Genomic DNA, 111,943 nt, shown 5'->3' with positions numbered 1-111,943 from the left:
TAGCTACAAAGAATTAGAAAGAGCAATAATTAAATACATGGACTATTACAACAATGAACGAATAAAAGAGAAATTAGGCTTTATGAGTCCAGTAGAATATAGAGAAAATAGGTCGAAAGAAAAAATCAGTATATTATCTTGATAAATCGCCCTTTTCTATAGAAAAGGGCCACCATCAATCTATAATATATTTGTATTGTAAGAAATTGAGCTACAACTTTTTGGGGGTACCATAACGTGCGAAACGTTCCCTAGGGATTCCCCCTTGAACGAAGGGATATGTTTATAATGATAATTAATTATGAGATTAAGTTACTAAGAATTAAAGTAAATAATACTATTATCTTGGATAATAAATATGTGGTATTAGTGGCAAAAGCCCCTAAAATAATTTATCTTGGATAAAAAAAGAGGGGGCCTTAGGGGCCCCCCTTAAAATAATCTTATCTTGGATAAGAAACCACCAAAAAATATCCCAATACAAGAACTCCTAATATTATCCTATAAATACCAAAAGGTATGAAGTCGTTGTTTTTGACGTAGGCTAGGAATTTCTTGATTACGGCGTAGGCCACTATAAATGATAAGACCATACCTAGGGCGATTAAAAACCATTCGTATCCTGTAAAGCCTGCTAGGTTTTTGACTAGTTTTAGGGCTGTGGCTCCTAGCATGGTTGGGATGGCTAGGAAGAAGGAGAATTCTGCTGCGGCTGGGCGGCTTAGGCCTAGGAGGAGGGCTCCTATGATTGTGGCAGCTGACCTAGATGTGCCTGGAATCATGGCTAGGCATTGGAAGAATCCAATGGCTAGGACTATTTTGTATGGGACATCTTCTAGTCTTTCGTAGGCGAAGGCTTCCTTGCCCCTATTTTTTCTTTCTATTAAGATTATAATTATTCCCCAGATTACAAGCATGGCTGCTACTGTGATTGGATTAAAAAGGTATTTGTCGATTAGATCATCAAAGAGTAGACCTAGGACCATGGCTGGTAGGACTCCGACTATTACCTTTGTCCATAATTTGATGGTTTGGCCATCTGGATGGGTTAATATAAAGTAGGCCTTGGACTGGCCATTTAGCTTGTCATATTTTTTTGGCAAGGAAATTTTCTCCTTTGACCAAGGATTGAGCTTGTGAAAATAAATCACAACTACTGATAGGATAGCTCCTAGCTGGATTATGACGTTGAAGGCATTTGAGAAGCCTTCTGGCGTTAGTTTTACAAATTGGTTGACTAGGATTAGATGGCCAGTGGATGATACTGGCAAAAATTCTGTGACCCCTTCTACTATAGATAGGATTAGGACTTTGATTAGGTCAATTATCATTTAAATTCCTCCATGAATGAGTGTTTTTCTCCCTTTATTTGGTAGCCCAAGACCATGTCGCAGTTGACATTTTCTGCTGATCTTAGGATTGATTTTTCTACTTCTGGGTTATCTTTTTTAATTTCTGCTATTAGCTTTTTGATCTCAGCCCTGGTGTGGGATGAGCTAGATTTGGTGACTGTGCAGGCACAATCTAGGGCAGAAAGGCCTGCAAAGTCCCTCCACCTGATGATGTCTTCTTCTTTAAGATAATATAAAGGTCTTATGAGGTCCATATCATCGAAGTTTTGGGCGGCTAGCCTTGGCTTCATGGTTTTGAAATTGCCTGCATAGAGGACATTCATCATGATTGTCTCGATGACATCGTTCATATGGTGACCTAGGGCCAGCTTATTGCAGCCAAGTTCTTTTGCCTTGGCATAGAGAAATCCCCTTCTCATCCTGGCACAGAGATAGCAAGGATTGCCTCCATCTGCGAGGGTCTCTGATATGTCAAAAACCTTGGAATCGTAGATGCCTGCTGGGATTTGTAAATATTCTAGGTTGTGCTTAAGAAGGTCAAGATTTTCCTTATCATAGCCTGGGTCCATGCAGATGTATTTGACATCAAAGTCTACTGGGCCATGCTTGTGGAGTTCTTCTATAAGCTTGGCCAGGATTAGGGAATCCTTGCCGCCTGAGATTGCTACTCCGACTACATCTCCCTCGCTTATGAGTTCAAATTCCTTGATGGCCTTGATAAAGGGCGACCATATTTCTTTTCTATATTTTTTTATAAGTGATTTTTCTATTTCTTTTATGTCTGTCATAATATTATTTCTTTCGATGGTTGGTATCTTTTTGCTACTTCTAGGTCTATATCCTTGTCTGTGTCTAGGCCTAGGCCCTTAAGATAGGATTCGACTGTGATTTTTGAAAGGGCTTCGGTGTTATTTGTCTCTGACAAGTGGGAAAGGAAGACCGCTTCATTCTTACCCTCTAGAGCATCGCCTAGGGCCTCAGCTGCTTGGTCATTTGACAAGTGGCCCATCTTGCCCATGACCCTAAGCTTGAGCTTATAGGGATAAGGGCCAATCTTTAGGGCCTCTAGGTCGTGGTTTGCCTCCATATAATAGACATCAGATCCCTTTATTTGGTAGGCGATCTTTTCGTCAATTACTCCTGTGTCTGTGATTAGGCTTATCTTTTTATTGGCCAGGTAAATTACAAAACCTACCGGCTCATAGGCATCGTGGTAGGTTGAAATTGGATAAATATCCATGGCTTTGAAGTTTAAAAATTCATTGGATTTGAATATCTTAATCGACTCATCCTTGAGATTTTTGGTCTTTGGCAAAAAGGCCTTCCAAGTGCCTTCGTTGGCATAGATTGGTAGCTTAAACCTCTTGGCAAGGACAGCAGCACCCTGGCTGTGGTCTGTATGCTCGTGGGTTAGGAAAATCCCATCAAGGTCTGATGGGTGCTCGCCAATTTCTGCCAAAAGATTTTCAATCTTCCTGCCAGAAAAGCCTGCATCGATTAGGATTTTGGTGCCTTCATAGGATAAAAAGCTAGTATTGCCAGATGAACCTGAAGATAGGACTACAAATCTATTCATCTATATCCAAATACTTTCTTATGAAATCTGCTATGGCTGGCTCATCGTTTGTGCCAATCACAAAGTCTGCGGCCTTTTTGGTAGGCTCTGCTCCATTTCCCATGGCAACTCCCACACCCACAAGCTCGACTGATTTTAGGTCATTGAGGCCATCGCCAAAATACATCATATTATCAAGATTAATGCCTGTAAGCTCTGATAGATCTCTTAGGGCCTCAGATTTGCCAGCCAGAGGGTTTAGGATTTCGCTGATGAAGGGTGCATTTCTCATGTATTTAAATCTCGTCTCGATTGCCTGTCTGTGCTTATCCTCAAAGTCTTTTAAGATTTGAGGGCTTGCTGATAGGCAAACTCTGGCAATCTCATCAGGAATATCATCCAAGCTATCATAGGCCAGCCTTGGCATCCTCACTAGGCCCTTGTCCTTGAGGAAGGCCTCGTTTGGCTTATCTTCATTAATAAAAATGACATCCCTGGTATGAATTGACATCTGAAGCCTAGGGTCATCGATTTGGTCGAAGATATATCTTACATCCGCCTTGCTTAGGCTCTTGTCAATTAGGGCCTTGCCTGTGGCGTTTTTCCTGATGTAGGCGCCTGTGGATGTGATAGAAAGGTCGTCATAGGCCATCAAATCAAGCTCTTCCCTTATCCACCAGTGGCCATTGAAGGTCCTGCCTGTGCAAAGGATGATTTTGATGCCTATCTCTTTTAATTTTTTTATAAGGGCCTTGTTTTCCTTTAGAACTTCGCCCTTGCTATTTATAATTGTGCCATCTATATCAAAAGCTATTAGCTTTATATCTTTTTTCAATTTTTACCTCTTTACTAAATCTAAAACACTTTTCAAATCCTTATTATTTTACTAGTTTAAAGACTCTTATTCAATAAGAAAAGCCCCACGCTAGGGGCTTGATTTATGGATATATTTTCCTATTTATGCTTAGGCTTTAACTTCACTTTTTACGGCATCTGCTATGTGGGCTGCCACGCCTTCTTCGAAGGCTCCTGGGATTATGTGATCTTCGTTTAAATCTTCTTCGCTTACCATAGAGGCTAGGGCCTTGGCTGCGGCAAGCTTCATGGCATCAGTGATTTGGCTAGCTCTAGCATCTAGGGCACCCCTAAAAATGCCTGGGAAGGCTAGGACATTGTTGATTTGATTTGGATAATCAGACCTGCCTGTGGCTACTACCCTGGCTCCTGCTGATTTTGCTAGGTCGTAGTCTATTTCTGGGACTGGGTTTGCCATGGCGAAAACTATTGGGTCATCGTTCATGTTTTCTATGTCCTTGGCATCTAATAGATTTGCTGCTGATACACCTATGAAGACGTCTTTGCCCTTGATGGCTGCCTTGAGACTGGCTTTGAGGTCTTCTTCATTTGTAATTTCTGCAATTTGCCTTTTGACTGGGTTATCACTTGCTAGGTGGTCTTTGTTGATGGTGCCTTTTGAGTCACAAACAATGATATGCCTTACACCCAAATCTATTAGGAGCTTGGTTATTGAGTAGCCTGCTGCACCTGCTCCTGAGACTAGGACTCTTATTTCATCGATCTTTTTATTTACTAGTTTTAGGGCATTAATAAGGGCTGCTGCTGTGACAATGGCTGTGCCGTGTTGGTCATCGTGAAAGACTGGTATATCAAGAATTTCCTTTAGTTTATTTTCTATGTAGACACATCTAGGTGATGAAATGTCTTCAAGGTTGATACCACCAAAGCCTGGGGCAATGTTTTTGACTGTTTCTATGATTTCATCAGGGTCTTGGCTATCTAGGACAATTGGAACTGCATTTACATCTCCAAATTCCTTAAAAAGGACTGCCTTACCTTCCATGACTGGTAGGGCTGCCTTTGGCCCAATATTGCCCAGACCTAGGACTGCTGACCCGTCTGATACTACCGCTATGGTATTGGCCTTTGATGTATAGATATAGGCATCGTCAGGATTTTCCGCAATCTTTCTGCATGGTGCTGCTACACCTGGTGTGTAGGCATAGGTTAAATCTTCGGCATTTTCTACCCTTGCCTTTACTTCTGTGGCGACTTTTCCCTGCCAAGCCTTGTGTTTTTCTAGTGCTTTTTCGTATACGTCCATATTATTTCCTTTCTTAGAATGATAAAACAATATATTCTTACTTAGATTATAACACAAGTTAGGCAGATGTGAAGTATTTTAATAAATTTATATCAAATTGTATATTTGAGTAGGATTATGTGAATATTTTGGTATAATAATTTGCGAGGTGAAAAGAAATGAAATTAGGAATAATTGGATCAGGTGCTGTAGGTTTTGCAGTTGGCTACACTGCTGCAAGGCTGGGACTAGTATCTGACATTAAATTTAATGACAAGAAAGAAGGCCTAGCCAAGGCCCAAGCGATGGATATAGAGGATGCTTCAAGCTTTTATCCTCATTATGTAAAGATGAGCTCAGGTTCCTACAGGGATATGGCCGACAGGGATATAATCGTTCTTGCCACAGGGACCCTTGATGGAATCAAAGATAGGCTTGAAGAATATGTAATGTATAAAGACCAAGTCGAAGCCTATGTCAAGGAAGTAGTCGATGCTGGCTTTGACGGGATATTTATAGTCGTATCCAACCCATGCGATTTGATGGCAGATCTAGTTTATAGGGTAAGCGGCTTTGAGAAAGAAAGAGTAATCGGTTCTGGCACAGCCCTTGATACAACAAGGCTTAACACAACCCTTGCCAAGCTTTTAGATATTGACCCAAAAGATGTAAGGGGTGTAACCCTTGGCGAGCATGGCGAAAGCCAGTTTGTGGCTTGGTCTAGGGTAGCTATAGGCAATATGAGCCTTGATGAGTATCTCAAAGCAAATCCTTGCGAATTTTCAAGAGATGAGGTCGAAAACCTAGTCCGTGAGAGGGCCTGGAGGGTAATAGACGGCAAGGGTCACACCCAATGCGGCATAGGCTCTACAGTTTGCTCGATAATAGATGCCATAGTCAACGACAAAAAGTCCACAATCCTAGTAGCAAGCCTCCTAGAAGGCCAATATGGTATAGATGATATCTACCTATCTACTCCATGTGTTATAGGAAGAAAGGGAGTTGAAAAAGTCCTAGAGCTAGAATTAAATGATGAAGAAATAAAAAGAATAAAACACTCTGAAGAAGTCCTAAAGGCAAATAGGGCAAAATATGAATAGACAAAGACCAGCGTAATGCTGGTCTTTCTCTCTTCGCTGCGAACCGCTCTTCTACGCATCAAGCCTACCATCCATTTGGTCTCCTCGAGCCGACGGGCTTTTCACAAATGGAGTTAGGCATAGACGCGGGGGTGTTCTACGAGCAGGACGGGCTTATTTTTATGTTTTAATAATATTATGATATAATTAAAATGTTATCGCACCCATTCTGATAGCAGAAGAGAGATGCTAATATGGAAATTGTATTATCATTTCTCTTATCCGTCATGGCAGAAGTGGTTAGCCACCTAATCTGCAAATGGCTAGAAACTAGCCCGTCGGCTCTGGGAGACCCTCCACGGAGTGGTCAAGCGAAGCTTGATAAAGTAAACGTGATAACTAACCTAATAAAAAACCAGGAGCTGCAACTCCTGGTTTTTTTGTGCCAATATGGACTTATATTATCATTTCTTGGTTAATTATACTATACAAGGATTTAAATTGATTTCAATACTAATCTTTATTCTCGCTTCGCTCGGCCGCTAGGGCAAATTTAGCTTACCATCAAATTACTTCATAATTTGGGACAAGCATAGATACGGTCTTCACGGGCCTACTTAATATTTCCACACTCTGTTAAAATATATATCAAATTTCTTATAAAATCTAAATTAAAAAGCACTCACAGGGAGTGCTTTTTAATTTGAATTTTAATACATTGGCATTTGTGGGCCAGCTGGCATAGCAGGTTCTTCTTTTGGTATGTCTGCTACTGCGGCTTCTGTTGTGAGTATCATTCCTGCTACGCTTACTGCGTTTTGTAGGGCTGATCTGGTTACTTTTGTTGGTTCTACTATTCCTGCTTCAAACATGTTTACGAATTCGTTGTTGTAAGCGTCGTAGCCTTCTTCTTTGCCGCTGTTTTTAACTTTTTCTACTATTACTGATCCGTCTAGGCCTGCGTTTGCTACTATTTGTCTTAGTGGGGCTTCTAGGGCTCTTTCTATGATTAGGGCTCCTGTTTTTTCATCGCCTATTAGGCTTTCTCTTAGGGCTTCTACCTTATCGATTGCTCCTACTAGGACTACTCCACCGCCTGCTACGATTCCTTCTTCTACTGCTGCTCTTGTTGCTGATAGGGCATCTTCGATTCTGTATTTCTTTTCTTGCATTTCTGTTTCTGTAGCTGCTCCGACATTGATTACTGCTACTCCACCTGCAAGTTTGGCTAGTCTTTCGGCTAGTTTTTCTTTTTCGTATTGGCTTTCTTCGCTTGCTTGTTGAGTTTTGATTACTTCTACTCTTTCAGCGAGTTTTTCTTTATCGCCCTTGCCTTCTACTATGGTTGTGTTGTCTTTGTCTACTTTTACTTTCTTTGCTGAACCTAGCATGTCGATTGTTGCTTCTTTTAGGTCCATGCCTAGCTCTTCGCTGATTACTGTTGAGCCTGTTAGGATTGCTAGATCTTCTAGCATGGCTTTTCTTCTGTCACCATAGCCTGGAGCTTTGACTGCTACTACGTTGAATGTTCCTCTTAGTTTGTTTAGGATTAATGTTGTGAGGGCTTCTCCGTCTACATCATCTGCGATGATTAGTAGTGGTCTTGATTCTTGAACGATTTGTTCAAGTAGTGGCAATACTTCTTGGATATTTGAGATTTTCTTATCTGTTAGAAGGATGTATGGGTCATCTAGCTCTGCTATCATTTTTTCGTTGTCTGTGGCCATGTATGGTGAGAGGTAGCCCTTGTCAAATTGCATTCCTTCTACTACATCTAGGTAGGTGTCTGTTGTTTTTGACTCCTCTACTGTGATTACTCCATCGTTACCTACTTTTTCCATAGCATCTGCTATTAGCTTACCGATGTTTTCATCTTGTGATGAGATTGTACCGACATTTTCTATAGCTTGTTTGTCTTCTACTTCTTTTGAGTTTTCTTTGATGTAGTCTACTACTATGTCTGTTGCCTTTTTAAGTCCCTTGTTTAAGACAATTGGATTTGCTCCTGCTGCTAGGTTTTTAAGGCCTTCTTTGATGATTGCATGTGCTAGGACTGTAGCTGTTGTTGTACCATCACCTGCTACATCGTTTGTCTTGGTTGCTACTTCTTTTACAAGTTGAGCTCCCATGTTTTCAAATCTATCTTCTAATTCTATGTCATTTGCTATTGTTACGCCGTCGTTTGTGATTGTTGGTGCACCATAAGCCTTATCTAATACTACGTTTCTTCCCTTTGGTCCAAGAGTTACTCTTACTGCATTTGCAAGTTTATCAATTCCTCTTTCAAGACCATCTCTTGCATCTTTTCCAAATTTAATATCTTTTGCCATCTATATCTCTCCTTCTTAAGCTTCTACTACTGCTAAAATGTCGTTATATTTGACAACTATATATTCGCTATCTTCTAGCTTTACATCTGTTCCTGCGTATTGAGAATAAATAACCTTATCCCCTACCTTTAGGGAATCTTTTTTCTTCTCGTCGTTTTCTATATCTGCGCTTATAGCTACTACTTCAGCATATTGTGGTTTTTCTTGAGCACTTTCTGGAAGCACGATTCCACTAGCTGTAGTTTTTTCAGCTTCAGCTTTTTTAATAACAATTCTATCTCCGATTGGTTTTAAGTTCATGTCTGATCCTTTCTTTTGCTTATCGCAAATGATTAACGATAAATGATTGGTGTTAGCACTCATTAACTACGACTGCTAACTCATAATAGTAATATACTAAGAAGATTATTTTTTGCAAGCTTAAATGGGATTTTTTATTTTGGCTGTCAAAAACCTTATAGAAGAATTTTGCTCTCTTAAGATTTTCACCATCTCTTCAAACATCAATGATTGTGCTAGATTTTTGCTGGATATTAGGGCCTTTTCGCTGGCGAGACTTGATATTTTTTCTCCTGTTATTAGGACTATTTCGCTATTTTCTATTCTTTCAACATATTTCACATTTACAAAGGCTCTTGTTTCCTTGTCGTAATCGCTTTTTCTGTATTTGAAAGGGAAAAATACACCATTTGAGTCGATTACATAAGGCAGATTGCGGTGGATTTGGTAGTTTGCCTTTATATGCTTGTCAATTCTTTGCTTATCCTTGCCATGATGGTAGTAGAGATTTTTAAGAAATAGGGCCGGGCCCCTTTGGTCAAGATAGGCACCGTCTTCACAATAGATTCTAGAATAAATCCCCTTGCCCTTCACATATTCTGGAAGGATGGCAATTATTAGTTCGTTCATGAAACCTCCTTTCAAACACTAGACAATGAGTGTACTATAATTGTACAATAAAAGTTGGATAAATACAATGGACATTCGCAAGGATAATTCATCTTTATACTTTGCCAATCTTTAAGGTATAATATAATAAAAATACATACAAAGGAGAGAACATGAATTTTTCATTAGTTCCAATAGCAGATACCAAATTTTTAAACTTCATCTACCTAGGCCTAGGTTCAAATGGCAAGGGACTTATCGCCCTATTTAACACCAGAGGCAATACCATGATAAAGGAATCAGTGGCCAAATCCCTAGAAATAGAATTGATTGATAGTGACTATATAGACGAGAAAAAGACCTACAAAAGGGGATTTTTGAGCGAGCTACTCATCGGAGGGCTTAAGCTAAATAGGGTACCAGTCCTTGTAGCAAAGGATGAAGTCTCTGACCTTGGAAGAGATCAATTGGGCAATACCAATGACTGCGACATGGTCCTAGGATGGAATGTCATAAGCCAATTTGCCTGGAGAGGAAATCTTGCCGAGGGCAAATTTGAAGTTCAAACATCAGACTTTTTAGAGCCAAACGCTATAAAAACAAACCAACCAATCCTAAATATAAGCCTAAATGACAAGATTATAAAGGCAGCCATAGACACATCTAGACCTCTAACCATTGTCTCAAAGCCAATAGGAGCTGATATAATAGATGCAGATGCAGATCTTTCGCAAACGATGAAGCTTATGGGAGATGCCAGAGAAGATGTAATTTTCCTCAATAGGTTCATCTTCAAATTAGACAATAAAGAAGTAAGAATTAAGTCACTTGCCATAGATGAAAGCCTAAATGACAAAGACATCCAAGTAGTCTTCGGAGCAGACCTCTTAAGACAGACCAAATGGTCAATCTATGGTCCACAAGCCTTCATCAAATTAGAAAATTATTAAAATCTTTAAAAACTTATTCATATTTAATACAAAAATCACCAAGGCTGGGCGAAAAATTCTTCTCCCAGCCTTAAAATATTTCTAAATCTTCTCTCACAATCCATAATTTAAAATATCACAATATCTTACATTTTTAGAAATCTATAGAAATTTTATACATATTAACATTCCAAAAAATAAAATTAAATAAACTAATAATTAATTTAAAATTTTCCCAAGAAAATCCCAATATATATAAAATTATTCTGATATTTTTAAGAAATTTATATATATTTCGCTCAAAAATATATTTAAAACCAATTTTCCTTAGCATGCAAAAGCGTCAACCATGGCATTTTTATCTGTTGTCAAAAATCAAAAAGTATTATATGATAGATATATATAGAAACTAGGCCAATGCGCCCAAAATTAATTATAAAAATATTTCAAAAAAATCACTTATCAATAAAAGGACTAGATATGATAATAATTATCCATAAAAAGAAATACCACAGACGACAGAGAGCAAATTTAGACGAAGAAAGGAGGTCTATATGAAAGCAAGATTAAGCCTATTGACAAGAAAGGTCTTTGCCCTAATAATTGCAATGTCCATGTCCATTCCGACAAACGTATTCGCAAGCGAGCCTGAGCCACAAAATTATGAAGAGGACTCATCAATAATGGGCCTTGCTCAAAATGAGACCACAGAGGACGTCAAAGCAGCAGAAATAGATTCAACAAAGCTTGTAGAAAGCAAAGACTACCTTATAGATATGAAGGCTACACTCGATGAATCCCTCACAAAGATTGACTATGAAATAAGGCTAAAGAGAAAGAATCCTCTTGCAGAAGGAGAAGATAAGGACTTAAGCCTATCTCTAGTAGCCATGCCAAATATCAACTCCCTAAGGTTAGTTTCTGCAAGCGCCATAGATGCTAATAAGGAAAACGACCTAGCAGTGGAAACATCTGATGATGAACTTAATAGCCTTATACTAAAAAATAAGGCCCATGATGAAATAATCTATAAGATAAGTGCAGACATCAGAGAAGCAAAAGATGGCAGAAACTTCGATCTAGCCCTAGGACTAGCAGAGGATAATGATGAGGTCTTAACCTACAAGCTAATAGCCAAAGAAGAAGACCTAGATGATGGTGAAAATACCATCAAGACAATCAAGCTAGAACAAAGTGATGCTAACAATCTCACAGCTACATACAAGGAAGAAGGAATTTTAGGAGGCATATTTGTAAAATATGACCAAATAGAATGGACAGACTACCTAGCCAATGAAAAAGAAGAAGTAAGAACAGTAGACTATGTGCTAAAACCTGATGCAAATCAAATCACAGACGAAACAAAAATCAGACTAGACTACTACAAGATGAGCCCAGAAGGTTTTGTAATCAATAAGGAATTTAGCCAAGAAATCGATTTTGCAGAAAAAATAAATTTCGAAATTCCAAAAGCCTACCTTGCTAAGCTAAGCCTAAGTACAAAGGTAGATAAGAAAAACACCCATATCGCATCCTACCAGCTAAATAATAGGGAAATCAAAAACCCTATATATATAGAAGGAAGCGAAGAAGAAAATAAAGAGGGAGAAGAAGACCCAGCGCCGGCTCCTACAGAAAACCAAACTCCTGCCGCTGACAAAACTCCATCAGAAGAAAATGATAAACCAGCTAGCCAAGCTGAAAAGGAAGATGAAAAAGACCCTAGCGAGGAAGAGGAAGATCCAGCCGACAAATTATCAGCCCTCCTCCTAAATAGGGATAGCCTAGAAGCCAGACTTAAAAACGAGTCTAGACTCACAGAGGCCATGGCAAAAACTGTAGATGAAATCACATCCAGACTCTATGCCTACGACAAGGACCAAATCTATTGGGAAGACCTACTAAACTATACCAAGGCTATAGCCCAAAGAGATAAGCTAGAAGAAGCTGACCTTAGAGAAATCATAGGGGACTTAATCACCGGTCTAAACAAGGAAACCTACAAGGTAGCTAATATAAATATCGACGAAATAATCAAATTTGTCTACCCACAAGAAAAGGAAAATCCAGAAAATCTAGAAAATAAGCCAGAAGAGCCAACAAATCTCGAAAAGGCCGACAAGGAATTAAAAGAAGCTCTAGCCGATAAGACTAAGGGCATCGAAGAAATCCAAGCCCTCCTAGATTCTTTTGAAGAAAAATATAAGCTTACAAGAGAAGACCAAGAAAAGCTAATGACAGCTAATAACGATGCCATTAATGCTCTTGTAGAAAAGGACAGGGAAGAAAATACAAGATTTAACAATCTTAGACAATTGCCACAAGGAAATTCAGACTCTTTTGAGGGTAAGAAGTTCAAGCTCAAGACAACTATGCAAGTTAAGGCATCTAAAGCCTGGCCAATCCCATCTGGTTGGTACTTTGATGTAAACTTAGGCCCATACCTAAGAGAAGATTGGGGTCAACAGCTTAAGGACCTCAACCATCCTAAACTTGGTCTAGTAGCAACTGCCCAAATGTTAAGGATTGGTAATAATAATGTTATTAGATACACCTACGTAAGAAAGGTTACAGAAACTATAGACCTAAATATAGACCAAAACTTAGAATTTGATGCAAAAGCAATTGGTAACCAAAACCAAATTACTCTTAACATCAAAGTAGCTCCAAAAAATAACCCGGTTCAAAACTTGTATCCAATAACAGTCTATAAAGATACACCGAGCCCAGTCACTAGCGAATATGTTGTAAAAGATGAGGGAGAAACAAAATCAGGTACTTATCCTTACCAACTAGACTGGAGGACAACCTCTCAAAAACTTAAAGACAATAAGGGAAAGGTAATAGACAAGTTAGTTGATTTGGATAAGTCCAGACTAACAGGAGCCTATGTAGAATGGGATATAGAAGTCGATACAGATAAGCTTGTTGACCCTAAAAACCCACTTGACTTTAATAATCTAAACCTAACAGTGTTTGGATCAGCTAACCAAGGCCTTACCAATATCTACTACAAGGCATCTAAAAATAAAGATGACCTAGAGACAACAGATGGTTATATTTCTTCAACAAACCTTGGAGAGCTTTTAAGCCAAAATTCTCAAATAAGTAAAGCTGATCTTGGACAGAAATTAGTTGATAATAAACCAGAAGGAAATAAGTTATACATCAAGGTCAAAGCAACAATTGACCCTGACCAAGTTCACGAAACCTACTCAATTGGCTTTAGACTAAACCCTGATAAGAACTATATTGATGGTTTGTTACAAGACATACTTAATAAATACAACTCTATCCCTACTCCACTCAAATGGCTAAAGGGAGTGAAAGAGGCTAGAAGATTTGCAGAAGTACCATTCAACCTAGTTGAAACAAATATTCCTGCAACCTTCCTAGGTCTAACAGATAGGTTTACCAACGAGAGATTCTACTACGACAACACCAGAACCATAGTTGCAAATAGAAAATCAGATACTAAGGTAGATTGGTACGCCCTAGATTTAATCAGACGTGGCGAAAGCCAAGACCCAGCCTTAGATAATCCTGATTTTGATAGAAATAATGGCAAAGACAAGAAAACAATTAGGGCAAAAAAGGTCTACTACCTACCACTCAAAGACGGTGGCTATAGGAGAACGACCCAAGCAGGAGATGTTGTCTTACAAAATGGTCAGTATTTCCCAGGAACCATAGTTTCTTATGAATATCCTAACCACTCAGGAAAAAGAGACGACACCTACAACTTTAGGCCTAACCTAAAAGACAAAAAGAAATTTAACATCGACGAGTCTTACGATTATGAAGGCGGCCGAGTAAACCTCTTTACAGAAAAAATCTCTGCCCAAGACTTAGCCAAAGGCTACATAGCCTATATAGAAAGTCCATACCCAATCATGCGTATCAATAGAAACTTCGATATGGTATCATGTTTCAACGACCGTGTCAATGCCCCAGTATACACAGGCAACACCAAGATCTTCTTAGATAAGCATGAGGATGTATCAGGTGACTACCTCCTAAATAGACTAAATGAATCCATAGGAAACCAATCTGGCACCTATAGCTTAAAGAATTACCTAGCTGGGAACACTTACGACGGAGTTTCTCTAAACCATAATGGTGATTTAAGCCAGGGCCAAGCTATGGAAGAATTGATGAAAAAGATCTACTTCTATGGTGAGGAAGTCAAGAAGGAATATTCGAAAGACAATAACAACCAAGTGATGCACAGGCTCATCGAATCATCCATGTACCAAAGGGTAATTCACCACTTTACAGATGGTAAGTCCCTAGAAAAGGATTATTTCGATGCCCCATCATCCTACAACGTAGATGAGTGGAAAGTTCCTCACACCTTATCAGGTACCCGTCAAACCTACCCAAAAACTGGTTGGGACGGCTCTTTTGAAGGAAAGGACCCTAATAGAAGAATAAATAATGAGCCAGGAGCTCCTAGAAAATTAAAAGATAATGAAACCCAGATAGGAAACTACCCACCAGTCCAATCCACCCAATACGAAATGGCCCAAAAGCTTTATAAGAAGGTTATTGATTCTTATAGAGAAGGCAATAATTGGAATCCTGACAAGGCAGATTCTGTAAAATTAGTATTCTACTCCCACACCGACGAAGGCAAATACCAAGAGCTAATCGCAGGTCGTGTCATGGCTCCAATCGAGATTGATAAATATAAGAAAGACGGCAAAAAGCTCGCAGATGCCAAATTCAGATTTACCAATATCGATACAGGTGAGAAAAAAGAATGGACATCAACAGATGATAACAAGGCTCACAAACTTTACCTAAGACCAGGTAAGTACAAGGTCCAAGAAGTCAAAGCCCCACAAGGTTTTGAAAAAATCCAAGACTTTGATATCGAAGTAATAAGAAAAGAAATCCATCCAGACAATGGCCCATACGATGCCAAAAAGCTTCCAAGAATCCACGTCAACGATGGCTTTGAAACAGAAGTATCAATAGACCAAAAAACTGTTCCAAAAGATACAGACGGCAAAACACCTCTTGTAGTTCTTGACAAAGACAACAAAATCAAAGTCAAGGTCACAAATATAGAAGATAACCTCGGTAAACTTGAATTTATAAAAAGAAATAAGTTCATCAAACTAGACGGTGCAGAATTTAGACTCAGAAAAATAGAAGCAAGTGATTTAGCTGATGCTAAAAATAAATTCAAAGACCCATCTAAACTTACTTATGACACAAAATACGATAAGACCGAAAAGGGAAATATTGGTGAATTCAAATTCGACCAAATCCCAGCTGGTTTCTATGTATTAGAGGAAACAAAGGTTCCAGAAGGCTACGAAAAAGCCCCACTCTACCTAATCGAAGCTAAAGAAATAACAGATGCTAATGATAAGAAAAAGGTTGAAGTAAGCTTTGTACAAGAATACAAAGAAGTTACAAATGAAAAGGGTGAAAAAGAAGCAAAAATAGCAGATGCAAATCTTGAAACAGAAAAGGCCACCAGAGATAAAAAACTCGTTGACCTTCCTATAATTAGGAATAAGGCCAAAAAGACAGAAATCAAATTTAGAAAAGTAAGAACCGAAAACCTAGACACTGCAAAAGAACACCTAGGCTTAGGCGATGCTAAATTTAGACTCATGTCCCTAAAAATGGTAGATGGTGACTTCTACTTAGAAGAAGCCTACACAGATAATTCCACCAAAACCAAAGCTCCAAGAGCCAAGGTCGATGGCCAACAAGCAGAGGGCGGCGGATATATCACCTTCAAAGACCTAAAAGTCGGAGTCTACCTCTTAGAAGAGCTAGAAGCACCAAAAGGCTACAAAAAAACCGACCTCTATGGTTGGAAGCTTATAGTAAGCTTAGATAAAGATGGCAACTTCACCCACAAGCTTTATGAGGTACCAAAGGCAGAAGCTGGAGAGAACCAAGATAAAATCTTCAACTCCAATAAGCTAACAGAAGTTAAGATATCTAATATAATTAAGGGTTATGAAAAAGTCGAAGCCTACCAAATAGGCAATAAGGCCAGAACCATAGATATAGACTTCAAAAAATACAAGGGAAAAATCGTAGAAAAAGAAGGCAAAACAGAAGTAGAAGCTACAGAAGTCAATGAAAAATTATTTGGCAAAGATGGAAAGCCAGTAAGCTTCAACCTCTACAATTCAGACTTCTACGGGGCAATAATTGGCGAAAAGGATGAAAAAGGAAACTTTAAACCAATCAATAAAGAGCCAATCATCCAAGATGAAAAGGGCCTCTTCCACTTAGGAGGCCTAGAATTTGGTGGCTACTATATCCTAAGAGAAACAAACCCACCAAAAGACTACAACAAGGCTGATGACATCCTCCTAAAGGTAGAGGCAGAGGCCATAGCCAACGAAGGCCATATGAAGGTAATCGTAAGAGACCCTAACACCAACGCCAAAACCGACTTCCACTCAGTATTTAAGGGAGTAGTCGACTTCCTTGAAAAAGAAAAACTAGGAAAGTTCTCAATCAAGAAAGTCGGTAACGCAATAGGATATACAGATAAAAATGGTAACCCAATAAGAGTCGGTCTAAGACGTGCCTACTTCAGGCTCTATACAGCAAATGAAGATTACGAGATAGAGTACAAGGATAAGGACAAAAAGTATCCAAAAGAATACATTCAAAAGGTAACACCAGGAGTACCAATCACAAAAGATGATGGCAAAGGCGGCCAAACTGGAAAGAGCCCAAAAGAAATCGAAGAAGAAGCCCCTAACCAAGGTATAGTAACCTTCGACCAACTAAAACCAGGCCACTACGTCCTAGAAGAATTTAGGGGACCTGCAGGCTACGAAAGAGATCCAAACCCATGGTACATCCTAGTAGAAAGAGATGGAACAGTCAAAAAATACAGGGACAACCCAAGCAAGACCAGAAATCCAAAACAAATGGACTACGCTGCCCAAAGCATAAGATTCAGGATGGCAGGTCTAGATATCTCAGAACCACTACAATTTAATAGACCAATGGCAGCTCCAAGGTCAGGTGGACTGGAGATAGGTGAAGAAATCATTCCAAAATCAGTACAAGCTGGAAATGTAGAATACACTATTGAAAACACTAAAAATGCCCAACTTTATGGTGGTACAGAAGTAACAACAAGTGTTAAAGAATTAGGTGGAGGAGTATTTGAAGTTAAAATAGACCTTAAAAACAAAAGTGAGAGAAACTTTGATACAAAGCCATACTTTGACTTCACTTTCAATGATAATTTTAACTTTAAGGCAAATTCAACCCTATCTTGGTATGGAGATATAAGCAATGCACCAACAACAAGATGGCATACCGCTTATAATCCAGATACGAAGAAGATTGGAATTGAATCAGGTAAACCTGCTATAAGAAAAGGACAAACTTATAGTATAAAATTTGAAGTTCAAGCTAAGTCTGATTTAGTAACAGGTGTTTATGATATTATAGGAAATATAACTTATAAGCACGACTCTAATAAAAAAACCACTACACAAACAATAGACCCACCTAGAATTCGTGTAAAAACAAGCGAACCAGTTATATCTTATAGAGAAGGTTACGAAGATGAAATAATCCCAATGACTACAGAAACTAGAGATGACCCAAACTTAGAAATTGGAGAAACTAGAACTGAACCTGGTCATAATGGTAAAAAGAGAACCTACTATAAATATGAACAGATAAATGGCAATGACACTGGTAAAAAAGAAATAGATACAGAAAAAGGTAACAATGGTGTAGAAATAATCACCAATATGAAACCTGAAATCATCTATAATGGTACTAAACAAGTACCTGGAACACAAGAAGGCCACAAGGTCAACACAAGCAGTACAGGTGGCGGAAGCATTAGTGCAAGCCCACAAAATAACGTCAAACCAGGTACAGAAGTTACAATAACAATCACACCAAATCCTGGCAAGAAGTTAGCTGAACTACTAATTAACGGTGACCCTGCAGAGGTTGATGGATCTACCTGTACCTTCGAGATGCCAGATCGTGATGTAAATGTAGAAGCAAGCTTCATAGATGAAAATACCCCACACCCAACAAGTGAGATGATCTTAAAGGCAAACTTCATTTATTCCAACCAAAAGGACGGAATAGATAATAGTAAGGATGAGCCAAAAGGTTCTCCAGGTACAGTTGAACTTTTCGTCAACAAAAGACAAGGCCTAGTAGACAATTGGGTCAAAGTTCCAAATAGCAAAAGAGATGCTCCTTATAAGGGCACCTTAGAATACAAAGGTCTTGACCTAGATTCTGATTACAAACTAGTCTATACTAGAGATACAGAAATAGCTGGTGGTTGGGGATCTGAGACTGTATCAGAATACCGATTTGATTCTAGAGATGTTAAAGAGAATAATACTGTAATAGTCAATATCTCAAATGGTAACCTAACTGAAATCTTCAACCACGATGAAACAGGTTTTAGAATTCCGCTAAGAATTACCAAGGTCAATGAAAACAAGGCTGCTCTAACAGGTTCACAATTTAAGGCTCGTAAGCTTGTAAATGGTGAGAGAGTTCCAATCTATGAGAAAAAAGAAGATGGTACTTATGTCGATACAGGCAAAACAGGTTTTCCAAAATACTACGATGAGAAATTCGACGGAGTGTCAGAGGCTACTGGTAAGCCAGGAGATAACTACTTCAGAGAGCTAACCCCAGGTATCTACGAGCTTGAAGAAATCAAGACCCCAGATAACACCTATAGGCCTCCAAAAGATAAAAATGGTAATAACATGAAGTGGTACTTCAAGGTAGTAATAAACAAAGAAAAAGTACCAAGAGATGCCAACTACATGGATATCACCTTCGACTTTGAACACACCTTCTCTGCAAATGACGATTTCAACATCGGCATAACAGAAGCTGAAAAGAAAGAACTTATAGGCAAAACTATCAAGGGCTTCAAAAAGGGAGACCCTGACTTTGCAAGATATATAGAAGAGGTAAAAGATGATGGTCGTTCCGATCCAGCAAGGCCAGACGCCCCATACAAGTGGATCCACGATGCTAGAGTTACCAACTACAAAAACAAAACAAAGCTAAACTTCTTCAAAAAGGATAAGGCATCCTACCAAAATATAGGAGGAGCAGAATTCTCCTTAAGAAAAGCTAAGCTTGATAAAGATGGAAAGCTAGTATTTGAAAATAACAAGCCAGCTTATGAGAAAGAAACAACTAAAGGCGCAGATGGAACAGACCTTACACCAGAACAGCTAGACTCAATGAGAGTCCAACCTTATGATGAGAAAGAGAAATTTGCCAAGGCAATTTCAAATGACCAACTAGGTGTAGAATTTACCAACATAGGTGAAGGCACCTACATCCTAGAAGAAATAAAACCAGCCGATGGCTTCAAGCCAACCGACTCCTTCCTTGCTATCACCTTTACAGAAGATGAAAAAGGTTCATGGAAGCAAGAGGTAAAAGGCTACGAGAAAAACGAACAAGGCATTTACCAAGAGATGTCTGATACAAACAAGTTCTTCTCCAAAAACACAAAGGGCGAATTTGTAAGTGTAAACAACGAAAAAGCCTACATCGACCTCAAATTCCAAAAAATTGAAGGCAAAAAGGCCAAAGTAAAAGAGGGCGATAAAATTGTTGAAAAAGAAGTTCCAGTAGAATCTGCCGACTTTAAGCTAACCCAAGTCGATAAGGATGGTAAGAAAATTGAGGGTGGTTATGAAAAGACTATCTACTCATACTCCAACTCCAACTTCGAATTCAGATACCTTCCTATTGGCCGCTACAAGCTCCAAGAAACCAGGGCTATTACAAAATTTGAAAAACCAGACCCATGGTTCTTCAATGTAGACCAAGACTCAACAACTCACAAATTGAAATTGGTGTTTGAAAGCGACCCAGACGGCAAACTTGACGAGTCTATAGGCTTTAAGACAAAGCAAAATGGAGACCCTGATTATGATGACGATGGTAACCTCCAAGACATCAAAATCAGAAACTACTCCAAGACCAACTTCTCCTTCAAGAAATTTTCTAGTGACCTAGATGATAAGAGAAATAAAAAAACACTAAAAGACGCTTACTTTAGACTTACAAAAGTAAGATTCTCAATGGATGATAAAGCCAAAGCCTACGAATACTATGGTGAGGCTAATAACGCAACCCTTAAGAAATACACCAACGGCAAGAAGGTCACAGAATACACTACTGAAGGTAATGTGGAAAAATTCACTTACGATAACAAAGAATATAAGTATGATGAAGAAAAAAATCTTATCAGCGTAGGTGGACAAAATCCAACAGAAGAGGACAAAAAAGTCAAACCAGACGAAATCTCATCTGCCACAGGTAAGTACAGTGCCCTCCGTCGTTCCCAATCTACTGGTAAGGTAGACTTCCAAAACCTCGGCGAAGGTATCTACCAGCTAGAAGAAGTAGGCATTCCAGAAGGCTACCAATCTAACACCAAGCAATTCAAGTGGATATTCAAAGTCGAAAAGACAGATGATGGCCTACAAATAGTGAGAACCTACAAAGATAAAGATGGTAAAGAACTTAATGTCGAAGAAGAATACTTTAAGAAGTACGATAATGACTATTACACCAATTTCTACTCAAAGTATAACTTTAAGACAGAATCCAATATTACAGGTGATGGAAAGGATAAACCTTACGAGATAACCAACACCAAGACCACAACCGACCTTAAGTGGAAGAAGATTGGTGGCAGGAATACATCTAATGTAATAAAGAAGGACACCAAGTTCGTCTTACTAAAAACTTCAAACGATCCAAAGGACCTTGATTCTGCCAAGTCAGGTCAATCAGAATTCCCACCTTTCCAAGTAGAAAGCGAAGATGGTAATTTTGAAATCAAAAACCTAGCCAAGGGTGTCTACTTGTTAAAAGAAACCAAAGCTCCAGATGGCTACGAAATCATGGATAGGCAAATAGGAATAAAAGTCTATGAAGACGAAAAAGGAGCCTTACAAAAAGAATACTTTGAAATAAAACTTAACAAAGAGGGAAATAAGGAATTAGTACAAGGTGCTGGAGATTTCCAAAACTTATTAAATAGGAATGCACAAAATCCAGAAACTCATGTAGAAAAGGATGGCACCTTCTACGTAATCAATAAGTCCAAACCATATTTCTTCTACCTACGTAAAGGCTTTATGGAAGAAGGTAAGTTCAAGGATATCACCAAGGGAAAACTAAGAATAAAAATTTCAAAAGACCCTGCTGATAAAACAAATACTGATACAAAAGTCTACGAACAAGAGATAGACCTATCAGATGCAGGTTCCTACAGGATAGACCTACCAAATGATATTCAACTTGGTAAAGACTATATCCTAGAAGAAGTAGAATCCCCAGATGGATATGCTAAGACCAAGTACAGATATAGGTTAAGCTTTAGTTACCTACAAACCGACCAAAAATTTGTAGCAACCTTAAAGGCAGTTCTAAAAGAAGTTAAAAAGGAAGATGGAAGCAAGGACTGGATTCCACTTACAAATAAGGAAGGCAAAAATATAAGTGATTCTAATCAGCTAATAGCTGGTGGACAATCCATTAACTCAGGCTTCTCATTCAGAATTGTCAACAATAAAACCGAAGTAGTCTTCACAAAAGTAGGAAAAGAAAAGGTCAAAGGAGAGGATGGAAAACTTAAAGATAAAGAAACTCCACTAAAAGACGTTGAGTTCTACCTAGAAAAACAAGACCCAGATGATATCCAAAAGGAAAACCAAGGTTATTATCCATTGACAGCAAATATGGAAATGATAAAACCAAGGAAAAACGATGATGGAACTACAACTTACTATTATATAAGTAAGAAAACTGGAGAAGAAGTAAAAGTTAAAAACTACGACCCAGAAAAAATAACAAATCCACCGGTCGGAATCTACAAGTCTGACGATAAAGGTAAATTCAAAATAACAAACCTAACCGACGGCTACTATAGAGTAATCGAACCAAAACCAGCCAAAGACGAAAATGGCAAAGAGTACATGAAAGTCAATGGCCCAATCAAGACCTTCAAGGTAGTAGATGGTAGGGTAAAGATTTACAAAAAAGGCAAAGAGAGCACCGACAAGCCTATAGAAGCAGAAGTAGATGGTACAAGTGAGGCAACCGTAACCCATATCATCAACCAAAAACCAGGCAAGGGTGAATTTACCCTAACCAAGGAAGACGAAAATGGTGGAGCCTTAGATGGCGTTGAGTTCACTCTCTATAAGACAGACGGCGAAACCAAAGTTGGAGAACAAAAAACAGGCTCTGACGGTACAATCAAATTCACCGGCCTACCTTATGGCTACTATTGGCTCAAGGAAACAAAAACCAAAGCAGGTTTCATCCTAGACACCAAGAAGAGACTAATAAGCCTAGGTGGAGATAAAGAATGGAAGGCTCCAGAAGAGCTAAAAGAAGATGTTTCAAAATCAATCACCTTTGATGGCAAACAAGATGAGCTTGTATCAACAGCAGACTCAAAGAGAAAAGATGTTGTATATCCAAACAAGGCTGAAGGCATCTTTGCCAAATACAAATTCAAGATTGATGAAAAAGCAGACATAAAGCCGGGAGATTTCTTCACAATCAAATTCTCCGACAATGTAGACCTAGATGGTATCAATAAAGATAATACTGACAAGGGTCAAAAGGGTGACGAATACTTCAACATCATAGGACCTGCAGGACTTCTTGCCAAGGCCAAGGTAAATGATGACAGAAGGTCAATCACCTACACCTTTACAGAATATGTAAAAGACTACAAGCCAGAGTCCATGTCTATGTTCCTACAACTCTTCCCTAACAGAAGAAAAGTAGACCACAAGCACGACATAGAAGTCACAGCAGATATAGGACATAATACTAATCCAACAAATCCTAACTATTCTAACTATCATTACTCAGACTCTATAACCATAGACTACAGAGGAAGAAATGATAAGATTGGATATAATGGTTACCAAAACCCAGATTCAGATATATCATCCTACATGTTAAGGTTAAACCCAGATGGTAAGACCTTCACAGCGATTTTATATCTAAACCCATGGAATAGAGAGATGTTAGGCAAAACCCTATCATTTACAACAGATGAAGATATCCTAGTAAATGATAATCTATCAGTCAAAACCTATATCAAGAATGGAGCAGGTAGTCATCCAAGCAGTGGAAATATTGATGGATGGGAAGATGGAGACCTACCAGATTCATATGATATATATGAAGAAGATGAAAATGGTAAGCTCAAAGTACGCTCTGACTTAAGTCTAATTACAGATAAGGGTGATGAATACAATTGGTATCCAACTAAAACTTGGACAGAATCAATAGAAGTTAATCGTAATGATTACTGGGATTTCTGGAGATATGATGCTTATGGTTATGTTAGATACTATAGAAATGTAAGAAGAGATAATAGTGCTGAAAAAATCACCAGAAAAATAGATATCCCAACTAGATACCTAAACAGAAAAGGTGATTCAAGTACTGCAACCTATGTAATAGAAATAAAGGGTGAGTTAAAGGGTAATCCAAAATCGCTAAAAACTAGGGCAGATGAAACTCACTACAATTACAGGACGCAAAACCGTACAACCTACAAAGATTCCTACAAATCCTACTTCGAAACCTGGTCACAATTCTTTAACCCAGGAGCAAGTGGAAATGTCAGCAAGGAGATCAAACTTGTAAACTTCAAAAACAAAATTGAATTTGCAAAAGTAGATGGCGGTGTCCTATCAAATGTAGTAGATAAGGAAGCAGAAAATCCTAAAACCCTAAAAGACCTAGGCATAGGAAATCCTCTAAAGGGAGCAGAATTTAAACTTGTAAAAGATAAAACTGATGTAGCTGATTCAAAAAGAACATCAGACCAAGATGGAATCTTCTCATGGGAAGGCCTAGCACCTGGCACCTACCAAGTCATAGAAACAAAATCACCAGATGATACAAAATATGACTTGCCAAAAGATGCGATTTCAACCTTTGAAGTAGATGCGGATGGAAATATTGTAAACATCAAAAACAATAAACAAATCCTAGAAAACAACAGAAAAGCAGAGATAAGGATAAGAAAAACTGACCAAGATGGCAATACCATAGATGGTGCAGAATTCTTACTAACTGCAACAGGCAAACAAAAGTACACTGCAAATATAGGAACAAAACAAGCAGATAATACAATCCTATTTGATAAGCTTCCAGCAGGTACCTATACCCTAGAAGAAAAGAAAGCCCCACAAAGCTACACCAAATCTAAAACAGTTTGGAATCTAGAAGTCACAAAAGATGGTAAAGTCAAATGGACAAACTCCTTCGATGATTCAAATGACAAGATGAAAGCTGTAGAGAATTTAACCTACAAACAAAATGGCGACAAACCAGAAAATCTTGACACAGAAATCATTGGAATAGATAAAGAAAATAAAACATTCAGACAAAAAATCACCATCAAAGCAAAACCAAGCGAGCTTGAAAAAGCAAGGCTAATCCTAGACTCAGTAAACACTGACCTAAAATTAAGCCAAACAAATACTAAGGTAAGATTGGTACAAGCAAGTGGTGATACTATAAAAGATGCTGATAACACATCTTACACAGTCGAGTTCAATGATGGCAATAGCCTAGATATAAGAATAACCCCTCCATACAGAGAGGAAAAGAAAAACAATCCAGTAGGATCAAGCTCTGGAAATACTAACGAAGAAAATAAAAATGATGCAGACGCAGTAAGAGAATATATCTTCATAGTAGACATGCCATACAAAGAAGATGGCAGAATAGGCGCCAAGGCAACCTACGATGTTGGACAAGTCGACAAAACAACAGGTAAAGTCACATTTGGTACAGAAGATATCAAGACAGAACTAGATAAGTACGCAACAAAAGCAAATCTAACAATTGGAACTAACAATCTAGATATGACAGCATACAAAGACAAATATCTAGCCCGTGACATCAACCTACTAACAACCGACATAGGCAACATCAAAAAACCATCTATCTACTTCCAAAAAGTAGACGAAACAACAAAAAAAGCCCTAGCAGGAGCTGAATTCGAACTTCAAAAGAAACAGACAGATGGCACCTACCAACCAATCAAAAAAGATGGTAACGTAGTAACTCCAGCTGGCACAACACCAGAGGACAAATGGATAGCCAAATCAGATGGCGATGGTAAGTTTAGCTTCACAGATCTAGCAGACGGAGAGTATTTAGTATACGAAATCAAAGCCCCATCAGGCTACTCCCTAATGAAAAAAGACCAATACTACTTCAAGGTAGAAAACGGTAAGATTTATAAGTCTGATAAAGATGGAAAAGTTGATGATAAGGAAATTGTAGGTAAAGACGACACAAAGCCTAACTCAGAAACAAATCCAATCCAAATCGAAAATCGCAAGGCCGAATACCCATACACAGGAGGCCCAGGAACCTGGATAGGATACACCCTAGCAGGACTAGCAGTAATGCTAGGCGGAGTATTTATCTTTTACAAGAGACAAGCCCGTCTGGCTCAGTGAAGACCTCCACAGAGTGGTCGAGCGTAGCTCGAAAGGAAGCTCGAGAGCTTCCCGCCACTCTCCCCATTTCGAGCATTGCGAGAAATCTCATGGTTCTGTATATATAGGGTTCTGTAACTACATCGTTATTAGGTATATACACCACCCATCCCTTGCTTCGAGCGTAGTGGCAAGCCCGTCGGCTCTGGGAGACAAGTCTAACAGGGTAGTAAGTTATCAACAAAAAACTAAGAGCGATAATTCGTAAGGTTCAAAACTGGATAACAAACTAAGCTAATAGTTGCTCAAAGCAAACTAAACACCCAAGCAGAACTAATAGATCTCTCGACTACGCTCGAGATAAGAAGCAAGCCCGTCCGGCTCTAGGAGGACCTCCACAGAGTGGTCGAGCGCAGCTCGAAAGGAAGCTCGATAGCTTCCAACTCTGTGCCCCTGCTTCGAGCGTAGTCGAGAAGCCTAAAAGTATTGCTTGAAGTCAACAACAAACCAAGAGCAACAATCCATAAATATTCAAAACTGGACAAAAACCCAAAAACAACATTCCATAAATATCCAAAATGGAAAAAAGGGGCAACAAACCCCACAACACCAATAATTATTAGGCCCCAAAAAGCCTATGATTATATAAAACAAATCGCCGCATCTACTGGGCGAAGAAGACACTTGCCCTAAAAAGCAAGAAAATATGTCAAAATTCCCGAAACTATGGTATAATAGTAAAAAGGGAAATGCTTTCAAATAAGGTAAAACCAAAAAAAAGAAAGCAACCGGCGCTACGCCACAAAAAATAGTAAACCCGTCCCCATTTATAGAAGGCTAAAAGGTACATAAACCAAAGCCCCTATAAGCAGCTGGCCCACCAGCACGAAAGGCAAGCCGCTAGCCTAAGCAAGCCCGTCCGGCTCGGAGAGGACCCGTGCGGAGCACTCGCAGCGAAGCGAGAACAAGCCCGTATGGCCCTTAGAGGACCTCTATAGGAGTGTCAAGCAGTACGGAATTGCAGAACACAGCGACACTGACAAAAAATAAAAAAGGAGAATGATATGAAAAGAAAAATTTTGTCATTATTAACAGCATTCGCAATGGTATTCGGAATAATAGCCGCACCATTCACAAGTGCAAGTGCCAATGAAGCAGGAACAAAAGTTGCTGGTACATCAGACCAAGAACAAAATGTTACTGTCACATTACACAAGATTAAATTAGCAAGTCTTGCTAATGTCCCTACTAAAAAAGACAATGAAAACTTTATTGAAGGTCTTGCAGGAAATCCAAAGGAAAAGTATGTTGGTGGATCAATCAATAATATAAAAGATTTCTTTAATGATCAAACTGCAGAAGAATTAGCAGGCGTTAAATTTACTTATTGGGTATTTAATGACAGAGCTAAATACGAAGCTATGATAGCTAAATCAAGCGATTATGATACAGTAGCTAAAGTTGATGCTTATCTAGGCACTGAAAATGTTACTAAAAAAGATATCGTATCTGCTAAAGGCGGAAAAGCTCTTGAAACAATCAATGTTCCAGCAAATCAAAACAGATTTATCTGGGCTATAGAAACTTCATCTGTAATCCCTGGAGATTCTAAAGCTCAAAAAGAAGAAGAAAAAGCTGATCGTACAATCACAGGTATGAAAGCTGTACCATTTGGTCTAGCTCTTCCATTATTCAAAGCTGACGGAACTGTAAACAATGATATCCACGTATATCCAAAGAACACCACAGCTAATGAACCAAAAGTAGACAAAGACTTCAAAGGTAAAACTAATGCGAAGGATGAAAGAAAAGAAATTTTTAACAATATTGTTAAAGATGCATATGTAGGACAAGAAGTACCATATGACATCGAAACAATAATCCCAGCAGGTGCAAAATATAAAACTGCTGCTTGGACAGACCAAATGACAGAAGGTCTTACATTTAATAATGATGTTAAAATCATGACAGGCGAAAAAGACAAAGAAACTGAATGGGATAAAGCTAACTATACAGTTACAAAAGACGGTAACGGATTCGTACTAGAATTAACTGAAGCTGGTCTTAAAGCTATTAATGACTCAAAAACTGAAATTAGACTTCTTGTTCAATACTCTGCAACTGTTAATAAAAATGCAAAAGTAGAAAGACAAGAAAGAAACGACGTTATCTTCCACTTTGGTAATGAACCACACCATGGAAATACTCCATATCCAACAAAACCAAAAGATGGTAAACTTAAAGTAACAAAAAACTTTGACAATGTTTACGGAGATTTTGCAGAAGGTGAAGAAGTAGAAGTAACTCTTATAGATGCTCATACAGGAAAACCAGTTGAAAATCTTCCAGATAATCAAACAGCAACTGTAACATTGAAAAAAGGAACTAAAGAAGATCAAGAACACGAATGGCATGGACTTGATAATACAAGACAATACAAAGTTGTTGAAAAGTTCAAACCTAATGATGAAGTAACATACGAAAAACAAGAGGATGGATCTGTAAAGATTATAGATAAGAAAACAGATAACCCAACACCAAAAGACCCAGAAGAACCAGGCGTAGTAGTTTACGGACACAGATTCCAAAAAATTGACAAAGCTGACGGAAAAGGTCTACCAGGAGCTAAATTCGTAGTTAAAAATAAAATTGAAAAAGTTAAAGTTGATAACAAAGATGAAACAGGAATAGATAATCCAGATAAAGACAAAGTATTAGCTAAGAAGACAGAAGCTGAGAAAGATTTAGATCAACAAGCTTATGCAGCAGCTGAAAAAGCATACAAAGATGCTGTAAAAGCAGGAAAAGCAGACACAGAAATAGCTCCATTAAAATTAGCTAGAGATAAAGCTTATGAAGCAGCTAATACAGAATGGAAATGGATTGCTGATACAGAAAATCATACAGGAGCTTACGTATTAGAATCTAATGCAGAAGGTTACTTCAGACTTGTTGGTGTAATGTCTGGTAAATATGAATTAATAGAAACCGAAGCTCCAAAAGGATATGCTAAACAAACAGCACCAGTTCCTTTCGAAGTTACTAAGGATTCAAAGGGCGTAACAACTCTTGATGGCAAACAACTTAAAGATGAAAAAGGCTTCACACAAATCGACAACAAGAAAGTAACAATCCCACAAACAGGTGGTATTGGTTCTCTAGTATTCATCGCAGCAGGTCTAGCAATCATGGGCGGTGCTTTCATAGCATACAAAAGAAGCCAAGCTGTTGAAGCTTAAGTAAAAACAAATTAACAAAACTTATTGGTCAGTACGTACAATAAGAATACAAGAATTAAGAGGAGATAAATTTCTCCTCTTTTTCTTATCTAATTTACAGTAATTTAAGGTATTTAAATAAGTTTTAGTCAGTCCACACCCATTGATAATAATAATCTTTACAAATAGATTTATACTTAATCAAAGACTTAGGATCAAAAGTGTAGCGATCTATGAGATAGATATTCAAAACATTGAATTAACACAAAAACATGGTAAAGTAAGAAAAAGTGAAAATAAAATATAAGGCAAATACCCACAGAACAGCTGGTATCGGTTCTCTAGTATTCATCCACCAGTTCTAGGTCTCCAAGAGCCGACGGGCATGAGTATGACTATCGCATTTGTAGCTTACAAAAAATCTGAAGCAAGAGCATAATTAAATTTAAAAAATATTAAACTCAATTGCCTATACGTGGATTGAGTGATGCAAAGTAAAAAGGGGCAACCGCCCCTTTACTTTGTACCCACGCACTTTACTAAAATACTATTATATTATCATGACGTATACGTTATATACATTGAAAATATATACATAGTAAATGTGCATAGTAAATATACATAAGTTAAAAATAAAAATTAAAGTTAGTTGTGACCAATTGATAATGAGAATTGGTATTGGAATTTATGAGTTTTAATATTTAATTTATATATTTAAGAGCAATTATAAGAGGTGAATATGCAAATTTTTGATTTTCATTTTGATAAGGTTAATTTTAAGATAGATTAGTTGAAAACTAAGCTAGACTATTATTAATGAGTATAGATTGACTGCAGAAGAAGGAGGCTAGGTTATGAGATGGGGATCAGACAGGGCTTATCTAAAAAAATCGACTTACGATATTAATGTAGAAAAAAGTTTTTTTGAAAAAACAAGTGATTTACTTAAGTTTTTAACGGTTGTATTTGCACTTACTGGTGGTTTAATTTCTGTTAATGAAATGTATAGGAAAAATGAATGGGCTTTGGCCTATGCCGATTATTATGGGTTTCATAGGGCATTATCTTATGATAAAATAGTAATTTAGGGCTTATCAGTAAAACATTAACCTTTATAATTTTTTTAGCATATTGTTTGCCTAGTATTATATGTTTTTTTAAGTGTAAGAATGTGAAGCTAGATGATCTTGATATTGTTTTATGTGCTCTTATGAATGGAATTGGAGTGTTTATATTTTTGATTAGTATTGATTTAGAGAGCTTTTTTTATGATAAATGTCCTATAAATTACAAGACAATTACCAATGATATCTATAAAGGAGTTCCTTTATTATTGTGCATTATAACATTTTTTACATTGATGATTAGGTTTAAGGATAAGAAATATATAAGAACTTCTCGTATGAATGTAGATAATTTTAGGGATTATTATTCGACTATCTTGATTATAGCTAGCATAATTGCTTTGTTTATTATATACTTAATATTACCTGGTTATACTAAGCCTAAGGATGTAAATACTTACCCAGTAGTTAAAAACTCTATCAGAGAAGACAAGACTTTTGATGTTTTGATATCTAATCTTGATGGGGGCAGGGCGATTTTTATGCCAGCTTCTATTGATGGTAAAAAAAAGAAGACTGATGGATTAAATGTAATAAAATTTAGAAAATATAAATACTTCGTAGACACTCTTGATAAGAAAGAATTTATACTAACTACGTTTGCATATAATGAGGTAGAAGAGTTAGGTGAGGATAATAATTTATTTGATATTTTGTATAAAGCTAATTAATATAGTACGAATTACAAGGTGGAGTAAATTATTATGAATTTTAAAAAGAGAGTAGTTATAGAATGGCTAAAAGATAAACTACCTTATATTAATTTTTATTTTGATATAGCCTATGTGGTATTATTGACAACTACATCATTTATAGATTGTATGCGTCCTGATGGATTTAGAAAGTGGCTTTTTATATCTATACTTATTATAAGTGGAATTTTTATTTACATAAGAAAAAATACTTATAAAGATAAAAAAAAAGAATATTTTTTTCATGGAGACTTTTCTTTTCTATAGTTTTTATATTTGCCAGGATGTATTTAATCATAGGACGTTGGGAATATTTAGATGATGAGCGTACTGTATATATTATTTCAATTTTTTATTTCACAGTTGGCTTTATTTGTATAAATTTTATTGATTATATAAAAGATTTGCAAAGATTTGCTTATTTTCTTATTATAGCATTCTTGCTAAGAAGCTTAGATTTAACAAATCTTAGTTTGTTTTTTGCGGTTATTTCTATTATTATTTCGAATTTGAATGAAAAACATTTTAAGAAGTTATACAAAAATAGAGGAAATAGATTTGATAAGATTAAATTCTTTAAGGATAAAGTTGAGATCCTGATTTATATTGTTTTATTTTATATAACTATGCTAATAGCGGATTCTAATAAGAATTTGACTAAAAGTTTATTAGTTGGTATACAGCTAAACGATGGGACATTATATGATGCTTTGCACAAGTTTTTTGATTTTTTTTCTGATCCATTTTATAAAATGCTAGTTTTTATTATTGTTTATTTTTTTTCCAAGCCAATAATAAAGAGAATAAAAAGAAGTATATATATGAATAGGTATAGGTATTATAAGCTGAAACATGTGTATATAAAAGGAAAAATCAAACCTACTGTGAAAAACACTAAATATTTAAGCAAAAGAAAGAGTTTAATTGTAAGAAAAGGTGAGGCGTAGGGATCGTTTTATATTTTATACTATTATTTTAAATTAACTCGTATTATGAATAAGATTGTAAACAATGCGTTTTTTCTTCAGAATAGTATAATTAATAACGAGGTGGAATTATGAAATTATATATGGAGAATATAGGAAAACTTGCCAATACGGAGATTTCAATTGATGGAATAACAGTTATAGCTGGTAAAAATGGTACGGGTAAGAGTACTGTTAGTAAGTCATTATTTAGCATTTTTTCTGGTTTTTATGATTATAAAGAAAAAATAATTGAATTAAGAAATTATTTTATTATGAGGGAAATTAGAAAGCAGACTTCTTCTTTCTTTTTGATGCAAATTAATCAAGAAAAGTTGAGTTTATTTTTTCACTCGCTTTATCAAAACAGATCTAATTTCGTAGATAATAGATCTAATTTAAAAGATTTAATTTTACATTTTATTTCTGAGAACGTGTCTGAAGACTATTTAGATTTTGATGACGCAAGTAGTTTTGAGAGTAATATAAATGATGAAATGCTGGATGGTATTGTTTCTGCTTTATTCATTGAAGAAAGTGACTTACTAGAGCATATTTTGGATGGTACATTTGAGGCTGAATTTAATGGCCAGATTAAAAAAATATCTAACGAAGATATGAACGCCAAGGTAAGCATTGATATAAAAGATAAGCTAACTTCTGTAAAAATAGATGGTGATGGTAATATTACAATATATAATCCTGTACTTTTAACAAAAAGAATAGTTTATATAGATGATCCATATATCATAGACAGTTTACAAGAACACAGAATTTTTAGAATTCCTAGATATAATTTTTATAATCATACTGATGACCTTATAGACTTATTAGATAACAATAGCCCAGAAAGTATTTTAATTGATGATAGTTTAGGTATCATAAATGAACATTTAAAAAAAGTAGGACAAGTAAATATAATTAAGGAAAGGAACAGCTATCTATATAATTTTTCTGACAGTGAAGAAAAGATAAATGTTAAAAATGCTTCCACTGGTTTAAAAGCTTTTTTAATTATAAAGTTACTTTTTGAGAGAGGTTCATTACAGCAAAATGGCACTATAATATTGGACGAACCTGAAACTCATCTACATCCTGATTGGCAGTTGATTTTTGCAGAACTTATTGTTTTGTTGAACAAACATTTAGGTATGCATATTTTAATTAATAGCCATAGTCCATACTTTATTAGGGCGCTTGAGGTCTATTCTAAGAAGCACGGCATTAATGATAAGTTAAGATTTTATTATTCTTTTAATAATGATGACACGGGATTATCTGAGATTAAAGAGGTAACTGATTCTGTAGAAGAGATTTACTCTGCTCTTGCTGTTGCTTTTGATATACTTGAAGAAGAAAGTGACAGAGATGATTGATTTTAAAAAATGTGTTGAAGAATTTTTTGATAATGAATTTTGTGATGATATAGATTTAGATAGAATATATTCAGATATCAGTAAAAGTTCATTCGACTCTGAAAATGGAGTTTCTTTCATAGATTCCTATGAGAAGTGTATAGATTTTGATATATTAACAGAGTTATATTTTGAGAAATATAATTTAATTAATGAATCGATAAAACGAGAAAAATATCAAGGTTTTAATTTTTCTAAAGCTAAACAATATAAATCAAACGATGCGATTTGGTTTTGCAATGGAATAAATTATTTTATAGAATTTAAAAATATGGTTAATCCAGGAGGAGGAGATCTTAGGGCAAAAATAAAAGAGTCTATGCTGGTATATCTAGATATTGTTGATGAAAAAATATCAATTGCTAAGAATGATTTAGGTTATATTTTAGTTTATAATCCTGGAGGTATTAATAAGATCCATAAAAGTGTTAAAGATCTTGCTAGGGAGAAGGTTGATAAATGTGGATTAATTTCTACCTTTGAAGATTTGTATTTTAAAGATGTTCTAATAATGTCTAAGGAAGAATTTGAGGAGTTTTTAGATAATGAAGGTAAATAAAAAATCGTAAATTCTTTGAATATTTGTAAAATTACCAGCATCATATAGGATATGTCTATTATATAGAGGAAGCTAGTATAAATTAATTGATATATCAAAAGGGCATAGATGGTTGATTGCCTAGTTTCAAGTCAGGAAGATTATGAGGCTATTAAAGAATCCAAGCTGTAGAAGTTTAATTAATTAAATAAAATACTTTATTGGTCAGTACGTACAATAAGAATACAAGAATTAAGAGGAGATAAATTTCTCCTCTTTTTCTTATCTAATTCACAGTAATTTAAGGTATTTAAATAAGTTTTAGTCAGCCCACGCCCATTGATAATAATAATTATTACCGACGATTGAGGAATTCTATTAATATCTAGCTAACTAATATGAATTTATATTCCTTGATGTTTATAGCGTGATAAAGTATAATGTTTTAAAATAAACGTTTGCAAAGTGTATTCTACGTTTATGTTCAGATAAATAGTGAAAAGAGAAAGATTGGAGTAATTGAAGATTACGAAATTTTAATTTCATAAGTTGGATGATGCTAACAAGTAGATAATGTATTTAAATTTTATAGTAGAGGAATATCATGTTTAAGTTTATAAAGAAAATTATTAATATGCTAAATAAAGAAGGCAGAGATAGAGCGAAAATATATAGTATTTATAAGGAATCATTAGACAAATCTTATAAAGAGATGAATAGAAAGGAGTTGAAGTTTTTAGATGTATTTTACTTGTCAGAAAATAAGTTGGAAAAATTTAGAAGAGATAAAGTTATAGGTAAAGCAGAAAGTATGACAGAGAATATATCTAATGAAGACAAAGATACTATTAGTTTAGGTTCTAAAATAGGTTTTGATATGGCAGTTATCAATAGTCAGATTGAGAGTGAAAATAGTATATCTAAGTCTACTGAATATAAATATTCATTAAACTTAGATGTAGATGATATCAGAAAATGGTTAAATAGCGATAAAAATAATTTAAAGTCCTATAAGGATGTTAATATTGGAAATTATTTTTCTGTTAGAATGCCTATGGTTTCTGGGAAATTATGTCTCAAAACAAAGAAATACTATAAAAATGTTTATCTTTGGTCTGGTTATTATAGGAATTTAGACTTATATCTTGCTGGAAATGTTAAAAATTTGAGTTCTCCTGAAATCATAGAAGATGAAGAGTATTTATGGGATCCATCAGGAGATAATAGTGCTGTGGAGTTTTTTAACGCTCTTGAAGAGTACATAAGAGAGGATAAAAAAATCGATGAATTACCTAGTAATATGGATAAACTTGATCTAATAAATTATGGTACAGCTAGAGGACATGGCGCTAGGTATGGATGGGTTGAGATGATTGTAAGATGTGATAGTATCAAGAAAACAGAAAATGGAGTAATTAGAATTTTCGGGTCTCCACTTATAGTTTCACAAGTTGTTGATCCTGGCTATGGATGGTATAACTTGGGAGATAAAAGTAATCCTAAGTATTACGAATATGATGGCAGAAGATTTACTGGGAATGTGTTGAAAAATCCTTCTACGGTAGAATATAGACATGCTTCACATGATGTGGATATAAATAGATTAAAGCATATTTTAGAAAATAAAGATATGTTAAATAGTGAACCAACTAAAATAGCTATTGGAAATTACTTGTTTACTTATGAGGTAGAGCAGATAGCAGATGAAGAAGAAAAGAAAAATGATTTAAGATTCTGCTATGATATGAAGGCTTTTGCTATATCGAAGGAATTATTCTATGGAGAAAAATAAAACATTATATTAAAGAGCTTTACAAAATAGTATGTATTTGCATAATTTGAATAAATTTTATAATTTGAGGGGTCTGTAACTAATTTTGTGTATCAACCTAAATCCTGATATAAGGGTAAGGGTTGATACATTTTTTTATGTATCAATATTTGTCCATTCCTATAGGAATGGAGCTTTACTTAATTTTACTTGGGCTTAATAAACTGTCAAATTTTCATGAAAATTTACAGTCGATTTTATACTAAATTCTAAGCTTTATTAAAACCTCCTTTCAAAAAATATTGACAATTGGGATAAGACTTGATCCCATCCTCGTATCCTATAGGTTCACTTACTTGAGGCATCTACCATTGCTAGATACAAGCTTTTTTGTAGAGCATAATCGTTTGGAAATATGGTTTTATTTTTTGTTACTTTTCTTAGTTGCATATTGAAGTTTTCCATGGCATTTGTTGTATATATTAGTTTTCTTATTCCTTCTGGATATTTAAAATATGTTGATAGTTCTACCCAGTTGTTCTTCCAAGAGCTTACACATATTGGATATTTTTTACCCCATTTGCCTCCGAATATTTCTAGACTAGTTAAGGCTAGTTCTTCTGTTGGTGCCTTGTATACTGCTTTTTTGACTACTATGTTGTTTTCTCTTACGTGATTGTGGATGGCGTCTAAAAAGACCATGGGATAGATTTTTTCTAGTGGTCTATTTTGCCACTCTCCTAGGGTTGGTAGTATTTTGTTGGTTATTTTACTTACCATTGTTTCTGATATTCCAAAACCGTAGATATCTTTGATGTGACTGGATATATCTCTTGTTGTCATTCCTTTCCCATACATTGATATTATCTGATTTTCTATGTTTGATATGTCTTTTTCAGCTTGTGCCTTATAGGGGTATATTTTTTTTTAATACTTTTGGCCAAATGAACCTCTCTGTCTCTAGGAATGCTTAGATCCATGTTTCCATAAGAAGATCTTACTGTTTTTTTTGATTGTTCCATTTCTAGTGTTAGTGATAGTGGTTTTTCTCTATATTCATAGTCTAAATGCTGATCTAGTTCTGCTTTTAAAAGTTCTTCCATTGTATCGCCTAGAAGGTCTTTTAGAGCTTTTTGAATATTGTGCGCTTCGAGGCTGATATTCTTCAATTAATATTTTTTCTATTTTGATTATTTTTGTTTCTGGTCTTTTTCTTGGCATAAAAATTCCTCCTGTTTTGTTTTTACTTACCCTAATCAGGAGGTTTCTATACACAAAATTTTACACAGTCTCTTATAATATTATGAATGGTGGGCTGTGGTCTAAATAATTATTATTTTTCTAATTCAATCATTCTATTTTTTAGTTTGATTTTATGAAGGTTAGGTAATGAATATTCATAAATTGATGCAATGATAATTTGGTTATCTTTGAAATCATCTTTCAAAATATCTAGCATCTTTTGTATATTTTCTTTATCTATTTCCTTTCCGCTAGGGGAGTCTAATATAATTGGCAATTTAATATTTAGTTTTTTTTGTATTTCTATTATATATGCTAGTTTAAATGCAAATACAGTTTTATGTAAAACTGCACCAGATAATTCTTTAAGGTTTGAAGTAAATAAATAGTTTTCGTCAAATTTTACACTTTTTTCTAATCCTAATTTTTTAGCATACTGATTTAGTGACTTTGTTAAATTAGTAACTGAATTATTATTAATCGATGCAGAATTAATTTCTTTATTTACGCTTTTGAGTTGAGATTTTAATTCTTTTAAACTTTCATTTATTACATGCTCATTTAATGTCAGATTAGAAATTGTTGTATCAAAAAGAACAATTGGATCTATTTCTTCAATAAATGCTAGTTGATCGTTTGAGTTATTTTTTAATATATCTATTTTTTCAAGTTCTTTTGTGATTTCAACTAAGTTGCTTTCATATATCTTTTTTTTTGATACTAAAAGCTCTATTGAGTCATTAAGTCCGACTATATTATCACTTGTAACTTTTATTTCTTTTCCAGATTCATCTTTTATCAATATATGCATCTTAGATATAAAATTTTTGAACTGTTTATTATCTTTTAAAGTCTTATTTATGCTGTATATTTTTTTGTTTATTAGATTCTTTCGTATATTAAGTTCATTTATTTCTTCTATGAATTTATCATTTATATCTTCGGGTAAAAGACTGTAATTTTGTTGCTCTACATTATTTTTATATTCGATTATTTTATCTATTTGTTTGTATTTTTCTATTTTATTTTTTAATTTTTTTTGTTCTTCAATCAATTTAGAACAATCTACATCGTTAAGGCCTCTAACAAGTTCTTCTATGTTGAAACGGATGCTTCCAATTACAACTCCTCGATTAAGTAATGTCCAACCTTTTTCTTGATCGAAATAGTGAGCTCCAAGTATATTATTTAATAGTTGAATATTTTCAGTGTCAAATATGATTTTTAGCACATCTATATGTTGTTCGGGTAATACATATACCTCAGATTTACTATCATATTCTAAAGTAATTGAATCTTCATTATATCTAAATAATTTTATTTTACCGTAATTAGTTTCGCTTAATAATAATTCTGTTTCACACTTTGAGAACTTAAAATTTTTAGTAGGGGGTATTTTATATCCAAATCCATATAAAATACATCTTAACAAAGTTGTTTTACCACAACTATTATGATTACTGTATATCAAATTATTTCTATCGTCAAAAATAAATTTTCTTTGAAAAATTCCCTCTTTAATAATAATTTCTTTAATTATCATAACTGAACACCCTCTTTTATCTTATTAATTGTTATTCTATTTGATATTATTTTATATAGGATAATTTTAATAAGACATTCTCTGACTTCATCATCTGATTCAATATTGTCAAAGTATTCTGTGTAATTTTTCCATAAATCTGAAATAAAACAGTTTATTTTTTCTGAAGCTTTTCCATAATAAATAAATGAATTGTAATCAAATAATACCTGGCTAAAAAAGTCAAATTTATTAACACAAACATGTATTACATTTGAATATTTTTTTATTGTTTCATTAAATATAGGGGTATCAAATCCGTATCTTAATTCATCACTGATATTAGTTGATTCTGTTAAAATAACGATGATTGGCCGAATAACATCTTTTTTAGATAGTTCATATGTTAATTTTTCTTGAGTTCCATTTTTAAATATTTCTCTTTGCCATATGGTCATTAATTTCTTAGTGATTCCATTATATGAAGTGTCAATTTCAGATAAAAACTCTTGAATATATTGCTTTATAAACTTATATCTTTCAGTTTCATCATCTGTTTCAAAAGGTAATATTTGAATTTTAAATTTAGATAAATCTAAAGATATGTTATTTTTATCCATTATGTTATTAATTTTATCTTGCAGATGTGGTGATAGTGATTCGTAAGTTCTATGTGCATCAAGAGAGAACGTAGAAATTGAATCCATATCATTAAGTGGGTTAGGGGAGTTTGTAATCATTATCAATTCTTTAATTTCTTTTGATTTTTCGGAAGCTTTTTGTGATGCATTTTGTAATGAAATTAAGGAATTTGTCATATTTTTAATAACGTTTCTAAAATCAGAACTACTTTTTACTACAGATTTTGCTTGAGAGTATATTTTAACATCATCCTTTAAAGTGATTTCAATATCTTCAAGCTCACCTTCTATGCGCAGTTTCTTTATGTCTTTAATATTTTCTAACATTAAAGCTATTGCTGCATTAACCTGAAAATCAAATCCAAATAAAACTGACGTAGCTCTTGTGTTATTACTCATTTTAATTTTCTCCAATATTCTATATTATTTAATGAATGGTTAAATGTTTCAAAGTACTATGAAAATTAGATACATTATAATAAAAACCTATTTCGTCTATTATACCTTAAATTTTATGAGAAATCTCTATTATATGGGCGGATAACTAGGATCATAGTACTTTTTGGATAATACTGATTTTAAACCAGTGGTATTTAACAGTTTTAGAAATCAGGTGTTGAATAAGCGGATTACAGTAATTGTTAGTTTAATAACATAATTTTGTAAGTCATTTTTAGATTCTATATTATATTATTAGAAGCAGCTATCCATGGGCAGAACAGTTGATTTTGTTTTTTTATGATTTTTTCTTTTTAAATAACTATACGTATTCTATCTTTTTAGTTTGAAAAAAGGGTTATTCTAAGTATAATGTTATTACAGAAAGTCGGTATAAAGACTCTAAACTTATACCATTTGGTCGGCATGGAGACTGAAAAACCATGTCCATTGCAGAGGAAACTGTGAAAAACCATTTAGGGAGTGATTTAGATCGCTCCCTATTTTTGTAAGGGGAATTTAATGGTTAGATCTTTTAAAGAGTTGGTTTGTAATGTTCTTATTTCAAGTGCTAAGGAGTATAAAAATAATTTTACTAATAATCTATGCAACCAAAAAAACCCGGCCTAGTGACCTGAACCCCAAAATCCGGAATACGGATGGAGGGGTTTTTGTATGCCAAAATACACAAAAGAATTTAAAATCAAACTAGTAACGGAATATTTATCAGGGGAATCTGGAGGCAGTCCGATGGTTTCTAAAAAATATGATATACCCGAAGGTACATTACAAAACTGGATAATCAAATATCAATCAGGTGGATTTGATAACTTATCAAAAAAGCAAAATAAAGATAAATTCACTAGTGAATTTAAGCTATCTGTAATACAATATAGGCAAATCAATAATATCTCATTCAGACAAACCGCAGAGCACTTTAATATAAGCAATAAATCAATAATATGTAATCGGGAGAGAGCATATAGACAGCGTGGTTTATCTGGACTAGAGGATAACAGAGGAAGGCCTAGAAAAAATATGACCAAATTAAATAAAAAGTCTAAACTTAATACTCCAATAAATGAAAGTGAAAGAGAAGAATTAATAAGATTAAGAGAAGAAAATAGACTTCTAAAAATGAAGATAATATACGAAAAAAAGCTACAAGCCTTGCTCCTGGAAGAGGAAGCAGAAGCAAGGAAAAAACAAAAATAATCCTCAAGTTACAAAAAGAATATCCTAAAAGCAAGATAAGTGAATGGTTAGAAATAGCTGAATTGCCAAAATCATCATACTATGAATGGAAGATGAAATTAGCTAAACCAATAGATAAAGATAAAAAAATTAGAAAAGAAATAACAACCATAGTAGAAGCATCAAAAGGTAGATATGGCTATAGAAGAGTAACTATGGTATTAAAAAATAAAGGCTTTAATATTAATCATAAAAAAGTCTTAAGAATAATGAGAGAAGAATCCTTGCTATGCTCTAAATTTAAAACTAGATCAAGAAAATACTCATCATACAAGGGACAAATAGGTAAAGTAGCAGATAATGTTGTAAATAGAGAATTTAAAGCTGATAAACCGAACCAATTATGGCTAACAGATGTAACAGAATTTAGAATTAAAGGACAAGAAAAGAAACTATACCTATCACCAATATTAGACCTATACAACAGTGAAATAATCAGCTATACACTAAGTAATCACCCAACAATAGAATTAACTAATACAATGCTAGAAAAAGCATTAGAAGAAAATAAAGACATTAAAGATTTAATTATACACTCAGACCAAGGATTCCATTACCAACATAGTACTTGGACTAAAAAACTAGAAAAGATGAATATAAGGCAAAGTATGTCAAGAAAAGGGAATTGTCTAGACAATTCTCCAATGGAGAACTTCTTTGGAATATTGAAACAGGAAATGTATTATGGAGAAGATTTTAAAAGTTATGATCATTTAAGAAATGAGATTGAAAAATATATAAAATGGTACAATGAGGATAGGATTAAAACAAAATTAAACGGAATGTCCCCTGTTATGTACAGATTACATTCCGCTTAAAATATTATTAAATTATTCCGTGTTTACGGGTTCAGGTCAAAGCTCCTATGCTCAGCTTGTGTTTTTAGATTTGAAAATTTTTAGGATAGAATTGGCTAATTCCTGTCTTCTTCCGTCTTAAAAATTATCATCTTATTATCATCTATGTAAAGATTGATGGTTTTTCCTTCATCTAGGATTTTGTATTTGAAACCTGTGTCGAAATTTGATTGGTTGTTTTTAGTGTGTTTTGAAGTACTTTCAACTTCAGAACCAATTTCTCCATCAAAATCTGTCAGCTCATCGTAGACTTTCTTTTCTCCTGAATATAAATAGAGCTTATCATTAATAACGATCATAGGAATCAAATCCCACTTTACATTCTCATTAGAATTCATATTAGCTTCATTATTAATTTTGTTATTAGAACAAGCTGTTAGGGCAAAAATTGTAATAAGAAAAAATACAAGTTTTTTCATATGGTCACTCCTTAAACACTACAAGGCAAACGATACCAAATTTGTAAAAATATTATATTTTAAAAGATAAAAAAGCAACCATCACTGATTGCCTTTATCTGTTCGTACGAAAATCCGTTTGCTACGCAAACTCTTCCGTGCTGAGAAAACCGCTTACTTCGTAAGCTTTTCTTGCTACCGCACTGATTTTTCTCCTTAAACATCCAAACTCAATGGATGTTTAAGTGCACTAGTTTTCGGCATAAAGTCCCCAAATCAAGGGGCCTTTATGGGTAAAAGGATTACATCCTTTCATATTTAGTTCAATTTTATATAAAAAAATAAGCAACCATTTCTGATTGCTTATTTTTATCTGGTCGGGGTGAAAGGATTCGAACCTTCGACCTCATGTTCCCAAAACACGCGCGCTACCAAGCTGCGCCACACCCCGGTGACCACTGACTATTATAGTATACGATGTATATAATAATTTGTCAAATATTTTTATCATTTTTTTTCTTTATTTTTAAAATAAGGCTCTACTTGCTTTTCGAGTCTGAAATTATGATACCACATATTTTCTCTTTTATAAAATCTTATGGCGATTTTCTTGTAAGATAGCTTATAAAGATTATAATGATTGTATAGAAAGGATTATCATGGACACAATTAAGGAAGTTAAAAAAATTATAGATGATTCTAATAATATAGTATTTTTCGGAGGGGCGGGGGTTTCTACTGCATCAGGTGTGCCTGACTTTAGATCTGCCACTGGCCTTTATAATAGGGAGAATAACTCTGGTTATTCGCCTGAATATATGCTTAGCCATGAGTTTTTGGTTGACCATCCTGACCAGTTTATGACCTATTGCAAGGAAAATCTTATGCTTGATGGTATTAAGCCAAATCCTGCCCACTATGCCCTTGCTAAACTTGAGAAGATGGGCAAGCTTAAGGCTGTGATTACTCAAAATGTGGATAGTCTCCACCAAGAGGCAGGTAGTAAGAATGTTATCGAGCTTCATGGCAACTTGAGAGATTATTATTGCACTAAGTGTGGGAAAAGTTTTGACCTAGCCTATGTCAAGTCTTTTGAAAAAGAGGCCCATTGTGACCAGTGTGGTGGCCTTGTTAGACCTGATATTGTCCTTTATGGCGAAGGTCTTGATCAAAATAATATTTCCTATGCTATTAATCTTATCGCTAATGCTGATGTTTTGATTATTGGTGGGACTAGTCTGGTGGTTTATCCTGCAGCTGGCCTTATTGATTTTTATAGGGGCAATAAGCTTATCCTTATAAATAAGGATCCTACCAGCAGGGATAGCCGTGCAGATTATGTTATAAATGGTGATATTGCCAAAGTTATGGAAGAGATTGTGGGTGATTAGATGGAAAAAAGAAATGGAATTGATGAATATGGAGTGTTTTTAATTTGCCTGGCTATAGGTCTTCTTATCTTGGCTTATTTTACTCATTCATCTCTTATTAATATCATATCTTCTCTTATTGTGATTTATGCCCTCTTCAGGTCTATGAGCGCAAATTCTATAAAGAGAAGCCAGGAAAATAGGATGTTTTTGGATAGTGTTATAAATCCTATCAAGGGCCTTTTTAATAAGGGAAATAAGAAGGATGAAGCCTATAAATATGTGACCTGTCCTTCCTGTGGACAGAAACTTAGGATTCCTAAGAACAAGGGTAAAATCAAGGTTAGATGTCCAAAATGCAAGGAAAAGTTCGATGCTAAGAGCTAGAATTTTTTAGAGATTTTTAGTTTTTTTAGAAATATAAATTAATTTAAAATTTAGCTTTATATACTATTTAAATTTATTTAAAACGGATGTATAATTTCCATGAAAGGGGATTAATAATGTCAAGAATAATTGGAACAACAGCGATGGGCCTTAGGGCACCAATCATTAAAACAGGCGATGATTTAGTAGAAATTGTCACCAACATGGTTAAAGAAGTATCTAGTGAAGTTAAATTTCACGATAGGGATGTAATTGCGGTTACTGAGTCTCTTTTGGCTAGAAGCCAAGGAAATTACGCAAGTTCTGATCAAATAGCTAAGGACTTTGCTAATAAGTTTGAGGCTGATGAGGTTGCGATTCTTTTTCCTATCATAAGTAGAAATAGATTCTCTATTTTGCTTAAATCTTTTGCTAAATCTGGCAAAAAGCTTCACATTTGTCTATCCTATCCATCAGATGAAGTAGGTAACCTACTTATGGATGAGATGGATTTATTTAATTCTAATATAAATCCTTACAAGGATGTCCTATCTCTTGAGGAATTTAGAGAAGTTGCTGGAGATTACAAGCATTTATTTACTGGTATGGATTATCCAGAATTTTACAAGGAACTTGCACCAAATTCTGAAATTCACTTTTTAAACAATCCAGTAGATGCTCTTAAATTTACAGACAATGTTTTAGTAAGCTCTATACACAATAGAGACTTGGTAAAAAGACAATTAGTTGAAGCAGGTGGAAAGACTATTCTTAAGCTTGATGAGATACTTGATGCTCCAGTAGATGGTTCAGGATACAATCCTTCTTATGGACTTCTAGGTTCAAACCTATCTACAGGTGAAGTTGTTAAGCTATTTCCTAGAAATGCCCAAGATTTTGTTGAAAAACTTCAAAAAAATATTATCGAAGTAGTTGGCAAAAATATTGAGGTAATGGTTTATGGCGATGGAGCTTTCAAAGATCCAGTAGGCCATATTTGGGAGTTAGCAGATCCTGTTGTATCACCAGGCTTTACAGAAGGTCTAAAGGGTACACCAAATGAGCTTAAATTAAAATATGTAGCTGACAATGAATTAACTGGTTTATCTAGCGAAGAAGCTGCAGAGAGATTTAAGAAGATGGTCAAAGAAAAGGACCAAAACACAGATAAGAATAAGACCCTAGGTACTACACCTAGACAAATTACTGACCTATTAGGTTCTCTATCAGACCTAATCTCAGGTTCAGGAGATAAGGGAACACCAGTAGTCCTAATCCAAGGCTACTTTGATAACTATTCAAACGACTAATAGAATATAAAAATTATAAATGAGCCAACTTTGCTTAATATACCTAGCATAAAAGTTGGTTCATTGTATAATTGTAACATATACTAGACTTGTAAATATTTAATGATGGAGAAGAAAATTGAAAGACAACCAATCTTTTGACAATCAAGAAAGCAAACAGATTCCAGCAAAGAATGTAGATGAGAGAAATACTCTATCAAAGGAATACAGATTTTTCTGGATGAGTTTTGCATCAATACTAATGGCCTGTGGTACTCATTTTTTCAAATATCCAAACTCCTTTGTAATAGGTGGGGTAGAGGGTATGAGTATCATCACATCCATGTTTGTTCCCTTTACAAGGCCACAGATTACCCTATTCTATAACTTAGTTCTATTGGTAATTGGATTTTTTGTGATTGGCAAGAAATTTACCATAAGAACAGGTTATGTGGCCATACTTAATTCCCTAACAGCCTTGCTTTTAGCAAGAATTGTTCCCATTCATCAATCCCTAACTGGCAATAAGATGCTAGAATTAATCTTTACCCTCCTCATGTCATCAGTTGGATCAGCTATTTTATTTAATCTAGCTGCATCAAGTGGGGGTACTGATATAATAGCGATGATAATTAAAAAATACTCCTCTCTTCAGGTAGGAAAAGCCCTTCTAGTGGTAGATTCGCTTTTCACCATAGCAGCCATCAAGATATTCGGAGTTGAGATTGGATTATTTTCAATCCTAGGCTTGCTCATGAAGGGGATTTGCGTAGATGTAATGATAGGGTCAATGAATGAGGCCAAATTATTTATAATCATAAGCTCAAAGACAGAAGAGCTTGGCAAGTTTATAAAAGTAGACTTAAATAGGTCGGCAACTGTGATAAGTGCCAAGGGCCTATATGCAGGAAGTGATATTTCTGTATTCTTGTGTGTGACAAGCAAATTTGAACAGGCAAGATTTAGGTCCTTTATCAAAAAGGTTGACCCATATTGCTTTATAACTATATTAAATACTTCATCAATTATTGGAAAAGGCTGGTATTCATCAGATGATCAGCTAGATAGCGACTGATTTAGAAAGGAGGCTTAAGGCTATGAAAAAAATCTTACAAATATTCTTAATTGCTACCTTAAGCCTATCTTTTGTAGGCAAATCCTACGCCCAGGATGCTGAGTCTAAGGAAGAAACACAGCCAGTAAAGGAAGCAGAAGTTCAAAAGCCAGCTGATAAGATAAAAATAAAAGAAGATACTAAAACCCTCGAAGAAGAAAAGGTTCAACCCTTAAAAGAGCCCGTCAAAGAAGAAGTTAAAAAGCAGGGTGAAGCAAATAGTCCTGAAAGTGAAACTAAAGAGGGGCAAAGCCCAAAAGATGCAAATCCAAAGAAAGAAAAAGAGGCGGTGTCTGCAAGTGATGCTAGTAAAAAAGAAAATGCTGACTACGAAAAGGTCCAAAAAGCTGTAGATGATTTGGTTGAAAAGCTAGATAAGAATTCAAATCTTGCCAAGGCATTAGAAGAAGTCAAAGTTACAATCAAGGCTAATAATTCAAATACAAGCACTGTTTCAAATCAGGTCAATAAAAAGACTGAGAAAGTGATAAAGGACTATAGCCAAAAGATACAAGAGGCCAAGACACCTAGCCAGAAAAGACAGCTTGAAAATGAAGCGGCAAATAAGATTAAGTCAATAAGTATAGATGTAAGTGAAGATAATAAAGCTAATGCTAAATTGCCAGAAAAAGAAGGTGAAGAGCCTAAGAAAAGACTCACCAAAGAGGTAAAGGCCAACCATAATGATGATATAAGTAAGATTTATGCCCTAGCACCAGCAGAGGAAGAAGAAATAGATTATCTAGGTTTTCTTAAAAAGCCTGTAGTAATAGTAGCTGTAATTTTAGTTATAAGCATACTTATATCAATTGGGATAGTAATTAGAAATAAAGAAAAAAATGATATAGATTCTTACTAAAAAAAGAGGCCCTGTGGCCTCTATTTTAATATTATTATTCTTGAGCTTCGAACATGTCTTTGCCAACTCCACATACTGGGCAAACCCAATCTTCTGGAAGTTGATCAAATTCTGTACCTGCTTCAATTCCGTTATCAACATCACCTTCTGCTGGATCGTAAATATATCCGCATGCTGTACAAACGTATTTCATTGAATGTCTCCTTTCATTTTTTCTTGTAATTACATTATACCCGTAAATTCTATAATGTAACAGAAAATTTCAATTCTAATTAAAATTTGTTATTTTTTCTGTAAATTTTAAAAATATGATATTAAAAACAAAAATCGGGTATGAAGTAGTTAGGAGAGGCTATGGAGATAATTAGGACGGTCATAAATTCTGACCTTAAAGATATAAAAAAATTTAGAGATAAGCTTTTAGCTTTGTTAGAAGATAGGGACTATGATCAGGATTATATCTTCAAACTTAGGCTGATATTAGATGAATTGACGAGCAATTCTTATAAGCATGGCAATATGAAAGATAGGCTTAAACTTATAGAAATATGTGTCAAACTTACAGATACCTATTCATATATAAAGGTAAAAGACGAGGGTAGTGGAATTTGTAGGAAACAGACTGTCGATTTATTTGCAGAAAATGGCAGGGGAATCAGACTTGTTGAATCTTTGTCGGACAGGATAGTAGTTTGTGAAAATGCAATAGCTTGTCTAATATACATATGAAGTGCTTTGATATAATAAATTAAAAGCACTTTTTTTGTTGATAATTATTGATAATTAATTAACGTTAGGTATAATATATTGATAGAATTTGTTAGTAAGAAAGAAGGAAATATGTTAAGAGAAGATGTTAGAAATGTAGCAATTATTGCCCACGTAGACCACGGTAAGACAACCCTAGTAGATGGTCTTTTAAAAACATCAGGTTTATTCAGAGATAATGAAGAAGTAAAAGAGAGAGTCATGGACTCTGATACAATCGAAAAAGAACGTGGTATTACAATTCTTGCCAAAAATACAGCAGTATCCTATAAGGATATGAAAATAAATATTATAGATACACCAGGCCACGCCGACTTTGGTGGAGAGGTTGAGAGGGTTTTAAACATGGCTGAATCTGTTGTACTTGTAGTAGATAGCCACGAAGGCCCAATGCCACAAACTAAGTTTGTACTTAAAAAGGCTATAGAATTAGGTCTACCTGCCATCATTTGTATAAACAAGGTTGATAGGCCAGATGAAAGAATTGATGAGGTAGAAGATGAAATCCTAGATCTATTCATATCTTTAGATGCAGATGAATCCTACCTTGAAAGTCCTATTGTTTATGCATCAGCCAAAAATGGCTGGGCATCACTTGAAAAGGGCGTAGTCAAGGAAGATATGACAGACCTTCTAGATACAATTATAGAATACACACCAGCTTTTGAAGCGGAAGAAGATACAGGTTTTAAGGTCTTAGTTTCAACAACAGATTATAATGAATACCTAGGAACCATAGCTATAGGCAAGGTTGAATGCGGAATAATTAAGAAAAATGCTCAAGCGGTAATCACAAATTACAATGAGCCAGACAGGCTTGTAAAGGCCAAGGTAGTCACAATTTATGAATTTGACGGCTTAAGCAGGGTAGAAGTAGAAGAAGCGAAATTTGGTTCAATAGTAGCCCTATCAGGTATGGAAGATATAAATGTAGGTGATACAATCGGTACAGAAGGAGACCATGAACCAATTGAATTTACCAAAATATCAGAACCAACCCTAGCTATGACCTTTTCGGTAAATGACTCACCATTTGCAGGTCGTGATGGTAAATATGTTACTTCAAGACACCTTAGGGATAGGTTGCTTAAGGAAGCAGAAACAGATGTTTCCCTAAGAGTAGAGCCAACAGATACAACAGAAGCCTTTAAGGTATCAGGTAGGGGTGAGCTTCACTTATCAGTACTTATTGAAAACCTAAGACGTGAAGGCTATGAATTCCAAGTATCAAAACCTGAAGTAATGTTTAAGAGCGATGAAAATGGCAAAAAGCTAGAGCCAATTGAAATTGCAACAGTAGATGTAGATGAGGTATACACAGGATCAATTATAGATAAGCTTGGCCGTAGGAAGGGTGAAATGATTGATATGCACCCATCATCATCAGGCTACACCAGACTTGTATTTAGAATACCAGCCAGAGGCCTTATAGGTTACAGGACAGAATTTATGACCGACACCAAGGGAACAGGCATCTTAAATACCGAATTTGAAGGTTATGATAGATACAAGGGCGACCTTGATAAGAGACAGCTAGGATCCCTAATAGCCACAGAAAAGGGAATAGCTACAGCCTACGGTCTAAATGCAGCCCAATCTAGGGGTCAATTATTCATCGAACCAGGTGAAGAAATCTATGAAGGCCTAATAGTAGGATCAAATGCCAAGGGTCTAGATATAGATGTAAACATCTGCAGAAAGAAAAAGATGACCAACACCAGGGCAAGCGGAAATGACGATGCCATCGTCCTTACACCAGCTAAAAAGATGAGTGTAGAAGAAATGATGGAATTTGTAGAAGAAGATGAACTAATCGAGGTTACACCACACAATCTAAGGATAAGAAAGAAAATATTAGACGCAACAAAGAGATATAAATCAAAAAAATAGGAGGATATAGATGGTAAATAAGTTTGAAAGAAGACTTAGCATAGACCTAGTCTTCTTGGTAGTCATCTTATTTCTTCTAACTATCTCTCAAAGGTTTGTGGATTCATGGTTTTTTAACTTAAGCTGGTATATCGCCTTTATCCTAAGCTGGATATTGATGCTAGTTTTTAGTTTTTCAGTCCTCCTAGATAAAAATGCTAGAGGATATTCAATACTTACAGCCATAGTCACAAGCCTAGCCTTTGGTCTATTATCAATCCACGGTTTGTCAGCCTTGGCAAGATTTGTCAGGGTCTTGCCCACAAACCTAGCCGTAAACAACGAGTTTTTCATAGCTAATAATCAGCTGATATTTTATTCATGCTTGATAGTGGTTTACTTTTTCCACATGATAAACGCTCTCCTACATAGACAAAAGGACCAAGAGCCTAAGGAAGAAATAAAAGAAGCTAGCGAGGAAGAGCTTAGGCAGAGAAGAGATGATAAGCTAAATGCAATAATAGCTGAGATCGATAGTCAGAAGAATTCAGATAAGCTTACAGATGAAGATAGGGAAATATTAAATACTCATCTTTTAGAAGAGGCTAAGAACAAGGAAGCGGAGGATAATTTATGAGCAAGCAAAACATATCATTGTCAGTAATCAAGAGACTTCCAAAATACTACAGGTATTTGGAAAGCATCAACGAAAAAGGAATAATCAGAGTATCTTCTAAAGAATTATCCGAGATAACAGGCCTTACAGCCAGCCAAATTAGACAAGATTTAAACCACTTCGGTTGCTTCGGCCAACAAGGCTATGGCTATAATGTAAAGGAATTAATTGGTGAATTATCAAAGATAATTGGAGTAGATAAAAGTTATAAGATAGTCCTAATAGGTTATGGTAATATAGGACATGCCCTCTACCAATACAAGTCCTTTAGAGATCTAGGCTATGAATTTGAAGCAGTCTTTGATAAGGAAGAATTCACACACGAAGAATTAAAGGTGCAAAAAATCGATGACCTAGGAGACTTCCTAAAAAATAACAAGGTAGATATAGGTATAATAGCAACACCAAAAACAGTAGCCCAAGAAATAGCGGATATACTTTGCGAAGGCGGAATCAAAGGTATTTGGAACTTCTCACCAGTAGACCTAAAGGTAAAAAATGGAGTGGTAATAGAATCAGTTCACCTAGATGAATCTCTATTTACCCTAACATATTTTATGAATTCACCAGAGGATTTTATATTTTAGATGAATGTAATAAGCGTATCAAACTTGGCCAAAGAATATCCCGGTAAGGAAATATTTTCTGGCCTAAGTTTTAATTTAGAAAAGGGGGACAAGGCAGGACTAGTTGGAATCAACGGGGCTGGCAAGTCTACCCTTTTTAATATATTAACAGGAAACTTAAGAGCAGATGAGGGGAAAATCTTTATCCCCCAAGAAGTGAAAGTAGGCTATCTGGAGCAGATTTTAAGCATAGATAGCCATATGACAATCTATGAATATTGTCTAGCCATCTTTGATGATATGATAAGGCTTGAAGAAGAGATAAGAGAGCTTGAAAAAAAGATGAGCCAGGAAAAGGATGATGAAAAACTTGCCCAGATAATGGATGAGTACACAAAAAAATCTGACCTTTTTCACCAGAAAAATGGCTATGCCATCAAAAGTGAGCTAGAAGGAACCCTAACAGCCATGGGCTTTGATAGGGAGGACTTCGATAAGGAAATATCTGTTTTATCAGGTGGACAAAAGGCAAGGGTAGAGCTAGCAGGTCTTTTATTAGAAAAGCCAGACCTTCTCCTTTTAGATGAGCCAACCAACCACCTAGATATAAAGGCAATAAACTTCCTAGAAACTTTCATCAAAAACTACCAGGGCACAGTCATAATAATATCCCACGATAGGTATTTTTTAGATGCCACAGTAAATAAGATGATGGTCCTAGAATATGGAAGGCTTACATCCTATAATGGCAACTACACCAGCTTCATGACCCAGAGGAAAAAAGACAGGGACGTCTACCTCCACCAATACAAGAGCCAGCAAAAAGAAATCGAACGCCAAGAAGAAATCATCGACAGGCTCAAAAACCTGGGAGGCTCTAAGAGAAAAAGAGGTATATCCCAATCAAGGTCTAGGCAAAAACTCCTAGATAAGATGGAAAAAATGGAAAAGCCAATCGAACTACAGGACACCATGAGCCTTAAATTTAGCCCAAGAATACAATCAGGCATGGATGTCCTAAAGGTAGATAAATTAGCCAAATCCTTTGACTATAGGGAGATTTTCAAAAATATTTCCTTTGATATTTATAGAAATGAAAGGGCAGCCATAATCGGAGATAATGGTGTAGGTAAGACCACGCTTTTTAAAATAATCCTCAAGGAAGAGATGCCAGATCAAGGCACAGTCAAGCTTGGCCAATCTGTAAACATAGGCTACTTTGACCAAGAGCAAAAATCTCTAAACTTAGAAAATACCATCTTTGATGAGATAAGAGAGGCTTACCCAAGGCTTACAAACTTTGAAATAAGGTCCTACCTTGCCAAATTTATGTTCTACGATGATGATGTCTTCAGAGAGATTAGCGAACTATCCGGTGGGGAAAGGGCTAGGATATCTCTCCTTAAGCTAATGATATCAGATTGTAACTTCATCCTCATGGATGAGCCAACCAACCATCTGGATATTGACTCAAAGGAAATTCTAGAAGATGCCATCCTAGATTTTGAGGGGACTCTTTTGATAATTTCCCACGACAGGTATTTCTTAAATAAAATCGCAAGCAAAATCCTAGATATGAAAAATGACCAGATTAATCTTTACCTAGGCAACTACGATTATTATAGGGAAAAGCTCAGGGAAGCAAGCCTGACAGATGAAGAAAGGCAAGTGGTAAGCAAGACCCAAATCAAAAAGGAAAGAAAAAAGGAAAAGCTAAAGAAAAGCGAAATTAAGGCCAAAAAGAACAAGATAAGAGACATAGAAAGGGAAATGAAGGAAACCGACCTCCTTATCAAAGACCTCACAAAAGAAAGCCTTGCTGAGGGCTTTTATAACGATCAAGATAGGGTCGCCCAAGTTTTTAAAGAAATCAAAGATCTTGAGGAAAAAAGAGATGACCTTGATGAAGTATGGCTAGACCTTAATTTAGAATTAGAAGAAGATGATTAAAAGGAAAAAAACAAGGGTATTTATACCCTAAGGAGAAAAATATGGGAAAATTAATGAAATTTCTCTATTCTTTGATGTTAATAGTTTTAATCCTCTTAGGAGCCTTATTTTTGGCCTTTGGAATTGATGGCCAGGCTGTTTTTGAAGCCTTTGTCTACAATGAATATCTTTATAGACTAGTATCTAATGAAGCCTTTGTTCAATTCTTTTTCATGGCTGTAGGCATCTTACTCATAGGTTTTGCAATAGTTTTGCTTATTGTACTTAGACAAAATTCCAACAAGGGATTTGACGTCTTGATTGAAGATGAAAAGGGAAGTGTGCTTATAGCCCAAAGATCTCTAGAATCTTCGATAAAATCCTCAGTTAATAAGTTTTTAGGACTTGAAACCATAAAGGCAAGGGCTAAAATTATTGACAATAACAAGCTTGAGGCAAAAATCTTAGCAGATGACTATTCAGATCAAGCAATCGACAAGCTTGCCGAAAGAGTAAGAGAAGAGATAAAAAAGGGCTTAAACAATCTTACAGGAATTGATGATATAAAAATCGACCTAAAGATTGAAAAGAAGGAAAAGCAAAAAGAGAAGAGAGAATATGGAAGAAATTAACAAGGATACAAATCATACTATATATGATGTAGAGATGAGAAAGCTTGATAATAGAGAAAACAATAAAAAATTTCTTCTTGCTTTCTATCGATTAAACAAAGGGAAAATAAACTCTACAATCCTTAGCCTCATCACCCTTATTTGCCTATTTAACTTTGGTTTTTTCAAGACCTTGGGAATCTGGTTAGTGATGGTAATAGGCTATTTGATCGGAGCTTATTTTGATAAAGATGTAAGAGTGCTTCAAATAATTAGGAAAATTGTAAATTAAGGAGTAGACATGACAGATAATCTAAATAAAGAAATAAAAAAAGACCTAAATGATGGTAGAGAATTGGAATATGAAGAAAGCAAGCTTATCATAGAAGATAAGGTAGTTGCTAAGATTGCTAGAATTGCCATTAATCAAGTGGATGGTATCCTTGAAATGAAGGGTAATATTGCTGATTCTATAGGATCATTTTTTGGCTCCAGCGATAGGAGAACTGCAGGTGTTAATGTAGAAGTTGGAGAAAGAGAAGTAAAGATTAACCTAGATGTAATAATCGAATATGGCAAAAATGCTAGGGAAATCTTTAACAACATTCAAAGAGTAGTAAGTTCTAATGTTAGAGAGATGACTGGTCTTGAAGTAGTGACAATAAATGTGGATGTTGTGGATGTTCTAACAAGAAAAGAATACCAAGAAAAACAACAAGCAAATTCTGACGCTGACAAAAAGCAAAATAATTACTAAAAATAAGGCCTGCTAAGCGGGCCTCTTAGTATGGAGATAGAATATGAGAGATTTACTCGATAGCAAGACAAGACGTTACATATTTGTAGGATTTTGTCTGATAGCTATATATTTTGGATTTTTTTATATAGATAAGATTGGAGAATTTTTATCAAGGGCTTATCAGGTTTTTAGGCCTCTAGTTTACGGATTGGTTATAGCCTTTATAATAAATCTTCCGGTCAATTTTTTTCACAATGACCTTTTATCAAGATTTGATGTTTTTAAGAAAAATAAAAACCTAAGCCTCACCCTATCTTTGGCAATTTCATGGATAATATTTTTTGCAATGGTGACAATAGTCCTAACAGTTTTAATACCAGAGCTTTCCAGGGCAATTACCAAGCTTAGCGAAAATATACCCGTATTTTTTGATTCGCTTGTAGATTTTTTGGATGATTACAAGTTTTTAGAAAAGGCCAGCCATATTTTAGAAACTAAGATTCAAAGTCTAGATTTAGATGGGATAAGTAGGACTGTGACAGGTTTCTTGCAAGATTTCTTAAATTCAGAATCAAATATACTAAATAAGACTGGATCAATTATAAATACAGTATCACAAGGAATCCTAGCCCTTGGTATCGGCTTTATTTTTTCAATATATGTCAGCCTAAATAGAAATGGACTTGCAGATGGGATAACAGGATTTATCTTTGCCCATCTTCCAATAGATGTAGCCAAAAATATAATCTATGTATCAAAACTATCCTATGCATCATTTTCAAGGTTTCTTGAAACTAAAATCTTATCATGCATTGCCCTAGGTGTGGCTTGCTTTATAGGAATGCTCATCCTAAGGTTGCCATCAGCTGGCATGATTTCAATTCTTATGGGAGCTTTTGATATTATTCCATACATTGGAGCATTTTCAGCAACAGCCATCGGTATGATTTTGATATTTATCTATTCGCCAGCCAAGGCTCTTATATTTTTGATATTTATCCTAATATTACAACAAGTCCAACAACAGATATTTTATCCACTTGTAATAGGCAAGCACCAAGGCCTACCTGCTATTTGGATCTTTGTTTCAGTAGTAATAGGCGGGGGACTCTTCGGAGTATTTGGTATGGTTGCCTTTATACCGCTTGCAACTGTGATCTACACACTTGTGACAGATAATACCAAAAAGAAACTTAAAAATAAAAATATCAGTGAAGAAGAAATAGAAAATTTAAGGAAAAAAACTTACGAAGAAATAAGAGCAGAAAATTTAAAAGATATATAGAAAAAAGCTAGCGGCCTAGGCCTGCTAGCTTTTTATATAGAAAAATCTTCAAAAATTATTAGCAAATAGCCCGCATCCAGGCTGATTTTAAAATCGCATCCCTTAGTCTGATTAGAAACTCCCAGGCTATCATCAAGACTCATTTTATAAGAGTCAAGCTCATAGGCAAGACCGTCTATCGAAAGGATGGACTCTTCATCTAGGGCAAAAATTGATACATAAAAATCTTTAACATTGAATTCATAAGAAAAGTCAGAATCTATGATAAAAATTTCCTTGCCCCTTGCCTTTAGAGAAATATTTACACCCTTTTTCTTAAAATGGAGGAGGGTTTTTATATTTGAAATCGTGTGAGATTCACGTCCTCCTAGGCCACCATAGATTATGATTTCCTTATATCCCTTTTCTATAGCAAGCCTAATAGCTGCAACTGTGTCAGTGAAGTCTTTTATAGGATTTAGGGCTATTATATTTTTAAAATCAGGCCTATCTGTCGAATCAAAATCTCCTATTGCATAGTCAATTTTTATTTTCTCCATCTCCGCATAACGAAAGCCTTTATCAGCTGTAATCACCAAATCATTTTCACAAATTTCATCAAAAAAGCCGTCAAAATCTCCGCCAGCTATTATAAAACACCTTTTCATAATTACTCCTTTATTTTATTATAACATTTTCTTAACTATTATCACAATTAATGGTAAAATGAATATGAATTATAAAAAAAAGGAAGTAAGAATGAAAGAATTAGACAAGCAATCTAGGAACCTACTCAAGGTAGTTGTTATAGGAATTTTATTGTATTTTGGATTATTTTATATAGGAGAAGTGTCTAAGGCTTTTTCTACTCTCTATGCGGTCTTATCGCCCTTTATTATTGGCGGTGCCCTGGCCTTTATGATGAGCATTCCAACCAACTTTTTTGAGAGGAAGCTACATTCCCTTGATAAGAATTCTAAGCATGGAAAGCTTATATCAATTTCATCAATCCTCATATCATGGGTCTTGCTCATAGCTTTTCTAGTAATACTCATAAATATCTTGATCCCATCTATGGTTAAGATTGTCTATACCTTTTCTATAAGGTGGCCGGATTTTGTAAATTCAACCTATCATTTTCTAAAAAAACATGAATTGACAGAGCCTTACGCTAATAAATTCATGAATGCCTTTAGCGGTGTGGGTTGGTACAATGTTAGAAATGCTATCTTTTCATTTATAGATGGAAATGATGTTGACCTTTTCTCAAAGGCTACAGGATTTTTAAACTCAGTATCCAGTGGAGTTATTGGAATTTTTACAATGATAGTTTTCTCTATCTTTGTGCTAATTTATAAGAAAATGCTTAAGAGAAATGGCACAAGACTTATCTATGCTTTGCTTAGCGAGGAAAGGGCTGACTATATCAACAAGGTCTTATCACTTTCCTACAACACCTTTAAGGATTATGTATTTTCAAGGATGATATCAGTACTTTGCCTATCTGTCCTCACCTTTATAGGTATGAAGATATTTAAGATACCAAATGCGCCAATTATTTCGATAGTGGTCGGTATATCAGACCTTATACCAATTTTTGGTCCAATCTTTGGTACTGGATTTTCAGCAATATTGATTTTTGTTGAATCACCATTTAAGGCCCTTATATTTTTGGCCTATAATGTTATCATTCAACAGATCCAAGAAAACCTAATCTTCCCTTATATAGCAGGCGATGCAATAGGCCTTCCTGCTGTTTGGGTAATGGCATCTGTAACTATAGGTGGATCCTTGTTTGGAATTTGGGGTATGCTAATATCAATACCAGTTGTATCAGTATTTTACACCCTCTATCTAGAAAAGATTAATAACAAGCTTAAGGAAAAGAACTTTGATGATGCCAAGATTAAAGAGAAGGAAGATAAAAGTTATACTATAGAGGAGATTGATATCGGAGATGAAGATTAAAGAGAGTAATTATTTTGTCCCCGTCCTAAAGGAAGGTGCGACCTACTATGGTGGCCATCAGGAATGGCTTAAAGAACTTGGTTTATCCAAGTTTTTTAGGGATAGGGCCTGTGTGGTGACAGCCTTTACCAATGTATATTTTTACATGTTTGAAAGGGGACTTGTAGATTTTAAAACCTACAATGATATGCAATATAAATTTTATAGAAGGCTAAGACCCAAAGCAAATGGGGTTCCCACAGCCAGTTCTCTTCTTAGGAGGATAAGAATTTTAAATCATCAGATGAACCTAGGTTTATCCTACAGGATTCTTGAGGAAAACCTCCTTAAGAAGGTATCTTTAGAAAAAAAGATTGCTTTCATAGAAGAAGCCTTGGCTAAAGACTCTCCTGTTATCTTTATAAATTGGCTAAGCAGGGACATAGATATAATGAGCCACCACGGCCTAGTTATAACAGAGATGAATAAGAAAAATGATAAGCATGAACTAGTCGTATCAAGCTGGGGCAGAAGACATTCCTTCTACCTAGAAGATTTTGATAAGAGTCTAAGGACCTATACAGGCCTAATATATTTTGAAAGGAATATTTATGAATAAACAACAAAAAAGATTAGACAGATCATATGGCATAATCATGCCAATATTTTCACTGCCATCAAATTATGGTATCGGCACCTTTGGAAAGGCAGCCTATGACTTTGTAGATTATCTAAATGATTGTGGAGCCAAATACTGGCAAATCCTACCTCTAGGCCAAACCTCCTACGGAGATAGCCCTTACCAATCATTCTCATCCTTTGCAGGCAATCCATACTTCATAGACTTAGATATGTTAATAGAAGATGGACTTTTAGAAAAAGAAGACCTAGAAAATATAGATTTTGGTGGGAACGAAAGAGAAATAGACTATGCTAAACTCTACAATGTAAGATATAGGGTCTTAGAAATAGCTTTTGAAAATGCAAAAGAAAAATACGCCAAGGAAATCAAAGAATTTAGAAAAGCGGAAGCTAATTGGCTAGAAGATTACGCCCTATTCATGGCTATTAAGAAAGATAACCTTGATAAGTCTTGGGAATTTTGGGATGAAGATCTTAGAAATAGAAAAAAATCTGCCCTAGATGAATTTAAAAAAGAAAATAAAGAATTAATAGATTTCTATGTCTATTTACAATACGAATTTTTTAAACAATGGAATAAATTAAAAGAATTTGCAAATAGGCATGAAATCGAGATAATAGGCGATCTTCCAATTTATGTAGCCTATGATTCTGCAGATGCTTGGGTTAATTATGAAATACTTAAACTTGATAAAGAAACAAAACGACCTATAGTAGTTGGTGGAGCGCCTCCAGATGATTATTCAGAAGATGGACAACTCTGGGGCAACCCTATCTACCGCTGGGAATACATGAGGGATGTTGAAGGATTCGATTTTTGGAAAAGAAGGATTGGAGCCTGCCTCAAACTTTATGATATACTAAGACTAGATCACTTTAGAGGATTTGAAGCTTACTATGCCATACCAGCAACAGACGATACAGCAAGATACGGAAAATGGGAAAAGGGATTACCTTATGACTTCTTCGATGCAATCAAAGAAGCCTATCCAGATGCAAAATATATAGCAGAAGACTTAGGCTTTATAACAAAAGAAGTAGAAGATTTGATAAACCACTATGCCTTCCCAGGCATGAAGGTAATACAATTTGCCTTCGGTGATAATTTTGATAGCGAATATTTACCACACAATTACGAGAGAAACTCAATGGTATACGCATCAACCCACGACTCTGACACTCTTCAAGGATTCTTAGATAATGCTGACGAACATTTATTAGAACTTATAAGGACATATTTTGGAATCGGTGAAGATGAAAAAGATGAGAACATAAGAGAGACAATAGCAAGAAATCTTATGGCATCAGTATCAGACGTATGTATGTTTGAAATCCAAGACCTATTCGGCCTTGGCAATGAGGCAAGGATAAACTGTCCGGGTATCGTAGGTGGAAACTGGGATTGGAGAGCGGTAGAAAGCGACTTCGATAAGAAAATCGCTGAAAAATATGAAAAGATGGCAAAAACTTACGGGAGGATTTAATGAATAAGTTAGTTAAGGAAAAATTTGCTGATCAGTACATGGAAAATCTTCAAAGAATTACTTTAAAAAGCTTTGAAGATACATCAGATAAGGACAGATATGATGCCCTTTGCGATACAATCATGGGACTAATCAACCAAGATTGGAGAAGAAGTAAGCAAAAAGTTAGAAAAGAAAGAAAAGCTTACTATCTATCAGCAGAATTCTTAATTGGTAGATCTCTAGGAAATAACCTTATCAACCTAGGAATCTATGATGAAGTAAAAGAACTTTTAAATGAAATGGGCATAGACTTTGAAGAAATAGAAGACTATGAAGATGATGCAGCCCTTGGTAATGGTGGTCTAGGAAGACTAGCAGCATGCTTCATGGATTCAGCTGCCAGCCAAAAACTAAGCCTATATGGATACGGTGTTAGATATCGTGAAGGTATCTTTAAACAAGCAATCGAAAATGGCTTCCAAGTAGAATACGGCGATAGCTGGATAAAAGATGGTGACGGCTGGTCAATAAGAGTAGATTCTGATGCGAAAATAGTTAAATTTAGAGACCAACAAGTAAAGGCAGTACCATATGATATGCCAGTAGTTGGTTTTGAAAATGGTGTAGTAAACACACTTAGATTGTGGCAATCAGAACCATTTAGAGAATTTGACTTTGCTAAATTCAACAACTTCGAATATGACGATGCAGTAGCTGAGAAAAACAGGGCAGAAGATATCACAAGAGTCCTATATCCAAATGATATGCAAAGAGCAGGAAAGCTATTAAGATTAAAACAACAATACTTCTTCTGTTCAGCATCAATCCAAGATATGGTAGAAAAATACAAGAGAGACTTCCCAGAAGACCTCAAATTCGAAAACTTCGCAAGATATCACGTAATCCAACTAAACGATACCCACCCAATCATGGCAATTCCAGAGTTAGTAAGGGTATTAGTAGATGAAAATGGTATCTACTTTGAAGAGGCACTAGCAATAGCAAACAAGGTATTTGCCTTTACAAACCACACAGTCCTTCAAGAAGCCCTAGAAAAATGGTCATTTGACCTAATGGAAGAAGTAAGCCCAAGATGTCTAGAAATCGTAGAACAAATCGATAAGAAACTTGTAAAAGAATTCAAAGATAGAGGCTTCAGCGACAAGGCAATAGATCCATACAGAATCTTAACAGGCGATCTAGTACACATGGCAAACCTTGCAATCTATGTAGGATTTTCTGTAAATGGTGTAGCTGAAATCCACTCACAAATCTTAAAAGATGATACCTTCAAAGAATGGTATAAGGAAAGCCCAGAGAAATTCAACAACAAGACAAACGGAATCACACCAAGAAGATGGTTAGTATACGCTAATAGAGAGCTAACAAACTTCATCACAGAAAAACTAGGCACAGACGCTTGGAAAAAAGACCTAGCAATGCTAAAGGGTCTAGAGAAATTCCTAGATGATGAAGAAGTCCTAGATGAATTCTTATCAATCAAACAAGCAAAGAAAGACCAACTAGCTAAATACATCCTAGAAAATGAAGGAATAAAAATTGACTCACATTCAATCTATGATATTCAAATCAAGAGAATCCATGAATACAAGAGACAACACCTTAACATCCTTCACATCATCCACCTATATCACAAACTAAAGAAAAACCCAGACCTAGACTTCACACCAACAACCTTTATCTTTGGTGGTAAGGCAGCTCCAGGATACTTTAGAGCAAAGGGAATGATTAAACTTGCAAACGAAGTAGCAAGAGTAGTAAACAACGATAAGGATGTAAATGACAAGCTAAAGGTTGTATTCGTACAAAACTACAGAGTAACCTACGCTGAAAAACTCTTCCCAGCAGCAGATGTAAGTGAACAAATCTCAACAGCTGGTAAGGAAGCAAGTGGTACAGGTAACATGAAATTCATGCTAAACGGTGCCCTAACCCTAGGAACCCTAGATGGAGCTAACGTAGAAATCTTTGAAGAAGCAGGCGAAGAAAACAACTACAGATTCGGAGCAACAGTAGAAGAATTAGCAGAAATAGCAGATTCTTACAATGCTTTTGAATACTATAGCAAGGATGAAGACATCAAAGATGTAGTAGATTCCCTAGTAAGTGGAGAATTCAAAGACCAAGATTCTTACTACTTCCTAGACATCTATAACGAGCTAATCAAGCCACAAAATGGCGGTAGAGCTGACCAATACTACCTATTAAAAGATTTCGCATCTTATAAAGAAACACAGGCTAAATTAAACAAAGAATTTAGAAATAGAAAAGAATGGGCAAGAAAGTGCCTAAAGAATATCGCAAACGCTGGATTTTTCTCATCAGATAGAACAATCCTAGAATACGCAGACGATATTTGGAAAATAGACTAATAAAATGAATAAAGATGTAATATTAGGGATAATGATCCCTTTCATAGGAACAAGCTTAGGGGCTGCCTGTGTTTACATCATGAAAGGCGAGCTAAAAGAAAAGGTCCAAAAGGGCCTTTCTGGCTTTGCCGCAGGTGTAATGGTAGCAGCATCCATCTGGTCATTAATAATGCCAGCTATGGACATGGTAGAAGATAAAATGGGTAAAATGAGCTGGATACCAGCAGCAGTAGGATTTCTTGTAGGAATCTTCTTCCTCCTATTTTTAGACAGCGTAATCCCTCACCAGCATATAGATAGCGACCATCCGGAAGGAATGAAGGCAGAAAGCCTCAGAAAAACAACCATGATGGTTTTAGCAGTAATCATACATAACATACCAGAGGGAATGGCAGTAGGAGTATCATTTGCAGGAGTCCTCTATGGCAATACCCATATGACAATGGCAGGAGCCATAGTCCTATCCATAGGAATAGCCATCCAAAACTTCCCAGAAGGAGCCATCATATCAATGCCTCTAAGGGCAGTAGGAGTAAATAAACACAAGGCATTTGGAATGGGTATATTTTCAGGTGCAGTAGAGCCAATCGCAGCAATTTTAACAATAATCCTATCCCACTACCTAGTTCCAATCCTACCTTATCTTCTAGCCTTCGCAGCAGGAGCCATGATGTATGTAGTAGTAGAAGAACTAGTCCCAGAAGCAACAGGTGAGGGCGAAGGCCACACCAACATAGGAACCCTTGGTTTTTCGGCAGGCTTTGTAGTAATGATGATCTTAGATGTAATGCTAGGATAAAATATTTATGAATCCCTTCGGGGGTTCTTTTATTTTACATAGATTTGATAAAAATATGATATAATATGGATAATAGGAAAAAATAAAGGCTAATTAAAAAAAGTTACATGGAGAGGGATTTATGAAAAAGATTCTGAGAAATATATTTCTAGGCCTATTCGTCTTATTAATTATAGGGATAATCGCCATTTCGATTTTCACAGGCAAAGCTGTCTTTGATGGCTATACCAATGCAGTTAGTAGGGAAGAGACCCTTAAAAATTCTATGGAATTTAAGAAGGATTATGACGATTTGGTTAAAAATTATAGGATGGAAAAACTTGAGATTGAAAGTGATGATTTAGATCACAAAGTCCCAGCCATTTACGCAAAAAAAGATGGAAATAAGAATGTAGCTGTCCTAGTCCACGGCATGGGAGGGACAAAGGAGACTGTAAGCCCGATCATGAAAACTTTCTTAGACCTAGGCTACGATACGATTGCCTACGACCAGAGATTTTCTGGGGAAAATATGGCTGAATATAATACCTTTGGAGTTTTAGAAGCAGGTGATGCAAAAGCGGCAATAGCCTACATAAAAGAAAAATACCCAGACGGCAAAGTCATTCTATGGGGAGAATCCATGGGAGCCCTTACTAGTGTAATTGCAGCAGGAAAAAATGAGTCAAACATCGACTACCTAATCCTAGAAAGCCCGGTATCAAATGGCCAAACCATGATAGTAGACCAAATGAAAGACATTGCAAAAGACCAGGCCATACCCTTATCTTTTCTAGTGAGAATGGGAGATTGGTATTCGAAATTAAAACTTGGCTATAAGTTTGCTGATATGGACGGGACTTCTTACATGAAAAATATCATAATCCCAACCCTAATTACAAACTCAAAAACAGACAGCCTAACCCCGCCATACATGGCAGAAGACCTATATGCGTCAAAGCCAGATGACAAAAAAGAACTAATCACTGTTGATGGTTACAAGCACGCCTCCTTTGCCTACAAGGATAGGGAAGGCTATAAGAAAATAATCGGAGACTTTTTGGAAAAATATTCTAGAGATAAGACTGATTAAAAAAGATCTAAATGGTAAATATCTTATAAAACAGAAAAAGAACAAATCTCAAATAGCCTAGAATAATTATAGAATAAAGGGAATCCTTATCAGATCTATTTAAAATATGTAGGCAAGTAATGACTAAAAAAACTCCTTCGAGTTTTTTTTTATAAGGAAATTTTAAGATTTTACTAACAAAATTTGTAATATATTTAGAAAATTTTATATTAAGTCACAATTGCTTGATTTCAATAGTATTATTGAAATAAATGTGATATAATAAGAGTAATTAGAAGAGAAAAAATTTATATATGAATTATATATAAGAAACTCTTATATAGATTTCCTTAAAAAGGCCAAGTAAGTATATATAGCAAGAATTAAGAAGTAAAGGCCTGATTATATTCTAGGAGGAAGAATGAAAAAGATAGTAAAAGATAAAATTCTAGGACTAGTTTTGCCTTTGATTATGGTACTTAGTATATTTATTCCTAGTATAAAAAGTTTTGCTAAATCAACTGAAGCTAAGCCAAATCCAGCAAAAAGTGCTGAAAAGTACAGGGTTGAGTTAAATATAAGCCATGTTGATGATAGAAAATCCGACACAGAAGACATAAAAGCAAATGCTAGGCAAGTTAAATATTTTAAATTGCCAAAAGATTATGAAAAAAGAGATCACTTGGAAGTAGCAAAGAGACTTCATGCCTTACCTATGGTAGAGGTTGAAAAAGAGCTAAAAAGCGAAGGAACCTTATCCAATAAATCTTTAATTTATGATGATGGTAAACTTGTCGAAACTTTAAGCAAAGACAAGTTTGATAAGGAAAGAACCTTTGAAAAAATTGTATTAGAAAATCTTGAACCTGGTTTTTATCTCATAAAGGAAACAGACGAATCAAAAGATAAATATGACCAAAAATTAATAACAACAATTGAAGAAGTCTCAGCAAATACTGTTGAAGACGGCCTTATGATAGTAAACATGAAAAAAACTGTTAAAAATCCAGAAACTTCAATAACTTTAATCAAGGTTGACCAAGATAACCCTAATACGAAATTAAATAAGGCAGAATTTAAACTTTATAAAAAGGATGGGGATAAAAAAACTCCTATTGCTGTCAAAGAAATAGCAAAAGGATCCTATACTTATGATCCTACTTCTAATCTTGAAAGTGTTTTAACAACATGGGATAATGGAAGTCTGACTGTAGAAAACTTACCAGAAGGTGAATTTTTCTTTGAAGAAGTAACTCCTCCAGCAGGCTATGAAAATAAAGATAATATTGGAAAAGTTTCTGATACTTTCAAACCTGGTTCTGGAGAAGTGAAGGTTAAAAACAAAAGATACCCACTTCTTAAAAAAGTAGATGACAAGTCAGGTGAATACTTAAATGCTGCTGAATTTAAATTGTTTAAAAAGGATAATAGCCCTGTAAAATTCAAATTAAATGCTAAGGGTGAATATGCCTATGATGAAAAGGGCGATTTAGAATTAGTAAGCACAGCTGGTCAAGGCTCTATCTTTGTAGAAGGCTTACCAAATGGTGATTACTACTTCAAAGAGACAAAGGCCCCTGAAGGTTATAAGGCTGATACAGATAAAAAGTACGAATTTACCTATAAAGACGGTAAGATGATTACTAAAGAAAAAGACAATCAACCTTATTTAACTGTACCTAATGCTAAGATACATTCAGATGTCGTAGTTACAAAAGGTGGCTATAAATTTGTCAAAACTGATAATACCGACAAGGCCAAAAGACTTGGCGGAGCTGTTTTCCAAGTACAAAAGATTGTAAATGGAGAATATGTGACAGTTCAAAGAGATGGCAAAAATTATCAGGTAACTTCAAATGATAAGGGAGAATTTTCTGTAAGTGACCTTGAATATGGAGACTATGCCCTAAGAGAGGTAAAAGCTCCTACAGGATTTAATCCAGAAAGTGCACCTATCAAATTTACAATTAAGGCTGGAAGTGATTCACAAGCGGCAATTTTCATAAAGAACTACCCAAATGTTACAATCACAACTGAAAAACCAACCACAAAAATCACAAGACAAAACACAGTTACAACAGATTACACACCTACAGGTGTGACTAAGATTATAAGAGGACCTATTGTCAAGACTGGTGATATTAGAATTTTGATTATGGCTGTTATTGGCCTAATACTCTTAATAACTGGTGTAAAATTAGTCAGGTCAGCAGAAAAACCTAGAATAGCATAGTAGATTTACTTAAGAGTAATCTTCTTTATAATCTATTAGAGGGGCTCTAAGTCAGATGGCTTACGCCCCTCTTTTATGAATGGAAAAACAATGGCGAAAAAAGACAAAAAAGCAAAAAAAGTAAATAAGAAAAAATCCAAGAAAGGTAAATGGATATTTAGGCTTATCTTCTTATTAGGCTTTATGGTTATGATGTATCCGCTTATTTCTAGGCTCTATTATCGTATAGAATCTAATGAGCAGGTTACAAGCTTCTCTGAAGGTGCCAAAAAGCTTGATACTAAGGAAATAGACAGGCGTATCAACCTTGCCAAGGCCTTCAACGAGTCCTTGTCAGGAAAGATTGCATCAGATCCTTATAGCCGTAAGAAACAAGAAGAAGGCCGTAAGGAATATGCTAGGATGCTAGAAGTAGAGGAGATGATTGGTACTGTCGATATACCAAAGATTAACCAAAAACTCCCTATCTATGCAGGTACTAGCGAGGATATCCTCCAAAAGGGCGTGGGCCATTTGGAAGGTACTTCCCTTCCAATCGGTGGTAATTCCACCCACACAGTCCTCACAGCCCACTCAGGCCTTCCAGAAGCGACCCTCTTTACCCATCTTAACCAGCTTGAGATAGGAGATAAATTCTATATAGAAAATATCGAGGGAATCATTGCCTACCAGGTAGACCAAATTAAGGTCATAGAGCCATCAAACTTTGATGACCTTCTTATAAGTCCAGGCCATGATTATGCGACACTTTTAACATGTACGCCGATAATGATTAACACTCACAGGCTTATTGTAAGGGGCCACAGGGTGCCTTATGTACCAGCAGTTGATGAGGAATTAATCAGAGAAAGCAGAAATAACTGGATATTTAGAATCCTATTCTTTGCTTCACTTATCCTTATCCTTATCCTTATAATCCTAATCTTTAAGCTAAGAAGGGATAATAAGAAGTACTTTAAGAAGATTGCAGAGATATCTAAGAAAGGCTTTACAATTGTAAAACCAAAGGCAAAAAGTCAGGGAGACCTCTTTGATAATCTAGCGGCAGATGATGGAGATGACTATGACTAATCCAAAAAAGAAAAAGCCTAACAGGCTAATGTTTGTAGGCATCTTTCTTTTAGGTCTTTTGATTTTCTCCTATCCTTTGATAAGTCAAAAATATTATAAAATTCAAAAGGAAGATGAGGTTATAACCTTCGTTAAGGCAGCCAAGGCCCTCCCACCAGAAAATCTGGATAAGAGGATGGCTCTTGCAGAAGCCTATAACAGGACCCTAGACCCATCTAGGCTTGCAGACCCTTATACTGACATAGAAAAGGCAGCTAGGGTAGAATATGCAAGGATGCTTGAGGTAGAAGAGATGGTAGGCCATGTCAATATTCCAAAGATAGGCGTAGATATACCTATTCGTGCAGGATCTGCTGAAGATGTTTTGCAAAAAGGTGCAGGCCACTTGGAGGGGACTTCCCTTCCAATCGGTGGTAAGTCTACCCATACAGTCATCACCGCTCACAGGGGCTTACCCAATGCCAAGCTTTTTAGAAACCTAGATCAGATGTCCTATGGAGATGTATTTTATATTACAAATATCAAAGAAACCATTGCATATAAGGTAGACAAAATCCAAGTTGTAGAACCATCTAATTTTGAGCCGGTTCTAGTAGTGGAAGGCCATGATTATGCTACACTTCTAACTTGTACACCTTATATGATCAACTCCCACAGGCTTTTAGTCAGAGGGGAGAGGATTCCTTATCAAGCAGCTATTGATGATGGTATAGCCAATACACCTAGGGCTAGGATTGACTTCTTTAGGATGGTTTTAGTAATGATACCTATAATACTTCTCCTAACCCTAACTCTCTTTAGAGAAAAGAAGAAAACAGACCACTTAAGTAAGGAGCTTAGAGAAATTGAAGAAAGAAATAAAACTAACTAAGAAATCATTTTTGGGATATATCCTTATTTTAGTTGGGCTAGCCCTCTTGACTAGCCCCCTAATACTTAGGTCATACCACGATATTAGCGCATCATCTGCCAAAAAAACTTTCGAAAAACAAGAGGCAGAAAAGAGTCAGGAGAAAATCGATGAAGAAAACAAAAAGGCCCTAGCCTATAACGAAATAATCAAGAACTCTGATATGAGTGTTCAAGATCCATTTACAACAGATGAATATGAAAATGGCTATGATATGTTTACAAAAACAAACACACCTTTTGCCTACCTTTCTATTCCAAAACTAGATAAATACCTACCCCTATATTTAGATGCTACAAAAGAGCATATTTCAAGGGGAGTAGCCCAGGTAGCAGGCACAGCCATACCAGTAGGAGGCAAGGGCACAAGATGCGCCATAGCAGGCCACAGGGGCTGGTGGGGTGATACTATGTTTTTGTATGTAGATGAGTTAGAGCAAGGCGATTATATCTATATAGAAAGAGCTAACCAAACCATGAGATATGTGGTAAGCGATAAGGAAGTCATAGGACCCTATGATTGGGATAAGCTTGCCCCAAGAGAAGATATGGATATGATAACACTTTTGACATGTTCACCATTCTTGCCACCTAGGCCTGACAGGCTCCTTGTAAATGCTATTAGAGATGAATCAGGGCCAGCAGAAGAATTTAAACTTTCAGATGGCAGCCTAAAAGCAAGCCAAAACCAAGATGAAAAAGGCGACAAGCTCGTAAAAATCAGCAAAATAGCTACACTTATTGGAGCGATACTAGGAAGTATAGGCTTCATCTACACCCTAAGAAGATTTGCAAAGAGAATAAGGGCAACTTTGTAAAATTCTTAAAAATTTTAAATAAATTTAAAAGGCAGGATAGCTTTATAATAATATAAGCCATCCTGTTTTTATTATTCAAATATTTTCATATATATTAATTATTTTGTTATTTTATTTGCTATAAATATCTATTATTCAGACTTATTCTAATTTGTAGTAAGCACATCTATTAGTAATCTTGACTTATTATTCATATAAAAGTAAAATAAAAAGGAGTTGCTTCACTATAGTAGATTAGTGAATGAACGACCTAAAGATCAATTGTAAATTGGTTTGAATTTGAAAGGAATTTTATGAGTTTTATAGATAACCTTATATCGACAATCAACGGATATTTGTATTATCCAATCCTAATAATAATTTTACTAGGAACTGGCCTTTATTTTACCTTTAGAAGTGGCTTTATTCAATTTAGACTGCTTGGCGATGCCTTTAAGGTAATTGTAGAAAAACCTGAGCATGATGGGGATATTTCAAGCTTCCAGGCTCTTATGGTTTCTACCGCTTCTCGTGTAGGTACAGGAAATATAGTTGGCGTTGCCAATGCTATCTGCCTGGGAGGTCCTGGTGCTGTATTTTGGATGTGGATTATAGCTATAATCGGTGGTGCCTCAGCCTTTATAGAATCAACCCTGGCCCAAATATATAAGAGAAGGTCTGATGATGGCACTTCTTACGGTGGTCCATCCTATTATATTGAAAAGGGCCTTGGTTCTAGAAAGCTTGGAGTAATCTTTGCCATAGCTTTGATTATGACCTATGCCTTGGGCTTTAATATGCTTGCATCCTTTAACCTCCAAGATTCCTTTAGGGTCTATGGCTTTTATGACAAAAACACGACTCCTTGGATTATAGGAGGGCTCCTAGCCCTAGTTGCAGGTTACTGTATCCTTGGTGGTGGCAAGAGGATTATAAAGTTTACATCCTTTATAGTTCCTTTTATGGGCTCGATTTATGTATTAATGTCACTTGTCATGATTGTGATTAATTTTTCAAATATCCCAGCCATGTTTAAATTAATTCTAGACGATGCTTTTAATTTTAAGGCAATCTTTGGTGGAGTGGCAGGTTCTGCCCTTGTAGAGGGAATCAAGAGAGGCTTATATTCAAATGAGGCTGGTATGGGATCAGCTCCAAATGCTGCAGCAAGTGCTGTAGTAAGCCATCCTGTAAAGCAGGGTCTTGTGCAGATGATTTCAGTATTTCTTGATACCCTTGTAATTTGTACAGCTACAGCCTTTATGTCCCTTGTATCAGGTATTGTTCCTACAGAAGAACTTGCTGGCGCACCTCTAGTGCAAAACTCTCTAGCAACTGTATTTGGTTCATATGGCAATATTTTTATAACAGTATCTCTCGCCCTTTTTGCCTTTACAACTCTTCTGGGCAATCTTTACTATTGTGATTCATGTCTTTCTTATTTATTTAAGAAGACTCAGAATAAATATGTCATGATTTGCTTTAGACTTATAGCAAGCCTAGTAATCTTTGTAGGCGCAGGCATGGAAATGAAATTTGTTTGGAACTTTGCAGACCTACTTATGGGAATTATGACAATAATTAATATATCCTCAATTTTGCTTTTGGGTGGTATATCTATAAAAGCCTTAAATGATTATATAGATCAAAGAAGCAAAGGCCAAGAGCCGGTATTTATGGCAAAAAATATAGGCCTAGATGAAAGCAAGCTAGATTATTGGAAATAGAAAATAATGCGCCAGGCCAGCCCTGGCTTTTTTCTTAGCAATTTATTAGTGCTAGCTAAGGCTTTTGTGATATAATATTAGTATTAGTAAATAGGAAGGTCCTATTAGAAAGGAAAAAATATGAAAAAAATAGGTAAATTTATTTTAAGTCTTTGCCTCATAGCAGGTATTGGCTTTGCAGGATTTATGCTAGGAACAAATATGGATATAGGCGGCAAGGGAAATATTAAGGCAAAGCAATTGACAAGCGAGATGGCTTCCCTTAAGGAATTGCTTGATAGAAATTTCCTTTTTGATTACGATGAGAACAAGCTCTATGAAGGCAGTCTAAAGGGTATGTTTGCAAACCTTGGCGATCCTTATACAGCTTATTATCCAAAGGAAGAATTTGCTAAGCTTATGGAAAATCTTGATGGCAGATACAAGGGTATCGGCATAAGTGTCTCTAATTCTAAAGAAGGCCTTATCAAGGTTATCCAAGTATTTGAAGGTTCTCCAGCCCAAGAAGCTGGCCTAAAATCAGGTGATTTTATAAAAGCTGTCGAAGGCAAAGACTTCGCAGGTAGTGAACTTGAAGAGGCTGTTGCCCTAATTAGAGGTGAAGCTGGCTCAAAGGTGAAGCTTAAGCTTTTAAGAGTAAGTGAAGAAAATCCAAAGGGCGAGGAAATAGATGTCGAAGTTGAAAGACGTGATGTGAAAGTAGATACAGTCAAGTCTCAAACCCTAGATTTAAAGGGAACAAAGATTGGCTACTTGAGATTAACTGCCTTTGACGATGTAACTTGGGATGATTTCAAAGACCAATATGCCAAGCTTAAAAATGAAGGAATCCAAGGTCTTATCTTAGATTTAAGAAATAATCCGGGCGGTGCCCTAGATGTTTGCCTAAATATAGCAGATACCTTCCTTGATGAGGGAGTAGTAGTAACCACAGAAGATAAGGATGGCAATGTCGTAAGCGAGAAGTCAGATAAAGAATTTGACGATATTCCAATGGTTACCCTAATAAACGAAAACTCAGCTTCAGCTTCAGAAATCCTAGCAGGTGCCTTTAAAGATAGGGGAAGGGCTAAGATAGTTGGAGAAAAATCATTTGGTAAGGGAGTAGTTCAAAAGATATTCCCACTAGATAATGGCGCTGGTGCAAAGATTACAATTAGCGAATACAAGACACCAAATGGCGAAAAAATCAACAAAATTGGTGTTAAACCTGATGTAGAAGTAGAAAATAAAAACCCAAATTTAGACCTAAACGAAAATGATTTTACCAAAGATAATCAATTCCTAAAGGCTCTAACAGAACTTGTAAAAGAAATAGGAAACAAAAAATAGGGCAGTTATCTGTCCTTTTTTTAAAGGGGTAAGTATGAAAGAGACAATGACCTATAGGATAGGATCCATGCTTTGCAACAAAGAAGCTTTTCTAAGTTTTAAAAATTTGACAGGCCTTATGTTTGATGTATCCTTTATCCAATCTGCTAAGGTTGAGAAAGATCTAGATATGAAAGGCAAGGCCTGGCTGGTTTATTCTTGGGATATAGAAATTGATGAGCCTATAAAAGCAGGTGATGTTATAGAAATTACATCTATTCCTACCCAGATAAAAAGATTTTATGCCTATAGAAATTTCCTTGTCAAAAAAGATGGAAAAGAAATAGCAAGGGCCTGTGCCAAACTTATCCTATTTGACAGGCTTAAAGGAAAACTAATCCCGATAGATGAAAACATTCAAAAAGCCTACGGGGAAGAAAAGCTAATCTATGCCGGCAAAGATTTTAAAAGGCCAAGTGATTTTGTAAATTCAAAACAAATTATAATTAGGCAGGCGGATTTTGATGAAAATAGCCATGTCAATAATGGTATTTATTTTGACTTTCTAAAAGAGATTGAAAATATTAGGGAAGATAGGATTTCTTATATAAAAATAATTTACAAAAATGAAATAAAAGACCAAAAAGAAATCAGCCTATCCTATAGAAATACTGAAAATGAAGTAGAATTTTCTATAGATTCAGATAATACTAACCATAGCTACGGAGTGATTAGATATGTATAAGGAAAATTTTGGAAATATTCCAAACAAGGATAAGATAAGGTCCATAATGGATGAGGCCTTTGCCACAAATCCCACAAAATGGATAATCCATTCCCACTTAGTTGGTAAAACTTGCGAAAAAATTGCTAAAGAGCTTGGCCTTGACCCAGATATAGCACTTGCTTGTGGGAGTCTTTATAATATTGGTAGGGGCCTTGGCTATGACAATATGGCTCATTTATTGGAAGGATACAGGTTTTTAAGAAGTGAATCATACTTTTTACCCGCTCGTATAGCCCTAGGATATGGCTTTGTCACAGATAGCATTGATTCTTATAATGGAGAGAAAAATGTATCTGAATTTGACTTAGATTTTATAGGCAAATTTCTTGAGAAAAGAGAGGAGGCTCTCTATGAAAAGCTTGTAATTGTTGTGGATAATTATATTAAAAATGAATATTCAAGCCTTGCTGAGAAAAATGAGGTCGAAGTAGAATCAAGGAATCCAGAAATTAGCAATATAATAGATAATTGGCAGAAAGATTTGGCGAAAATCCTTAGCAAGGAAATAGGAGCCTATGTGCCTAGGAGAAGGTCTTACAAATTTCCCTATAATTTATTCGAAGATCAAAAATAATATTGCAAAATATGTATATTTGAGTATATTATAAATGAATTTATTTTATCAACCCAGGGAGGTCGCATGACCTCCTCAATTTTTTTTATGAGGACTTATGACAAAAAGAAAAATCAACCATATTCCATATGACAAACTCAAAAAATATATAGAAGACGAATCCATGACTGAAAGCCTGATGGAAAGGGCTGATGAGATCAGAAGGGCAAATTACGGCGACAAGGTCTATATCCGAGGCCTTATTGAGGTGTCAAACATCTGCAAAAATAATTGTTATTATTGCGGGATAAGAAGATCAAATGATCATGTCAACCGCTACAGGCTTGCCAAAGACGAAATCCTAAGATCGGCTGATTTTGGCTATGGGCTTGGTTTTAGGACCTTTGTCATGCAAGGGGGAGAAGACCCTAGCTTTAGCAGAGATTTCGTTGTGGATGCTATAAGAGAAATTAAAAATAAATATCCAGATACAGCCATAACCCTATCCCTAGGCGAAAGATCCTATGAAGACTACAAGGCCTTTTACGATGCGGGAGCTGATAGGTATCTTCTAAGACAGGAAACATCAAACCCAGACCACTATGCCAAAATCCACCCTAAAGAGATGAGCTTAGCGCATAGGCAAGAATGCCTTCATAATCTTAAAAAAATAGGCTACCAAGTTGGGGGAGGCTTCATGGTTGATAGTCCCTACCAGACTACAGATGATTTGATAAGAGATATCAGATTTTTAGAAGATTTAGAGCCGGATATGGTAGGAATTGGACCATTTTTGGTAAGTCATGATACACCCTTTAAGGACTTTAAGGATGGGTCTTTTACAAAAACATTGAGAATGGTAGCAATCCTAAGGATAGTTTTCCCCTACGCCCTAATACCAGCAACTACAGCCCTAGGCACCATAAATCCAAAGGGCAGAGAGCTAGGTCTTAAGGCAGGGGCCAATGTCCTCATGCCAAACCTATCTCCAGCAAAGGCCAAAAAGTCTTACAATCTTTATGACAATAAATTAAATACAGGCCTTGAAGCAGCGGAAGCCAAAAAGGCCCTCGAAAAGGAAATAGCTAGCTTTGGCTATCAGATAGTAACCGATAGGGGCGATGTTAGAGATAAGAATTAAAAAATCCATGATTTTTGGAATAAAACCAAAAGTCATGGATTTTTTTATGAATTTTATAATTTTTCCAGGAAGCCTTCCACATCTTCCTTGCTGGTCCTAAAGGTAGTTACAAGTCTGATTACTTTTTCATCATCTTCTTCAGACATAATTTCAAAGTAAGCAAACTTTGCCATTTTTTCATACTGGTTAGCAGAAACCCTAAGGAAAACTTGGTTGGACTCAAATGGATAGGCAAGGTCATAGCCTTTTTCTACAAGGCCAGATGCGAGAAGTTTTGCCATCTCAAAGGCGACCTTGCTGCCCCTTAGGTAAAAGTCATCTTCAGAAAAGACCCTCTCCCACATAATTCCTTGAACAAAGCCCTTGGCTAAGAGACTTCCCTTTTGCTTGATAAGGTTGATCAAATCTTTTTTAAGGTCTTTATTTTTTACAATCAAGGCCTCACCAAAGAGAAGACCAGCCTTGGTTCCTCCTAGATAAAAGATATCACACATTCTAGTCAAGTCTTTTAGGCTGTAGTCGCAATGATCACTTGCAAGGGCTGCCGCCATCCTAGCCCCATCTATAAAGAGATAAAGACCATTTTCCTTGCAGAAATCATAGATTTCTTCTATTTCCTTTTTCTTATAAACTGTTCCAAGCTCTGTAGTATTTGAAATATAGACCTTTTTAGGAACTGTAACATATTCTGTATTAAAAGATGCGTAGGCCTTTTTTAGATTTTCAAGATTAATTTTCCCATCTACTGACTCTATAAGCTCGATTTTAAGACCTGTAGCCTCAATTGACCCTGCTTCATGGCCCTCTATATGGCCGGTAGTGGCAGAAAGAATAGAATCTTGTTGTCGCATGCCAGCAGTCGCTCCAATGATATTGGTAGGGGTCCCTCCAGGAAGAAAGTAAATATCAACATCCTCATCCCCTAAAGCTTTTTTAATAAGGGTCTTGGCCTTATCAGAGTGATAGTCAAAGCCATAGCCAAGATTTTTCTCATCTATAGATTCTTTTAAAGCATCCAAGATTTCTGGATAGCAGATAGAATTATAATCATTAACAAAAAAATACATATAACCTCTTTCCTATAAATTTCACTTAGTTTTATTTCTTCTATTATAACATTTTTAAAAAAAATTAGATAAAATTTAATAAATAACGTTTTCCTCTTAGTTATGTGAATGAGATTGATAATTTATATCAAACATTTCTAGTAAGTAGTATTGATATTCATTATCGGCTATGATATATTAATAGTACAAGGATATGACATCCTGATTTTAAAAATATTGCAATAAAACTAAAATTATAGAGGAGAGATTATGCCTATTACATTTTATAGCATAGGTGATACTGTCGAAGTAATCAAACTTAAGGGCGATGAAAAGATCATAAAACACCTAAATAACCTAGGTTTTGCTAAAGGTAGAATAATTAAGCTTTTGAATTTTGATGGGGTCAACTACATATTTACTATTGATGATAATAGATTTGCCCTTAATAAAGAATTAGCTAGTAAGATAATTGTTAAGGAGGTAGCAGCCTAATGCCATTTTTAAATGAAGTGCCAGTAGGGGATACTGTAAAAGTTGTAAAACTTGAGGGCGATGGCCCTACAAAAAGAAGAATCATGGATATGGGAATTACAAAAAATACAGAAATTTTTGTAAGAAAACTTGCTCCACTAGGAGATCCTATCCAAATTAACCTAAGAGGTTATGAATTAAGTATTAGAAAAGAAGATGCGAAGAATATAAGAGTGGAAAAGATATGAGTATAAGAATAGCACTTGCTGGTAACCCAAACTCAGGTAAGACCACCCTATTTAATGCCCTAACAGGCTCAAATCAAAGGGTAGGTAACTGGCCAGGGGTTACTGTTGATAAAAAAGAAGGCGTATTAAAAGGCCACAAAGACGTAATAATAGAAGACTTGCCAGGTATTTATTCACTTTCTCCATATACAATGGAAGAAGTTGTTTCAAGAGAATATCTTATAAATGAAAGACCTGACCTAATAGTAAATCTAGTAGATGGTTCAAACCTAGTTAGAAACCTCTACCTTACAAGCCAACTAGCAGAGCTTGAAATCCCAATGGTTATATCCCTAAACATGATGGATATAGTTAAATCAAAGGGAGATAAGATTGACATCAAGGCCCTAGAAGAAAAATTAAACATTCCAATAGTTGAAACTATAGCAGCTAGGGAAAAGGGTGTTGATAAATTAATAGCAAAAATATTAGAAGTTGCAAAAGATGGTCAAAAACCAAAAGAAATGCTCTTTGATTCTGACCTAGAAGAAGCCCTTAAACCAATTGAAGCTGACTTAAAGCCAATAGTTGGCGAAGATTTATCTAGATATTATTCAATCAAGGCCTTCGAAAATGACGAAGAATCACTTGGCCATATCAAATTGACAGAAGAGCTAAAAACTAAGGTAGATCAGGCTAGAAATAAGCTGGAAAAAGAACTAGAAGATGATGCTGAATCAATCATCACCACAGCTAGATATGAAAGCTTAGCTAATCTTTCAAGCGATGTCCTAGTAAAGGCTCCACCAAAGGTAAGCTTAACAGATAAGGTTGATAAGATTGTAACCAATAGAATCTTAGGTCTACCAATCTTTGCCCTAGTAATGTTTTTGGTATTTTTCGGTGCAGTTTATGAACATTCACCAGGAACCATGGGCACAGATTTAGTAAATGGTTTCTTTGAAGATAACCTAATACCAGCAGTTGGAGCATGGATGGAAGGCTCTAATGTAAACCCAGTTATTCAATCATTGATAACAGATGGAGCTCTTGCAGGTGTGGGAGCAGTACTTGGATTCTTACCACAAATGATGGTTCTATTTGCCCTATTATCAATCCTAGAAGATATAGGATATATGGCAAGGGTAGCCTTCATCATGGACAGACTCTTTAGAAGATTTGGTCTATCTGGTAAATCATTTATCCCAGCCATGGTTGCAACAGGATGTGGTGTACCTGGTGTCCAAGCATCAAGAACAATCGAAAATGAAAGAGATAGAAAGATTACAATCATGACATCTACTTTCATGCCTTGTTCAGCAAAATTACCAGTAATTGCCCTTATAGCAGGAGCATTTTTCCCAGAAAACAAAGCCTTGGTATCATTCTCATTCTATATGATTGGTATAGCTTCAATTGTCTTTTCAGGAATTATCCTAAAGAAATTTAAGGCACTAGCAGATGAACCAGCACCATTTATTATGGAATTACCTCCATACCACGCACCAAGAGTAAAATCAGTTTTAACTGATGTTTATAATAAGTCTAAGGCCTATGTTAAGAGAGCTGGAACAATAATCTTTATATCAGCTGTTATAATTTGGTTCTTAACACACTTTGACTTCAGATTACACTTAATTGAAGAAAACTCAGAAGGATCAATCATAGCTGTATTAGGTTCCATAATCGGCGTAATCTTTAGGCCAATAGGCTTTGGAAGTTGGCAATCAACAGTTGCAACAATATCAGGTTTCGTAGCAAAAGAGAACGTAGTTTCTACAATGGGAGTTGTTTTAGGCCTAGGTAGTGATGTTGCATCAGATACACCTGAGTTACTCCAAGCCTTCGGTGCCGCAATAGGAACACCTGTAGCAGGTTATTCATTCTTACTATTTAACATGCTCTGCATGCCATGTTTTGCAGCAGTAGGAGCTATCAAGACAGAAATGGATGATAACAAGTGGACAGCCATAACTATAGGCTATCAAATGGGCTTTGCTTATATAGTAAGCTTCATCTTCTATCAACTAGCAAGCTTCTTAGCTTATGGTAAATTTGGCATAGGCACAGTACTTGGACTAGTAGCCCTAATCTTCTTCATCTACATGGTAGTAAGAAAAGGAAGCTCTAGAAAAAACTTAGCCTACAACGAATCATTAGCCAAAGCTTAGATTAAAGGGAAGCTAGAAAGTAAGTCCTTAAACTAAACTTTCAAGTTTAAAATCATAAATCAAGTAAAAGCTTAAATTTAAGTCAGCCCCCTTTAAGGGGGGCGGGCTTATAAATGAAAGGAAGAAAAATGAATTTACCATCATGGATTATCCTAATCTTAGTACTTGCAGCATGTTCTTATATAATCTACTCAAGATTTATCAAGAAAACATCAGGTGATTGTGGAGGCTGTTCAGGATGTTCTAGCCACAATGATCACAAATCTTGTTGCCACTAGGACTAGGCTAAAAATATTAAAAACGAAAATACAACAAAGATGCCAGGCATAAAGAAAAATATATAAGCCTATAATAGTTAATTTTAAAATTGACTAGAAAAGAAAAGTCAAATCTTAAAGGAATTAATAAATAGTCTTATGCTAAATTTCTGATGTCTAGGCTGGATACTTAATTTTTTTTGGAAGGCTTTTGATAAAAATTATCAATATCACATAAGCCTTCACAAGGCTCATCCCTTGACGATCAAATCTCTATTTCATTCTGATAGACTAAGTCAGGAAGAATCCGATAAAGATAGACTTAAATAGTATATAAATATGTCGAGGCGATGATTCAGATTAAACTTTATTTTTTTAAATAAAGTATGATATAGGTTATCATTATCATTATGATATCAAATATAAATCTTACCCGAAAGAAAAAGGGTACACATAGTTAGAATGTAACTAAAAAATATTAAAAATTTGGAGGAATAATTATGAGTAAAGTAGCAGTAGTATATTGGTCAGGAACAGGTAATACAGACATGATGGCAGATGAAATCACAGCCAAATTAAACGACCTAGGTCATGAAGCAGAAAAAATCTTTTCAGATAATTTCTCAGCTGATGATGTAGCAAACTTTGATGGTTTTGCCTTTGGTTGCCCAGCTATGGGATCAGAAGAGCTAGAAGATGGTTCATTTGAACCAATGTTTGAATCAGTAGAAGACAAACTTGGCGATAAACCAGTAGTCCTATTTGGTTCATACGAATGGGCAGATGGCGAATGGATGCAAAACTGGACATCTAGATGCCAAGATGACAATATCAACCTAGTAGCAGATGGTCTAATAGCTTATGATACTCCACAAGATGAAGATCTTGAAGCTTGCAGAAATCTTGCTGAAAGCCTAGCAAAAGCACTTTAAGCCATGGGTGAGTCCTATCTACTTAGCCACTGCACCCAAGTTCTAGCCAACATCAAGCCTGCCAACCTCTTCAGAATTGCAGGCAAGAGCAGGGAATATATCATAGACTTGTTAAAGGAATGGAATAAGAGATTTAATAAATTTGATATATATTTTAGACAGGTAGCAAAAAATGACAAGGGCTCACTGATATTTGTATATAGAAAAGATAAGTTACAAGCCTACCTAGCTGAAGATCAGATAAAAATATTCCTAAAGAGCCTAGACTATGAAGTTGAATCTCTCGATAAGTGCTTATCATGCGTTATTAAAAAACTATCATTAGGATATTTCCCCCATGAGATTGGATGCTTTTTAGGCTACCCATACGAAGATGTGGAAGGTTTTATCGCAAACAAGGGCCAAAACTACCTCTGCTGTGGATACTGGAAGGTCTACAGCCAAAAAGAAGAAAAAGAAAAACTCTTCGCCCTTTACGATAAAACAAGAAAGGCCTATATGGACACCTACATTAAAGGCCAAGATATAGATAAACTAGTAATTGTATAAAATCCTAAAAACGTAATATCATTGAATGTAAAAAAGACCTAAGAATTAGAATTTAGGTCTTTTTGCTTGGGTAAATTTATACAAAATACTTAGCCTGGGCCTTGTAGAGGTCGGAGTATTTATTTTTGTATTTCATGAGATTATCGTGGCTGTCGTAGGCTGCGATTTTCCCGTTATCTAGAAGGAGGATTTTGTCTGTAAACTTGGTTGAGCTCATCCTATGGGAGATGAAAATTGCGGTCTTATCTTTTGTCATTTCGTTAAAATGTTCATAGACCTGGGCTTCTGCTAATGGGTCTAGGCTTGCTGTTGGCTCATCTAGGATTATAAATTCTGGCTTGTGGTAGATGGCCCTGGCTATGGCAAGTTTTTGCTTTTGGCCAAGGGATAGGTCTGTGGCATTTTCGTAGATATCCTTGTTTAGATAGGTATCAAGGCCATTTTCAAGCGCTCTAACCCTCTCGTCCAGGTCTAATTCCTTTAAAATTTCGCTAACATTTTCCTCATCATAATCCATATTTCCAATAATATTTTCTTTTATTGTAAAAGGCATGATTGAAAAATCTTGGAAAACTCCGCTCATCTTCTCATAGAGGGAGGCCTTTGAGATATTTTTGATATTGACTCCATTGTATAAAATTTCTCCAGCATCGATATCAAAAAATCTTAGGAGAAGCTTAACAATAGTTGTCTTTCCTGCGTTATTTACACCTACAATAGAGATTTTCTCGCCCTTATTGATTTTAAAAGATATATCATCAATAATCTTTCTATCAGATCCTGGATAAGTGAAGGATACATTAATAAATTCTAGGCTTTCAAATTCTCCAGCTTCTTTTAAATTTTCTTCCTTGTCAGAATCTAGGATATAAAAATCATAGAGGGGCTCGAGGTTGACAAGGCTCATTATAAAGGCTGCTAGCTCAGAAAACATGGTCTGAAAGGCTGTCATGAAGTTTTCATTTGCAGCTATTATAGCAGAAAATGAACCAAAACTTATCTGTGGCCCGTAGGCTGCTGATAGGGTCCTCATTGCTACATAGGTGTAGGATATTAGCCTTAGAATTGATTCTAAAAAGATTTTTAGAGCGCCCATATTAGCTTCATAGGCAAATTTATCTTCAAAGCCAGCCATCATCTCATCTAGATATCCCTTGGTTTTTGATTTCATAAGAGGTCCTAGGTCAAAAACCCTAATTTCCTTTTGGTAGTGGGGACTTGCCATGAGGGAGAAATAATAAGAGAATCTCCTGTTTACATTTACAATCTCCAGGTCAAATTTGCTGGTGTAGGAAGACTCTTTGCCATTTACAAGGATTATTAAAAGGGAAATCAGTATTGAAAAACCAACCAAGTAAGGGGAGAAGGATATGATCACAAGGGCAGTTCCTATCATGGTTGTCACGCTTGTTATTATATCCTTAAGGCAAAATAGCAAGTTGTGGATAGCGCCCATATTAATAGCGGCATTGGCCTTTTCCTTTAGGTCTAGGGTGTGGGGATTTTCTATATTTTGATAAGTCAAATCCATTGCTTTTTTTGCAAGCTCAAAGGTCAAATAATCGTTAATCCCTTGGCGTCTTACAAATTCTTCCCTGTTTAGGAGTCTTTCTAGACTTTCTAGAAGGATTTTCCCAATAATTAAGAGTATTACAATTTTTATAAAGTCACCAGCTGGTCTTGGGTCAGTGATTTGGTTAATGAAAATCATTGGCACAAAGACATTTATCATGGTTGCTGCCGCAGGGGCCAAGGCATTTAGGATAATTACCGGTATATAAAGAGGATCGTTTTTTGCTGTGATTTTTGCAAAAAGCCAAAGGGCCCTTAATTTATTTTTCATTCTTTTCCTCCAAATAGTATTTTCTTTGGGATTCGTACATTTCCTTATAGAGCCCATCTTGTTTTAAAAGCTCTTCATGACTTCCATATTCTGTGATTTTGCCGCCATCAAGGAGCATAATTTTGTCACAAAATCTGGTAGATGCTAGTCTGTGGGAGATAAAAATTAGAGTCTTGTCTTTGCTGATTTCATCAAGGTCCCTATAAATTTTCTCTTCTGCAAGGGCATCAAGGGCAGCTGTTGGCTCATCCATGATTAATGCTCCTGCGTCCTTCTTATAAAGGGCTCTGGCTATGGCAAGTTTCTGATTTTCTCCACCGGAGAAAAGTGTACCATCATCGTGGATATTTCTGGTCATCTGGGTGTCAATTCCTTTTGGTAATTGGTCAAGCTTATATCCTAAACCTGCTTTTTTTAGTGAATCTATAACTCTTTCTCTGTCGATATTTTCATCGGTCGCTGCCACATTTTCTGCGATAGAAACTGCGAGGGGTTCTACATTTTGTAGTACTGTGGCAAAGGCAGCGTACCTTTCTTTTAAGTCAAGGTCATTAGCATTTGTACCGTTTATAAAAATTTCTCCTGCAGTTGGCTTATAAAGGCCAAGGATTAGGGAAACAATGGTAGATTTGCCAGCTCCATTCACACCAACAATGGCAACTTTCTCCTTTTGTCTAATAGTAAATGACAGATTTTCCAAAACATTTTTATCAGATAGGGGATAGGAAAAGCTCACGTTTTTAAATTCTATTGACATTGGTCCGGTAATTTTTTCTGATCCTTCTTCTGATTTTAAATCTACCCTTAGCATGTCAAAGCCATCCGATACATAAAGTAGGTTTGATCTGGTTTGGGCAATATTCATCACTAGATTTGAGATAACAGAGCTGTAGATTGCCACAGAAGTGATAATTAAAGTTAGGTTTTTTAGTGTGATTTGGTCTGCCAATATTTTTCCTGTTAGGAAATAAAAACAAAGGGCTTCGACTCCTACAAGGAGGACTGCAAGGATAGGGGATAGGTACATTTCAGGCTTGATAAAGGTCCTTGAAATCTTAACCACATTTGTCACAAGGGGTTTAAAACCCTCTATAAACTTATCTTTGAAAGAAAATACCCTAATATCCTTGGCAAAACGAAAATCGGATGCTTCCTTGTAATAAGCTTCGGTTTTTCTTTTGACCTTGTTAAGCTCTCCCATGTGGGCATGTCTATACTTGTCGGTGTAGGTTCTTATTGCCAGTTGGACTATTATCGAAATTATGGCAAGGATAAAAATAAGGGGAGAGAGCTTTGCCATAATCACTGATATTATCACAAAGGAGATAAGATTTGCCAAAAGCTTATACATATCGTGGTAAACTCCCTCAAGGCCTGTGACATTGTTAGAAAAAGGCTCAAAACCTCTGGAAAATTCTGCCATAAAGAGAGAATTTTCCCCAAGACCGTAGTCCATTTCCATAATAGGACCAGAAGCTTTGATGAAGGTAGATAGCCTAGTACCCATATAAGTCGAGTAAGTCCTACGTTCAATCTGGTTTGAAACCATGGAGCAGATGAAAATTATTAGGGTGTAGGCTAGGATTGTGAGAATCATTGTCCTAAGGTCTGTGTTTTTATCAATTAGATCTACCAAATAATACATGATAAAGGCTTGTATTACTGGAATTAGGCCTGCAGTTATAGGGTAAATTAAAAGCGATAATTTAATTTTAAGATTGTCCTTAAAAGGCACATAGGCCATCTTTAGAAGGTCAAAATTTGAAAGCTTATCGGCCCTTAGATATGATTTTATGACTTCTTCGTCCTTTAGATTTTGGGCGAGATTTTCTTTTAGGTTTTTAAGATTCTTTTCCATAATCTTCCTCCTTTATGTCTTTAGAAAATTCAGTCAGTTCTTCTATAACTTTTTCAAAACCAGGTTTTCTCAGATAATAATAAGTCTTCCTGCCCTCAATGTATGCTCCAATAAAGCCACAAACGTGAAGTTGGCTTATGTGGTAAGAAAGGGTGGCAGGAGTTATATAAAGCTTGTCAGAAAGCTCTTTTGCATAGTAATTTCTTTCTTTTAAGAGGTCTAGAATGTCAATCCTGGTTGGATCTCCTAGGATTTTTAGGTATTGGCTAAGGTGTTTTAGTTTATTTTCCTTTTTGACAAATTCTTTGCTAGAATAAATTCCAAATTTGATGAAAGCATCATCATAATCTTCTGATATGAATTGGATCATAGTCATATTCGGTGCAAGTATTAGGCCGTAGATATTAAGTGCCTCTTCTCTTTTCCTAAGAAAATCATTAAGACCAACTTGATTTATAAGGTCATAGACTTTTTTGTAGTCATCTTTTTCTATATTTTCAAAATGATCTGCAAAAATTTCTTCAATCATAGGAAAATTATTTGCTAAAATTTCACAGATTTTCTCAAGAAGAGGATAGAGTCTGTTATAAATTGATTTCTTATTAGAAAAAGATCTCAAAAGCTCCATAGAGAGATTATCTTCATAGGGAAGAGTAGGGATAAGGCTTAGAAAATCAGATTTTAAAGCTTTTGCCGTCCATTCCTTTATATTTGTTGATTTTAAGCCTGAATCATTTATATCGACCCCGACAAATCTTAAGAAAGATAGGTCAAATACAAGCTCAAAGAGGTCAAAGGTGAAATCTTTAATATCGAGGACGTTGATGTTTTGGAAAATTCCTGCAAAGAAAGGCAGATAATTACCGTCATTTTCTGAAAAAATGTAGAAAAGATTTAAAATATCTTCGTTTTGATTATTGAAAAAATCCTCAAGATAAGGAAGAGATTCTTTTTTTATTTTTTTAACATAATCTATATAAGTATCGTTGCTATTAAAAGCGATATCTATAGAAGTTAAATTTAAATCCTGTGAGTAGTTAAATCCTGGGTAAGAATTTTCAAAGGAAAAGAAATCTTTATTCTTGGCTGTGAGGTAGTTGGTATAAAGATAGATCATAAGGCCAGCTTCATTTACAAGTAGGGGTTTTCTTATTAGTTTAAAGTCCTTAAATTTTTTCATATTAGCTCCTTTATTCGATTTATATCTAATAATATTTTTTATCTTCGATTTCTATTAACTTAATTATAAGACAAATTACATCTAACTTCAATAGGTCTATATTCGATATTAATCTAATGGATAATAGGAAAATTTTCCTTGACATTATTTCCTATAAGTTTTAAAATTGATGTATACAAGGGAGTTCTTTCTAAGATCTGAGAGGAGGTTATAAACCTCGACCTTACCTGATTTGGGTAATGCCAACGTAGGGATGTGTACAAATTTTACTCACTCTTATGAGAGCTTATTAAGACAGGCCTTGCTTGTCTTATTTTTTTGTAAATTTTTAAGAAAGGAAGATTCTTGCCGAAAATCGGCAAGCTTGCTAGGCAAGTAAAAATAATAAGCGTTAGATTGGGGGCACCACCTTCTATCGCTATAGAAAACAATGTAAGGAGATTTTTATGACAGAAATGAAAAAAGCATTGACCATTGCGGGTTCAGACTCCAGTGGAGGCGCCGGTATACAAGCAGACATCAAGACTATGACAGTCAATGGGGTTTTTGCCATGAGTGCGATCACAGCCCTAACTGCACAAAACACAACCGGCGTAAGTGATATTTTAGAAGCAAGTCCAGAATTTTTGAAAGAACAATTGGATTCGGTTTTTACGGATATTTTTCCAGATGCAGTTAAGATTGGCATGGTTTCATCAAGTGGCCTAATTGAGGTAATTGCAGAAAGGCTTATCCATTATAAGGCCAAAAATATTGTTGTAGACCCAGTTATGGTTGCAACAAGCGGGGCAAAATTATTACAAGATGATGATATCAAAACCCTTGAAGATGAGCTCTTTCCACTTGCAGATGTCCTAACACCAAATATCCCAGAAGCAGAAATCCTAATCGGTAGGAAAATTACTTCTATAGAAGATATGGAAGAGGCTGCCAAGGAGATTTCATCAAAATATAAGTGCGCAACTCTCCTAAAGGGCGGCCATGCCTTAAATGATGCCAATGACTACCTCTATGCAAAAGGGGAAGGCAAGTGGTTTGATGGCAAGAGAATTGATACGAATAATACTCACGGAACAGGCTGCACTTTATCATCAGCAATCGCCTCTAACCTTGCCAAAGGATATCCAATGGATGAAGCAGTCAAAAAAGCCAAGGATTATATCTCAAAAGCCCTTGCAGCAGGCCTTAATTTAGGTAAAGGCTCAGGTCCAATGAACCACGCCTTTGATATAAAAGAAGAATACAAGGAGGTCTATGATGAAAAAGACTTCTAATTTTGAAAATGGCCTCATCTGGTTTGGGGCTGGGGTTTCCATAGCGGAAATTATCACAGGTACCTATTTTGCACCACTTGGCTTTAAAAACGGCCTTATGGCAATCCTCATCGGTCATTTGATAGGGGCAGTTCTCCTATATTTGGCAGGGATAATCGGAGGTATGAGCGAAAAATCAGCCATGGAGACGGTTAAGATGTCCTTTGGCCAAAAGGGCGGCCTATTTTTTGCCTTTTTAAATGTATTGCAACTTGTAGGATGGACTGCCATTATGATCTATGACGGGGCAATTTCAACATCCCACGTCTTTACTACAGGCCATATTCTTTGGGCTCTTGTTATTGGACTTTTGATCCTAGTTTGGATAAAAATTGGAATTTCAAATCTTGGCAAGCTAAATACAGTTTCCATGTCACTTCTATTTATCCTAACTATTGTCCTTTCCTTTAAAATCCTAAAGGGAGTTGACTTTATGTCAGAAGCAACAGCAGATGCCATGAGCTTTGGTCTTGCTATTGAGCTTGCCATAGCTATGCCAATGTCTTGGATGCCACTTATTTCTGACTACACTAGAGAGGCAGAAGAGCCAAAGGCTGCAACGCTCACATCAACTCTAACTTACAGCCTTGTATCAATTTGGATGTATGTGATAGGAATGGGCATGGCCCTTCTTACAGAGGAAAGCGACATAGCCATGATTATGGTTAAATCAGGTCTAGGCCTTGCTGCCATGCTGATAATTATCTTATCTACAGTTACAACCACCTTCCTAGATGCTTATTCTGCAGGTATCTCAGCCGAATCCCTATCAAAAAAAGTGAACGGCCAAAAGATAGGCATAATTGTCACAATCATAGGCACAATCGGGGCGATAATTTTCCCAATGGATGATATAACAGACTTCCTTTACCTAATAGGTTCTGTTTTTGCTCCAATGATTGCAGTCCAAATAGCAGATTATTTTATACTAAAAAAAGATGTCACAGGCTGCGACATCTATGTCAAAAATATGATAATTTGGCTAATTGGCTTTATCATCTATAGGATACTCTTAAAGATGGATATCTTTATAGGCTCAACCATAGCCTGCATAGTAATTGTTCTAATCCTAAAAGTAATCGTAGAAAAATTAATAAAAGACTAAATAATTATAAGCAAAAACTGACCCCAAAAGTTCAGTCAACTATAGACAAAAGTCTGACTGAAATCAAAAGGTCAGTTTTTAATTGGATATTTTATTTAAAATCCCAAGAAGTTTTCTTATCTTCTTCGGTGATTTGCCTATAGACCTTGCAAGGGTTGCCAAAGGCCAGGCTATTATCGGGTATGTCCTTATTTACAAGGCTGCCTGCTCCTATTACTACATTTGAACCTATATTGACCCCTGGCATGACAGCGACATTTGCCCCAAACCAGACATCATCGCCAACTGTAATTGGGTGGGCATATTCAAGCCCCTTATTTCTCCTGTCCTTATCTATAGGGTGGCCAGCTGTTGAGAAGGTACAATTTGGGGCGATAAAGACATTATCTCCAAAACTAACCTTTGCTCCGTCAAGGATTATGAGATTGTGGTTGGCATAAAAATTTTCCCCGATAGAAATATTGTAACCATAATCACAATAAAAAGGCCCTGTAAAGAAGAAATTCTTCTTAGTCTTTATCCCTAGGTCGTGGATGATTTCCCTAAGGGACTTCTCATCTGATGGAAGGCTTGTATTGTATTTAAAACAAAGGTCCTTGGCCCTTAGCCTGTCTATTTTTAATTCCTCATCGTAATTAGCATCATAAAGGATGCCCTTAAGCATTTTTTCTTTTTCAGTCATGGTTTTCCTTGTCAATTTCTCTTATAGATATGTCATAGAGGTCTTCGTATAGGTAGGATTTGTCGATTCCTTTCATGAAAACTTCTCTATCTTCTATTTTATCTGTGAGTGCAGATTTTAAAAGATGTTTTATTTCAAGTGTATTTACAACAGATCTCTCTATAGCGGAAAGATAGACAAACTTATCAATCTTGTCCCAATCGATGCATTTACCTAGGTTTTTCTTTAAGATAAGGTCAAGCCAAATCCTAGTCGCTCTTCCGTTTCCCTCACGAAATGGGTGTGCCACGTTCATTTCTACATACTTATCAATAATCTCATCAAAACTATTTTCTGGCATTTTTTCAATGATAGATAGATTGGACTCTAGAAAAAGAAGGGGGGCAAAGCGGAAGGAGCCCTTAGATATATTTACAGTCCTGATTTTTCCAGCAAAATCAAAGACATCTTGGAAGAGGTAGGCGTGGATATCTGCTAGGGATTTGAAAGTACCCACTTCAAAATCATCTATAAGGCCAGTATCCCAAAGCTCTATGGCTCTTTTTTTGCTCAAATATTCTTCATTCTTGTTCATAGGCCCTCCTTCCTTTTTATAAATTATACTCTTAGCCATGTAAAAAAGCAGACCCTAGGGTCTGCTAATCTTAGGCTAATTCCACCTTGTGGAAGTTTTTCTTGCCTTTTTTGATTATTATTCTATTATCTTCAAAGATTTCTTCTGTTACTTCGAAGGCTGGGTCTGTAATTTTTTCGTCGTTGATTGATACGCCGCCTTGTTGAACTGTTCTTCTTGCTTCACCGTTTGATTTGGTTAGGCCTACTTCTGTCATTAGGGCTAGAAGGCCTTTTGGTAGGTCAGATGCAGAAATTTGTGTGGTTGGCATGGCGCTTTCATCGCCTTTGCCTGAAAATAGAGCTTTTGCTGCGGATAGGGCTTCATCTGCCTTTTCCTTTCCATGAACTAGTTTTACTACTTCGTAGGCTAGGGTTTCTTTGGCCTTGTTGATTTCTGTTGCATCTGTTGCAGAACCTAGTCTCTTACATTCTGATGTTGGTAGGAAAGTAAGTTGAAGGAGGAATTTCTCCACGTCCCTGTCATCGACATTTCTCATGTATTGGAACATTTCATATGGTGAAGTCTTCTCTTCATCTAGCCATACAGCTCCCTTTTGGCTCTTGCCCATCTTTACTCCATCTGCTGTTGTAAGGAGGGAGAAGGTCATTCCATAAGCCTTGCCATCTTCGTGTTTTTTGATTAGATCTACTCCGCCGATGATATTTGACCATTGGTCAGAACCACCCATTTGAAGGGTTACGTCATTGTCCCTATACATCTTTAAGAAGTCGTAAGATTGCAATAGCATATAAGAAAATTCAAAGAAGGTTAGGCCGCCTGCTGCAAGTCTATTTTTGTAGGCATCTTTTTTAAGCATTTCACCTACCAAGAATTCGCTTCCTACATCCCTTAAAAATTCTAGGAATTTAAGGTCAAGGAGCCAATCCTTGTTATTAAGCATGGTTGCCTTGCCGTCAGAAAAGTCCAAGAATCTTTGAAATTGCTTATAGAAGCAGTCAGCATTGTGGTCGATTCTTTCAACTGTCATAACTTGGCGCATATCGCTTCTTCCAGATGGGTCACCGATTAGGGTTGTACCTCCACCAAGAAGGGCAACTGGCTTGTGGCCGTAGTTTTGCATGCGCATCATAACCATAATTTGGATAAGGTGACCAACTGTAAGTGAATCTGCTGTAGCATCAAAGCCACAGTAGAATTTCACAGAATCATTTGCAAGGATTTTTTTTAGTTCTTCTTCGTTGGTAGCTTGTTCATAGTAGCCACGATCTACTAGTTCATCAAAAACATTATCGTATTCTTTTTCGTAAGTAAATTTCATCTTTTTTCCTTTCTTAAAATAAGCACAAAAAAAGAGCATAAAAGCGCAATAAATGCGGTACCAGCTTTTTTTATACTCTGCATATGGGACAGGCGCCCATATTCGCCTTAAACAAAATGAAAGTGTAAGTTCAGATAAGTTATTTCAAACCATCCTACTGGAATTCATTGTAAGTTTTTTCTTACATCTACTTAACACTAGAAAGGCTATTTTGTCAACAATTACTAGTTTATTATTGACAGAATATGTTTTATCCCATATTATGGTATTGTAATAATTTTCAAATATTGGAGGAATATATGAAAGATTATCCAAAACTTACAGAAGATAAATTAGATGAAATAATAGGAAATTTACTTGAAGAAAAGTCTATAAATGAAAAGGAAAAAGAGGTTCTACTTGCATATAAAACAAAGAAAAATGTGAGTTTTTTAAGGAAAATTAAAGATTTAAAAGTGTCTATTAACAAACTTCAATTAACAGATGGTTTTGATTCTATAAGTAAAGAAATACTAGATTTATATACAGAGATAATGAGGCAGTATCCAACAACAGGACTTTCATCAATTTTTAATGGGCTTATAAAATAAATATAGAACCATAGTCAGTTAGGATTAGTTTGTTTTTTTTAACCATCATACTTTAATGTAATAATTAATTACTCAAATTATAAAAACGGGGTATATTTATAATAAGTAAAGACAAGAAAAAAGAAAGGAGCAAGCATGAAAAAGAAACTTATAGCATGTGCTCTTATAGTTGCCATGCTAATGCCAAATGTGAGTGTCTTTGCTGATTCTAACAAATACACAGGCGAGGGCTTTGGTAAGGGTGATTATTCTTATGAAGATGGGATGTATTTGCCAGCCCTATATCATTTTGGTGTGACAAAGGGCAGACAAGTCCACCCATTTGGGGAAAGCAAGGTTGGAAAGATTTCTAAAGAAGAAAAGCAAGAAATTTTGGCAAGACCTAAGGTAAAAAACTTGATCAAGGCCTACAATTCTTTTTACCAAACCATCATAAAATGGTACAAATATGGTGATAAGAGAATCGACAGGTGGAAAGAAGTCAAAAATATGACAGATCCAGTTTTTGGTAAATTAAATAAGGCGCAATTTTTAAAGATTTATACCACTGGGGCTATGACCCTCCAAAAAGTACGTGACTATTTTGATTATATGGGTCTAGTAGAAAGCGACTACACATATCAAGAGACACTTAAAATGATCGATAGGCCAGAGCTAAGTTTTGAAAATATAATCTCTTGCGGAGAAGGGGACGATATAAATTATAATCAAGGCATATCAAGCCCTAAATTAGATGCTCAAAGCAAAGAGCTTGCCGATAAGAATTTGGTAGACCTAGTAGAAAAAACCTTACAAGGAATAGGTGGTTATAAAATAGAAGCTCCTGTTGAAATCCTAGGCAAGTCTGACAAGGGAGCCTATGATGAAAGGCTATTTATTGAAACTTATTTGGTAAATGATAAGTCACAAATTCTCTTTCAAGTAGCAGGCAAAGGCTCTAAAGTTTTAAATGATTACAGGCTTCCTGATAAGAAAAAATCAAAAATTAATGGTCAAGATGTGATTTTATCAGCTTATACAGGTGGAAATTTATATAGGGCAGAGTTTAAAATTCTTGATAATGACTATGTCATAGAAACAAAAAACCTATCAGAAGATGATTTCTTGTGGACTGTAAAGAAAATCATGGATAATATTGTAAATATTTCAGCCCTATCATCAGTAAAGCTCGACTTTTAATAGTCGAGCTTTTAAAGTTGGTATATAAAAAACTATGGCATTATGAAATTTTTATCATCATTTGCCTTTAGTTTATATTTTTCTAATAGAAGATTGTATACTTGTTCGTTGATTTTTTTAGCTGTATCAAGAGTAAGCCTTACATATTTTTTATATGCTAAGGATAAGTCATATAAAATTATGGATTTTTGGTAAAGCATAATTGGAGAAATCGGGTTCTTATTATTTGTCCTTATTGATTTATTTATGTAATAAAGGGCCAGGTAGGATTTATCCATACTATAATAGGTATTTGAGATATTGTGGTATAAAATTGAGTTTAAATTATCATTATCTAGTTTAGCTTTTTCAATAAATTTTAGACAGGCCAGCCTATCATTTTTATTGCTAAGACATATAGCGTAATTCATCAGTAACCTATAATCGATTATATCATAGGTATTTAAGTTAAGATCAGCAAAATCAAAGGTCCTACTGACATTTAAAGCTTCAATGATAAGAGCCATCTTTTTATTCTTATACTCTTTTATTTCTATGGATTGAAATAATAAGATTAATTTCCTAGCCTTGTTTTTAATTATTTTTCTTTGGGAATTATTTTCGATTTCTCTTAGCATATCTACTTCATAAGCCTGACTAGACCCAGCATACCTATCTTTGGCATTAAGATTTTTAACAAGCTTATTAATTTGCTCAGAATCTTCTAATAGAAGATAAAGATAATCCTCCACAAGATCTACATTAAGTATTTCAGAAAGCACTTCAAGCTTATCTAAATCAATATCAACCTTGCCATTTTCCATATTAGAAAGAGTTTTGACGTTGATAAAAGAACGATAAGAAAGCTCCTCCTGGGTCATATTATTTTTTTGTCTTAGATTTTTTAAAAGTTTTCCAAACTTATAATTATTCTTATTCATATAATCACCATTTTCAATCATATCACATTATCAGGCAAAAGTCCATGTATAAATTATACCTTTACCTTATTTTTTAGTAATCTATAATAAGATTAGAGAAAAATTTAGGCTTTTTTGTAAATTATTAATTAATTAAGTCTTGCATAATTTCAAAAAAAATGATCTTTTCAAGATGAAAACAAAATATTCAAAGCGAGAATGATATATCGATTGAGAATGGATTTGTATTAGGAGGAAATTATGGATTTTTCTGATGGGGAATTAATGGTTATGGAACTACTCTGGCAAGGGGATGTTTTAGATGAAAATGGAGAGATAAAAGCTATTGATTTAGCAAAAGTTTTAAAGGATAGATACAAAACAAGCAAAACTTCAGCTTATACTTTTTTTGGTAGACTTATAGATAAAGGAGCTATTTCAAGGAGGTATCCAAATTACACCATAAGTGTCTCAGTATCTAGGGAAGATGCTCTATACGATAAACAAAAGGAAGTCTTTAATAAGCTATTTAAAGGCTCATTATTAAATATGTGCAAGACCTTTTTGACTAATGAAAAAATATCAAAAGAGGAATTGGATGAAATGAGAAAACTAATTGATAGTTTCGATGAGGAATAGAAGTGATAGTTACTATTGTATATCAAATGGTAATAGAAAAGGCCATTAAGAGTACGTGGATATTATTTTTGATATTACTTTTTAGGAAAAGACTAAACATAAAATCATTTAAATCATCTACTGCTATATTATGGATTTTTTTTCTTTTGTATTTAATAATACCTTATGGGATTAGATTCCAATTTGAGAATAATTATGGAAATGGTTTATTATTCAAGTTTATAAAAGTGGCCATTTTTGTAAATGACAAAATATATGTAACAATGATGTTCATAGGTTCATTTTTATATCCTCTTAACCGAATGATTTTGTCCTTACCGCTTTGTATATACCTAATTTATAAAATATATATTTTTAAAAAAGTTATTAATAATTCTAAAATTTATGAGGATAAGAGAATATTAAATACTATTAGATCATTCAATCTAAAAAGACAAGTTAGGGTCTATATAAATGATGATCTGAAGTCTCCTATTACATTTGGTGTACTAAGGCCTAAAATAGTTATACAAAGAGAAGTTATAGAAGATACTAAACTTCTTGACCATGTTCTTATTCATGAGCTAATGCATATAAAAAAATACCATATTATTTTTAATCATATCGTAAATATATTATCTTGCATCTATTGGTTCAACCCTATCTTTTGGCTTAGCATAAAAAGAGCTGAACAAGATATTGAAATTAATTATGATAAAGAAGTGATTAATAAATTAGGTGATAGTAGAAAAATTAGAAAAGATTATTGTAAATCATTACTTAAGTTTATGGAAATGAATTTTTATAAAAATAGCTTTTATTTAAGAATGAATCCAAATAAAGAGAGGATAGAGGTTATGAAAAATTATAAAACAACAATAAATGGGATAATAGGTTTTATAATAATATTAGTATTAAGTATGCCAGCTTATGCAAGTGTAAATTATATAGATTACGATAGGGTTACATTAGTAGAAGGAGCAGCGGTTGAAGATGAAGTTATAGGTGATGATAGGGTTGAGATAATAAGTAATAAGGAATATGAAAAGTTAGACTTAGGAGAAGTATCAACTGATTCGCTAAGGTCCGCAAATATAAATAATAGAATTATAGTTCCTATATGTGAGTTTGTTGTGTATAAATTTAATATGAAATCTAACACTACAAATAATCATGATAGTTTCACCATAAAATTTTCTAACATGAATTCACGAGACAAAGTAGCTTATAGGGTGGTAATTAGAGAAGGTGGAAAAACGTTTTATAATAGAAGATTTTCTAGAGATATTATTTTAAGTTTTCAAGCTAATATAAATTCTTCTTATAGTGTAGTAATTTATAATGATTCAGATAAAGAATTAACTGGAAATGTAAATATTAATTCTTACAAAAAATAATTATATGGAGATAGTTATGAAAAGGATAAACCCAATGAGGTATAAAAATGGAGACTTATTAGCTTTATAAAAATTGTGAGCAAGAAAAATAAGAGGAGGAGATTATGAAAAAAATTATTTTAGCGTCTGTATTAGCTTTTGCTTTTTTAACAGCAAATGTAGAAGCGAGTGAGGGTGTTCTTGTAAATGATTATGTAAATACTGAGACCTATCCTGAAGGAAATACTCTTGAAAATGACCTTAAGAAAGAGAAGGAATATTTAAAGGGGATTTTTGATTTTGACTTTGACCTTAATCAGTCTTATGAACTAAGAAAAAATACAGGAGAAAAAACTTATCTTTATACAGAAGATAGTCTTGTGACTAAGGATGGGCTTGATATTTCCTTTAGGTATGGACCATATAGCAAGGATTACGAAAAGGCTGCAGCATCCTTTAAAAAAAGTAAGATTAAGGGATTAGATGCATTAATTTCTAGGGCAGGTGAATTTAATGGAGGCAAGGATTCTGTTTATTCTGCTGATTTTAAATTTGATGGAATCTATTATAGTCTTACCATTAGGGGAACTAGTGAAGGTGATTTTGTTAAAATTCTTGAAAATTTAATCACAAAAATCTTATATGACATGCCAAGGGGAGATGCTTCTTCTGAAAATGTGATAGACCTTGATTTTAAGGGAGATTCTTCTTATGCTGAGGGTATGTATCTACCAGAGATGTCAGTTTCAGGAAAATATTATTTTGAAAATGGAGAGGCTATTAATCCATATGGAAAAAGCAGGGTAGGTAAAATTTCTGAAGCAGAGAAAAAGAAAATCCTTAATAAAAAACAAGTTAAAAAACTAATTAAATTATATAACAGGTGTTATAGAACAACTGTAAAACTCTACAAGTACGGAGAAAAAAACATTGAAAAGTGGAAGAAAGTCAATAACATGACAGATCCTGTATTTGGAAGTTTTTCTAAAGAAAAATGGGTAAATCATTATAATAAATCTATAAGCGTCCTATCCAATGTTAAGTACTATTTTTATAGACTAGGCCTAGATGATGCTGATTTTACAGAAAAAGAAACCTATGATTTGATAGGAAAAGATACTAGGTTTGTGCTTACACTTAATAAGTACAAAAAATGAGAGAAATTTTATTAAAATAAGTTAAATAACTAATAAATTAGCCTGGCCTAGTTAAGCTTTGTCCAGGCTAAATTTTTGAAATGAATAAGTTAATTAAATGCGAGTTTATTAATAAGTGATTAGAGTGGTTCACGTATTGGGAGACTTGTCTACAGATGGTGTAGAAAGTTTTATAATGAAAATTTATAGGAAAATTGATAGGGCCAAGATAAAGTTTGATTTTTAATCCATAAGCTTAAAAATGATAAGTACCGCCAATAGCTCGAAACACTTGGTAGAAGACTTTTTCTCATAATCATGGACCCCAAAATTATTCTAAGTTTAAGACTTTTTTAAGAAATGCATTTACAAATCAATTATTATAATATTCAGATTTAAAGCTTGACTTTTCAGACTAGGTTGGACTGATTTTTTTGAAAGGGCGCTTATATTAAAATAAATAATGTATAGATCTTGATCTGAAAACGTGGACCCAAGAAATAATAAAAAGTAAGACCTATCATAGGGAAGAACAATTAGAAAAAATAAAAGATGCTATTTATGGTATAAAATTAAGCGCCTTTGACCTTAGTTTTTTGTATTACAGACTAGTAGATTATAAATTCTAGTGATAGAGCTTGATAAACATGTCAAGCTTTTATTTTTAAACAGGGTGTTTTTAAAGAATATTCCTCCAATTTTTAGGAAAGCCCATAAAGCTATAGTTAAAGCATCCTTGATATTTGTTAAAGGTGTTTTTTAAATCTTTTAGAAGTGATTTCCATTGGTTATTTGAGTTTAGAATTCTCTTTATAATTAAAAGAATAGGGAATATTTTATTTTGTTTGCCTTTGTATTTTTCATTTTCAGAATAAAGTCGAGGATTCTCCTTTAATGGCATATTATAGAGTCTTGTGTAATGGGCGCAAATATTTCTAACTTCAACTAAGCACAAAATCCAATTTTTTAAATACTTAGGGTATGTGTTGTAATAATTTGAAATTTCTTTTTGATCTTCGTCTTTAAGAATACTAAATAGAGAAGATAAATTTCCAAAGGACATGAGCTCTACAGATACCCATATAGGGAACTTCCCCTTATATTTTTTAATATGATGTCTAACAAATGGCTTATTTCTCTGTCTATATATTTCTTTATTGAGATTGTTAATAATGATGGAATATATTGTATGGCCTTCTTTATTTGTTTTATAGATGAAATTATTTTCCTTGTTGAGGACATCGGGCCCATAGTTAATAGCTAAGTGGTAAGCAATTTGTGTCCTTAGTTCAATTTCTATTTGTTCAATCGTCCTTATTAGATTATTTTTAAACTCACTATCAAAACAATAAAGGCTAAAGAGATCTTCTATACTGATATAATTTTTGTAATGTTCTTTATTGTCGTACTTTTTAAGTCCAATTCCATAGCCCGAAAGTCTATAATAATTTACTTTTTTTAAAATTTCTTCAGCACATTTATAATTAGAAATCAATAAATTATGATCGTTTTTTAGTTTTAGAATCTGTTCTTTATAGCTTAACGCTGGTTTTGATTCCATATAAGAACTCCTTGATATAAAAAAAGCCCTCTCCGTGGTCCGCATGTAAAGTTTACATTAAGCGTGGAGAGGTTCTGTTAAGTTAATTATATCATAAGTGTAGAAAATATCAATTCTGAGTATACTAAATATTAAATTTGTTTTTTATCTCAAATTTCGATTTTTAGGGCTTTTGAAGTATGATAAAATAAGAATTATTTATAGGAGATGACTAGATGACTAATAAGAAACCTTATTATATTACAACACCAATATATTATCCAAACTCCAATTTACATATAGGAAATACCTATACTTCAATAATTGCGGATGTTTTAAAAAGATATAAAAATTTGATGGGTTATGATGCTTATCTTGTTACAGGTACTGATGAGCATGGCCAAAAGATTATGGAATCAGCTCATGCCCATGGCAAAGAGCCTCAAGAATTTGTTGATAAGATTGCGGCAGAGACCATCAAATTATGGGAAAAGCTTGATATTAATTATGACACCTTTATCCGTTCTACTGGCAAGGATCACGAGAAGGATGTAGTGGATATTTTTAACAAACTTTATGACCAAGGAGACATCTACAAGGGCGAGTACAAGGGGTATTATTGTACACCTTGTGAGACTTTTTGGACTGAAAGCCAACTAGAAGATGGTAAGTGCCCAGATTGTGGCAGGGATGTAGAATACCAAGAAGAAGAAACATATTTCTTTAGACTATCAAAATATACAGATAAACTTAAAGAACTATTCAAAGATCACCCAGAATTTTTAGAGCCTAAGTTTAGGCAAAAGGAAATGCTTAATAACTTCATAGACAAGGGCCTTTCTGACCTATCTGTGACAAGGACTTCCTTTGATTGGGGAGTGGATGTCCCATTTGATAATAAACACGTAGTTTATGTGTGGATTGATGCCCTATCTTGCTATCTATCAGCAATTGGATTTGGAACTGACAAGGAGAAATTTGAGAAATATTGGCCAGCTAGCGTTCATTTAATCGGTAAGGATATAGTAAGATTCCATACTATTATTTGGCCAGCACTTTTGATGGCACTTGACCTTCCACTTCCAGAAAAAGTTTTTGCCCACGGTTGGATTTTATTTGAAAATGACAAGATGAGTAAGTCCAAGGGCAATATCATGTATCCAGAGCCACTAGTAGACCTTTATGGCAATGATGCCCTTAAATACTTCATGCTAAGAGAATTTAACTTTGGATCTGATGGGGACTTTTCTGCAAAGAAATTTATGGAAAGATACAATTCAGACCTTGTAAATGACCTTGGCAACCTTGTTTCTAGAACTACTTCAATGATTTCTAAATACAATGGCGGCATAATCGAAAAGGGTACAGAAACTGATAAATATGATGATGAATTAATTGCTCTAGCTGGAAAGACCTACGAAGAATTTGTAAGACTCATGGATGAATTTAAATTCAACGAGGCCCTTGAAACAGTTTGGAAGCTAATCCGTCGTGCCAATAAATATGTAGATGAGACTGAGCCTTGGATTCTTGGTCGTGATGAGGCAAATCTTCCAAGACTAAACAGAGTTTTATATAACCTTGCTGAGACTTTAAGAATTGTTGCCCAATTAATTGAGCCAACCATGAAGGATACTACAAAAATAATCCTAGAAAAATTAGGCACAAGCAATAAGGGAATCGAATCTGCCAAGACTTTTGGCCTTCTTGAAGAGGGAAGCAAGGTATCAAAGGGCAAGAACTTATTTGATAGACTTGATGTTGATGAAGAGCTTGCAAAACTTCACGAGAAAAACAACGCTCTTATCCAGGAAAGACTTGTTGATAGCAAGGTAGATGATAAGAAGGAAGATGAAAAGGCTGAAATTGCCTACGAAGACTTCACCAAGCTTGACCTAGTTGTAGGAAAAATTGTAGAAGCAGACTTCCATCCAGATGCTGACAAGCTTTTGGTTTTCAAAGTTGATATAGGTACAGAGACCAGGACAATCGTATCAGGCATCAAAAAATGGTACAAGCCAGAAGATTTGCTTGGCAAAAATGTAATTGTTGTCAAAAACCTAGCCCCAAGAAAGATGCGTGGAATTGAATCACAAGGCATGCTCCTTGCAGCAGACTTTGGAGATGATTTGACCCTTCTTTCAACCCTAGCTGACATTAAGCCAGGAAGCAAGGTATCTTAATGAAGCTAATAGATTCTCACGCCCACTTAACAAGCGAAGAATTTGATCAGGACAGGCTCTTTATCCTAAGAGACCTGTCTAATTTCTTTGTAGAGGCAGTGGTAAATCCAGGCACAAATCTCGCAAATTCAAGGGCAAATATTGCCCTTGCCAAGGGCTTTGACAATTTCTATGCCCAGGTAGGCATCCACCCATCAGATGTGGATCAGATGGGAGAAAATGACCTAGAGGAAATTGAAAAACTAGCCAAAGAGGGGGCAGTAGCCATAGGAGAAATCGGCCTTGATTATTATTGGACCACAGAAACTAAGGCCCTCCAGAAGGAAGTTTTTATTAAGCAATTAGAAATGGCCAGAAGACTTGACCTGCCAGTTGTAATCCACAATAGGGATGCCACAGAAGATATTATGGAAATTTTAAAAGACTATACAGACTTAAAGGTGCAAATCCACTGCTTTTCGACAGATGAAAAGACTCTTAAAACCTATATGGATTGGGGCTTTTACATCTCTCTTGGCGGAGTTGTGACCTACAAGGATGGCCTAAATGAAAAGCAAGCCGCAGCCCTTGTGCCTCTTGATAGGCTCATGCTTGAAACAGACAGCCCCTATCTTACTCCAAAGACCTTTAGGGGCCTTAGGAATGACCCACGCAGGATAATAGAAGTAGCCCAAAAAATCGCAGAAATCAGGGGCCAAAAGCTATCAACCATTGCCAAGTGGACCAGCAAAAATGCCAAGGAGTTTTTCAATTTATGATAAAAGAATGCCTAGTAGTAGAAGGAAAAGACGATATAGCCAATGTCAAAAGGGCAGTAGATTGTGAAATGATAGCCACAAATGGCCTAGCCTTTGACAAGGACCTAATTGATAGGCTTAAGGCCATTAACGACAGATGCGGGATAATAATTTTAACCGACCCAGACTATGCCGGCAAGAAAATCAGGGCCAAAATTGGAAGAGAAATCCCAACAGCCAAGCACGCCTATATTGATAGAAACAAGGCCATCAAAAAGGGCGACTTGGGTGTTGAAAATGCTGAGCCAGAAGTAATCCTAGAGGCCCTAAAAAAGGCCAAGGCAACAAAGATTGACAAGCTAAGCGAATTTACCATGGCAGACTTATTTAATAATGGCCTTGCCATTGGAGAAAACTCTAGAGAAAGAAGGGCTAAGCTTGGAGATTTTCTAGGCATTGGCTATTACAATGCCAAGGGTCTTTTATCAAAGCTTAATTCCTTTGGAATTAGCCGAGAAGAATTTGAAAGGGGAGTTGAATCTTTATGAAAAAACTATATTCACCAAAAGTTGTAAAAGATATTATAGACCTTTATGGCTTTAGATTTTCAAAATCCCTTGGCCAAAACTTCCTCATAGACAAGAATTTCGTCGATAAAATCGTGGATGGGGCAGATGTGGCAGTGAAAAATGTCATAGAAGTAGGCCCAGGCATCGGGACAATTTCCTACGAGATGGCAAAGACTTGCAAAAAACTCGTCCTAATAGAAATTGACTCGACCCTAATTCCAATCCTTGAAGAAAATATGGAAGAATTTGACAATGTTGAGATTATAAATGCAGATATTTTAAAGACAAACCTAGTAGAAATCCAGGAAAAGTATTTCGCAGGAGAGACCTTTGCCTTTGTATCAAATCTTCCCTATTATATAACAACACCAATCATAGAAAAAATCTTTGAAGATGGTATAAATTGCACGTCTATGACCGTCATGGTCCAAAAGGAAGTGGCAGATAGGATGCTAGCTGATGAGAAAAGCAAGGACTACTCATCTCTGTCAGTCTTTGTAAAATACTATGCAGATGCCAAAAGGCTTACCAATGTGCCAAAATCTGTCTTCATGCCAGCTCCAAAAATAGACTCGGCAGTCCTAAGGTTAGATTTAAGGGCCTATGATAAGGATGTGGACAGGGATAGGCTCTTTAGCCTAGTGAGGGCAGGCTTTGCCAAAAGACGCAAGACCATCCTAAATTCCCTATCAGCAGTGGCAGATAAGGAAGATTTGAAGGAGGCCTTTGCCAATTTAGACTTAAAAGAAAATCTAAGGGCAGAAAATCTCTCCCTAGATGATTTTATAAATATAGCAAATAGCTTAGAAAATTGTTAGGCTAGAGGGATCGTAGAGTACTTCATCTATGATCTCTTCTAGGCTTTTTTCTTTGATAATAATTTTATCGAGGGCAGCAAAAAGCCTATCCCTGTCATCAAAGTCAGCCAAATAAATATTAGCATCAGGACTTTATAAGACCCAGGCATTTTCATGATTTTCATCGCCCAAATTATTTATAGAATAAGGGACATTATCAAAAATAAATTCGATTTCATGGCCTATTTCTAATAGCTTTTTAAGATCCTTGTAGGAAAAATTTTGAGTTTTCATGACTCCTCCTTGTTTAAGATAAAAATTTGGGGGTATATTTCTAATTGGGACTTCGGTCTTATTTTTATTTTATACTAATTTTATTTTTTGGGTATATATAAGATAAAGAAAAAGAAAGAGGGATTAATATGCACGATATTACAATTTATACATCAAACACTTGCGTATTTTGCAAGGCAGCAAAACAATATTTCAATGAAAAAGGCATTGAATACACAGAAAAAAACATCGACAAAGACAAGGAAGCAGTTAACTACCTTATAGAAAAAGGCTACAGGGGAGTACCTGTAATAAACATCGATGGCGAAGACATCGTAGGCTTTGATAAGGAAGTTATCGAAGAAAAATTAAAATAGTAAGAAGGGCCAGGAGACTGGCTCTTTTTTGTATGGGGATTTATCGATTAAAGTATTGATATTTTTATAGATAAATATATAGTTATTATATAGGAGGGCCTTATGGATTTTGTAAGAAATATTAAAGAAAAAACTGTAGCTATTTCTGATTTTAACAAGGGTCAAGCTGGAAAAATTTTTGATGAGGTCAATAAAAAGGGCCCTAAACTTGTTTTCAAAAATAATTCTCCAGAATGTGTCCTAATATCAGTAGATGACTATAGCAAGTTATTAGATGAGATAGAAGACTTAAAAGACTTAATCTTAGCAGAAAAGAGGATGAAGTCCCTAAAAGAAGAAGATTTAATCAGCCAGGAAGAATTTGAAAAACTTGCAGGTATTAGTTTGGAAGATACCCAAGCAATTGATTTAGATGAAATCCTATGAAATACAAATTAGTTTTAACTAAGGATGCTTATAAGGACTACATGAGCCTTGATGGGTCTATGAGAAAACAAGTGGATAAGATTTTAAAAAGAGTCCTAGAAAACCCACTTCCGGCAAGCCAAGGAGGTTATGGAAAGCCTTTAAGGAATAAAAATGGTCTTGATTTGTCAGATTATCTAAAAATCAAACTTAGGTCTTCAGGCCTTAGAATTGTCTATAAATTAGTTGAAGTTGATGGACAGATGCTAGTAATAATAATTGGAGCTAGGTCTGATTTGGATGTTTATAAAGAAGCCTATAGAAGAATAAATAAGTAAGCAAAGGGCTAGGTTACTGGCTCTTTTTCTGTGAGGATTTTCCTTTATCAGCTAATTTATTTTGTTATATAAAAAATTATTTTAAAAATTTGTCCAAAAGTATTATAATTATAGGTGGGTTAATAAATATAAGTAAAATTTACATAGAAAAGAAAGAAGGAAATATGACTAAATACGATCCTGCCTCTACTAAGGCAGTTGAATTTATAAATCACGAAGAGATACTTGAGACCCTAGATTATGGTAGGGCCAATGCTCACAACAGAGACCTTATCAAATCTATCTTAGAAAAGGCTAGAAAGGCCAAGGGTCTATCCCATAGGGAGGCTTTTGTACTTTTATCATCCAAGGAAGATGACCTTAATGAAGAGATTTTCAACCTTGCCAAAGATCTTAAGCACAAGTTTTACGCCAATAGGATTGTCTTATTTGCACCCCTTTACCTATCAAATTATTGTGTAAATGGTTGTGTATATTGCCCATACCATGGACAAAATAGGACTATTCCAAGAAGAAAACTTAGCCAAGAAGAGATTAAAGAACAGGTTATTGCCCTCCAAGACCAAGGTCACAAGAGACTTGCCTTAGAGGCTGGCGAAGATCCAATAAATAACCCAATAGAATACATCCTTGAATCTATCAAGACAATTTATGGAATCAAGCACAAAAATGGCGCTATAAGAAGGGTAAATGTAAATATTGCCGCTACAACTGTAGAAAATTATAGGAAGCTAAAGGAAGCTGAGATTGGTACCTATATCCTCTTCCAAGAAACCTATAACAAAAAACAATACGAAGAACTCCACAAGTTCGGTCCAAAATCAAATTACGAATATCACACAGAAGCCATGGATAGGGCCATGGAAGGTGGAATTGATGATGTGGGAATGGGAGTTTTATATGGACTTGATTCCTACGAATATGAATTTGTCGGCCAATTGATGCACGCTGAGCACCTTGAAGCCAGATTTAACGTAGGTCCTCACACAATTTCTGTCCCAAGAATCCAGCCTGCAGATGATATAGACCCTGATGATTTTGATAATTCTTTATCAGATGATATGTTTGCAAAAATTGTAGCCTGCATAAGAATTTCAGCCCCATACACAGGAATGATTGTCTCAACTCGTGAGTCTGAAGCCATGCGTGATAGGCTACTTGAGCTTGGTATAAGCCAAATTTCTGGAGGATCTAAGACATCAGTAGGTGGTTATACAGATGATGAAACAGTTGGCTCTGACCAATTTGAGCTATCTGACAATAGGAGCCTAGATGAGGTTGTTGACTGGCTTATAGCCAAAAACCATGTTCCATCCTTCTGCACAGCTTGCTATAGAAAGGGCAGGACTGGTGAAGTCTTCATGGGCATGGTCAAAGAACACGGAATAGGTAATATCTGCCATCCAAACGCCCTAGTCACCCTAAAAGAATACGGAGTGGACTACGCAAGCCCACAAACCAAGGCTGATATTGATAAGCTAATCGAAAGAGAGCTTCCAAACATTGAAAATGAAAATGTAAGGGAGTCCACAAGAGAAAATATCAAAAAAGTTGAGGAAGGCATCCGTGACCTCTATATCTAAGACAGGCTTTAGTGAAAGATGTCATATAGGGATTTTTGGTAGGACCAATGCTGGTAAATCTACCCTTCTAAATTATCTGACAGGTCTTGACCATGCTATAGTATCTGAAAAGGAAGGGACAACGACAGACCCTATCAGAAAGGCCATGGAGATAACAGACTTTGGGCCGGTTGTCCTTGTTGATACGGCAGGTTTTGCAGATAGGAGTGACCTATCAGAAAAAAGAATAAAAAAATCCCTGGCAGAGATAGATAAGATTGACATATTTCTCTATTGCCTATCTGAAGATGATGACCTAAAAATCTTAGAGAAAATCAACAAGCCTGTAATCTTCCTTGCCATGCACATGGATAAGGATAGGGGAGATAAAATCCTTGAAGAATTTAAGGATAAGGCCCCAATCCCTGTTGATATTAGAAATACCCAGGCAAGGGATGAGATTTTTGCTAGGATTAGAAAGATTTACAAAAAAGAAGACCTATCTATCACCAAAAACCTAGTCAAATCTCACGATACGGTAGTCCTTGTCATGCCGATAGATGCAGCAAGTCCTAAGGATAGGCTCATAAAGCCGCAAGTCATGACCATAAGGGAAATAATAGATAAAAATGCCACAGCTATTTGTACAAATCTGGAAAATTTTGAGATGACTATTAAATCTCTTAATAAAATAGATTTGATAATCACAGATAGCCAGGTTTTTAAAGAAGTCTACCAGAAAAAGCCAGAAGGAGTCTTGCTTACAAGCTTTTCAGTCCTATTTTCGGCCTTTAAGGGGGATATAAATTATTTTGTAAGGTCAGCTGCAAGGCTTGATGATGATATCAAAAATATCCTAATAGCAGAAGCCTGCACCCATCCTCCTATAGAAGAAGACATAGGTACAGTCAAGATTCCAAAGCTTATAAGAAAGACCCACCCTGATGTAAATATAGATTTTGTAAGGGGAAATGACCCTATAGATTATGCAAAATACGACCTAATCATCACTTGTGGATCATGTATGTTTAATAGGACCCATGTCCTAAATAGGCTAGCAAAATCAAAAGAAGCTGATGTTCCTATGACAAATTATGGCATAGCAATAGCCAAACTTAGCGGTATCCTTGATAAAATCACCATTCCAGATGAATAAATAAAAATTATGCCTTATAAATTTGACATAAAAAATTAAAGATGGTATTATATGACTATCAATTCGATAATAGATTTACAAACCATTTGAAGAGAAGAGTAGTTTAAGTGGATTTTCTACAGAGAGCCCCGGTTGGTGCAAAGGGGTGAATTAAAGCTTAGATGAAGATGGCCTCGGATGGGATGAGTCGATATGAGACTCATACGGGAATTCCCGTTATAGAAGAAGAGTATGTTTGTACTTGATGAGTGTATATTTGGGGTGACCCAGGTATAAAATAAGGTGGTAACGCGTCAAAACGTCCTTATGTTTCCTTTTGGAAATGTAAGGACGTTTTTTTATAATCTATAAGAAGAGAAAAGAGAGAAAGATGATAGAATTAAAAAATATAAGCGTAGACTTTGACGGCTTTAAGGCTGTTAAGGATATAAGTCTAGAAATAAAAGAGCAGGATGCCTTCGGTATTGTAGGCTTTTCTGGGGCAGGCAAGTCGACCCTAGTTAGGACTATCAACCTCCTCCAAAGACCAAGTGAGGGAGAGGTCCTAATCGATGGGGAAAACCTCCTAGATCTAAGCCAAAAAGACCTAAGGGCAAGGAGGAAAAAAATTGGAATGATCTTCCAACACTTCAATCTCCTAAACAACCTGACAGTAATTGACAATGTAATATTTCCAATCAAAAAAGATAAGAGCCTAAGTCCTGAAGAAAAAAGAGCTAAGGCCCAAAGGCTATTAGACAAGGTTGGAATTGGTGATAAGGCAGATAACTATCCGAGGGAATTATCAGGCGGCCAGCAGCAAAGATGTGCTATAGCAAGGGCCCTAGCATCAGATCCTGAAATACTCCTTTGCGATGAGGCAACAAGCGCCCTAGACCCAAAAACAACAAAGCAAATCCTAAAGCTATTAAAAGAGCTCAACCAAGAGCTTAAGCTAACCATAGTAATAATAACCCACCAGATGGAAGTGGTAAAGGACCTTTGCAACAAATGTGCAGTCATGCAGGGTGGAGAAATCATAGAAATGGGCACAACCCTTGAGATTTTCGCCAATCCTCAAAATGACCTAACCAAAGAATTTGTTGAAACCAGTACCAACACCAGGGAGACAATAGAGGAAGTAAAGGCCAACATTGGAATCTTAAAGGCAGATGAGCAACTAGCTAAACTAGACTACCTGGGAGATGCCACAACAGAGCCAATCATAAATGAGCTAAATGAGAAATTTGGTATAAAAACCAATATCCTTGCAGGCAACATCGAATTTATAAATGGAACACCAGTAGGCAACCTCATCGTAACCATAAAGGGCGATGACAAAAACCTAAGCCAGGTAAGGGCCTACCTAAAGGATAAGAAGACAAACATAGAAATTTTAGGAGGTAAGGATGGGATTCTTTGATTATTCCCTATCGATTAAAGATAGGATAATAAGTGACTTTGGGATAACCCTCTACATGCTAATCGTATCTGCCATATTTGCAGGCATCCTTGGACTAATCCTTGGAGTAATAATGGTAGTTACAGATAAGGGAAGGATCTTAGAAAATAAAACAATCTATAGCATCTTAGATAAGCTAACCAACCTCTTTAGGGCCATACCTTTTGTAATCATGATAGCCCTAGTAGTCCCAATAACCAAGGCAATTGTAAATACCAGGATAGGGCCAACAGCAGCCATAGTACCCCTAGTATTTTCAACAGCTCCATTTTTTGCAAGGCAAGTAGAACAAGCCCTAGCAGAAGTAGAACCAGGCAAGATAGAGGCAGCAGATGCCATGGGGCTAAGCCCCTTTGAGATAATAATAAGAGTATACCTAAGAGAAGGCCTTCCAAGCCTAATCAGGGCATCATCAATAACCCTAATCTCCCTCCTAGGCCTTACAGCAATGGCAGGCATAGTCGGTGCAGGCGGTATAGGAGATTTGGCCATAGCCCTAGGTTATCAAAGATACAAAGATGATGTGGTAGTGGTAGCAGTAGTACTAATACTTGTAATAGTTTATATAATCCAAGCCATAGCAAACTACCTAATAAGAAAAACAAGTCACTAATCTAAAAGATTTTATATATATTGTTGGAACGTTACTCAAATTCATAAAAATATAAAGGAGAAAAAAATGAAATTAACAGCAAAAATCGCACTAGCCCTAGGACTAGTGGCAACACTAACAGCTTGCGGATCTAACAGCAAGACAGAAGAAAAGGCAGCAGAAGCACCAAAGACAGAAACAGCAGAAAAGGCAGAAACAAAAGATGACAAAGGCCCAATCAAAATCGGTGTAGTAGGAGAATACAACGAAGTCCTAGAAGAAGTAATAAAAAGATATGAAGAAGGAACAGGTGATAAGGTAGAGCTAGTCAAATTTGCAGACTACAACCAACCAAACGAAGCCCTTCTAGCAGGAGATATAGACCTAAACGCCTACCAACACTACAAATTCTTAGACGAATTTAACGCAGATAGGGGAAGTGATCTAGTATCAATCGGTGATACAATGCTAGCACCAATTGCCTTATTTTCAAACAAGGTAAAAAGCCTAGATGACCTAAAAGAAGGAGCAAGAATCGCCATACCAAATGACCCATCAAACGGTTCAAGAGCCCTATTCCTACTTCAAGATGCAGGCCTTATCAAAGTAGAAGGTGAGCCAGGTGAGATAGTAGGTCTAGATAAGATAAAAGAAAATCCAAAGAATCTTGAAATAATCGAAATGGACGCATCACAAACATCAAGAAGCTTAGATGATGTAGACGCAGCAGCAGTAAACGACACCTTCGCCCTAGATGCAGGCCTAGATAGAAAGACAATAATCTATGAAGAAAATCCAAAAAGCGATTCAGTAAAACAATATATCAATATAATCGCAGCAAGAAAAGAAGACGAAAACAACGAAAGATACAAAGAATTCGTAAAATACTATCAAACAGACGAAACAAAAGCTGATTACGAGAGAATAACAAAAGGATCTTGGATACCAGCTTGGTAAGAAAATGAAAGAAGGTTTTAGGGAGTTTCCCCTTAGACCTTCTTTTTTATTTGGGATAAAAGAGGGGGCCTAGGTCCTCTGAAATTATTTAAGAGACTGTGTAAAATTAAGAAAAGCTCCATTCCTATAGGAATGGACAAACATTCATACATAAAAAATGTATCAACCCTTACCCTAATGTCAGGATTTAGGTTGATACACAAAATTATTTACATACCCTTATTTAATCTTCTTTTAAGCAAGCTTTCTCAAGAGCTTGGCCTAAGTCTGCGATTATATCATCAATATGTTCTATTCCTATTGATAATCTTATGAGGCTTGGGCTGATTCCTACACTTTCAAGCTCTTTATCTGATAATTGTCTATGGGTGGAGCTTGCTGGGTGGAGGGCTAGGCTTCTGACATCTGCTACGTGGACTGCTAGTCTTACTAATTTTAGGGAGTCTATGAATTTTACTGCTGTATCTTTCCCGCCTTTTATTTCAAAGGATAGGACTCCTGATCCTCCCTCTAGGTATTTTTGAGCTAGGTCATAGGATACTGATGATTTTAAGAATGGGTAGGATACCCTATCTACATAAGGGCTACTTTCTAAAAATTCTGCTACGGCTAGGGCGTTTTGGCTGTGTCTTTCCATTCTTAGGGCTAGGGTGTCTAGGCCTAGGAGGGTGAGGTAGGCGTTAAATGGTGATTGGATTGTGCCTAGGTCACGTAGGCCTACTGTACGGAGTCTTGCTGCATAGGCTGCCTTTCCGAAATGGTCTGCAAAGACTAGGCCGTGGTAGGATTCATCCTTTTCTGTTAGGGCTTTGAAATTTCCCTTTTTCCAGTCGAAGTTTCCGCTATCTACTATTATTCCACCCATGGCTGCTGCATGACCATCTAGGTATTTGCTTGATGAGTAGGTTACTATATCGCATCCATAATCTATTGGACGGAGAAGGGCTGGGGTAGCTAGGGTATTGTCTAAGATTAGGGGGATATTATTCTCGTGGGCTACTTGGGCGTATTTTTCAATGTCTAGGACATCTGCCTTTGGGTTTGTGAGGGATTCTCCAAAGATTAGCTTGGTATTGTCCTTGATGGCTGCCTTTAGGGCATCTATATCATTGCAAGGCACAAAAGTAGCTTCTATGCCAAAATTTTTAAGTGTTGTGCCTATGAGGTTGTAGGTTCCTCCATAGATGTTATTTAGGGCTATGACATGGTCTCCTGCTCCTGCTATATTTGTTATGGATAAAAGATTTGCTGCTTGGCCGCTGCCGGTGGCTACTGCTGCCACGCCTCCATCAAGGGCGGCTAGTCTTTTTTCTAGGGCATCTATTGTAGGATTACCAAGCCTTGTATAGAAAAATCCTGCTTCCTTTAGGTCAAATAGGTCTGCAACTTCCTTGGTAGAATTGTACTTAAAGGTTGTAGATTGGGAGATTGGAGGGATATTTGCCCCACCATTTTCAATTTCATAGCCTGCTCTTAGGCAAAGGGTGTCGATGTTTTCTCTTCTTGTATTTGTCATTTTTCTTACCTCTTTTATAATATTTATCATAAGCTTAAAAAAAGCCCTCATTATTCCTATAGGAATAACAAGGGCGTAAAATCGCGGTACCACCTTAATTTATTATATAATCACTCATATAATCTCACCGAGTACTAACATACTCTCGCTCTGTAACGTAAGCTGACGTAAATCCCTAATATCGGGAAATCCTAAATGAGAACCATCTTCATACAAACTCTCTCCACTTCTTTCACCACAACGAAGCTCTCTTTGCTTGATTATCTGCACTACTCTTTCTCATATAAAGTTTATGATATGCTTATAATATATGCTACTTAAATCTTTTGTCAACTGAATTTATCTGGAAAAGTCGTATAATATAGGAGATAAGTTAATCGTGATAAGGAGATTAAGATGACTACAGTTTATGATTTTAAGGTAAAAAATGATCAAGGAGAAATGGTTTCTCTTGAAAAATATAAGGGCAAGGTCCTACTTATAGTAAATACTGCTACAAAATGTGGTTTTACCCCACAATATGAAGGCTTAGAAGAACTTTATGAAAAATACAAGGATAGGGGCTTTGAAATTCTAGACTTCCCATCAAACCAATTTGGAGCTCAGGCACCTGGAGATATAGAAGAAATTAATGGTTTTTGCGAGCTTAATTTTGGAACAAGCTTTGATAGGTTTGATAAGATAGATGTAAATGGAGACAATGAAGACCCACTCTACACCTTCCTAAAAAGCCAAAAGAGCGGCCTAGCAGGACCTGCCATAAAGTGGAATTTCACCAAGTTTTTGATAGATAAAAATGGCAATGTAGTTAAAAGATACGGCTCAGCCAAAAAGCCAAAAAATATAGCAAAGGACATAGAGGAAGAATTAAATGCATAAGGATAAGCTAGTAGAACTTGCCTTCGAATCTATAAGATATTATCTTGAAAATGGCAAGTATTTAGAAAAATATGACGAGGAATTAAGAAACAACCACAACGGTGTCCTAATCCAAATTACCAAGGGGGATAGGACAGAAAGATCTGGCTCAATCTACCCAACCAGGGCAAATATAGCCTTAGATGTAATCTATGAAGCAGTAAACCTGGGAGTCTTTGACAATGCCTTTGCCCTAAGACTTGATGAATTAGACGATATCTATATCCAAGTTTTAGAAGTAACAAAGGTAAAAGCAATGGAAAAGCTCGAAGACTTTGGCGTTTACTCAGGCCTACTTTTAAATTACTCAAATAACCCAGCCCTAGTTTTTAGGGAAGATTATGAGACAGACTTTCAGATGTTTGAAGATGCCAAGGAAAGGGCCAATGTCGATGCCTACGACATCTTTAGTATGGAGAAATTTAAAATAAAAAGACATATCTAGGTAGCTTTAAAATTTGACAAAAGCAAGTAAAATAGTACACTATTTGAGAAAGTATATAGATTAGACTATATGAAGAAGAGTAACTTATATCAAAGCTTCAGAGAGGCATGGTTGGTGAGAATGCTAGGGGAGATATGAGCGAAGATCATCTTTATTGTTTATTAGGTGAAACAAGTAGCCTAGTAGGAATGCCAATCCTTAAGAGCAAATCAGGAAATAAGTGGACCGTCTGTATGGACGGTCCTTTTTTATTAGAAAGGAAATCATATGTGCAATCATCATTTTGAAGAAATTAACAGTAAAAATGTCAGAGAAAGAGAAGCCCATATCCAAAAGTTTTGGGATGAGATTGATCTTCTTGATAAGACATTTGAAACAAGAAAAGATGCCGAAGACTATGTAATCTATGACGGCCCTCCAACAGCAAATGGTAAGCCAGGTATCCACCACGTTATAGCTAGAACCCTAAAGGATATGACAAGCCGCTATAAGAACATGAGAGGCTACAGGGTCCTTAAAAAGGCCGGCTGGGATACACATGGTCTGCCAGTTGAAATCGAAGTTGAAAAGCAACTTGGCTTTCATGACAAAAACGACATAGAAGAATATGGCATAGAGAAATTTAACAAATTATGTAAGGAATCTGTTTGGAAATATTCTGATATGTGGAGAGACATGTCAGATAGGATGGGATATCTTTACGATATGGACCACCCATATGTAACCATGAACAATGACTACATAGAAAGTG

At 35.6% G+C, this 111,943-nt stretch carries 96 protein-coding genes, 1 tRNA gene, 1 pseudogene, 1 riboswitch and 1 other annotated feature (1 of these 100 running past the window's edge); of the genes and pseudogenes, 72 read left to right on the top strand and 26 right to left on the bottom strand.

What is annotated here, in order from left to right; translation table 11 throughout:
- Positions 1-142, top strand: a 142-nt coding sequence (locus NH286_RS00970; protein ID WP_265236166.1) for an IS3 family transposase, incomplete at its 5' end; no start/stop codon positions are given.
- Between the two features lie 301 nt (positions 143-443).
- On the opposite strand, the gene NH286_RS00965 is transcribed toward NH286_RS00970, so the two are convergent.
- From NH286_RS00965 to NH286_RS00945, 5 genes are all read right to left on the bottom strand, one after another.
- Positions 444-1,331, bottom strand: coding sequence for an undecaprenyl-diphosphate phosphatase (locus NH286_RS00965; protein ID WP_265236150.1), 888 nt, complete (start codon positions 1,329-1,331; stop codon positions 444-446).
- Positions 1,328-2,140, bottom strand: coding sequence for a tRNA 2-thiocytidine biosynthesis TtcA family protein (locus NH286_RS00960; RefSeq protein ID WP_265236148.1), 813 nt, complete (start codon positions 2,138-2,140; stop codon positions 1,328-1,330). The genes NH286_RS00965 and NH286_RS00960 overlap by 4 nt, the downstream gene beginning before the upstream one ends.
- Positions 2,137-2,928, bottom strand: a complete 792-nt coding sequence (locus NH286_RS00955; RefSeq protein WP_106461430.1) for an MBL fold metallo-hydrolase — start codon at positions 2,926-2,928, stop codon at positions 2,137-2,139. Before NH286_RS00955 ends, NH286_RS00960 begins: the two co-directional genes overlap by 4 nt.
- Positions 2,921-3,742, bottom strand: a complete 822-nt coding sequence (locus NH286_RS00950) for a Cof-type HAD-IIB family hydrolase (protein ID WP_265236145.1) — start codon at positions 3,740-3,742, stop codon at positions 2,921-2,923. The genes NH286_RS00955 and NH286_RS00950 overlap by 8 nt, the downstream gene beginning before the upstream one ends.
- A gap of 129 nt (positions 3,743-3,871) precedes the next feature.
- Positions 3,872-5,029 (bottom strand): NADP-dependent malic enzyme, encoded by a 1,158-nt coding sequence (locus NH286_RS00945; RefSeq protein WP_265236143.1) that lies wholly within the window; start codon positions 5,027-5,029, stop codon positions 3,872-3,874.
- A gap of 158 nt (positions 5,030-5,187) precedes the next feature.
- On the opposite strand from NH286_RS00945, the gene NH286_RS00940 reads away from it, so the two are divergent.
- Positions 5,188-6,108, top strand: a complete 921-nt coding sequence (locus tag NH286_RS00940) for a lactate/malate family dehydrogenase (RefSeq protein WP_265236141.1) — start codon at positions 5,188-5,190, stop codon at positions 6,106-6,108.
- Between the two features lie 689 nt (positions 6,109-6,797).
- Here the strand turns inward: NH286_RS00940 and groL are convergent.
- From groL to NH286_RS00925, 3 genes are all read right to left on the bottom strand, one after another.
- Positions 6,798-8,417 carry a chaperonin GroEL gene (gene groL, locus NH286_RS00935; RefSeq protein ID WP_106461434.1) on the bottom strand — a complete coding sequence of 540 codons (1,620 nt, stop codon included), beginning with the start codon at positions 8,415-8,417 and terminating at the stop codon, positions 6,798-6,800.
- A gap of 15 nt (positions 8,418-8,432) precedes the next feature.
- The gene (gene groES / locus NH286_RS00930; RefSeq protein WP_106461435.1) at positions 8,433-8,717 is read right to left on the bottom strand and encodes a co-chaperone GroES; all 285 of its coding nucleotides are present in this window, start codon (positions 8,715-8,717) and stop codon (positions 8,433-8,435) included.
- 120 nt (positions 8,718-8,837) lie between these two features.
- The gene (locus NH286_RS00925; protein ID WP_265236138.1) at positions 8,838-9,326 is read right to left on the bottom strand and encodes a hypothetical protein; all 489 of its coding nucleotides are present in this window, start codon (positions 9,324-9,326) and stop codon (positions 8,838-8,840) included.
- Positions 9,327-9,478: 152 nt separating this feature from the next.
- On the opposite strand from NH286_RS00925, the gene NH286_RS00920 reads away from it, so the two are divergent.
- The 11 genes from NH286_RS00920 to NH286_RS00870 all read left to right on the top strand — a co-directional run bounded on the left by NH286_RS00920 (position 9,479) and on the right by NH286_RS00870 (position 35,478).
- Positions 9,479-10,255 (top strand): retropepsin-like domain-containing protein, encoded by a 777-nt coding sequence (locus NH286_RS00920; protein WP_265236136.1) that lies wholly within the window; start codon positions 9,479-9,481, stop codon positions 10,253-10,255.
- A gap of 533 nt (positions 10,256-10,788) precedes the next feature.
- The gene (locus NH286_RS00915) at positions 10,789-25,755 is read left to right on the top strand and encodes a SpaA isopeptide-forming pilin-related protein (protein ID WP_265236133.1); all 14,967 of its coding nucleotides are present in this window, start codon (positions 10,789-10,791) and stop codon (positions 25,753-25,755) included.
- Between the two features lie 465 nt (positions 25,756-26,220).
- Positions 26,221-26,427, top strand: coding sequence for a hypothetical protein (locus NH286_RS00910; RefSeq protein WP_265236131.1), 207 nt, complete (start codon positions 26,221-26,223; stop codon positions 26,425-26,427).
- A 371-nt stretch (positions 26,428-26,798) separates the two neighbouring features.
- A complete protein-coding gene (locus NH286_RS00905) occupies positions 26,799-28,973 on the top strand; it encodes an isopeptide-forming domain-containing fimbrial protein (RefSeq protein ID WP_265236129.1) in 2,175 nt (724 codons plus the stop codon).
- Between the two features lie 833 nt (positions 28,974-29,806).
- On the top strand, positions 29,807-30,040 hold the full coding sequence (locus NH286_RS00900; RefSeq protein WP_265236127.1) for a hypothetical protein: 234 nt from the start codon (positions 29,807-29,809) through the stop codon (positions 30,038-30,040).
- A 314-nt stretch (positions 30,041-30,354) separates the two neighbouring features.
- Complete coding sequence (locus tag NH286_RS00895; RefSeq protein WP_265236125.1) at positions 30,355-30,747, top strand: hypothetical protein; 393 nt, start codon at positions 30,355-30,357, stop codon at positions 30,745-30,747.
- Positions 30,748-30,780: 33 nt separating this feature from the next.
- On the top strand, positions 30,781-31,035 hold the full coding sequence (locus NH286_RS00890; RefSeq protein WP_265236123.1) for a hypothetical protein: 255 nt from the start codon (positions 30,781-30,783) through the stop codon (positions 31,033-31,035).
- Positions 31,036-31,052: 17 nt separating this feature from the next.
- Positions 31,053-31,715 (top strand): hypothetical protein, encoded by a 663-nt coding sequence (locus tag NH286_RS00885; RefSeq protein ID WP_265236121.1) that lies wholly within the window; start codon positions 31,053-31,055, stop codon positions 31,713-31,715.
- 110 nt (positions 31,716-31,825) lie between these two features.
- Positions 31,826-33,109, top strand: coding sequence for an ATP-binding protein (locus NH286_RS00880; protein ID WP_265236119.1), 1,284 nt, complete (start codon positions 31,826-31,828; stop codon positions 33,107-33,109).
- Positions 33,102-33,707, top strand: coding sequence for a hypothetical protein (locus tag NH286_RS00875; protein ID WP_265236118.1), 606 nt, complete (start codon positions 33,102-33,104; stop codon positions 33,705-33,707). The genes NH286_RS00880 and NH286_RS00875 overlap by 8 nt, the downstream gene beginning before the upstream one ends.
- A gap of 583 nt (positions 33,708-34,290) precedes the next feature.
- Positions 34,291-35,478, top strand: coding sequence for a hypothetical protein (locus tag NH286_RS00870; protein ID WP_265236116.1), 1,188 nt, complete (start codon positions 34,291-34,293; stop codon positions 35,476-35,478).
- A 258-nt stretch (positions 35,479-35,736) separates the two neighbouring features.
- Here NH286_RS00870 and NH286_RS00865 read toward each other — a convergent pair.
- The 3 genes and pseudogenes from NH286_RS00865 to NH286_RS00855 form a co-directional block, all read right to left on the bottom strand.
- A pseudogene (locus NH286_RS00865) lies at positions 35,737-36,626 on the bottom strand (transposase).
- Positions 36,627-36,790: 164 nt separating this feature from the next.
- The gene (locus NH286_RS00860; protein ID WP_265236114.1) at positions 36,791-38,242 is read right to left on the bottom strand and encodes a hypothetical protein; all 1,452 of its coding nucleotides are present in this window, start codon (positions 38,240-38,242) and stop codon (positions 36,791-36,793) included.
- A complete protein-coding gene (locus NH286_RS00855) occupies positions 38,239-39,261 on the bottom strand; it encodes a hypothetical protein (RefSeq protein ID WP_265236112.1) in 1,023 nt (340 codons plus the stop codon). Before NH286_RS00855 ends, NH286_RS00860 begins: the two co-directional genes overlap by 4 nt.
- 714 nt (positions 39,262-39,975) lie before the next feature.
- Here NH286_RS00855 and NH286_RS00850 point away from each other — a divergent pair.
- Positions 39,976-40,515, top strand: a complete 540-nt coding sequence (locus tag NH286_RS00850) for a helix-turn-helix domain-containing protein (RefSeq protein WP_265236110.1) — start codon at positions 39,976-39,978, stop codon at positions 40,513-40,515.
- A complete protein-coding gene (locus NH286_RS00845; protein ID WP_265236164.1) occupies positions 40,449-41,372 on the top strand; it encodes an IS3 family transposase in 924 nt (307 codons plus the stop codon). The genes NH286_RS00850 and NH286_RS00845 overlap by 67 nt, the downstream gene beginning before the upstream one ends.
- 95 nt (positions 41,373-41,467) lie before the next feature.
- Here NH286_RS00845 and NH286_RS00840 read toward each other — a convergent pair whose 3' ends face one another.
- Together NH286_RS00840 and NH286_RS00835 are read right to left on the bottom strand one after the other, a co-directional pair.
- Positions 41,468-41,830: a membrane lipoprotein lipid attachment site-containing protein gene (locus NH286_RS00840; protein WP_265236108.1), complete on the bottom strand. Its 363-nt coding sequence runs from the start codon at positions 41,828-41,830 to the stop codon at positions 41,468-41,470.
- Between the two features lie 353 nt (positions 41,831-42,183).
- A tRNA-Pro gene (locus NH286_RS00835) sits at positions 42,184-42,260 on the bottom strand.
- 208 nt (positions 42,261-42,468) lie between these two features.
- On the opposite strand from NH286_RS00835, the gene NH286_RS00830 reads away from it, so the two are divergent.
- The 5 genes from NH286_RS00830 to NH286_RS00810 all read left to right on the top strand — a co-directional run bounded on the left by NH286_RS00830 (position 42,469) and on the right by NH286_RS00810 (position 46,807).
- A complete protein-coding gene (locus tag NH286_RS00830) occupies positions 42,469-43,200 on the top strand; it encodes an NAD-dependent protein deacylase (protein ID WP_265236106.1) in 732 nt (243 codons plus the stop codon).
- A complete protein-coding gene (locus tag NH286_RS00825; RefSeq protein WP_265236105.1) occupies positions 43,201-43,566 on the top strand; it encodes a zinc-ribbon domain-containing protein in 366 nt (121 codons plus the stop codon).
- Positions 43,567-43,682: 116 nt separating this feature from the next.
- Positions 43,683-44,855, top strand: coding sequence for a coenzyme F420-0:L-glutamate ligase (locus NH286_RS00820; protein ID WP_265236103.1), 1,173 nt, complete (start codon positions 43,683-43,685; stop codon positions 44,853-44,855).
- Positions 44,856-44,973: 118 nt separating this feature from the next.
- Positions 44,974-45,909 carry a YitT family protein gene (locus NH286_RS00815; protein WP_265236101.1) on the top strand — a complete coding sequence of 312 codons (936 nt, stop codon included), beginning with the start codon at positions 44,974-44,976 and terminating at the stop codon, positions 45,907-45,909.
- 22 nt (positions 45,910-45,931) lie between these two features.
- Entirely contained in the window at positions 45,932-46,807 is an 876-nt protein-coding gene (locus NH286_RS00810; protein WP_265236098.1) for a hypothetical protein, read from the top strand.
- A gap of 34 nt (positions 46,808-46,841) precedes the next feature.
- On the opposite strand, the gene rd is transcribed toward NH286_RS00810, so the two are convergent.
- Positions 46,842-47,000: a rubredoxin gene (gene rd, locus NH286_RS00805; protein ID WP_004833839.1), complete on the bottom strand. Its 159-nt coding sequence runs from the start codon at positions 46,998-47,000 to the stop codon at positions 46,842-46,844.
- Between the two features lie 161 nt (positions 47,001-47,161).
- Here rd and NH286_RS00800 point away from each other — a divergent pair, with 161 nt between their 5' ends.
- From NH286_RS00800 to NH286_RS00760, 9 genes are all read left to right on the top strand, one after another.
- Positions 47,162-47,536 carry an ATP-binding protein gene (locus tag NH286_RS00800; protein WP_106460945.1) on the top strand — a complete coding sequence of 125 codons (375 nt, stop codon included), beginning with the start codon at positions 47,162-47,164 and terminating at the stop codon, positions 47,534-47,536.
- Positions 47,537-47,647: 111 nt separating this feature from the next.
- Entirely contained in the window at positions 47,648-49,465 is a 1,818-nt protein-coding gene (gene typA, locus NH286_RS00795; protein WP_106460944.1) for a translational GTPase TypA, read from the top strand.
- A gap of 10 nt (positions 49,466-49,475) precedes the next feature.
- On the top strand, positions 49,476-50,081 hold the full coding sequence (locus NH286_RS00790; protein WP_265236094.1) for a hypothetical protein: 606 nt from the start codon (positions 49,476-49,478) through the stop codon (positions 50,079-50,081).
- Positions 50,078-50,707, top strand: a complete 630-nt coding sequence (locus tag NH286_RS00785; protein WP_265213566.1) for a redox-sensing transcriptional repressor Rex — start codon at positions 50,078-50,080, stop codon at positions 50,705-50,707. Before NH286_RS00790 ends, NH286_RS00785 begins: the two co-directional genes overlap by 4 nt.
- Positions 50,708-52,636 carry a ribosomal protection-like ABC-F family protein gene (gene abc-f / locus NH286_RS00780; protein ID WP_265236092.1) on the top strand — a complete coding sequence of 643 codons (1,929 nt, stop codon included), beginning with the start codon at positions 50,708-50,710 and terminating at the stop codon, positions 52,634-52,636. It begins immediately after the preceding gene.
- A gap of 41 nt (positions 52,637-52,677) precedes the next feature.
- Positions 52,678-53,247 (top strand): alkaline shock response membrane anchor protein AmaP, encoded by a 570-nt coding sequence (gene amaP, locus NH286_RS00775; RefSeq protein WP_265236090.1) that lies wholly within the window; start codon positions 52,678-52,680, stop codon positions 53,245-53,247.
- Positions 53,234-53,518: a DUF2273 domain-containing protein gene (locus NH286_RS00770; RefSeq protein ID WP_265236088.1), complete on the top strand. Its 285-nt coding sequence runs from the start codon at positions 53,234-53,236 to the stop codon at positions 53,516-53,518. Before amaP ends, NH286_RS00770 begins: the two co-directional genes overlap by 14 nt.
- 9 nt (positions 53,519-53,527) lie before the next feature.
- Complete coding sequence (locus tag NH286_RS00765; protein WP_265236086.1) at positions 53,528-53,983, top strand: Asp23/Gls24 family envelope stress response protein; 456 nt, start codon at positions 53,528-53,530, stop codon at positions 53,981-53,983.
- A gap of 43 nt (positions 53,984-54,026) precedes the next feature.
- Positions 54,027-55,250: an AI-2E family transporter gene (locus tag NH286_RS00760; RefSeq protein ID WP_265236085.1), complete on the top strand. Its 1,224-nt coding sequence runs from the start codon at positions 54,027-54,029 to the stop codon at positions 55,248-55,250.
- A 32-nt stretch (positions 55,251-55,282) separates the two neighbouring features.
- Here NH286_RS00760 and NH286_RS00755 read toward each other — a convergent pair whose 3' ends face one another.
- Positions 55,283-55,897 (bottom strand): thiamine diphosphokinase, encoded by a 615-nt coding sequence (locus NH286_RS00755; RefSeq protein ID WP_265236083.1) that lies wholly within the window; start codon positions 55,895-55,897, stop codon positions 55,283-55,285.
- Positions 55,898-55,988: 91 nt separating this feature from the next.
- Here NH286_RS00755 and NH286_RS00750 point away from each other — a divergent pair, with 91 nt between their 5' ends.
- The 15 genes from NH286_RS00750 (at position 55,989) to hydE (ending at position 74,056) form a co-directional block, all read left to right on the top strand.
- Positions 55,989-57,197 carry an AI-2E family transporter gene (locus NH286_RS00750; protein WP_265236081.1) on the top strand — a complete coding sequence of 403 codons (1,209 nt, stop codon included), beginning with the start codon at positions 55,989-55,991 and terminating at the stop codon, positions 57,195-57,197.
- Positions 57,187-57,795, top strand: coding sequence for a hypothetical protein (locus tag NH286_RS00745; protein WP_265236079.1), 609 nt, complete (start codon positions 57,187-57,189; stop codon positions 57,793-57,795). The genes NH286_RS00750 and NH286_RS00745 overlap by 11 nt, the downstream gene beginning before the upstream one ends.
- Positions 57,788-59,302, top strand: a complete 1,515-nt coding sequence (gene malQ, locus NH286_RS00740; RefSeq protein WP_265236077.1) for a 4-alpha-glucanotransferase — start codon at positions 57,788-57,790, stop codon at positions 59,300-59,302. The genes NH286_RS00745 and malQ overlap by 8 nt, the downstream gene beginning before the upstream one ends.
- Positions 59,302-61,677 carry a glycogen/starch/alpha-glucan phosphorylase gene (locus tag NH286_RS00735; RefSeq protein ID WP_265236075.1) on the top strand — a complete coding sequence of 792 codons (2,376 nt, stop codon included), beginning with the start codon at positions 59,302-59,304 and terminating at the stop codon, positions 61,675-61,677. Before malQ ends, NH286_RS00735 begins: the two co-directional genes overlap by 1 nt.
- A 4-nt stretch (positions 61,678-61,681) precedes the next feature.
- The gene (locus NH286_RS00730) at positions 61,682-62,476 is read left to right on the top strand and encodes a ZIP family metal transporter (RefSeq protein WP_106460931.1); all 795 of its coding nucleotides are present in this window, start codon (positions 61,682-61,684) and stop codon (positions 62,474-62,476) included.
- Positions 62,477-62,597: 121 nt separating this feature from the next.
- Positions 62,598-63,548: an alpha/beta hydrolase gene (locus NH286_RS00725; protein WP_265236072.1), complete on the top strand. Its 951-nt coding sequence runs from the start codon at positions 62,598-62,600 to the stop codon at positions 63,546-63,548.
- 400 nt (positions 63,549-63,948) lie between these two features.
- Complete coding sequence (locus NH286_RS00720; RefSeq protein WP_265236070.1) at positions 63,949-65,760, top strand: collagen binding domain-containing protein; 1,812 nt, start codon at positions 63,949-63,951, stop codon at positions 65,758-65,760.
- 90 nt (positions 65,761-65,850) lie between these two features.
- Complete coding sequence (locus NH286_RS00715; protein WP_106460929.1) at positions 65,851-66,831, top strand: class C sortase; 981 nt, start codon at positions 65,851-65,853, stop codon at positions 66,829-66,831.
- Positions 66,824-67,702 (top strand): class C sortase, encoded by an 879-nt coding sequence (locus NH286_RS00710; protein WP_265236066.1) that lies wholly within the window; start codon positions 66,824-66,826, stop codon positions 67,700-67,702. Before NH286_RS00715 ends, NH286_RS00710 begins: the two co-directional genes overlap by 8 nt.
- Entirely contained in the window at positions 67,677-68,558 is an 882-nt protein-coding gene (locus tag NH286_RS00705) for a class C sortase (protein WP_265236064.1), read from the top strand. Before NH286_RS00710 ends, NH286_RS00705 begins: the two co-directional genes overlap by 26 nt.
- A 293-nt stretch (positions 68,559-68,851) precedes the next feature.
- The gene (locus NH286_RS00700; protein ID WP_265236062.1) at positions 68,852-70,264 is read left to right on the top strand and encodes an alanine/glycine:cation symporter family protein; all 1,413 of its coding nucleotides are present in this window, start codon (positions 68,852-68,854) and stop codon (positions 70,262-70,264) included.
- Positions 70,265-70,384: 120 nt separating this feature from the next.
- A complete protein-coding gene (locus NH286_RS00695; protein WP_265236060.1) occupies positions 70,385-71,596 on the top strand; it encodes a S41 family peptidase in 1,212 nt (403 codons plus the stop codon).
- Between the two features lie 34 nt (positions 71,597-71,630).
- Positions 71,631-72,320 carry an acyl-[acyl-carrier-protein] thioesterase gene (locus tag NH286_RS00690; RefSeq protein ID WP_265236058.1) on the top strand — a complete coding sequence of 230 codons (690 nt, stop codon included), beginning with the start codon at positions 71,631-71,633 and terminating at the stop codon, positions 72,318-72,320.
- Positions 72,313-72,936, top strand: a complete 624-nt coding sequence (locus NH286_RS00685; RefSeq protein WP_265236056.1) for a phosphohydrolase — start codon at positions 72,313-72,315, stop codon at positions 72,934-72,936. The genes NH286_RS00690 and NH286_RS00685 overlap by 8 nt, the downstream gene beginning before the upstream one ends.
- A 97-nt stretch (positions 72,937-73,033) precedes the next feature.
- A complete protein-coding gene (hydE, locus tag NH286_RS00680) occupies positions 73,034-74,056 on the top strand; it encodes a [FeFe] hydrogenase H-cluster radical SAM maturase HydE (protein WP_265236054.1) in 1,023 nt (340 codons plus the stop codon).
- 53 nt (positions 74,057-74,109) lie between these two features.
- On the opposite strand, the gene NH286_RS00675 is transcribed toward hydE, so the two are convergent.
- Positions 74,110-75,123 carry a threonine aldolase family protein gene (locus tag NH286_RS00675; RefSeq protein ID WP_265236052.1) on the bottom strand — a complete coding sequence of 338 codons (1,014 nt, stop codon included), beginning with the start codon at positions 75,121-75,123 and terminating at the stop codon, positions 74,110-74,112.
- Between the two features lie 249 nt (positions 75,124-75,372).
- Between NH286_RS00675 and NH286_RS00670 the strand changes: the two genes are divergently transcribed.
- From NH286_RS00670 to NH286_RS00645, 6 genes are all read left to right on the top strand, one after another.
- Complete coding sequence (locus NH286_RS00670) at positions 75,373-75,597, top strand: FeoA family protein (protein WP_106460921.1); 225 nt, start codon at positions 75,373-75,375, stop codon at positions 75,595-75,597.
- Entirely contained in the window at positions 75,597-75,824 is a 228-nt protein-coding gene (locus NH286_RS00665; protein WP_106460920.1) for a FeoA family protein, read from the top strand. Before NH286_RS00670 ends, NH286_RS00665 begins: the two co-directional genes overlap by 1 nt.
- On the top strand, positions 75,821-77,974 hold the full coding sequence (gene feoB, locus NH286_RS00660; protein WP_265236050.1) for a ferrous iron transport protein B: 2,154 nt from the start codon (positions 75,821-75,823) through the stop codon (positions 77,972-77,974). The genes NH286_RS00665 and feoB overlap by 4 nt, the downstream gene beginning before the upstream one ends.
- A 113-nt stretch (positions 77,975-78,087) precedes the next feature.
- The gene (locus NH286_RS00655) at positions 78,088-78,252 is read left to right on the top strand and encodes a FeoB-associated Cys-rich membrane protein (RefSeq protein WP_265236049.1); all 165 of its coding nucleotides are present in this window, start codon (positions 78,088-78,090) and stop codon (positions 78,250-78,252) included.
- 479 nt (positions 78,253-78,731) lie between these two features.
- Complete coding sequence (locus NH286_RS00650; RefSeq protein WP_265236047.1) at positions 78,732-79,163, top strand: flavodoxin; 432 nt, start codon at positions 78,732-78,734, stop codon at positions 79,161-79,163.
- A 3-nt stretch (positions 79,164-79,166) separates the two neighbouring features.
- Positions 79,167-79,712 carry a DUF3793 family protein gene (locus NH286_RS00645; protein ID WP_106460916.1) on the top strand — a complete coding sequence of 182 codons (546 nt, stop codon included), beginning with the start codon at positions 79,167-79,169 and terminating at the stop codon, positions 79,710-79,712.
- 76 nt (positions 79,713-79,788) lie between these two features.
- Here NH286_RS00645 and NH286_RS00640 read toward each other — a convergent pair whose 3' ends face one another.
- The 3 genes from NH286_RS00640 to NH286_RS00630 are packed head-to-tail and all read right to left on the bottom strand — an operon-like array spanning position 79,789 to position 84,593.
- Positions 79,789-81,555, bottom strand: coding sequence for an ABC transporter ATP-binding protein (locus tag NH286_RS00640; protein ID WP_265236045.1), 1,767 nt, complete (start codon positions 81,553-81,555; stop codon positions 79,789-79,791).
- Positions 81,545-83,413 carry an ABC transporter ATP-binding protein gene (locus tag NH286_RS00635; RefSeq protein WP_265236043.1) on the bottom strand — a complete coding sequence of 623 codons (1,869 nt, stop codon included), beginning with the start codon at positions 83,411-83,413 and terminating at the stop codon, positions 81,545-81,547. Before NH286_RS00635 ends, NH286_RS00640 begins: the two co-directional genes overlap by 11 nt.
- Positions 83,397-84,593 (bottom strand): ArsR/SmtB family transcription factor, encoded by a 1,197-nt coding sequence (locus tag NH286_RS00630; RefSeq protein ID WP_265236041.1) that lies wholly within the window; start codon positions 84,591-84,593, stop codon positions 83,397-83,399. The genes NH286_RS00635 and NH286_RS00630 overlap by 17 nt, the downstream gene beginning before the upstream one ends.
- A gap of 167 nt (positions 84,594-84,760) precedes the next feature.
- Positions 84,761-84,865, top strand: a riboswitch (TPP riboswitch).
- A gap of 183 nt (positions 84,866-85,048) precedes the next feature.
- Here NH286_RS00630 and thiD point away from each other — a divergent pair.
- Complete coding sequence (gene thiD, locus NH286_RS00625; protein ID WP_265236162.1) at positions 85,049-85,867, top strand: bifunctional hydroxymethylpyrimidine kinase/phosphomethylpyrimidine kinase; 819 nt, start codon at positions 85,049-85,051, stop codon at positions 85,865-85,867.
- Positions 85,851-87,011 carry a putative hydroxymethylpyrimidine transporter CytX gene (gene cytX / locus NH286_RS00620; RefSeq protein ID WP_265236039.1) on the top strand — a complete coding sequence of 387 codons (1,161 nt, stop codon included), beginning with the start codon at positions 85,851-85,853 and terminating at the stop codon, positions 87,009-87,011. Before thiD ends, cytX begins: the two co-directional genes overlap by 17 nt.
- Positions 87,012-87,102: 91 nt before the next feature.
- On the opposite strand, the gene NH286_RS00615 is transcribed toward cytX, so the two are convergent.
- From NH286_RS00615 to tyrS, 3 genes are all read right to left on the bottom strand, one after another.
- Positions 87,103-87,693 carry a sugar O-acetyltransferase gene (locus tag NH286_RS00615; protein WP_265236037.1) on the bottom strand — a complete coding sequence of 197 codons (591 nt, stop codon included), beginning with the start codon at positions 87,691-87,693 and terminating at the stop codon, positions 87,103-87,105.
- Entirely contained in the window at positions 87,686-88,267 is a 582-nt protein-coding gene (gene fic / locus NH286_RS00610; RefSeq protein WP_265236035.1) for a protein adenylyltransferase Fic, read from the bottom strand. Before fic ends, NH286_RS00615 begins: the two co-directional genes overlap by 8 nt.
- Before the next feature lie 70 nt (positions 88,268-88,337).
- Entirely contained in the window at positions 88,338-89,588 is a 1,251-nt protein-coding gene (gene tyrS / locus NH286_RS00605; RefSeq protein ID WP_265236033.1) for a tyrosine--tRNA ligase, read from the bottom strand.
- Positions 89,589-89,887: 299 nt separating this feature from the next.
- Between tyrS and NH286_RS00600 the strand changes: the two genes are divergently transcribed.
- Both NH286_RS00600 and NH286_RS00595 read left to right on the top strand, forming a co-directional pair.
- The gene (locus tag NH286_RS00600; protein ID WP_265236031.1) at positions 89,888-90,178 is read left to right on the top strand and encodes a hypothetical protein; all 291 of its coding nucleotides are present in this window, start codon (positions 89,888-89,890) and stop codon (positions 90,176-90,178) included.
- A 135-nt stretch (positions 90,179-90,313) separates the two neighbouring features.
- Positions 90,314-91,357, top strand: coding sequence for a hypothetical protein (locus NH286_RS00595; protein WP_265236029.1), 1,044 nt, complete (start codon positions 90,314-90,316; stop codon positions 91,355-91,357).
- A 32-nt stretch (positions 91,358-91,389) separates the two neighbouring features.
- Here NH286_RS00595 and NH286_RS00590 read toward each other — a convergent pair whose 3' ends face one another.
- Positions 91,390-92,277, bottom strand: a complete 888-nt coding sequence (locus NH286_RS00590) for a helix-turn-helix domain-containing protein (RefSeq protein WP_265236027.1) — start codon at positions 92,275-92,277, stop codon at positions 91,390-91,392.
- A 240-nt stretch (positions 92,278-92,517) separates the two neighbouring features.
- On the opposite strand from NH286_RS00590, the gene NH286_RS00585 reads away from it, so the two are divergent.
- The 3 genes from NH286_RS00585 (at position 92,518) to NH286_RS00575 (ending at position 95,407) form a co-directional block, all read left to right on the top strand.
- Positions 92,518-92,895 carry a BlaI/MecI/CopY family transcriptional regulator gene (locus tag NH286_RS00585; protein ID WP_265236025.1) on the top strand — a complete coding sequence of 126 codons (378 nt, stop codon included), beginning with the start codon at positions 92,518-92,520 and terminating at the stop codon, positions 92,893-92,895.
- Between the two features lie 2 nt (positions 92,896-92,897).
- A complete protein-coding gene (locus NH286_RS00580) occupies positions 92,898-94,271 on the top strand; it encodes a M56 family metallopeptidase (protein ID WP_265236022.1) in 1,374 nt (457 codons plus the stop codon).
- 104 nt (positions 94,272-94,375) lie between these two features.
- Complete coding sequence (locus NH286_RS00575; protein WP_265236020.1) at positions 94,376-95,407, top strand: hypothetical protein; 1,032 nt, start codon at positions 94,376-94,378, stop codon at positions 95,405-95,407.
- 658 nt (positions 95,408-96,065) lie between these two features.
- Here NH286_RS00575 and NH286_RS00570 read toward each other — a convergent pair.
- Entirely contained in the window at positions 96,066-96,947 is an 882-nt protein-coding gene (locus NH286_RS00570; RefSeq protein ID WP_265236018.1) for an Abi family protein, read from the bottom strand.
- 215 nt (positions 96,948-97,162) lie between these two features.
- Between NH286_RS00570 and metG the strand changes: the two genes are divergently transcribed.
- The 4 genes from metG to rsmA are packed head-to-tail and all read left to right on the top strand — an operon-like array spanning position 97,163 to position 101,233.
- Positions 97,163-99,109, top strand: a complete 1,947-nt coding sequence (gene metG, locus NH286_RS00565) for a methionine--tRNA ligase (protein ID WP_265236016.1) — start codon at positions 97,163-97,165, stop codon at positions 99,107-99,109.
- Positions 99,109-99,867 (top strand): TatD family hydrolase, encoded by a 759-nt coding sequence (locus NH286_RS00560; RefSeq protein ID WP_265236014.1) that lies wholly within the window; start codon positions 99,109-99,111, stop codon positions 99,865-99,867. The genes metG and NH286_RS00560 overlap by 1 nt, the downstream gene beginning before the upstream one ends.
- Positions 99,864-100,394 (top strand): ribonuclease M5, encoded by a 531-nt coding sequence (gene rnmV, locus NH286_RS00555; RefSeq protein ID WP_265236012.1) that lies wholly within the window; start codon positions 99,864-99,866, stop codon positions 100,392-100,394. Before NH286_RS00560 ends, rnmV begins: the two co-directional genes overlap by 4 nt.
- On the top strand, positions 100,391-101,233 hold the full coding sequence (gene rsmA / locus NH286_RS00550) for a 16S rRNA (adenine(1518)-N(6)/adenine(1519)-N(6))-dimethyltransferase RsmA (RefSeq protein ID WP_265236010.1): 843 nt from the start codon (positions 100,391-100,393) through the stop codon (positions 101,231-101,233). Before rnmV ends, rsmA begins: the two co-directional genes overlap by 4 nt.
- Positions 101,234-101,365: 132 nt before the next feature.
- Here rsmA and NH286_RS00545 read toward each other — a convergent pair whose 3' ends face one another.
- Positions 101,366-101,506 carry a hypothetical protein gene (locus tag NH286_RS00545; protein ID WP_265236008.1) on the bottom strand — a complete coding sequence of 47 codons (141 nt, stop codon included), beginning with the start codon at positions 101,504-101,506 and terminating at the stop codon, positions 101,366-101,368.
- Between the two features lie 128 nt (positions 101,507-101,634).
- On the opposite strand from NH286_RS00545, the gene NH286_RS00540 reads away from it, so the two are divergent.
- The 8 genes from NH286_RS00540 (at position 101,635) to NH286_RS00505 (ending at position 108,313) form a co-directional block, all read left to right on the top strand.
- On the top strand, positions 101,635-101,862 hold the full coding sequence (locus NH286_RS00540; RefSeq protein ID WP_106460892.1) for a glutaredoxin family protein: 228 nt from the start codon (positions 101,635-101,637) through the stop codon (positions 101,860-101,862).
- A gap of 102 nt (positions 101,863-101,964) precedes the next feature.
- The gene (locus NH286_RS00535) at positions 101,965-102,288 is read left to right on the top strand and encodes a type II toxin-antitoxin system Phd/YefM family antitoxin (RefSeq protein WP_106460891.1); all 324 of its coding nucleotides are present in this window, start codon (positions 101,965-101,967) and stop codon (positions 102,286-102,288) included.
- Positions 102,285-102,605, top strand: a complete 321-nt coding sequence (locus NH286_RS00530) for a type II toxin-antitoxin system RelE family toxin (RefSeq protein WP_265236005.1) — start codon at positions 102,285-102,287, stop codon at positions 102,603-102,605. The genes NH286_RS00535 and NH286_RS00530 overlap by 4 nt, the downstream gene beginning before the upstream one ends.
- Positions 102,606-102,769: 164 nt before the next feature.
- A complete protein-coding gene (hydG, locus tag NH286_RS00525; protein WP_265236003.1) occupies positions 102,770-104,188 on the top strand; it encodes a [FeFe] hydrogenase H-cluster radical SAM maturase HydG in 1,419 nt (472 codons plus the stop codon).
- Entirely contained in the window at positions 104,172-105,323 is a 1,152-nt protein-coding gene (gene hydF / locus NH286_RS00520) for a [FeFe] hydrogenase H-cluster maturation GTPase HydF (protein WP_265236001.1), read from the top strand. Before hydG ends, hydF begins: the two co-directional genes overlap by 17 nt.
- Positions 105,324-105,400: 77 nt before the next feature.
- Positions 105,401-105,632, top strand: a binding site (T-box leader).
- 61 nt (positions 105,633-105,693) lie between these two features.
- Positions 105,694-106,725, top strand: a complete 1,032-nt coding sequence (locus NH286_RS00515; protein ID WP_265235999.1) for a methionine ABC transporter ATP-binding protein — start codon at positions 105,694-105,696, stop codon at positions 106,723-106,725.
- Positions 106,712-107,377 (top strand): methionine ABC transporter permease, encoded by a 666-nt coding sequence (locus NH286_RS00510; RefSeq protein WP_106460886.1) that lies wholly within the window; start codon positions 106,712-106,714, stop codon positions 107,375-107,377. The genes NH286_RS00515 and NH286_RS00510 overlap by 14 nt, the downstream gene beginning before the upstream one ends.
- A gap of 66 nt (positions 107,378-107,443) precedes the next feature.
- The gene (locus NH286_RS00505) at positions 107,444-108,313 is read left to right on the top strand and encodes a MetQ/NlpA family ABC transporter substrate-binding protein (protein ID WP_265235997.1); all 870 of its coding nucleotides are present in this window, start codon (positions 107,444-107,446) and stop codon (positions 108,311-108,313) included.
- A gap of 223 nt (positions 108,314-108,536) precedes the next feature.
- Here NH286_RS00505 and NH286_RS00500 read toward each other — a convergent pair whose 3' ends face one another.
- On the bottom strand, positions 108,537-109,829 hold the full coding sequence (locus NH286_RS00500; RefSeq protein WP_265235995.1) for an O-acetylhomoserine aminocarboxypropyltransferase/cysteine synthase family protein: 1,293 nt from the start codon (positions 109,827-109,829) through the stop codon (positions 108,537-108,539).
- Positions 109,830-110,225: 396 nt separating this feature from the next.
- On the opposite strand from NH286_RS00500, the gene NH286_RS00495 reads away from it, so the two are divergent.
- From NH286_RS00495 to ileS, 3 genes are all read left to right on the top strand, one after another.
- A complete protein-coding gene (locus tag NH286_RS00495; protein ID WP_106460883.1) occupies positions 110,226-110,708 on the top strand; it encodes a glutathione peroxidase in 483 nt (160 codons plus the stop codon).
- Positions 110,701-111,192 carry an AMMECR1 domain-containing protein gene (locus NH286_RS00490; RefSeq protein ID WP_265235992.1) on the top strand — a complete coding sequence of 164 codons (492 nt, stop codon included), beginning with the start codon at positions 110,701-110,703 and terminating at the stop codon, positions 111,190-111,192. Before NH286_RS00495 ends, NH286_RS00490 begins: the two co-directional genes overlap by 8 nt.
- A 267-nt stretch (positions 111,193-111,459) precedes the next feature.
- On the top strand, positions 111,460-111,943 hold the 5' end (the start) of the coding sequence (gene ileS / locus NH286_RS00485) for an isoleucine--tRNA ligase (protein ID WP_265235990.1). Its footprint extends 2,636 nt past the window's final position; only the first 484 of its 3,120 coding nucleotides appear in the window; it begins with the start codon at positions 111,460-111,462; its stop codon lies beyond the right edge, outside the window.

Origin of the sequence: Anaerococcus sp. NML200574 (assembly GCF_026131665.1) — a bacterium.
In the GTDB taxonomy this organism is placed as follows: Bacteria; Bacillota; Clostridia; order Tissierellales; family Peptoniphilaceae; genus Anaerococcus; species Anaerococcus kampingae.
This window is presented reverse-complemented; position numbering and strand designations above follow the sequence as displayed.

Coding starts and splice junctions, on each gene's coding strand:
- NH286_RS00965 (WP_265236150.1), bottom strand. CDS start 1,331: ATGATAATTGACCTAATCAAAGTCCTAATCCTATCTATAGTAGAAGGG.
- NH286_RS00960 (WP_265236148.1), bottom strand. CDS start 2,140: ATGACAGACATAAAAGAAATAGAAAAATCACTTATAAAAAAATATAGA.
- NH286_RS00955 (WP_106461430.1), bottom strand. CDS start 2,928: ATGAATAGATTTGTAGTCCTATCTTCAGGTTCATCTGGCAATACTAGC.
- NH286_RS00945 (WP_265236143.1), bottom strand. CDS start 5,029: ATGGACGTATACGAAAAAGCACTAGAAAAACACAAGGCTTGGCAGGGA.
- NH286_RS00940 (WP_265236141.1), top strand. CDS start 5,188: ATGAAATTAGGAATAATTGGATCAGGTGCTGTAGGTTTTGCAGTTGGC.
- groL (WP_106461434.1), bottom strand. CDS start 8,417: ATGGCAAAAGATATTAAATTTGGAAAAGATGCAAGAGATGGTCTTGAA.
- groES (WP_106461435.1), bottom strand. CDS start 8,717: ATGAACTTAAAACCAATCGGAGATAGAATTGTTATTAAAAAAGCTGAA.
- NH286_RS00925 (WP_265236138.1), bottom strand. CDS start 9,326: ATGAACGAACTAATAATTGCCATCCTTCCAGAATATGTGAAGGGCAAG.
- NH286_RS00920 (WP_265236136.1), top strand. CDS start 9,479: ATGAATTTTTCATTAGTTCCAATAGCAGATACCAAATTTTTAAACTTC.
- NH286_RS00915 (WP_265236133.1), top strand. CDS start 10,789: ATGAAAGCAAGATTAAGCCTATTGACAAGAAAGGTCTTTGCCCTAATA.
- NH286_RS00905 (WP_265236129.1), top strand. CDS start 26,799: ATGAAAAGAAAAATTTTGTCATTATTAACAGCATTCGCAATGGTATTC.
- NH286_RS00900 (WP_265236127.1), top strand. CDS start 29,807: ATGAGATGGGGATCAGACAGGGCTTATCTAAAAAAATCGACTTACGAT.
- NH286_RS00895 (WP_265236125.1), top strand. CDS start 30,355: ATGAATGTAGATAATTTTAGGGATTATTATTCGACTATCTTGATTATA.
- NH286_RS00890 (WP_265236123.1), top strand. CDS start 30,781: ATGAATTTTAAAAAGAGAGTAGTTATAGAATGGCTAAAAGATAAACTA.
- NH286_RS00885 (WP_265236121.1), top strand. CDS start 31,053: ATGTATTTAATCATAGGACGTTGGGAATATTTAGATGATGAGCGTACT.
- NH286_RS00880 (WP_265236119.1), top strand. CDS start 31,826: ATGAAATTATATATGGAGAATATAGGAAAACTTGCCAATACGGAGATT.
- NH286_RS00875 (WP_265236118.1), top strand. CDS start 33,102: ATGATTGATTTTAAAAAATGTGTTGAAGAATTTTTTGATAATGAATTT.
- NH286_RS00870 (WP_265236116.1), top strand. CDS start 34,291: ATGTTTAAGTTTATAAAGAAAATTATTAATATGCTAAATAAAGAAGGC.
- NH286_RS00860 (WP_265236114.1), bottom strand. CDS start 38,242: ATGATAATTAAAGAAATTATTATTAAAGAGGGAATTTTTCAAAGAAAA.
- NH286_RS00855 (WP_265236112.1), bottom strand. CDS start 39,261: ATGAGTAATAACACAAGAGCTACGTCAGTTTTATTTGGATTTGATTTT.
- NH286_RS00850 (WP_265236110.1), top strand. CDS start 39,976: ATGCCAAAATACACAAAAGAATTTAAAATCAAACTAGTAACGGAATAT.
- NH286_RS00840 (WP_265236108.1), bottom strand. CDS start 41,830: ATGAAAAAACTTGTATTTTTTCTTATTACAATTTTTGCCCTAACAGCT.
- NH286_RS00830 (WP_265236106.1), top strand. CDS start 42,469: ATGGACACAATTAAGGAAGTTAAAAAAATTATAGATGATTCTAATAAT.
- NH286_RS00825 (WP_265236105.1), top strand. CDS start 43,201: ATGGAAAAAAGAAATGGAATTGATGAATATGGAGTGTTTTTAATTTGC.
- NH286_RS00820 (WP_265236103.1), top strand. CDS start 43,683: ATGTCAAGAATAATTGGAACAACAGCGATGGGCCTTAGGGCACCAATC.
- NH286_RS00810 (WP_265236098.1), top strand. CDS start 45,932: ATGAAAAAAATCTTACAAATATTCTTAATTGCTACCTTAAGCCTATCT.
- rd (WP_004833839.1), bottom strand. CDS start 47,000: ATGAAATACGTTTGTACAGCATGCGGATATATTTACGATCCAGCAGAA.
- NH286_RS00800 (WP_106460945.1), top strand. CDS start 47,162: ATGGAGATAATTAGGACGGTCATAAATTCTGACCTTAAAGATATAAAA.
- typA (WP_106460944.1), top strand. CDS start 47,648: ATGTTAAGAGAAGATGTTAGAAATGTAGCAATTATTGCCCACGTAGAC.
- NH286_RS00790 (WP_265236094.1), top strand. CDS start 49,476: ATGGTAAATAAGTTTGAAAGAAGACTTAGCATAGACCTAGTCTTCTTG.
- NH286_RS00785 (WP_265213566.1), top strand. CDS start 50,078: ATGAGCAAGCAAAACATATCATTGTCAGTAATCAAGAGACTTCCAAAA.
- abc-f (WP_265236092.1), top strand. CDS start 50,708: ATGAATGTAATAAGCGTATCAAACTTGGCCAAAGAATATCCCGGTAAG.
- amaP (WP_265236090.1), top strand. CDS start 52,678: ATGGGAAAATTAATGAAATTTCTCTATTCTTTGATGTTAATAGTTTTA.
- NH286_RS00770 (WP_265236088.1), top strand. CDS start 53,234: ATGGAAGAAATTAACAAGGATACAAATCATACTATATATGATGTAGAG.
- NH286_RS00765 (WP_265236086.1), top strand. CDS start 53,528: ATGACAGATAATCTAAATAAAGAAATAAAAAAAGACCTAAATGATGGT.
- NH286_RS00760 (WP_265236085.1), top strand. CDS start 54,027: ATGAGAGATTTACTCGATAGCAAGACAAGACGTTACATATTTGTAGGA.
- NH286_RS00755 (WP_265236083.1), bottom strand. CDS start 55,897: ATGAAAAGGTGTTTTATAATAGCTGGCGGAGATTTTGACGGCTTTTTT.
- NH286_RS00750 (WP_265236081.1), top strand. CDS start 55,989: ATGAAAGAATTAGACAAGCAATCTAGGAACCTACTCAAGGTAGTTGTT.
- NH286_RS00745 (WP_265236079.1), top strand. CDS start 57,187: ATGAAGATTAAAGAGAGTAATTATTTTGTCCCCGTCCTAAAGGAAGGT.
- malQ (WP_265236077.1), top strand. CDS start 57,788: ATGAATAAACAACAAAAAAGATTAGACAGATCATATGGCATAATCATG.
- NH286_RS00735 (WP_265236075.1), top strand. CDS start 59,302: ATGAATAAGTTAGTTAAGGAAAAATTTGCTGATCAGTACATGGAAAAT.
- NH286_RS00730 (WP_106460931.1), top strand. CDS start 61,682: ATGAATAAAGATGTAATATTAGGGATAATGATCCCTTTCATAGGAACA.
- NH286_RS00725 (WP_265236072.1), top strand. CDS start 62,598: ATGAAAAAGATTCTGAGAAATATATTTCTAGGCCTATTCGTCTTATTA.
- NH286_RS00720 (WP_265236070.1), top strand. CDS start 63,949: ATGAAAAAGATAGTAAAAGATAAAATTCTAGGACTAGTTTTGCCTTTG.
- NH286_RS00715 (WP_106460929.1), top strand. CDS start 65,851: ATGGCGAAAAAAGACAAAAAAGCAAAAAAAGTAAATAAGAAAAAATCC.
- NH286_RS00710 (WP_265236066.1), top strand. CDS start 66,824: ATGACTAATCCAAAAAAGAAAAAGCCTAACAGGCTAATGTTTGTAGGC.
- NH286_RS00700 (WP_265236062.1), top strand. CDS start 68,852: ATGAGTTTTATAGATAACCTTATATCGACAATCAACGGATATTTGTAT.
- NH286_RS00695 (WP_265236060.1), top strand. CDS start 70,385: ATGAAAAAAATAGGTAAATTTATTTTAAGTCTTTGCCTCATAGCAGGT.
- NH286_RS00690 (WP_265236058.1), top strand. CDS start 71,631: ATGAAAGAGACAATGACCTATAGGATAGGATCCATGCTTTGCAACAAA.
- NH286_RS00685 (WP_265236056.1), top strand. CDS start 72,313: ATGTATAAGGAAAATTTTGGAAATATTCCAAACAAGGATAAGATAAGG.
- hydE (WP_265236054.1), top strand. CDS start 73,034: ATGACAAAAAGAAAAATCAACCATATTCCATATGACAAACTCAAAAAA.
- NH286_RS00675 (WP_265236052.1), bottom strand. CDS start 75,123: ATGTATTTTTTTGTTAATGATTATAATTCTATCTGCTATCCAGAAATC.
- NH286_RS00670 (WP_106460921.1), top strand. CDS start 75,373: ATGCCTATTACATTTTATAGCATAGGTGATACTGTCGAAGTAATCAAA.
- NH286_RS00665 (WP_106460920.1), top strand. CDS start 75,597: ATGCCATTTTTAAATGAAGTGCCAGTAGGGGATACTGTAAAAGTTGTA.
- feoB (WP_265236050.1), top strand. CDS start 75,821: ATGAGTATAAGAATAGCACTTGCTGGTAACCCAAACTCAGGTAAGACC.
- NH286_RS00655 (WP_265236049.1), top strand. CDS start 78,088: ATGAAAGGAAGAAAAATGAATTTACCATCATGGATTATCCTAATCTTA.
- NH286_RS00650 (WP_265236047.1), top strand. CDS start 78,732: ATGAGTAAAGTAGCAGTAGTATATTGGTCAGGAACAGGTAATACAGAC.
- NH286_RS00645 (WP_106460916.1), top strand. CDS start 79,167: ATGGGTGAGTCCTATCTACTTAGCCACTGCACCCAAGTTCTAGCCAAC.
- NH286_RS00640 (WP_265236045.1), bottom strand. CDS start 81,555: ATGAAAAATAAATTAAGGGCCCTTTGGCTTTTTGCAAAAATCACAGCA.
- NH286_RS00635 (WP_265236043.1), bottom strand. CDS start 83,413: ATGGAAAAGAATCTTAAAAACCTAAAAGAAAATCTCGCCCAAAATCTA.
- NH286_RS00630 (WP_265236041.1), bottom strand. CDS start 84,593: ATGAAAAAATTTAAGGACTTTAAACTAATAAGAAAACCCCTACTTGTA.
- thiD (WP_265236162.1), top strand. CDS start 85,049: ATGAAAAAAGCATTGACCATTGCGGGTTCAGACTCCAGTGGAGGCGCC.
- cytX (WP_265236039.1), top strand. CDS start 85,851: ATGAAAAAGACTTCTAATTTTGAAAATGGCCTCATCTGGTTTGGGGCT.
- NH286_RS00615 (WP_265236037.1), bottom strand. CDS start 87,693: ATGACTGAAAAAGAAAAAATGCTTAAGGGCATCCTTTATGATGCTAAT.
- fic (WP_265236035.1), bottom strand. CDS start 88,267: ATGAACAAGAATGAAGAATATTTGAGCAAAAAAAGAGCCATAGAGCTT.
- tyrS (WP_265236033.1), bottom strand. CDS start 89,588: ATGAAATTTACTTACGAAAAAGAATACGATAATGTTTTTGATGAACTA.
- NH286_RS00600 (WP_265236031.1), top strand. CDS start 89,888: ATGAAAGATTATCCAAAACTTACAGAAGATAAATTAGATGAAATAATA.
- NH286_RS00595 (WP_265236029.1), top strand. CDS start 90,314: ATGAAAAAGAAACTTATAGCATGTGCTCTTATAGTTGCCATGCTAATG.
- NH286_RS00590 (WP_265236027.1), bottom strand. CDS start 92,277: ATGAATAAGAATAATTATAAGTTTGGAAAACTTTTAAAAAATCTAAGA.
- NH286_RS00585 (WP_265236025.1), top strand. CDS start 92,518: ATGGATTTTTCTGATGGGGAATTAATGGTTATGGAACTACTCTGGCAA.
- NH286_RS00575 (WP_265236020.1), top strand. CDS start 94,376: ATGAAAAAAATTATTTTAGCGTCTGTATTAGCTTTTGCTTTTTTAACA.
- NH286_RS00570 (WP_265236018.1), bottom strand. CDS start 96,947: ATGGAATCAAAACCAGCGTTAAGCTATAAAGAACAGATTCTAAAACTA.
- metG (WP_265236016.1), top strand. CDS start 97,163: ATGACTAATAAGAAACCTTATTATATTACAACACCAATATATTATCCA.
- NH286_RS00560 (WP_265236014.1), top strand. CDS start 99,109: ATGAAGCTAATAGATTCTCACGCCCACTTAACAAGCGAAGAATTTGAT.
- rnmV (WP_265236012.1), top strand. CDS start 99,864: ATGATAAAAGAATGCCTAGTAGTAGAAGGAAAAGACGATATAGCCAAT.
- rsmA (WP_265236010.1), top strand. CDS start 100,391: ATGAAAAAACTATATTCACCAAAAGTTGTAAAAGATATTATAGACCTT.
- NH286_RS00545 (WP_265236008.1), bottom strand. CDS start 101,506: ATGAAAACTCAAAATTTTTCCTACAAGGATCTTAAAAAGCTATTAGAA.
- NH286_RS00540 (WP_106460892.1), top strand. CDS start 101,635: ATGCACGATATTACAATTTATACATCAAACACTTGCGTATTTTGCAAG.
- NH286_RS00535 (WP_106460891.1), top strand. CDS start 101,965: ATGGATTTTGTAAGAAATATTAAAGAAAAAACTGTAGCTATTTCTGAT.
- NH286_RS00530 (WP_265236005.1), top strand. CDS start 102,285: ATGAAATACAAATTAGTTTTAACTAAGGATGCTTATAAGGACTACATG.
- hydG (WP_265236003.1), top strand. CDS start 102,770: ATGACTAAATACGATCCTGCCTCTACTAAGGCAGTTGAATTTATAAAT.
- NH286_RS00515 (WP_265235999.1), top strand. CDS start 105,694: ATGATAGAATTAAAAAATATAAGCGTAGACTTTGACGGCTTTAAGGCT.
- NH286_RS00510 (WP_106460886.1), top strand. CDS start 106,712: ATGGGATTCTTTGATTATTCCCTATCGATTAAAGATAGGATAATAAGT.
- NH286_RS00505 (WP_265235997.1), top strand. CDS start 107,444: ATGAAATTAACAGCAAAAATCGCACTAGCCCTAGGACTAGTGGCAACA.
- NH286_RS00500 (WP_265235995.1), bottom strand. CDS start 109,829: ATGACAAATACAAGAAGAGAAAACATCGACACCCTTTGCCTAAGAGCA.
- NH286_RS00495 (WP_106460883.1), top strand. CDS start 110,226: ATGACTACAGTTTATGATTTTAAGGTAAAAAATGATCAAGGAGAAATG.
- NH286_RS00490 (WP_265235992.1), top strand. CDS start 110,701: ATGCATAAGGATAAGCTAGTAGAACTTGCCTTCGAATCTATAAGATAT.